The 115343-nt window shown below is 41.6% G+C and carries 112 protein-coding genes, 2 tRNA genes, 1 other RNA gene, 3 riboswitches and 1 other annotated feature (1 of these 119 running past the window's edge); of the genes, 91 read left to right on the top strand and 24 right to left on the bottom strand.

All coding sequences use genetic code 11. The features are described from left to right. The 8 genes from H538_RS0111595 to asd form a co-directional block, all read left to right on the top strand. Positions 1–408 carry the 3' end of a response regulator transcription factor gene (locus tag H538_RS0111595; protein ID WP_026677749.1) on the top strand. 423 nt of this gene lie to the left of the window's left edge, so 408 of the gene's 831 nt are visible here — the last part of the coding sequence; the start codon falls outside the window, past its left edge; its stop codon occupies positions 406–408. Positions 409–595: 187 nt separating this feature from the next. After that, positions 596–1870 (top strand): ABC transporter substrate-binding protein, encoded by a 1275-nt coding sequence (locus tag H538_RS0111590; RefSeq protein WP_026677748.1) that lies wholly within the window; start codon positions 596–598, stop codon positions 1868–1870. A 69-nt stretch (positions 1871–1939) separates the two neighbouring features. Next, on the top strand, positions 1940–2905 hold the full coding sequence (locus H538_RS0111585) for a carbohydrate ABC transporter permease (RefSeq protein WP_026677747.1): 966 nt from the start codon (positions 1940–1942) through the stop codon (positions 2903–2905). Continuing rightward, positions 2905–3726: a carbohydrate ABC transporter permease gene (locus tag H538_RS0111580; protein ID WP_026677746.1), complete on the top strand. Its 822-nt coding sequence runs from the start codon at positions 2905–2907 to the stop codon at positions 3724–3726. Before H538_RS0111585 ends, H538_RS0111580 begins: the two co-directional genes overlap by 1 nt. A 99-nt stretch (positions 3727–3825) precedes the next feature. Next, positions 3826–4332: a hypothetical protein gene (locus H538_RS0111575; protein WP_026677745.1), complete on the top strand. Its 507-nt coding sequence runs from the start codon at positions 3826–3828 to the stop codon at positions 4330–4332. 65 nt (positions 4333–4397) lie between these two features. After that, the gene (gene tlp, locus H538_RS0111570; RefSeq protein WP_026677744.1) at positions 4398–4619 is read left to right on the top strand and encodes a small acid-soluble spore protein Tlp; all 222 of its coding nucleotides are present in this window, start codon (positions 4398–4400) and stop codon (positions 4617–4619) included. Positions 4620–4706: 87 nt separating this feature from the next. Then, a complete protein-coding gene (locus H538_RS0111565) occupies positions 4707–5132 on the top strand; it encodes an acyl-CoA thioesterase (RefSeq protein ID WP_026677743.1) in 426 nt (141 codons plus the stop codon). A gap of 51 nt (positions 5133–5183) precedes the next feature. Then, positions 5184–6026, top strand: coding sequence for an archaetidylserine decarboxylase (asd, locus tag H538_RS0111560; RefSeq protein WP_026677742.1), 843 nt, complete (start codon positions 5184–5186; stop codon positions 6024–6026). A 28-nt stretch (positions 6027–6054) separates the two neighbouring features. On the opposite strand, the gene H538_RS0111555 is transcribed toward asd, so the two are convergent. Together H538_RS0111555 and H538_RS23690 are read right to left on the bottom strand one after the other, a co-directional pair. Further along, positions 6055–7368, bottom strand: a complete 1314-nt coding sequence (locus H538_RS0111555) for an MFS transporter (protein WP_026677741.1) — start codon at positions 7366–7368, stop codon at positions 6055–6057. A gap of 39 nt (positions 7369–7407) precedes the next feature. Continuing rightward, a complete protein-coding gene (locus H538_RS23690; protein ID WP_051291447.1) occupies positions 7408–8634 on the bottom strand; it encodes a trypsin-like peptidase domain-containing protein in 1227 nt (408 codons plus the stop codon). Positions 8635–8886: 252 nt separating this feature from the next. Between H538_RS23690 and cshA the strand changes: the two genes are divergently transcribed. From cshA to H538_RS0111535, 3 genes are all read left to right on the top strand, one after another. Further along, positions 8887–10380, top strand: a complete 1494-nt coding sequence (gene cshA / locus H538_RS0111545; RefSeq protein ID WP_026677740.1) for a degradosome RNA helicase CshA — start codon at positions 8887–8889, stop codon at positions 10378–10380. 150 nt (positions 10381–10530) lie between these two features. Then, the gene (locus tag H538_RS0111540; protein ID WP_026677739.1) at positions 10531–11835 is read left to right on the top strand and encodes an ArsB/NhaD family transporter; all 1305 of its coding nucleotides are present in this window, start codon (positions 10531–10533) and stop codon (positions 11833–11835) included. A gap of 107 nt (positions 11836–11942) precedes the next feature. Beyond that, complete coding sequence (locus H538_RS0111535) at positions 11943–15638, top strand: dynamin family protein (protein ID WP_051291446.1); 3696 nt, start codon at positions 11943–11945, stop codon at positions 15636–15638. Between the two features lie 33 nt (positions 15639–15671). On the opposite strand, the gene H538_RS0111530 is transcribed toward H538_RS0111535, so the two are convergent. Both H538_RS0111530 and H538_RS0111525 read right to left on the bottom strand, forming a co-directional pair. After that, complete coding sequence (locus tag H538_RS0111530) at positions 15672–16205, bottom strand: hypothetical protein (RefSeq protein ID WP_026677737.1); 534 nt, start codon at positions 16203–16205, stop codon at positions 15672–15674. Positions 16206–16344: 139 nt separating this feature from the next. Continuing rightward, entirely contained in the window at positions 16345–17505 is a 1161-nt protein-coding gene (locus tag H538_RS0111525) for an aminotransferase A (protein ID WP_026677736.1), read from the bottom strand. A gap of 134 nt (positions 17506–17639) precedes the next feature. On the opposite strand from H538_RS0111525, the gene bcbE reads away from it, so the two are divergent. Continuing rightward, positions 17640–18884 carry a bacillibactin exporter BcbE gene (gene bcbE, locus H538_RS0111520; protein WP_026677735.1) on the top strand — a complete coding sequence of 415 codons (1245 nt, stop codon included), beginning with the start codon at positions 17640–17642 and terminating at the stop codon, positions 18882–18884. A 110-nt stretch (positions 18885–18994) separates the two neighbouring features. Here bcbE and zwf read toward each other — a convergent pair whose 3' ends face one another. Next, on the bottom strand, positions 18995–20485 hold the full coding sequence (zwf, locus tag H538_RS0111515; RefSeq protein ID WP_026677734.1) for a glucose-6-phosphate dehydrogenase: 1491 nt from the start codon (positions 20483–20485) through the stop codon (positions 18995–18997). A gap of 166 nt (positions 20486–20651) precedes the next feature. Between zwf and H538_RS0111510 the strand changes: the two genes are divergently transcribed. From H538_RS0111510 to gabT, 12 genes are all read left to right on the top strand, one after another. Further along, the gene (locus tag H538_RS0111510) at positions 20652–21494 is read left to right on the top strand and encodes a sulfurtransferase (RefSeq protein WP_026677733.1); all 843 of its coding nucleotides are present in this window, start codon (positions 20652–20654) and stop codon (positions 21492–21494) included. A 37-nt stretch (positions 21495–21531) separates the two neighbouring features. Then, on the top strand, positions 21532–22377 hold the full coding sequence (locus H538_RS0111505) for a PHP domain-containing protein (protein ID WP_035350647.1): 846 nt from the start codon (positions 21532–21534) through the stop codon (positions 22375–22377). Positions 22378–22458: 81 nt separating this feature from the next. Continuing rightward, positions 22459–23055 (top strand): trimeric intracellular cation channel family protein, encoded by a 597-nt coding sequence (locus tag H538_RS0111500; RefSeq protein WP_026677731.1) that lies wholly within the window; start codon positions 22459–22461, stop codon positions 23053–23055. Positions 23056–23158: 103 nt separating this feature from the next. Further along, the gene (ablB, locus tag H538_RS0111495) at positions 23159–24016 is read left to right on the top strand and encodes a putative beta-lysine N-acetyltransferase (protein ID WP_026677730.1); all 858 of its coding nucleotides are present in this window, start codon (positions 23159–23161) and stop codon (positions 24014–24016) included. Between the two features lie 67 nt (positions 24017–24083). Then, positions 24084–25481, top strand: coding sequence for a sigma-54 interaction domain-containing protein (locus H538_RS0111490; protein WP_026677729.1), 1398 nt, complete (start codon positions 24084–24086; stop codon positions 25479–25481). Between the two features lie 166 nt (positions 25482–25647). Further along, on the top strand, positions 25648–27060 hold the full coding sequence (kamA, locus tag H538_RS0111485; protein WP_407636387.1) for a lysine 2,3-aminomutase: 1413 nt from the start codon (positions 25648–25650) through the stop codon (positions 27058–27060). Between the two features lie 10 nt (positions 27061–27070). Continuing rightward, positions 27071–27346, top strand: coding sequence for a YokU family protein (locus tag H538_RS0111480; protein WP_026677727.1), 276 nt, complete (start codon positions 27071–27073; stop codon positions 27344–27346). Positions 27347–27394: 48 nt separating this feature from the next. Further along, positions 27395–28768, top strand: coding sequence for an aspartate aminotransferase family protein (locus H538_RS0111475; RefSeq protein ID WP_026677726.1), 1374 nt, complete (start codon positions 27395–27397; stop codon positions 28766–28768). A gap of 24 nt (positions 28769–28792) precedes the next feature. Beyond that, positions 28793–29509: a CoA transferase subunit A gene (locus H538_RS0111470; protein ID WP_026677725.1), complete on the top strand. Its 717-nt coding sequence runs from the start codon at positions 28793–28795 to the stop codon at positions 29507–29509. Beyond that, positions 29476–30138: a 3-oxoacid CoA-transferase subunit B gene (locus H538_RS0111465; RefSeq protein WP_026677724.1), complete on the top strand. Its 663-nt coding sequence runs from the start codon at positions 29476–29478 to the stop codon at positions 30136–30138. Before H538_RS0111470 ends, H538_RS0111465 begins: the two co-directional genes overlap by 34 nt. 23 nt (positions 30139–30161) lie before the next feature. Further along, positions 30162–31415 (top strand): peptidase, encoded by a 1254-nt coding sequence (locus H538_RS0111460; RefSeq protein ID WP_026677723.1) that lies wholly within the window; start codon positions 30162–30164, stop codon positions 31413–31415. Further along, on the top strand, positions 31412–32722 hold the full coding sequence (gene gabT, locus H538_RS0111455) for a 4-aminobutyrate--2-oxoglutarate transaminase (protein ID WP_407636393.1): 1311 nt from the start codon (positions 31412–31414) through the stop codon (positions 32720–32722). Before H538_RS0111460 ends, gabT begins: the two co-directional genes overlap by 4 nt. A 45-nt stretch (positions 32723–32767) precedes the next feature. On the opposite strand, the gene H538_RS0111450 is transcribed toward gabT, so the two are convergent. Beyond that, positions 32768–33022: a hypothetical protein gene (locus H538_RS0111450; RefSeq protein ID WP_026677721.1), complete on the bottom strand. Its 255-nt coding sequence runs from the start codon at positions 33020–33022 to the stop codon at positions 32768–32770. Between the two features lie 123 nt (positions 33023–33145). Here H538_RS0111450 and H538_RS26455 point away from each other — a divergent pair, with 123 nt between their 5' ends. The 3 genes from H538_RS26455 to H538_RS0111440 all read left to right on the top strand — a co-directional run bounded on the left by H538_RS26455 (position 33146) and on the right by H538_RS0111440 (position 34479). Further along, positions 33146–33286: a hypothetical protein gene (locus H538_RS26455; RefSeq protein ID WP_169729204.1), complete on the top strand. Its 141-nt coding sequence runs from the start codon at positions 33146–33148 to the stop codon at positions 33284–33286. Between the two features lie 35 nt (positions 33287–33321). Then, positions 33322–33506: non-coding RNA, 6S RNA (gene ssrS / locus H538_RS25535), on the top strand. An 82-nt stretch (positions 33507–33588) separates the two neighbouring features. Continuing rightward, a complete protein-coding gene (locus H538_RS0111440; RefSeq protein WP_026677720.1) occupies positions 33589–34479 on the top strand; it encodes a 5'-3' exonuclease in 891 nt (296 codons plus the stop codon). Here H538_RS0111440 and H538_RS0111435 read toward each other — a convergent pair. Next, positions 34476–35399, bottom strand: a complete 924-nt coding sequence (locus H538_RS0111435; protein ID WP_026677719.1) for a DMT family transporter — start codon at positions 35397–35399, stop codon at positions 34476–34478. The two genes, H538_RS0111440 and H538_RS0111435, sit on opposite strands and share 4 nt — an antisense overlap. Positions 35400–35542: 143 nt before the next feature. On the opposite strand from H538_RS0111435, the gene H538_RS0111430 reads away from it, so the two are divergent. After that, positions 35543–36205 (top strand): reverse transcriptase-like protein, encoded by a 663-nt coding sequence (locus H538_RS0111430; protein WP_026677718.1) that lies wholly within the window; start codon positions 35543–35545, stop codon positions 36203–36205. Between the two features lie 65 nt (positions 36206–36270). Continuing rightward, positions 36271–36564 (top strand): DUF6123 family protein, encoded by a 294-nt coding sequence (locus H538_RS23685; RefSeq protein ID WP_026677717.1) that lies wholly within the window; start codon positions 36271–36273, stop codon positions 36562–36564. Positions 36565–36590: 26 nt separating this feature from the next. Here H538_RS23685 and H538_RS0111420 read toward each other — a convergent pair whose 3' ends face one another. Further along, entirely contained in the window at positions 36591–36839 is a 249-nt protein-coding gene (locus tag H538_RS0111420) for a DUF2564 family protein (RefSeq protein ID WP_026677716.1), read from the bottom strand. A 104-nt stretch (positions 36840–36943) separates the two neighbouring features. Then, positions 36944–37273, bottom strand: coding sequence for a 2Fe-2S iron-sulfur cluster-binding protein (locus tag H538_RS0111415; protein ID WP_026677715.1), 330 nt, complete (start codon positions 37271–37273; stop codon positions 36944–36946). Positions 37274–37442: 169 nt separating this feature from the next. On the opposite strand from H538_RS0111415, the gene H538_RS0111410 reads away from it, so the two are divergent. From H538_RS0111410 to H538_RS0111395, 4 genes are all read left to right on the top strand, one after another. After that, positions 37443–39131: a formate--tetrahydrofolate ligase gene (locus H538_RS0111410; protein ID WP_026677714.1), complete on the top strand. Its 1689-nt coding sequence runs from the start codon at positions 37443–37445 to the stop codon at positions 39129–39131. A gap of 44 nt (positions 39132–39175) precedes the next feature. Continuing rightward, positions 39176–39325 (top strand): YycC family protein, encoded by a 150-nt coding sequence (locus tag H538_RS25530; protein ID WP_081412638.1) that lies wholly within the window; start codon positions 39176–39178, stop codon positions 39323–39325. Between the two features lie 97 nt (positions 39326–39422). Beyond that, on the top strand, positions 39423–40283 hold the full coding sequence (locus H538_RS0111400; RefSeq protein WP_026677713.1) for a CvfB family protein: 861 nt from the start codon (positions 39423–39425) through the stop codon (positions 40281–40283). Between the two features lie 147 nt (positions 40284–40430). Next, positions 40431–41834, top strand: coding sequence for an amino acid permease (locus H538_RS0111395; RefSeq protein WP_026677712.1), 1404 nt, complete (start codon positions 40431–40433; stop codon positions 41832–41834). A gap of 42 nt (positions 41835–41876) precedes the next feature. Here the strand turns inward: H538_RS0111395 and H538_RS0111390 are convergent, their stop codons facing one another. Both H538_RS0111390 and H538_RS0111385 read right to left on the bottom strand, forming a co-directional pair. Beyond that, entirely contained in the window at positions 41877–43415 is a 1539-nt protein-coding gene (locus tag H538_RS0111390) for a solute symporter family protein (protein ID WP_026677711.1), read from the bottom strand. After that, entirely contained in the window at positions 43416–43742 is a 327-nt protein-coding gene (locus tag H538_RS0111385; protein WP_026677710.1) for a DUF485 domain-containing protein, read from the bottom strand. It lies immediately after the preceding gene. A gap of 157 nt (positions 43743–43899) precedes the next feature. Between H538_RS0111385 and H538_RS0111380 the strand changes: the two genes are divergently transcribed. Further along, positions 43900–44520, top strand: coding sequence for a cysteine hydrolase family protein (locus H538_RS0111380; RefSeq protein WP_051291444.1), 621 nt, complete (start codon positions 43900–43902; stop codon positions 44518–44520). 53 nt (positions 44521–44573) lie between these two features. Next, positions 44574–45005 carry a BrxA/BrxB family bacilliredoxin gene (locus tag H538_RS0111375; protein ID WP_407636392.1) on the top strand — a complete coding sequence of 144 codons (432 nt, stop codon included), beginning with the start codon at positions 44574–44576 and terminating at the stop codon, positions 45003–45005. Between the two features lie 32 nt (positions 45006–45037). Here the strand turns inward: H538_RS0111375 and H538_RS25525 are convergent, their stop codons facing one another. Then, the gene (locus H538_RS25525) at positions 45038–45184 is read right to left on the bottom strand and encodes a YjcZ family sporulation protein (RefSeq protein WP_081412644.1); all 147 of its coding nucleotides are present in this window, start codon (positions 45182–45184) and stop codon (positions 45038–45040) included. A gap of 34 nt (positions 45185–45218) precedes the next feature. On the opposite strand from H538_RS25525, the gene H538_RS27125 reads away from it, so the two are divergent. Further along, on the top strand, positions 45219–45479 hold the full coding sequence (locus H538_RS27125; RefSeq protein WP_407636386.1) for a YMGG-like glycine zipper-containing protein: 261 nt from the start codon (positions 45219–45221) through the stop codon (positions 45477–45479). A gap of 110 nt (positions 45480–45589) precedes the next feature. Here the strand turns inward: H538_RS27125 and plsY are convergent, their stop codons facing one another. Then, the gene (plsY, locus tag H538_RS0111365; protein ID WP_026677706.1) at positions 45590–46177 is read right to left on the bottom strand and encodes a glycerol-3-phosphate 1-O-acyltransferase PlsY; all 588 of its coding nucleotides are present in this window, start codon (positions 46175–46177) and stop codon (positions 45590–45592) included. Between the two features lie 154 nt (positions 46178–46331). On the opposite strand from plsY, the gene H538_RS0111360 reads away from it, so the two are divergent. Next, a complete protein-coding gene (locus H538_RS0111360) occupies positions 46332–47105 on the top strand; it encodes a class I SAM-dependent methyltransferase (RefSeq protein WP_026677705.1) in 774 nt (257 codons plus the stop codon). Between the two features lie 46 nt (positions 47106–47151). On the opposite strand, the gene H538_RS0111355 is transcribed toward H538_RS0111360, so the two are convergent. After that, on the bottom strand, positions 47152–47427 hold the full coding sequence (locus H538_RS0111355; protein WP_026677704.1) for a YciI family protein: 276 nt from the start codon (positions 47425–47427) through the stop codon (positions 47152–47154). A gap of 280 nt (positions 47428–47707) precedes the next feature. Here H538_RS0111355 and H538_RS0111350 point away from each other — a divergent pair, with 280 nt between their 5' ends. From H538_RS0111350 to dat, 8 genes are all read left to right on the top strand, one after another. Continuing rightward, the gene (locus H538_RS0111350) at positions 47708–47995 is read left to right on the top strand and encodes a hypothetical protein (RefSeq protein WP_026677703.1); all 288 of its coding nucleotides are present in this window, start codon (positions 47708–47710) and stop codon (positions 47993–47995) included. Positions 47996–48116: 121 nt separating this feature from the next. Beyond that, positions 48117–48500, top strand: a complete 384-nt coding sequence (locus H538_RS0111345; RefSeq protein ID WP_026677702.1) for a DUF2203 domain-containing protein — start codon at positions 48117–48119, stop codon at positions 48498–48500. A 65-nt stretch (positions 48501–48565) separates the two neighbouring features. After that, a tRNA-Arg gene (locus H538_RS0111340) sits at positions 48566–48640 on the top strand. Between the two features lie 190 nt (positions 48641–48830). Then, positions 48831–49757 carry an oxygen-dependent tRNA uridine(34) hydroxylase TrhO gene (gene trhO, locus H538_RS0111335; RefSeq protein ID WP_026677701.1) on the top strand — a complete coding sequence of 309 codons (927 nt, stop codon included), beginning with the start codon at positions 48831–48833 and terminating at the stop codon, positions 49755–49757. A 400-nt stretch (positions 49758–50157) separates the two neighbouring features. Further along, a complete protein-coding gene (kapB, locus tag H538_RS0111330) occupies positions 50158–50535 on the top strand; it encodes a kinase-associated lipoprotein KapB (RefSeq protein WP_035350636.1) in 378 nt (125 codons plus the stop codon). Positions 50536–50564: 29 nt separating this feature from the next. After that, a complete protein-coding gene (nadE, locus tag H538_RS0111325; RefSeq protein ID WP_026677699.1) occupies positions 50565–51392 on the top strand; it encodes an ammonia-dependent NAD(+) synthetase in 828 nt (275 codons plus the stop codon). 44 nt (positions 51393–51436) lie between these two features. Continuing rightward, entirely contained in the window at positions 51437–51709 is a 273-nt protein-coding gene (locus H538_RS0111320; protein WP_026677698.1) for a hypothetical protein, read from the top strand. Between the two features lie 43 nt (positions 51710–51752). Beyond that, complete coding sequence (gene dat, locus H538_RS0111315; protein ID WP_026677697.1) at positions 51753–52607, top strand: D-amino-acid transaminase; 855 nt, start codon at positions 51753–51755, stop codon at positions 52605–52607. A gap of 39 nt (positions 52608–52646) precedes the next feature. On the opposite strand, the gene H538_RS0111310 is transcribed toward dat, so the two are convergent. The 6 genes from H538_RS0111310 to H538_RS0111285 form a co-directional block, all read right to left on the bottom strand. After that, positions 52647–53018 carry a hypothetical protein gene (locus H538_RS0111310; protein WP_026677696.1) on the bottom strand — a complete coding sequence of 124 codons (372 nt, stop codon included), beginning with the start codon at positions 53016–53018 and terminating at the stop codon, positions 52647–52649. A gap of 109 nt (positions 53019–53127) precedes the next feature. Continuing rightward, a complete protein-coding gene (locus H538_RS0111305) occupies positions 53128–54129 on the bottom strand; it encodes an inorganic phosphate transporter (RefSeq protein ID WP_026677695.1) in 1002 nt (333 codons plus the stop codon). A 14-nt stretch (positions 54130–54143) separates the two neighbouring features. Continuing rightward, complete coding sequence (locus H538_RS0111300; protein WP_026677694.1) at positions 54144–54764, bottom strand: DUF47 domain-containing protein; 621 nt, start codon at positions 54762–54764, stop codon at positions 54144–54146. 218 nt (positions 54765–54982) lie between these two features. Continuing rightward, positions 54983–55059, bottom strand: a tRNA-Pro gene (locus tag H538_RS0111295). A gap of 68 nt (positions 55060–55127) precedes the next feature. Continuing rightward, positions 55128–56993: a terpene cyclase/mutase family protein gene (locus H538_RS0111290; RefSeq protein WP_035350633.1), complete on the bottom strand. Its 1866-nt coding sequence runs from the start codon at positions 56991–56993 to the stop codon at positions 55128–55130. A 215-nt stretch (positions 56994–57208) separates the two neighbouring features. Then, the gene (locus H538_RS0111285; protein WP_026677692.1) at positions 57209–58570 is read right to left on the bottom strand and encodes an MATE family efflux transporter; all 1362 of its coding nucleotides are present in this window, start codon (positions 58568–58570) and stop codon (positions 57209–57211) included. A 220-nt stretch (positions 58571–58790) separates the two neighbouring features. Beyond that, a riboswitch (cobalamin riboswitch) is annotated at positions 58791–58981 on the top strand. Positions 58982–59141: 160 nt separating this feature from the next. Here H538_RS0111285 and H538_RS0111280 point away from each other — a divergent pair. The 17 genes from H538_RS0111280 to H538_RS0111200 all read left to right on the top strand — a co-directional run bounded on the left by H538_RS0111280 (position 59142) and on the right by H538_RS0111200 (position 75308). Then, on the top strand, positions 59142–59513 hold the full coding sequence (locus tag H538_RS0111280; RefSeq protein ID WP_026677691.1) for a (2Fe-2S) ferredoxin domain-containing protein: 372 nt from the start codon (positions 59142–59144) through the stop codon (positions 59511–59513). 32 nt (positions 59514–59545) lie between these two features. Then, on the top strand, positions 59546–61216 hold the full coding sequence (gene cobJ, locus H538_RS0111275) for a precorrin-3B C(17)-methyltransferase (RefSeq protein ID WP_026677690.1): 1671 nt from the start codon (positions 59546–59548) through the stop codon (positions 61214–61216). Positions 61217–61237: 21 nt separating this feature from the next. Then, positions 61238–62128 carry a sirohydrochlorin chelatase gene (locus H538_RS0111270; protein ID WP_026677689.1) on the top strand — a complete coding sequence of 297 codons (891 nt, stop codon included), beginning with the start codon at positions 61238–61240 and terminating at the stop codon, positions 62126–62128. A gap of 6 nt (positions 62129–62134) precedes the next feature. Then, positions 62135–62905 carry a precorrin-6A reductase gene (gene cobK, locus H538_RS0111265; RefSeq protein ID WP_026677688.1) on the top strand — a complete coding sequence of 257 codons (771 nt, stop codon included), beginning with the start codon at positions 62135–62137 and terminating at the stop codon, positions 62903–62905. Between the two features lie 14 nt (positions 62906–62919). Next, a complete protein-coding gene (locus tag H538_RS0111260; protein WP_026677687.1) occupies positions 62920–63567 on the top strand; it encodes a precorrin-8X methylmutase in 648 nt (215 codons plus the stop codon). 2 nt (positions 63568–63569) lie between these two features. Then, positions 63570–64682 carry a cobalt-precorrin-5B (C(1))-methyltransferase gene (locus H538_RS0111255; protein WP_026677686.1) on the top strand — a complete coding sequence of 371 codons (1113 nt, stop codon included), beginning with the start codon at positions 63570–63572 and terminating at the stop codon, positions 64680–64682. Then, positions 64666–65880: a bifunctional cobalt-precorrin-7 (C(5))-methyltransferase/cobalt-precorrin-6B (C(15))-methyltransferase gene (locus H538_RS0111250; protein WP_026677685.1), complete on the top strand. Its 1215-nt coding sequence runs from the start codon at positions 64666–64668 to the stop codon at positions 65878–65880. The genes H538_RS0111255 and H538_RS0111250 overlap by 17 nt, the downstream gene beginning before the upstream one ends. Beyond that, the gene (gene cobI, locus H538_RS0111245) at positions 65877–66584 is read left to right on the top strand and encodes a precorrin-2 C(20)-methyltransferase (protein ID WP_026677684.1); all 708 of its coding nucleotides are present in this window, start codon (positions 65877–65879) and stop codon (positions 66582–66584) included. Before H538_RS0111250 ends, cobI begins: the two co-directional genes overlap by 4 nt. Next, the gene (cobM, locus tag H538_RS0111240) at positions 66584–67363 is read left to right on the top strand and encodes a precorrin-4 C(11)-methyltransferase (protein WP_026677683.1); all 780 of its coding nucleotides are present in this window, start codon (positions 66584–66586) and stop codon (positions 67361–67363) included. The genes cobI and cobM overlap by 1 nt, the downstream gene beginning before the upstream one ends. Then, positions 67360–68484: a cobalt-precorrin 5A hydrolase gene (locus tag H538_RS0111235; protein ID WP_026677682.1), complete on the top strand. Its 1125-nt coding sequence runs from the start codon at positions 67360–67362 to the stop codon at positions 68482–68484. The genes cobM and H538_RS0111235 overlap by 4 nt, the downstream gene beginning before the upstream one ends. Before the next feature lie 17 nt (positions 68485–68501). Next, positions 68502–69899, top strand: coding sequence for a cobyrinic acid a,c-diamide synthase CobB (locus H538_RS0111230; RefSeq protein WP_026677681.1), 1398 nt, complete (start codon positions 68502–68504; stop codon positions 69897–69899). Continuing rightward, complete coding sequence (gene cobT, locus H538_RS0111225; RefSeq protein WP_026677680.1) at positions 69889–70923, top strand: nicotinate-nucleotide--dimethylbenzimidazole phosphoribosyltransferase; 1035 nt, start codon at positions 69889–69891, stop codon at positions 70921–70923. Before H538_RS0111230 ends, cobT begins: the two co-directional genes overlap by 11 nt. A gap of 17 nt (positions 70924–70940) precedes the next feature. Then, positions 70941–71579: an NAD(P)-binding protein gene (locus H538_RS0111220; protein ID WP_026677679.1), complete on the top strand. Its 639-nt coding sequence runs from the start codon at positions 70941–70943 to the stop codon at positions 71577–71579. Then, entirely contained in the window at positions 71576–72358 is a 783-nt protein-coding gene (cobA, locus tag H538_RS0111215; RefSeq protein WP_026677678.1) for a uroporphyrinogen-III C-methyltransferase, read from the top strand. Before H538_RS0111220 ends, cobA begins: the two co-directional genes overlap by 4 nt. Before the next feature lies 1 nt (position 72359). Then, positions 72360–72923: a nitroreductase family protein gene (locus H538_RS0111210; RefSeq protein WP_026677677.1), complete on the top strand. Its 564-nt coding sequence runs from the start codon at positions 72360–72362 to the stop codon at positions 72921–72923. A gap of 135 nt (positions 72924–73058) precedes the next feature. Then, positions 73059–73751, top strand: a complete 693-nt coding sequence (locus H538_RS0111205) for a metallophosphoesterase family protein (RefSeq protein WP_026677676.1) — start codon at positions 73059–73061, stop codon at positions 73749–73751. Positions 73752–73811: 60 nt separating this feature from the next. Further along, positions 73812–73920: riboswitch (SAM riboswitch) on the top strand. Between the two features lie 92 nt (positions 73921–74012). Beyond that, positions 74013–75308 (top strand): O-acetylhomoserine aminocarboxypropyltransferase/cysteine synthase family protein, encoded by a 1296-nt coding sequence (locus H538_RS0111200; protein ID WP_026677675.1) that lies wholly within the window; start codon positions 74013–74015, stop codon positions 75306–75308. A gap of 26 nt (positions 75309–75334) precedes the next feature. Here H538_RS0111200 and sspL read toward each other — a convergent pair whose 3' ends face one another. Next, positions 75335–75472 carry a small, acid-soluble spore protein L gene (gene sspL / locus H538_RS0111195; protein WP_081412636.1) on the bottom strand — a complete coding sequence of 46 codons (138 nt, stop codon included), beginning with the start codon at positions 75470–75472 and terminating at the stop codon, positions 75335–75337. A gap of 385 nt (positions 75473–75857) precedes the next feature. Continuing rightward, positions 75858–75971: riboswitch (TPP riboswitch) on the top strand. Positions 75972–76046: 75 nt separating this feature from the next. Between sspL and H538_RS0111190 the strand changes: the two genes are divergently transcribed. The 6 genes from H538_RS0111190 (at position 76047) to ggt (ending at position 81582) form a co-directional block, all read left to right on the top strand. Beyond that, on the top strand, positions 76047–76337 hold the full coding sequence (locus H538_RS0111190) for a thiamine-binding protein (RefSeq protein ID WP_026677673.1): 291 nt from the start codon (positions 76047–76049) through the stop codon (positions 76335–76337). After that, on the top strand, positions 76309–77106 hold the full coding sequence (locus H538_RS0111185) for an ABC transporter permease (protein ID WP_051291443.1): 798 nt from the start codon (positions 76309–76311) through the stop codon (positions 77104–77106). Before H538_RS0111190 ends, H538_RS0111185 begins: the two co-directional genes overlap by 29 nt. A 13-nt stretch (positions 77107–77119) precedes the next feature. Beyond that, positions 77120–78115 carry an ABC transporter substrate-binding protein gene (locus H538_RS0111180; protein WP_026677671.1) on the top strand — a complete coding sequence of 332 codons (996 nt, stop codon included), beginning with the start codon at positions 77120–77122 and terminating at the stop codon, positions 78113–78115. Further along, a complete protein-coding gene (locus H538_RS0111175) occupies positions 78096–78872 on the top strand; it encodes an ABC transporter ATP-binding protein (protein ID WP_026677670.1) in 777 nt (258 codons plus the stop codon). Before H538_RS0111180 ends, H538_RS0111175 begins: the two co-directional genes overlap by 20 nt. 241 nt (positions 78873–79113) lie before the next feature. Continuing rightward, positions 79114–79701, top strand: coding sequence for a cell wall hydrolase (locus H538_RS0111170; RefSeq protein WP_026677669.1), 588 nt, complete (start codon positions 79114–79116; stop codon positions 79699–79701). A 132-nt stretch (positions 79702–79833) separates the two neighbouring features. Beyond that, a complete protein-coding gene (gene ggt, locus H538_RS0111165; protein WP_026677668.1) occupies positions 79834–81582 on the top strand; it encodes a gamma-glutamyltransferase in 1749 nt (582 codons plus the stop codon). Positions 81583–81621: 39 nt separating this feature from the next. Here the strand turns inward: ggt and H538_RS0111160 are convergent, their stop codons facing one another. Then, the gene (locus H538_RS0111160; protein WP_026677667.1) at positions 81622–82218 is read right to left on the bottom strand and encodes a DedA family protein; all 597 of its coding nucleotides are present in this window, start codon (positions 82216–82218) and stop codon (positions 81622–81624) included. 127 nt (positions 82219–82345) lie between these two features. Further along, positions 82346–82567: a binding site (T-box leader), on the top strand. 38 nt (positions 82568–82605) lie between these two features. Between H538_RS0111160 and argS the strand changes: the two genes are divergently transcribed. From argS to ilvA, 15 genes are all read left to right on the top strand, one after another. After that, entirely contained in the window at positions 82606–84291 is a 1686-nt protein-coding gene (argS, locus tag H538_RS0111150; RefSeq protein ID WP_035350624.1) for an arginine--tRNA ligase, read from the top strand. Positions 84292–84782: 491 nt separating this feature from the next. Then, on the top strand, positions 84783–86144 hold the full coding sequence (locus tag H538_RS23675; RefSeq protein ID WP_081412635.1) for a nucleobase:cation symporter-2 family protein: 1362 nt from the start codon (positions 84783–84785) through the stop codon (positions 86142–86144). A gap of 222 nt (positions 86145–86366) precedes the next feature. Beyond that, on the top strand, positions 86367–88706 hold the full coding sequence (helD, locus tag H538_RS0111135; RefSeq protein ID WP_026677665.1) for an RNA polymerase recycling motor HelD: 2340 nt from the start codon (positions 86367–86369) through the stop codon (positions 88704–88706). Positions 88707–88752: 46 nt separating this feature from the next. Further along, on the top strand, positions 88753–90006 hold the full coding sequence (locus H538_RS0111130) for an alanyl-tRNA editing protein (protein ID WP_322786408.1): 1254 nt from the start codon (positions 88753–88755) through the stop codon (positions 90004–90006). Positions 90007–90090: 84 nt separating this feature from the next. Beyond that, positions 90091–91386 carry an aminotransferase class I/II-fold pyridoxal phosphate-dependent enzyme gene (locus tag H538_RS0111125; protein ID WP_026677663.1) on the top strand — a complete coding sequence of 432 codons (1296 nt, stop codon included), beginning with the start codon at positions 90091–90093 and terminating at the stop codon, positions 91384–91386. Positions 91387–91540: 154 nt separating this feature from the next. Next, a complete protein-coding gene (locus tag H538_RS0111120) occupies positions 91541–91885 on the top strand; it encodes a YojF family protein (protein WP_026677662.1) in 345 nt (114 codons plus the stop codon). 22 nt (positions 91886–91907) lie between these two features. Next, on the top strand, positions 91908–92564 hold the full coding sequence (bshB2, locus tag H538_RS0111115) for a bacillithiol biosynthesis deacetylase BshB2 (protein WP_026677661.1): 657 nt from the start codon (positions 91908–91910) through the stop codon (positions 92562–92564). A 177-nt stretch (positions 92565–92741) separates the two neighbouring features. Beyond that, complete coding sequence (locus H538_RS0111110; protein WP_026677660.1) at positions 92742–93941, top strand: trans-sulfuration enzyme family protein; 1200 nt, start codon at positions 92742–92744, stop codon at positions 93939–93941. A 39-nt stretch (positions 93942–93980) separates the two neighbouring features. Continuing rightward, entirely contained in the window at positions 93981–95429 is a 1449-nt protein-coding gene (locus H538_RS0111105) for a sigma-54 interaction domain-containing protein (protein ID WP_026677659.1), read from the top strand. Positions 95430–95586: 157 nt separating this feature from the next. Continuing rightward, a complete protein-coding gene (gene putP / locus H538_RS0111100) occupies positions 95587–97050 on the top strand; it encodes a sodium/proline symporter PutP (protein ID WP_026677658.1) in 1464 nt (487 codons plus the stop codon). A gap of 140 nt (positions 97051–97190) precedes the next feature. Beyond that, on the top strand, positions 97191–98084 hold the full coding sequence (locus H538_RS0111095) for an ATP-binding protein (protein WP_026677657.1): 894 nt from the start codon (positions 97191–97193) through the stop codon (positions 98082–98084). A gap of 26 nt (positions 98085–98110) precedes the next feature. Then, entirely contained in the window at positions 98111–100012 is a 1902-nt protein-coding gene (locus tag H538_RS0111090) for a vWA domain-containing protein (RefSeq protein ID WP_026677656.1), read from the top strand. Between the two features lie 21 nt (positions 100013–100033). Then, the gene (gene msrB, locus H538_RS0111085; RefSeq protein WP_154657963.1) at positions 100034–100987 is read left to right on the top strand and encodes a peptide-methionine (R)-S-oxide reductase MsrB; all 954 of its coding nucleotides are present in this window, start codon (positions 100034–100036) and stop codon (positions 100985–100987) included. A gap of 132 nt (positions 100988–101119) precedes the next feature. Continuing rightward, positions 101120–101548 carry a DUF2935 domain-containing protein gene (locus H538_RS0111080; protein ID WP_026677654.1) on the top strand — a complete coding sequence of 143 codons (429 nt, stop codon included), beginning with the start codon at positions 101120–101122 and terminating at the stop codon, positions 101546–101548. 112 nt (positions 101549–101660) lie between these two features. Next, complete coding sequence (gene ilvA / locus H538_RS0111075; RefSeq protein WP_026677653.1) at positions 101661–102920, top strand: threonine ammonia-lyase IlvA; 1260 nt, start codon at positions 101661–101663, stop codon at positions 102918–102920. A gap of 47 nt (positions 102921–102967) precedes the next feature. Here ilvA and deoD read toward each other — a convergent pair whose 3' ends face one another. Continuing rightward, a complete protein-coding gene (deoD, locus tag H538_RS0111070; RefSeq protein WP_026677652.1) occupies positions 102968–103675 on the bottom strand; it encodes a purine-nucleoside phosphorylase in 708 nt (235 codons plus the stop codon). Positions 103676–103940: 265 nt separating this feature from the next. On the opposite strand from deoD, the gene H538_RS0111065 reads away from it, so the two are divergent. Further along, positions 103941–107348 carry a hypothetical protein gene (locus tag H538_RS0111065; RefSeq protein WP_026677651.1) on the top strand — a complete coding sequence of 1136 codons (3408 nt, stop codon included), beginning with the start codon at positions 103941–103943 and terminating at the stop codon, positions 107346–107348. Positions 107349–107390: 42 nt separating this feature from the next. Here the strand turns inward: H538_RS0111065 and H538_RS23670 are convergent, their stop codons facing one another. Then, a complete protein-coding gene (locus H538_RS23670) occupies positions 107391–107690 on the bottom strand; it encodes a hypothetical protein (RefSeq protein ID WP_051291442.1) in 300 nt (99 codons plus the stop codon). A gap of 106 nt (positions 107691–107796) precedes the next feature. On the opposite strand from H538_RS23670, the gene H538_RS0111055 reads away from it, so the two are divergent. The 7 genes from H538_RS0111055 to H538_RS0111025 all read left to right on the top strand — a co-directional run. Beyond that, positions 107797–110118, top strand: a complete 2322-nt coding sequence (locus H538_RS0111055) for a xanthine dehydrogenase family protein molybdopterin-binding subunit (RefSeq protein WP_026677650.1) — start codon at positions 107797–107799, stop codon at positions 110116–110118. Continuing rightward, complete coding sequence (locus H538_RS0111050) at positions 110115–110951, top strand: FAD binding domain-containing protein (protein ID WP_026677649.1); 837 nt, start codon at positions 110115–110117, stop codon at positions 110949–110951. The genes H538_RS0111055 and H538_RS0111050 overlap by 4 nt, the downstream gene beginning before the upstream one ends. Further along, positions 110951–111427: a (2Fe-2S)-binding protein gene (locus tag H538_RS0111045; protein ID WP_026677648.1), complete on the top strand. Its 477-nt coding sequence runs from the start codon at positions 110951–110953 to the stop codon at positions 111425–111427. The genes H538_RS0111050 and H538_RS0111045 overlap by 1 nt, the downstream gene beginning before the upstream one ends. 212 nt (positions 111428–111639) lie before the next feature. After that, positions 111640–112170: a DUF2062 domain-containing protein gene (locus H538_RS0111040; RefSeq protein WP_026677647.1), complete on the top strand. Its 531-nt coding sequence runs from the start codon at positions 111640–111642 to the stop codon at positions 112168–112170. A 164-nt stretch (positions 112171–112334) separates the two neighbouring features. After that, the gene (locus H538_RS0111035) at positions 112335–113783 is read left to right on the top strand and encodes an alpha/beta hydrolase family protein (protein WP_161627202.1); all 1449 of its coding nucleotides are present in this window, start codon (positions 112335–112337) and stop codon (positions 113781–113783) included. Positions 113784–113809: 26 nt separating this feature from the next. Beyond that, a complete protein-coding gene (locus tag H538_RS26100) occupies positions 113810–113959 on the top strand; it encodes a hypothetical protein (protein ID WP_154657959.1) in 150 nt (49 codons plus the stop codon). A gap of 310 nt (positions 113960–114269) precedes the next feature. Then, positions 114270–115343: thiamine pyrophosphate-dependent enzyme (locus H538_RS0111025; protein WP_026677645.1), on the top strand; the 1074-nt coding region annotated here is incomplete at its 3' end.

Below are 115343 nucleotides of genomic sequence, written 5' to 3'. Positions count from 1 at the left end.
CAAGCTTTAGCTTTTGCGCCATCAAATGTAATTGCTTCGGTATTAGACGGCCAAAACGAAACGGATGATCTTCAACTTACAACGAATGCCTTAAATAAGGCGAAAGACTACATTAACTCCCATTATACAAAGGCCATTTCACTTGAAGAGGTGGCTGAACATGTTCAATTAAGCACTTTTTATTTTAGCAAACTGTTTAAAGAGCGCTTTTCTGTTACGTTTATTGATTATGTGACAATCCTTCGAATTGAAAAAGCGAAAGAACTGATCAAAAAAGAAGAACAAAGTTTGAAAGAAATTTGTTTTAATGTCGGCTACAAGGACCCGAACTATTTTAGCCGCGTCTTTAAAAAAATAACCGGAATGTCACCAAGAGAATTCAGGCAACGGCAGCTGAATATCAGTTAAAGAAGCCGAAGGAGACTTTGGTTTATTGTTGTTTAGACCACAAAAAAGTGAAGGATTTCGCAAAAGAGTGAAGGAAATAGCGAAAGAGAATTCTGAATGTTCGTGATATAGTGTTTGTGTAAGGGTTTTCAAGATAATTGTTAAGCTCGAACCGATTACATATTCCGTTTAAAGGGGGAAATAAGAATTGAAGAAAAAATGGTTCGCCTTTCTTTCATTCATGCTTGCACTATCATTGTTACTAGTTGGATGTAATTCCGATCGAGCGTCTAAAAGTGGGGGCAATGGGACTAGACTCGATATTTTTAGCTGGTGGACAGGTGCTGGTGAAGAAGATGGATTGAAAGCGCTCATTAAATTGTTTAAAGAAAAGCATCCGGAAGTTAAAGTTGAAAATGCGGCAGTTGCAGGTGGAGCCGGAACGAATGCAAAAGCGGTACTTGCGAGCCGGATGCAGGGGAACGATCCGCCTGCAACATTCCAGGTTCATGGCGGCGCAGAACTTAATGATGGCTGGGTAGCCGCTGGTAAGATGAAGCCGCTTAATGAGCTGTACAAAGAAGAGGGCTGGAATGATAAATTCCCAAAAGAATTAATCGATCTTGTCAGTAAGGATGGAAACATTTATTCCGTTCCTGTCAATATCCATCGAGGAAACGTGCTCTGGTACAATAAACGGATTTTTAAAGATAACGGCCTTAAAGCTCCGAAAACATTTGCTGAATTTTTCAAAGTCGCCGACCAATTGAAAGCAAAAGGGATTACACCACTGGCTCTAGGTGATAAAGAGCCGTGGACCGCAACTCAACTTTTTGAAGATGTTTTACTTGGAACGCTCGGCCCTGACGATTATAAAAAGCTGTGGACAAAAGAAGTTTCGTTTGATGATCCGAAAGTGAAAGAAGCCGTCAAAACATTTAAGAAAATGTTAGGCTATATTAATAAAGATCACAGCTCTCGCAACTGGCAAGATGCATCGCAACTGGTTGGAAAAGGGGAAGCCGCCATGAATATAATGGGGGATTGGGCAAAAGGGTATTTTGTCAATGATCTAAAGCTAAAAGTCAATAAAGACTTTGGCTGGGTAACGACGCCAGGCACGCAACATTCGTTTATGGTCATTACGGATACATTCGGTTTGCCGAAAGGAATTAAAAATGAAGATGATGTGATGAAATTTTTATCATTGTTAGGTTCTGTGGAAGGACAGGATACATTTAACCCGCTAAAAGGCTCGATTCCTGCCCGGATCGATGCGGATCCGTCAAAGTATGACGCATATGGACGACTAACGATGAAAGAATTTAAAAAAGCGCGCATTACCCCGAGTTTAGCACATGGTTCCGCTGCGCCGGAAGGGGTTGTTACAAAAGTGAATAACGCTGTTAACATTTTTGTGACACAACAAAATGAAGCGCAATTTATCGATGCATTAAAAACAGCCGCAAGCGAGTTGAAATAATCGTTTTACATTTTCGGGGACGGGAGAAATCGCTTCCCCGATTTTTTAAGGTTAAATGGAGGGATTGAGATGGAGCCTAAAGTAAAGTCTGCAATGCAGATGAAGATCCAGGTCCGAAAGAAAAAAACAATCGTAGCAAAAGACCGATTATTTTCCTTTCTTTTTATATTGCCGTCCATTTTAGCCATCGCCATATTCGTTTATGGATTTATTGGCTGGACGGGCTATGTTTCGTTAAGTAATTGGAATTCGCAAATCCCGGATTTTTCATTTGCCGGATTAAAAAACTACGTCTCGTTGTTTCACGATTTCCGATTTCAAGCAGATCTAAGGAATACAGCCGTCTTTATGATTTTATTTATTGTACTCGTTCTTGGAATGGGGCTTATGATTGCCGTTTTCCTCGATCAAAAAATAAAGTTTGAAAATTTGTTCCGCAATATTTTCTTTTTTCCAATGGCTTTATCGTTTATTGTTACAGGAGTTGTCTGGCAATGGATATTAAATCCTTCAACCGGAGTCAATCTTTTGATGAAAAAGGTCGGCATAGAGCCGATGTGGTATACCAGTGTTAAAGTCATCCCGGGTGTAGAATGGGGAAAAATACAGGTCGGCATTCCGATTGCCGTCATCGCTGTCGTGATCGCTGCCGTCTGGCAAATGACAGGATTTTCGGTTGCGATGTACTTAGCAGGGCTCAGAGCCATTCCTGACGAAGTGCGTGAAGCAGCTAGAATGGATGGTGCAACGGAGTTTCAAATTTTCCGAAAAATCATCTTTCCATTGTTATTGCCGATTACGATCAGTGTGATCATTATAATGGCCCATATTTCGCTGAAAATTTTTGACCTCATTTATGCGATGACAGGCCCTGGAGCCAATTTTGTTACAGATGTTCCGGGCGTCTATATGTTTGAAACAACGTTCCGTGGAAACTATTATGCAAGTGGTGCCGCGATTGCCATTATCATGCTGCTTTCTGTCGCTATTTTCATTGTTCCATATTTGCTTTCAAATAGGAAGGGTGAGTCTTAATGGTTTTAAAGTCTGTTTATCGTCCGATTCTTTATTTGCTTTTAATCATGCTGGGCCTCATTTTTTTGATGCCGGTATATGTCATCTTAACAACGAGTTTAAAGCCGATTGATCAAATTACGCTAAGTCAAATGTGGCAGCTTCCTTCTTTAATTGATTTTTCAAGTTATCAAATGGCGTTTTCAAAACTCGCACCCAATTTTATAAATAGTTTATATTTAGTTATTCCGGCAACCCTTCTTTCCGCTTTGTTAGGTTCTCTTAACGGTTATGTCCTGTCCAAATGGAAATTTAAAGGATCGGATTGGCTATTTACAGCTATATTATTCGGAATGTTTATCCCATATCAAAGTATTTTAATTCCTTTAATCCAATTTTTAAGAACAATTCATTTATACAATACAATTCCTGGTTTAATACTTGTTCATGTAGTATACGGAATTCCTGTAACCACGTTAATGTTTCGAAATTTTTATTCGAGTGTGCCGTATGAGATGATCGAATCCGCCAAAATAGATGGAGCAGGGATATTTAAAATATACAGGCACATCCTGATCCCTCTATCGATTTCAGGTTTTGTCGTCGTTGGCATCTGGCAGTTTACGAACATCTGGAATGAGTTTCTGTTTGCCGTGACGATAACAACCTCAGATCAGCAGCCGGTTATGGTCGCGCTGCAAAATCTTTCAGGCAGCCAAATCGTTCAATGGAATGTGCAAATGGCCGGAGCATTGCTTGCTGCCTTGCCGACATTATTGGTCTATATTGTATTAGGCAAATTTTTTGTCAAAGGACTTTTAGCCGGCTCTGTCAAAGGATAGAAACGGGAGGGATTCTCCCGGGTTTTCTCCTCTATGACCACCATATAATGAAATCTTTGTCGAATACTTGTATAGAGTGAATTGTAGGAGGGTACACGGGTGATTACTGCAGAAATAAAACCATTACCTGTTTCGCCAAGAAAAGAAGACAAAGATCATTTATATAGAGAATTAGAAATTCAAATGCAGCGGCTTGGCCATCTTGTCCCATTTCGGGAAGAATTAAACTGGGAAAATGACATAACAACGATCGATATTGGAAAAAGCGAGACTTTAAATCGGCTTAAGAAAACCGCTGCGAAAAATGACGGAGTATTTCTTTTTTACGCTAAACTTTTTAAAGGAACCGTTTATCAACATATTATCATGCATCCGAATGATAGTGGCTTTTATTTACCTTTTCGCTTTGAGGAACCATTCTTTATTACCGTCAAAAATAAGAAAATTTGGATCGGCTCTTCCATTCGTCTACAAGAAGAATTAACATGGCTTGAAGAGACAATGAAGAATCTTGAAGACGATGAAGTTGTTGACTATTGGAAGACATGGCGGTCATTATGTGAAATTAGCATTGAAAATATGAGTCCGATTTTAATAAAAGGTTAATTGCATATCAAGCTCCATTTTGAGTAAAACTACTGTGGAAACTAAAGCAAAATGGAGGGGTAGCGATGCCAAAACCAGATGACAGAAGCAACAATGTAGAACGACTTCAACAAATGGTTGAAAATACGAAAGAGAATATCGAAGCGGCGAACGAATCGTTAGAAAATACAATGTCCGCTGAGCAACAAGAGCAAATTCGCGAAAAAAACAAGCGGCGCGAAGAAAGCATCCAATCGTTTCAGAACGAAATTGAAGATGAAAAAGCATATCGACAATCACATGAATAAGACCGGACAATTGTCCGGTCTTATTCATGTAGTTACAGGTCGTTATATGGTAAAATAAGTACGGAAAGAGCAGGTGAATAAAGTATTATGTTACGAAATCAAACAGAAATTGACGTTCGATATGCTGAAACCGATCAAATGGGTGTCGTGTACCATGCGAATTATTTAATATGGTTCGAAATAGGAAGGACAAAATTAATTGAGGAATTAGGATTTAATTATGCGGAATTGGAGAAAGAAGAAATTCTTTCGCCTGTAACAGACGTTCAGGTGAAATATCGAAAGCCGCTGACTTATGGGCAGAAGGCAGTCATCCAAACGTGGATTGAAGACTATAATGGATTAAAAGTAACATACGGCTACGAAATTAGAAATGAACGCAATGAAATTTGTGTGACGGGTATGACATCCCATGTATGTGTGCGAAAAGAAACATTTCGTGCGATTTCTATAAAGAAAAACTTGCCAGCATGGCATGATGCTTATGAAAAAAACAAAAAACCGAAAAACTAAAGATATACTTTTTAAGGCAGATAGAAGTAAGGAATATAAGGGGATAAAAACGTGAAACAAAAAATTGCAAAAATCATTCTTTCCGTGTTGCCGCAAAATAAAATATCCTCATTTGTTGGAACGGTAGGGCGTTCCAGGTTAAGTAAATGGTATGTCAAACCATATGCCAAACATTACAATATTAACTTAAAAGAAATCGAAAAACCTATCGAAGAATATAAGCATTTGACTGAATTTTTTTCTCGAAGATTAAAATACGATGCCAGGCCGATCGATGAGCATCCGTTATCGATTGTTTCTCCTGTAGACGGAGTCGTTTCGCAAGTAGGGAAAATTAGACACGGAACGATCATCCAGGCGAAAGGCATTGATTATTCGGTGAGCAGTCTTCTTGGTGAATCTCCAGGTGAAACAGGATTTGAAGACGGATATTATATGACCATCTATTTAAGCCCGAAAGATTATCACCGCATTCATATGCCGCTAGAAGGTAAAGTGACAAGAAGCACATATATACCTGGACGCCTGTTTCCTGTTAATGAAATAGGCGTCACTCAAGTCAAAGGATTATTTACGAAAAATGAAAGAGTGATCACACACATCCAGACTGAAGCGGGCGAAATGGCGATGGTGAAAGTCGGTGCGTTCATTGTAGGCAGCGTTCAAGTTGCCTATAAAGAAAGTTTTAAAAGAAAAAAACGAACCGTCCATAAAAATACAATGCACACAAAGCCCTATTTTAAGAAAGGTTCCGAAATCGGACATTTCGAATTCGGTTCAACGGTGATTCTTTTGTTTCAAAAAGAACGGGTAATGATTAACCAAACGATTCAACCGGGAGCTGCCGTTAAAATGGGTGAAAAGATAGGTGAAATCATAAAAAGCTCACGCTAAGTGAGCTTTTTATCATTCAGGTATGTGATCATCCCATTTTTTTATAAGGAACTTTCAAAAGAATCACCATGCCGATCATGACGAGCAGAAGAAGCGAACCGAGAGCAGCACGACTGGCGATAGCGCCATAGTCAGCTAAAACAAGGGTAATTGTGCCATATAGTAATGGGCCGATGACGGCGGATATTTTTCCAGAAAAGGCAAATAGGCCAAAGATTTGTCCTCGTTTTTTTTCCGGTGTCAGTTCAATGATCATCGTCCTTGTCGTCACCCACATGGCACCTAACGAAATGCCGTAAAGAGCCCCCGATATCCAGAAAAAAGAGGCGCTTGTCGAAAAAACGGCGATAGATAGCGCGACAACGAGCAGCCATGAGACAAAAAATACGGCGCGTTTCGTTCCCGCCATCTTCGTGATGTAGCCAAATATAAATGAACCGACAATACTAAAGAGAGTTGCAACAAGATAAAGGGATATAAACGACTTATTCGAAAAGCCAAAGACCGTTTTTGTATATGGCGCCATCATTGCGATCGTTGTAGCAATGGCATCATTAAAAAAGAAATAGGCAAACATAAACAACAGTATTCCTTTAAGCTTTTTTGCCTCTTTAAAGGTATGATAAATTTCTTTATAACCTTTTAACATTCCGATTTTCCCAGTTTGCGATTGAGCGGGTTTCTCTTTGTAAAAAACCATAATCGGTAAAGAAAAAATAAGAAATAAAAGGCCGCTTAATAAAAAAGCTAAACCGTAGTTTTTTCCAGCAATCGGATAAACGGTAAGACCGAGAATCGTACCTAAATAACCGACGGCGACTCCAAATCCGGATAACAGTGGGAGCTCTTCGTTTGTGCCGATATCCGACATCATCGGATCGTAAAAAATAAGGCTAGATTGATAAAAAAATTTAGCGATGGAAAAAAAGATGATGACCAACACAATAGATAATGGCAACTGAAAGGCAGTGCCTGAGAATGTAAAACTAGCGAACACTCCCATGAAAATGGTGCAAATAATGGAAATTAAAGCGAAAGGGACGAGGTATTTCTTTTTTCGCCCGGTTTGATCCATCCAAACACCGAATAAAGGCGATAAGAGGACGAGAAAAATGGCGACGATTGCATTTGTATAACTAATTAGCGTGCTTGCGATTTGTTCCATCTGTTTCGTCGTTCCAACAACGTCCGATAAATAAAATGGAAAAAAGATTGTTGTAATATTGGATGAAAAAATCGTATTTGCAAAATCATATAACGCCCATGATAGGACAGGGATAGAAAAATAAAGAGAAAAATGTGTTGGTTTTTTAGGCGATAAATTAAGCTTCGTCTCACTCATTTTTTCACGTCCTTTCCTTTAATTTATATTATTTATCTTTTATTCTGTTTTTTCCTCCTTTTTTGCTAAAAAAGTCCAGACGAGAAGTGCTAAAATGATAAGCGCAAAAACAATATCGGCTAAAATAAAGTACGTTTGATAAGTTGACCATAATATTTTACTGTCGCCTGCTTTTTCTTTTGCTTTTGCCATCCAACGTTTCACTTCGGAATGCTCTGGATAATGTGCGTGAAGCTGTTGGAATTTAGTGAGTGCATCTTTATAATAACCGCCCCAATATAGTTGCAAACCGTCCCTATATAAATCATCCGTTTTCGTTTGTTTATTTTTCGCGCCTGCTTGAAGAATAAATTCTTTCACAGTATTGATTGGGACGGCAAAGTTAAATCCTTGAACTTCCTGGCCGTTTACGGTATCCCCGCGAAAAGTTAAAATTCCAATGACCGTTCCATTCTCGCTAATAACTGGTCCACCGCTGTTTCCATGAGTCGATGGGGCGCTAATTTGAATAACTGGATTTCCTTCATTGGATTTTTTATCGGTGGCACTAATTTTTCCGTCAGTGATAGAAACAACCTTATCAGAATCCTCTGATAGCAAGTCAGAATCAGCGGCAGCCGGATAACCAAAGACCCAGACATTATCTTGAAGGCTAATCTGGTTAGAATCACCGATTTTTAACGTTGGGAAATGATGACCTGCGATTTTAAGGACTGCCACATCTTTTCCTTCACCAACCGGCGCTCCGTAACTTTTAATTTGTCCGTCTTTTTTCTCGCCGTCTGGCAAAATGACTTTTAATTCTCTTTTTACATCTGAATATAGCGTATATTGAAGCATATAGCTTTCAACGATTTTCGGGTCAATTTGAAAATCATTGGACATCTGTTTGACGAGAAGATCGAATGCTTTCTGGACAATTTCAGTTTCATCCATTTTATTCGTTTCGACAACGTGGGCATTTGTTATGATGTGACCGTCTTCACTAATCATAAACCCTGAGCCCGAGCCTCCGACAACGGTTTCGTTGTTCATTTTATTTAAATAATCAGCAACTTCGTAATCGGCTGGATTCGTAAATTGCCATTTGACAACTGCATAATTGACGATTTTGACAACAGCGGGTTTTGCGTATTCGGCTACTTTTTGAGCGGGGCTTATATGCGAAGTATCGGGCTTTATATTGATTAAATAAACAGAGAAGCAAATAGCGCACGATAGCAAAATGCAAATCGGAATTGTAATAAACGCTCTTTTTTTCAACATCGTCACCTCATTTGTTATATTCAAGGGAATAAGAAGTGATATAGTATATTCTTTTTTTTACGGGTGACCATAAGTATTAAAGAATCTATAACAAATGGGCTTATTTTTATGAAAAGTGGTCTAAAATGAGGGCATGTTCACAGTGAATGAGGTTGCAAATTTGAAACTGAAATGATAAGGTTATGTTCGGAATAATTAATTGAAATGACGAGATTAACTCAGTTTTTTTGAAAGTAAAGGAGTAATAACAAATTGACAACATTTAATGAATTAGGTTTAAGTAAGGAATTGTTAAAGTCCATTAATAATATGGGTTTTGAGGAAGCAACTCCGATCCAACGGGATACAATTCCTACCGCGTTAAAAGGAATTGATTTAATTGGACAAGCGCAAACAGGTACGGGGAAGACTGCCGCTTTCGGCATTCCATTAATTGAAAAAATTAATGTCGCTGATCGGAAAATTCAAGGAATCGTGCTTGCCCCGACTCGCGAATTAGCCGTCCAGGTTGGCGAAGAGTTAAACAAAATCGGCCAATTTAAAGGAATTAGAACCCTTCCGATTTATGGGGGACAGTCGATTGTAAGGCAAATTAAAGCATTAAAAAATAATCCTCACATTATTGTTGGGACGCCGGGACGCGTCATTGACCATATCAACCGAAAAACATTAAAGTTAGAAGATGTTCATACTGTTGTTCTTGATGAAGCGGATGAAATGTTAAACATGGGCTTTATCGAAGACATTGAAACGATTTTAGAAAATGTTCCGACTGAAAGACATACAATGCTTTTCTCTGCAACCATGCCGAAACAAATTCAAAAGCTTGCTGAGCGTTTTATGAAAGATGTGCTGATCATTAAAGTTAAAGCAAGTGAAATGACTGTAAGAAGTATCGAACAAGAATATGTAGAAGTGAAAGAAAAGCAAAAGTTTGATGTACTTACTCGATTGCTTGACATTCATTCACCTGAACTTGCGATTGTATTTGGAAGAACAAAGCGTCGTGTTGATGAACTGACAGAAGCTTTAAATAAAAGAGGTTACTCAGCAGAAGGAATACATGGCGATCTCCCACAATCAAAACGCGATATGGTACTTCGCGCGTTTAAAAACAACACGATTGAAGTGCTTGTTGCGACTGACGTTGCCGCACGTGGGCTAGATATTAGCGGTGTTTCACATGTGTATAACTTTGATATTCCGCAAGATCCGGAAAGTTATGTACACCGCATCGGACGTACGGGACGCGCCGGTAAAACAGGGTATGCGATCACGTTTATAACCCCAAGAGAGATTGACCATCTATACACGATCGAGCGTATTACGAAACGAAAACTCGTTCGACGTCCTGTCCCATCACTTGCCGAGGCTGCAGAAGGACAACAAAGAATCGCCATTGAAAAGCTAATGAGCATGATCGATTCTGAACAAAGCCAACAATATAAGCAGCTTGCCATTGAATTATTGGAGGATAATGATTCAGTAACGTTATTATCCGCCGCTTTAAAGCTCATTACAAAAGAGCCGGATACAACGCCTGTTGAATTGACAGGGGAACCACCGCTCGCTGTTAAAAAGGCGAAAAATCGCAATGAAAACCGTTTTGGCGACCGCAGGCGGCATGGCAGAGACGGCCGGGATAAACGAAGAAACCCGCGAAATGACCGTATGAAACGATCAAGCGGTAGAGATAAATCGTACCGCGCTCCAAAAAGAGTCCGGGAAGAAAATCGAGCCTATTAATGATTGATCGATTAACCACTTTTTGTTATGATTGAAAAAAAGAATAAAAATTGTTTTTTGGAGGAGCCTGTCACTAACGGGCTCCTTTTGTATTTTTTAGGAGTCTTGTGGGAGGCAAGGCTCCTAATTTAATTAAAGGAGGAAAACGAGATGAATCAAACGATAGTCGCCATCATTATTTTTTTATTGACGTATGCCATTATAATTACGGAAAAATTAAACCGGGCAGCCATAAGCATCTTCGGAGCGGCAATCATGGTTATATTGGGAATCGTTGATGTTCATAAGGCATTTACAACGTACATTGAATGGAATACGATTACACTGCTTATAGGCATGATGATTCTTGTCGGAATCACAAATAAGACGGGAGTATTCCAATATGCCGCAGTAAAGGCTGCTAAACTTGCAAAAGGAAATCCGGTTCGAATATTGCTATTTCTTTCATTGTTGACGGCAGTGGCCTCCGCTTTTTTAGACAATGTAACGACCGTCTTGCTCGTTGTTCCGGTCACGCTATCGATCACCAAACTGTTACATCTTAACCCTGTCCCATTTTTAATTTCGGAAATTATCGCTTCAAATGTTGGCGGAACCGCAACCTTAATTGGTGATCCGCCAAACATCATGATCGGATCAGCAAACAAACATTTAACGTTTAATGCATTTCTCATTCAACTTGGCCCAATTATTGTCATTATTTTAGCAGTGACATTATTTATGCTGTATTTAATTTATCGTAAACAACTGAAGGTGAATGAAAAAGATGTTGCCAAATTAATGGAGCTGAATGAAAAAAACTATATCGAGAATCCGATATTAATGAAGAAGTCGTTAGTTGTTCTTTGTTTAACAATTGTAGGATTTATGCTTCATTCAGTCGTTCATTTGGAAGCTTCCGTTATTAGTATCACGGGGGCAACTTTGCTCATGCTTATTGGCTTAAAAGAAAAAGATATTGAGGAAGCATTTGAGTCGGTAGAGTGGGTGACGATTTTCTTTTTTGCCGGATTGTTTACACTCGTCGGCGGTCTTCAAGAGGTTGGAATGATCAAGTTGCTCGCACAAAAAGTATTAGATGTAACCAACGGAAATATAACAACTGCTTCAATCTTCATTTTATGGGGATCTGGCGTTGCATCTGCAACGATCGATAATATTCCATTTGTTGCAACCATGATTCCGTTGATCAAAGATATGGCGCACAATTTAGGTCTTGCTGTAAACTCGCCAGAAATCAATAGCCTCTGGTGGTCGCTAGCGTTAGGTGCCTGCCTGGGCGGGAATGGAACGATCATTGGGGCATCGGCGAACGTAGTCGTCGCTAATATGGCTGCCCGCGATGGAAGAGGGTTCAGCTATTTTGAATTTCTTAAAATTGGGGCACCGTTAACTATCCTTTCTTTAATCATTGCCCATATTTATATCTACTTTCGATATCTCATTCATTTTTAACAGGAATCGGCAAATGGCCGGTTCCTTGTTTAAACCGAACAAATCTAGATGAACACACATAAATATGGTAAAGTAAAAAGATAGAATACAAGTAGATGGGGATAGTTATGCGGAAGACATCATTCAATGAAGAGAAAAAAATTCAAGCTTTAGCAGAATCACTTGCAGCGATTTATGTAAAAATCGCAGAAACAGAAGATGAAGAAAGTGCTTTAGAAGTGTTGCAATTATATGAAAAAGTGAAACAGATGCAACTTACGATCGCTTTTTGCGGCCATTTTTCAGCTGGAAAATCAAGCATGATCAATGCGATTGTGCAAAACAATATTTTGCCTTCAAGCCCAATTCCGACAAGTGCCAATCTTGTACGGCTCCAAGAAGGCAGTGGCGGGGCAGACATTCGTGTGAGGGATAGAGGCACGATTCACCTTCCTCCGCCAATTGACATGGGGCAAATTAAAGAGCTTTGCAAAAATGGGCTTGATGTACAAGAAGTTACTATTCATTTGGAGAAAAACATTTTGCCTGATAAGATTGCGATTTTTGATACACCGGGCATTGATTCAACAGATGATGCCCACCGTGTGGCAACAGAGTCTGCCCTTCATTTAGGCGATGTTGTTTTTTATGTCATGGATTATAACCATGTTCTTTCACAACTGAATTTTACATTTGTAAGGCTTTTGAAAGAACAAGGGAAGAAGCTGTATTTAATCGTTAACCAGATCGATAAGCACAACGAAAAAGAACTTGACTTTAAAGAATTTCAAACTAAAGTCGAGGCTGGTTTTAAAAGCTGGGGGATTGAGCCGGAAAAGATCTTTTACACGTCCGTCCTTAAACCCGACCACCCATATAGCCAGTTGAAAGATATTCGAACGTTAATCGAAAAGTTTTATTTAGAGAAGGATCAAACGCTTATACAAAGCACGATCAATGAAACGAAAAGGCTCATTCAAAAACATGTCCAAACGCTCACTTCTCATTTTGAAGATAATTTTAATGAACAGTTTCAGTTAATTGAAGAGGAACGGGAAAATAGCGAGGACACGAGAAATGAGTACGAAAGATTGCTTCATGACAAGGAAACGCATGAAAAACGCGTAGAAGAAGAATGGGCTGACTATAAAAACGAGGCGAAAAAAATTGTAGAGAACGCCATTTTAATGCCGTTCCATACGAGAGACCTGGCGAGAAACTATATTGAAAGCAGACAAAACGGATTTAAAATAGGTTTCCTTTTTTCTTCCAAAAAGACGGAAGAAGAAAGGGACAAACGGCTAGAAGCGTTATTTAAAAGTGTGAAAGAAAATATCGAAACGCAAATAGAGTGGCATTTAAATGACTATTTAACTGCGTTTTGCAAAACGTACGACCATCCTCCTTTTAAGGAGGTAACCATTCCTTTGACAAAAGACGATCTAGCTAAATTAATTAAACCGGGTGCCTCATTAAATGGAGAGTACGTCCTTCAATATGGTAATGATGTCGCAAATGAGATTAAAAGGCTGGCGTTTAAAGAGCTCCAATCGATTCTCGCTGAAATCGAAAATTCTATTCGAGCAAAAGGTGAGACAAAGCTTGCGGAAGTTGAACAAGAACTTGTTCAATTGGCTCAAAAAATAGAAGCCTACGAAACATATGAAAGCGTTAAAGAACAGCTGGAAGAAACGGAGGAGGAATTAAACCGTTTATTGACGGCGGAACACATTCCGGAGGCAATGATTGAGGAAACGGAAGCGGCAAGAGCCCGGCATAATCGTTCCTTAGATGCGCGCGAAATCGAAAACTTGATGAATCCGATTATAGAAACAGAGTTAACAGAGGGAACACACAATCAGCAAGAAAGACAATCGTCGCGGTTCACAAAAGGCGAATTAGCTTCAACCGCGGCAAGGCTAAAACAAGTATCGGACATCATCAGAAGCGTAAGCGGTCTGGAAAATTCCGCAGCCGATATGGAACGATTTGCTGAAAGGATAGAGAGCCGAGAATTTACAGTATCGTTATTTGGCGCATTTTCTGCAGGGAAATCATCTTTTGCAAACGCACTTTTGGGTGATGATTTGCTTCCTGTTTCTCCAAATCCAACGACGGCAACGATCAATCAAATCAAACCGGCAACAAATGAAATACCGCATGGAACCGTTTTTGTCGTTCTGAAAAGCGAAGATAGCCTGCTTTCAGAAATTAACCAATCTCTTTCACATTTTGGAATACAGGCTGAAAACATGAAGGATGCCGTGAAGATGGCAGGTAGCTTATCTCAATTGGACGGCAATGAAAAGACAAAACCGCACATCCAATTTTTAAGGGCGGTTAATAGCGGCTTTCAGAAAATAGAGAATCAACTTGGGAAACAACTAAAAGTATCGATCGAACAATTTAAAGAATTTGTCGCAACGGAAGAGAAAGCATGTTTTGCAGATCATATTACAATTTATATTGATTCCCCGCTGACAAATTTAGGAGTGACACTTGTTGATACGCCTGGAGCGGATTCAATAAATGCCCGCCATACAAATGTCGCATTCGAATATATTAAAAACTCAGATGTCATTCTTTATGTAACCTATTATAACCACGCTTTCTCAAGCGCTGACCGCGAATTTTTAATTCAGCTCGGAAGGGTCAAAGATGCATTTGAACTCGATAAAATGTTCTTTTTAATTAATGCGGCGGATCTGGCGAGCGATGAGGAAGAATTAAATGACGTTGTTCTGCATGTTCAACAAAATTTACAACAGTTCGGCATTCGAAACCCCCGGTTATTTCCTGTTTCGAGCAGATATGCTATTCTCGGACAAAAAGATCGTTCACAATTAACGGACGACGAGAAAAGACGATTGCAAGAGTGGGCAGGAAGCGCGGAACAAGAACAAGTTTTAATCCAATCGGGCTTTACGCCGTTCTATAACAGGTTTACAACATTTATCCAGGACGATTTGTCAAATATGCTAGTATCGAAGGCAAAGCGGCAAGTTGAACAAGTTAAAACTATTCTCGATCATTTTATCGGACAGGCGGCTTTAGATAAAGAAAGTCGAGAAGCAAAAGCACTGCACTTAGATCAACAGTTGAATAAAGGATTTGAAATTACGAAACAGCTTGATCAAGCTGAATACAATCAGCGGCTTGAAAAAGAAATAAAGGAATTGTTATTTTATGTAAAACAAAGAGTGTTCCTCAGGTTTAATGAGTTTTTTAATGAATCGTTTAATCCTGCAGTGCTAACAGGCACGGTAAAGGAGCAAAAGATGGCATTGCCTTCCTGCCTAAAGGAATTGCATGAAAGATTAGAATTTGATTTGTTGCAGGAATCAAGGGCCACCATGTTAAGGGTTGAAAATTATATTAGCAAGCTCTTGAAGGAAATTTTGCAAGAGCTTAAAAACGAATTTGTAAAAAATGAATTGCCGGAATCAATCTTTACAGAAATAGATGTAACCATTCAGACACCGGAATTATCGCTCAATCTTGAGCATTTAGAGGCTTCAAAAAGTGCAGCTCTTTTTAAATTCTTTAAAAATGCGCGACAATTTTTTGAAGAAAATGGGAAGAGCAAAATGATGGAGTCGGCAAAAGATATGTTTGATGAACCTTGTCAACGTTTTATCCTAAAGTCGACAGAGGAGTTTAACCGCTATTACGGAAGTTGCTTTCAAACGGAATGTGAAACGCAATTGGGGGAAATCAATGAGCGGCTATCTGCTTATATTAAAGGCTTGCTTCTTGCGTTAAACGATCCAACAGCTTTAGAACAATTACGGGAATGCCAGAGGAAAATAGAGTCGATTGAATAATAAAAAACCACCGCGGAAGCGGTGGTCTTTTATTTACGATATTTCTTTTGATAAGTCAGCGGGCACTAATTTAAGTTTTTCATGAACTTTATTTAATTTGTCGTTGAATGATTTGAATAGTTTATCAGCTTCAGCCCCTTTTTTCTCATCATTAAGAGAGGCGGCGCGAGCTTCATAAGATTTTTTCAAATCTTCCAGTGCTGCTTTAATATTGTCCTGATCGTCTTTTGGCAATGTCGCAGGAACCGTAATGTTAGGAATTTCAGATACGGCTTTTTCTAAAGAAGCTTTCGCATCAGTTTTCGCTTTCTCAAGATCTTTTTTAGGCGTTTTCTTTTCCGGATCTTGAGCCGCTATGTAAGCATTGTAAGGGGCATGCCATGTTCTAAGTTTATTCGACAAATCCCCTTCAAAGTTTAGAACCTCTGTTTTTTCTTTTACAGCATTGTCAGTTTTCGCCACTTTCTTCGGTTCATTATCGTTCTTTTCGGCAGTATCTTTATTGCTGCAGCCGACGATGCTAAATGCTAATAGCAAGCTGGCAGCAATACCAAATAGCTTTTTCATTTGTTGACCCTCCTATATTTATATTTTTCGGAAGAATTTCCCGAACCTTTCTAAGTTTAATATCTTTTTCCCATTTTGTAAACAATTAAGTTCTTTTGAATTGTGGGAAATATGAAAAAGCAGCCCGGAAAAGGGCTGCCTACGATTCAAGAGAGCGTATAAAAGTTTCAAGTTTGTCCATCCCTTTTTCCAATAGCGGCATCGAAGCTGCATAAGAGATGCGAATATATCCTTCTCCGTATTCGGAAAATGCGCTCCCGGGCACCACAGCGATACGATGTTCCTCAAGCAACTTTGTGGCAAAGTTAAGCGAGCTAAGGCCAAAACGAGAAATATTCGGGAAAATATAAAATGCCCCGTCCGGCTTTGTTGTTGGGAGACCCATTTCCTGTAGCCGGCTAAACGTATAAGTTAATCGTTTTTTATATTCTTCTCTCATTGGCAAAGCATCATCCATCCCGTTTGTCAGCGCTTCGATTGCTGCGACTTGCGAAATGGTAGAGGCGCAAGAAACATTATATTGATGAACTTTAATGAGATGTTTACATAAATAAGACGGTGCGAAAATAAAGCCGATTCGCCATCCCGTCATCGCATGAGATTTAGAAAGTCCATTAATGACGACCGTTTTCTCTTTCATTCCCGGAAATGAAGCGATCGACGTATGTTTTTCATCATATGTCAGTTCGCTGTAGATTTCATCTGCGATAATAAAAAGATCTTTATCACTCAAATAATCCGCCATTTCCTGTAAATCCGACTTGCTTAACGTACAGCCCGTAGGATTGGAAGGGTAAGGAAGAAGGATACAACGCGTTTTTTCCGTAACATGTTCCTCCATTAATTTTTTGGTTAATTTAAAACCGTGTTCCCTTGTGTCGACAAATACAGGAGTTGCTTTGCACATTGTAATGACGGGTGCATATCCAGGATAAACTGGAGCGGGAAGAATGACTTCATCTCCTTCCCGCAAAATCGTTCTTAACGTAACATCAATCGCTTCGCTCGCGCCGCTTGTGACGATCACTTCATCTTCAGGGTTATAAGATAGCTGATATTTTTCTTTTAAAAAATGACAAGCCGCTTCTCTTAATTCAAAATACCCTGCATTGTGAGAATAAACGGTTTTATTGGCATCAATCCCTTTTTTCGCGGCGGATTTAATATGATCCGGTGTAGGAAAATCAGGCAGCCCGAGCGTTAATGAAATGGCATCTTCATATTGGCTAACCGTATTGAAAAACGTACGGATGCCGGAAAGCTGAATGTTTCGAACAGATGGATTTAACAAATGCTCCATAATTATAAGTCCTTTCTCTTCCTTATGATAATGTTCATAGTTTAGCTTTACATCGACTTTTTCGTCAATTATTTGAATGGATTGCATTAAATTAATCATACTAAAAAAGATGTCATATTTGTACGGAGGATTTTATGAACGCCAAAAATAAGTTAGATTTGCTTGCGATTGCTTCTATTCCTCTAGTGATGACTCTTGGCAACTCGATGCTTATCCCGGTATTGCCGGTGATTGAAAAGGAATTGAAGATTTCACCGCTTCAAGTGTCTATTATTATTACCGTCTATTCCGTTGTAGCGATTCTCTTAATTCCGGTTGCGGGTTATCTTTCTGATCGGTTCGGAAGGAAAAAAGTCATTCTTCCGGGTTTATTGATTGCCGGTGTGGGGGGATTGGTCTCAGGCTGGGCGGCAATAGCTCTATCTAAGCCATACTGGTTTATTTTAGTTGGCCGGCTTTTGCAGGGAGTCGGTTCATCCGGAGCATTTCCGGTTGTGCTTCCGCTCGTTGGTGATCTTTTTCAATCTGAGAAAGAAGTAAGTTCAAGTTTAGGAATTATTGAAACGGCCAATACGTTTGGGAAAGTGCTTAGTCCGATCGTCGGCGCGTTTTTAGCCGCCTTCGCCTGGTATTTGCCTTTTTGGTTTATTCCTGTGTTTTGTCTCGTTTCCTTAATTCTTGTCGCATGTTTCGTTAAATCACCAGAGAAAAAAGAAGAAGTGATGTCGTTTCAGCGGTTTTTGAAAAATTTAAAAGGGACATTTAAATCGAATGGCAGGTGGCTATTTGCGATTTTTATTGTTGGTGGAATTATTATGTTCGTTTTATTTGGGGTTCTCTTTTATTTATCAACAATTCTTGAAGATCAGTATTTTATTAAAGGGATAAAAAAAGGGTTCGTTTTAGCGGTTCCTTTACTGGCGTTGTCGATTTGTTCGTATATTGCAGGTAAAAAAATAGGGGAGAGCAAGAAGGTAATGAAATGGACGACATTTTTCGGAATTTTGCTTCTTGTCGTCTCCACGTTAAGCATTCCGTTTATTGGAGGGCTATATTTCCTTCTCGGCGCATTGTTTGTCAGCGGAATTGGGATCGGGGTGGCTCTCCCTTGCCTTGACGCTTTAATTACGGAAGGCATTGATAAAGAAGAAAGAGGCACGATTACCTCTCTTTACAGTTCCATGCGTTTTGTCGGAGTGGCGTTAGGTCCGCCTATTTATGCCATTATTATGAAATCGGATGATGCGTTTATTTTTTATACGACAGCATGTTTTGGAGTGATTGGAGCGCTTTTTGTTCTATTTGCGATAAAACCTGAAAAATCTGACCAGGGAGAAGGAAATTCGAGAAAAGAACGACTTCAGCCTATCATTCGATAAAAAAAGCGGCTATTTGTAAAAGTAGCCGCTTTTCATATTGAAAATGATTGTATGTCACCGATTCCGAACAATCATATTTCGCCTAAGACAATATGGCTATAAACTTTTTGTTAAACCGTAGTTGGCTCCCACCATTTATGGCCGTCTTTTTGAAGCAATTCATCCGCTTCTTTTGGCCCCATGGAACCAGCCGGGTAAGGATAAACAGCTGACCCTTTTTCATTTTTCCAGGCGCTTGAAATGCCATCGATAAACTCCCATGCTAATGCGACTTCATCCCAGCGCGTAAAATAAGTGGAGTTGCCCAGCAAACAATCGTTTAACAGTTTTTCGTAAGCTTCAGGACTATTGATCTCGTTTTCGCTCGTATTGGAATATTTCATTGCAATCGGCAGGAGGGTGGGAACTTCGTTTCCGCCTTTTGCATTTAATGTTAAGCTTAACCCTTCATCAGGTTGAATATGAATTTTTAATAGGTTCGGCTGGTAGTTGCCGACATTTTCGTGATAAAGCGCCATCGGGCCGTTTTTAAATTGAATGACGATTTCCGTTGATTTACATTTCATTCGTTTTCCGGTTCGGATATAGAACGGAACCCCTGCCCATCTAAAGTTATCAATATACAATTTAGCTGCGACAAACGTTTCCGTCGTAGACGAAGGATCGACATTGTCTTCTTCTAAGTAGCCGGGGACTTGTTTTCCATTGACTGTACCTTCCGTATATTGGCCGCGAATGAAATGCGTTTTAACCTCATCGCCTTTATAAAAACGAAGGGAGCGCAATACTTTCACCTTTTCATCACGGATATGTTTTGTATTTAATTCACCCGGCGGTTCCATCGCTACCATCATGACCATTTGCAACATATGATTTTGAACCATATCAAGAAGGGCGCCCGATTTTTCATAGTAAGCGGCGCGTTCCTCGACACCAAGCGTTTCACTGGACGTAATTTGGACAGAAGAAATGTATTTATTGTTCCATATTGATTCGAATATTGCATTACCGAAGCGAATCACCTGGATATTTTGAATCATCTCTTTTCCTAAATAATGGTCAATCCGGAAAATGCTATCTTCAGGAAAGCTTTTTTGTATTTCTTCATTTAATGATTTTGCGGACTCCAGGTCATGGCCGAACGGTTTTTCAATTACGAGACGATGCCAACCATTTGTATCTGTGATGCCTGAAGATTTCAGCATCGTTGGAATCGTTTGGAAAAACTCTGGCGCCATCGCTAAATAATACATTCGGTTGCCATTTAAATGATAGTTTTCGTCTAATTCATCTGCAAGCTGTTTAAGCTCCTCATAGCTTTTTGCACTTGTTACATCCATGGAAAGAAAATAAAAATGGCTGACGAATGATTCGAATTTTTTTTCATCAATCTTGTTTACAAAAGAGAAAATCGCGTCTTTGACTCGGGAACGGAATTCATCGTGGTCCATTTTTCTTCTTCCTACTCCAATGACGCCGAAGTTATCATTCAACTTTCCCTTTTGATACAATTGAAACAGCGCCGGATATAATTTTCGATGGGAAAGGTCGCCTGTCGCTCCAAAAAGAATCATGCATGCTCTCGGTATTTCATGGTTCATCTGTTATTCCTCACTTTTTCTAGACTCACATTTACTTTTCAGTCTTCCCGAACATGAATCCATTTATCGGGATACACTACATCCGACAAAAATTGTACCATATCTTGCGCCACATGATAGAATGAGAACAAAAATATAAATTTTCAAAAAAAGGGGCGAGGTTCATTTGAAAAATGTTGTTTCTAAAGAGTGGCTGATCGAACATCTAAATGAAAACGAATTGATCATCTGTGATTGCCGTTTTGATTTATCCGACCCTGCTAAAGGACGTAATGAATTTGAAGCAGGACATATCACCGGAGCGATTTATGTGGATCTTGAGCAAGATCTTTCCGGAAAAAAACACGCCCACGGGGGAAGACATCCATTGCCAGACATGGATGAATTTATTAAAAAGCTTGGCGAGTGGGGAATTGATGAGACAAAAACGGTCGTCATGTACGATGACAATAACGGCTCGAATGCCGCCCGCTTTTGGTGGATGCTGAAATATGTCGGGCACGAAAAAGCATACGTTCTCCAGGGCGGGTTTACGGAGTGGGAGAAAAGTGGTTTTCCAATTTCAAAAGAACGAACAAGAAATGAAAAAACAGTTTTTACCGCAAAAATCAATCATGACATGATCGCTTCTATGGAAGATGTTAAGCGACTGATGGATAAAAAGAGTAACAGGCGGGTGATCGTTGATTCAAGAGATGAAAAGCGGTATAGAGGGGAAGTTGAACCGATTGATAAACTGGCAGGCCATATCCCGGCGGCCGTCAACGTCCCCTGGGTATCCAATTTCGAGAAGGAAAATCACTGGAAATCAAGCGAAGAACTCTCCCGCCTTCATTCATCATTGAAAGACAAGGAGGAAGTCATTGTCTATTGTGGTTCCGGTGTTACAGCGTGCAGCAATGTCCTTGGCATGGATGAAGCAGGGATTCAAGCTAAACTATACGTTGGAAGCTGGAGCGATTGGATATCCTACCCCGAGAACAAGATCGAAAAAGGAAAAAACGATTAATTGATGATTTGTCCAAAAAAGAACAAAGAGAAAGGAAATGACGATGGAAATAGCTGATTTACATACGCATACAACCGCCTCTGATGGCATGAATTCACCGGGTGAAAACGTGAAAATGGCCGTGGAAAAAGGCTTAAAAGCAATTGCCATCACCGACCACGATACGGCATCCGGGATTGAGGAGGCTCTCGCTGAAGCAAAAAAGCATCCCGGGTTCGAATGTGTACCCGGCATTGAAATTAGCACATTGTACAATGGCCAGGACATTCATGTTCTAGGGTATTATATTAATCATTTAGATCAATCATTTTTATCGAAATTGGACCAATTGCGGAATGTCCGAAACGAGCGAAATCATATGATCATTGAAAAACTAAATAAGCTTGGCATTCCGATTACATTGGATGAAGTAGCGGAAAAACGTAAAGCAAAGGAAGGAAACATCGGCCGGCCGCATATTGCGGAGGTGTTAATGGAAAAAGGAATTGTTTCTTCATTAAAAGAAGCATTTGACGTTTATTTAGGCAAAGGAAAATTAGCTTATGCCACACCGAAGCGGATTTCTCCTGAGGAAGCAGTAAAGATGATCATAAAGGCCGGAGGGGTCCCGGTTCTTGCCCATCCCGGATTATATGATGAAGATGAATTAATCCCCCAATTAGTAAACGTGGGACTTCAAGGCCTGGAAGTTTATCACTCAGACCATTCCGATGAACAGGAAGAACACTATAAAAAACTGGCGGACAACTATCGGTTGCTCCCTACAGCGGGCAGCGATTTTCACGGAATCCGAAACGGGGTTGTTTTTCATGGGGACATTGGCAATCGGACCATTTCATTTGAAGCAGTATTAAAATTAAAGGAACTCGCCAAATCTCCTTAAAAGGACTTGTCAACTTATTCTCTTCCGATTAAAATGAATGGATGTCGAATCGGACTTATAGGTAGAGAGGAAGAGGAAGAGTTGACGTGGGATGTTTTAAACATAATTGGCACTATTGCTTTTGCGGTCAGTGGAGCGCTCGTAGCGATGGAAGAGGATTATGATATACTTGGCGTTTTAACTTTAGGGCTTGTAACGGCGTTTGGCGGAGGTATCGTCCGTAATATATTGATCGGTGTGCCCGTTACGACCATCTGGGATCAGGGATTATTGTTGAAAACAGCAGTAATCGCGATGGCTGTTATTTTTTTAATGCCGAAGGGGCTCATTCATCATTCGAAGCGATGGCTCAATTTTTTTGATGCAATCGGGCTTTCAGCGTTTGCTATTCAAGGAGCGATTTTTGCATCGAATATGCATCTTCCTTTAAGCGCCACAATTTTTGCTGCCATGATGACTGGAATCGGCGGAGGCATTATTCGCGACGTCCTTGCCAAACGGAAGCCGCTCGTGCTCCGTGATGAAATATATGCGTTATGGGCAATGGTGGCAGGAGTAGCTATCGGGCTCAAAGTAGCTGATACCGCACCAGAGCTTTATGTGCTATTTGGACTTATCGTCATTTTGCGGATGGTTTCAGTAAAATTCCAGTGGAAATTGCCCCGGCGTACCCTTTGAAAAAATGCCACCTTTAAAGGCGGCATTTTTTCTTTTCAAGAAGGAATATGATTTCCTTAAATTGAAATAGAAAATGTTACAGCCAAAAAAAGGAGGAGAAAACATGATTGAGACTTTTTACAAAAATATACAGGAAGAACAAGAAGATTATTTCGCAGAAATTTGCCTCGATTTTTTTAACGAGCGCCTGAGAGTGGACGATTATCGGGGAAACATTCCTTCTCTTTTGGGAAAAATCAAATCGTATGTCAACGCCCATCAGTTTACGAAAGTCATCATTAAAGCAAGGCAGGAACATGTCCAATTATTTTTAAAAAATGGGTATCAACCCGAGGCTTTGTTCAAAGATTATTTTAACGGAAGTCACGCAGTGGCGATGACGAAATATTTTACAAATGAACGAAGAAAAAGTGAATATTGGATGGATGAAGACGAACTTCTTGAAAAGGTATCGGCACTTCCGTTAAAAAAAGATGTGCCGCTATTGCCTGAAAACTATCATTTGCGGCTAGCCGAAACGAAAGATGCAGACGGTCTTGCTAAACTTTACGGAGAAGTCTTTGAAATTTACCCAACTCCGATGAATGATTCAACGTATATAAAAAAAATGATGAATGACGGCACTCTCTTTTATATTGTCGAAACAAACGGCCAAATTGTAAGCGCTGCCTCGGCGGATATTAACTATACGTACCACAATGCAGAATTGACGGACTGCGCGACACTTCCTGAACATCGCAAATTTGGGTTAATGAAAGTATTGATTGCCAGTCTGGAAGAGGAATTAAAAAAACGGCAAATCTTTTGCGCATATTCGATAGCGCGTAGCTTATCATTTGGCATGAATGCCGTTTTTCATCAAAGAGGCTATGAATATACTGGAAGAATGGCGAAGAACTGCAAAATATTTGATAAATGGGAAGATATGAATCTATGGGTAAATGACCTATCTCAAAACTAAGTGCTCAAAATTCGGCATCGCCTGACAAAAATTCGGCAACTAGTTGAAGCAGGAGAGGGGATGGGGCATGTTCAACGAATCAATCGAGACAAATGCAATGTTGAAGGCAATTTTGCAAACGATCGACGAAGGGATTCATGTTGTCGATTCAAATGGAATTACGATTTTTTACAATGAAGTGGCGGCAAGCCATGACGGATTAACGGTCAATGACGTTCTCGGGTCTCATGTACTCGACGTATTTCCTTCATTAACAAAAGAAACGAGCACGCTCTTAAAAGTCATTCAAACGGGTATTCCGATCATCAACCAGCAACAATCGTATACAAATAGTAAAGGAAAACGAATCGATACTGTTAATACGACATTGCCGATTAAAGTGGATGACGAGTTGATCGGGGCTATTGAAATTGCGAAAGATTATACGCAAATTAAACGGCTGTCTGAAAAACTATTAGATATGCAAGCGATGATGGCCCAAAAAGACGGAAAATCGGTGAAAAAAGAAAATGATGCGCACTTTCACCTTCATGACATCATCACTATTCATGATGACATGGAGAAATTAAAGAAAACGGCACAAAAGGTATCTTCGACGTCTTCCCCGATTCTTGTGTATGGTGAAACCGGAACGGGGAAGGAGCTGTTGGTTCAGGGCATTCACAATGCATCGCCGCGCCGGGCAAAGCCGTTCATTGCACAAAACTGCGCGGCTATTCCTTCTACATTGCTTGAAGGGATTCTATTCGGTACGACGAAAGGGAGCTTTACCGGTGCGGTTGATCGTGCAGGTTTGTTTGAACTAGCAAATGAGGGAACCCTATTTCTTGATGAATTAAATTCCATGCCGCTCGACATCCAGGCAAAATTGTTAAGAGTTTTGCAGGAAGGCGTCGTTCGGAGGGTCGGCGCATCGACAGGAAAACTGATCGATGTCAGGGTCGTTGCCGCTTTAAATGAAGAGCCTGAATGCTGTATTGAGAATAAAACATTGCGCCAGGACTTATATTACCGTTTAAACGTTATTTATTTTGAGATTCCTCCATTGCGCGATCGCAAGGAAGATCTTCCCGTTCTTATTGATCATTTTATCGAAACGTACAATGTTCGTTTTCATAAAGCGATAGAGGGAGTGGACGAGGAAGTTCTCGAGCTATTCGACAGCTATCACTGGCCCGGAAATATAAGGGAACTGAAACATGCCATTGAATTTGCCATGAACATGGCAGAGAAAGACGGAATGATCCAAATGGAGCACATACCGGGGCATATTTTAAGGGATAACAAGGGAACGAAAAGAAAAAAAAGTTTTTCACCGATTCGGCCACTAAGGGAGGTGCTGCGAGAAAAAGAGGATGAACTCATTTCTAGAGCTCTATCAGAAACCGGGGGCAATATTCAGCAGGCTGCAAAACTATTAAAAATACCAAGGCAAACTTTACAATATAAAATTAAAACAAAATAACCGCCGAATTTTCGGCGGTTATTTTGTTTCATTCTAACTGTTTCCCGAAAACAAAACTGGTGCATATGCTGTAAAAACAAGAAGATGCGGGATTTTTCAATATTGGCACAAAATTTGCATTAGAATAAAAATGAAAAATATTTAGATTACAGGGAGGGTTTTACACATGCCTATCGTAAATGGATTATATACGCCAAAAAGACATTGGAAAGATATTGAACTATGGAAAGATGTTACGGATGAACAATGGAATGATTGGTTATGGCAATTGACTCACACCATTCGCACATTGAAAGATTTAAAAAAGGTTGTCAATTTAACGCCAGAAGAAGAAGAAGGTGTGCGAATTTCGACAAAAACGATTCCGCTTAACATTACGCCTTATTATGCATGGCTAATGGATAAAGATGATCCACGCTGCCCAATCCGTATGCAGTCTGTCCCGATCGGCAAAGAAATTTTAAAAACGAAATATGATCTCGAAGATCCGCTTCATGAAGACGAAGATTCACCGGTTCCAGGATTGACCCATCGCTATCCGGACCGCGTCTTGTTTTTAGTAACCAACCAGTGCTCAATGTATTGCCGTTATTGTACGAGAAGGCGCTTTTCCGGCCAAATTGGAATGGGCGTACCGAAAAAGCAACTTGATGCTGCGATCGAGTATATCGCCAATACTCCGCAAGTTAGAGATTGCTTGATTTCTGGCGGTGATGGCCTTTTAATCAATGACAATATTCTCGAGTACATTTTGAAGAAGCTGCGCGCGATTCCTCATCTTGAAATTATCCGAATTGGAACCCGCGCACCGGTTGTATTCCCGCAACGGATAACTGAAAACTTATGCAATATTTTAAAGAAATATCATCCGGTCTGGCTTAATACACACTTTAATACATCGATTGAAATTACAGAAGAATCAAAGAAAGCGTGTGAAATGCTGGCAAATGCGGGTGTCCCTGTGGGCAACCAATCGGTTATTCTTGCTGGTATTAACGATAGCACCCATATTATGAAAAAACTAATGCATGACCTGGTGAAAATTCGCGTACGCCCTTACTACATTTATCAATGTGACTTATCAGAGGGTATCGGCCACTTTAGAGCACCGGTTTCAAAAGGGCTTGAAATTATTGAAGCGCTTCGCGGCCATACTTCCGGCTATGCCGTACCGACATTTGTCGTTGATGCCCCTGGAGGCGGAGGAAAAATTGCGCTTCAGCCAAACTATTTAATTTCACAAAGTCCTGACAAAGTTGTATTACGGAATTTTGAAGGTGTAATCACCTCTTATCCAGAACCGCAAAATTATAAGCCGCATCAGGCGGACGCTTATTTTAACGAAGTGATGAACATTAAAGAGCAAGAACCAGCAATCGGCATTACAGCATTGATGAAAGATGAAAAGTTCAATCTCGTTCCTGAAGGGCTAAAACGGCTTGATCGCCGAAAAGCTTACGCGGAAAATCCGGAGCACCATACGTTAAAAGATAATCGCGAAAAACGTGATCAAATGAAGGAAAGAAAATATCAGGCTGAACGTGCAAAAGAATCACAAGAAGTTGAAAAACAAGCGTAGGAGGTTATCCATGTTTTGTGAATGGTGCGAGTCAAATAGCGCAAAAGAAACAACGAAGACCGGTTATTGGGAACTTCCGGATGGCAGCCGTGCCATTGAAATCAATGATATTCCTTCCGTTTCCTGCGAGGGGTGCGGAATGGAATATCAACCAGATACAATTATTGACCAAATTGAAGATCAACTGATGTTAATTGATACGAAAAGCCTTAGTCAAACGATTACATTTAATGAATTGATGAACCAGCCGCGATTACTAAAGAAAAACTACTTTAAATTTGACTAATGTAGGGGTGCTTTAGCCACTCATCATTTAAGAAGGGAGGGACCCAGCATGAGGAAGAAAACACATCTCATTAAACCAGTTTTAGATGCAGAATATCCTACAATCAGTTATGGAAAAGGGATTTATCTTTATGATATCGAGGGAAAGCAATATATCGATGGGTCATCCGGTGCAATTACGGTCAATATCGGCCATGGTGTAGATGAAATAGCAGAAGCGATGTATAACCAGGCAAAACACGTATCTTTCGTTTACCGTTCCCATTTTACAAGCGATGCCGCAGAAGAATTAGCAAAAAAACTTGCCCAGTGGGCTCCCGGGGACCTTGAGTGGACGTTTTTTGTAAACAGTGGGTCTGAGGCGACAGAGACGGCACTAAAGGTGGCGATTCAATACTTTCAGGAGCAAGGAATCACGACAAAGACAAAAGTATTATCAAGAAGAACAAGTTATCATGGCATTACCCTGGGAGCTCTGTCAATGTCGGGGCATCCGCTAAGAAGGAGCCGTTTCACTTCTCTTTTAGAGGATTTTCCGGTTGCCCCCGCGCCTTATTGCTATCAATGTCCGTTAAAAGAAAGTTATCCAGGTTGCGGGGTAAGGTGTGCCGATGAGCTCGAGGCAGCGATTCAGAGAATTGGGCCGGAAAATATTGCCGCGTTTATTTTCGAACCAGTAATCGGCGCATCAGGAGGAGCGATTGTTCCGCCGGATGAATACCATGCAAAAATTATAGAAGTTTGTAAGCGCTATGATATTTTGACCATTGCGGATGAAGTAATGACCGGCATGGGCAGGACAGGTAAAATGTTTGCCGTTGACCATTGGGATATTGTTCCCGATATCATTACGCTCGGAAAAGGATTGAGTTCCGGCTATACACCGATGGCCGCAACCATTGTCTCTGAACGAATCATAAACGTCATAAAAAACGGCTCAAAAGTTGTCATGAGCGGGCACACGTTTAGTGCGAACCCGCTGTCGGCCGCAACATGCCTTGCTGTACTTCAATATATGGATCACCATAATCTTGTTCAAAATGCACAAGAGCAAGGCGAGCTGTTACTTAACGGATTAAAAAAACTTGCTATGAAATATCCAATTGTCGGAGATGTACGCGGAAAAGGATTGTTATGCGGATTAGAACTCGTAAAAGATTCTTTTACAAAAGAGCCGTTTCAGCTTTCAGACGGAATTACAGAAAAACTCATTTCGCTTTGTTTTAAAAAGGGATTAATCATCTACCCGGCAGTTGCCGGAGTAACAGGATTTAGCGGTGATTCCGTCATTCTCTCTCCACCGCTCGTCATAACAAAAGAGCAAGTGAAAGACATATTGGATATTTTGGAAGAAGCGATTATTGAACTTACGGAGCAATTGATCGATTCCGGAATATATCATCATCATAAGGCTTCAAGTTAATTCTAAATCAGGCTGGTGGTTAAATTGGAGAGAAATCAATCGGCATTAAATAAACAGATATCAATCGATGAAGCAATGAAACACTTTCGGGATGGGATGACATTAATGATTGGCGGTTTTGGCGGAGTCGGGGCTCCGCCAACCTTGATTAATGCCATTCTTGAAAAAGGAATTAAGGATATTCATATGATCAGCAATGATACAGGCTTTCCCTGGATTGGACCTGGCAAATTAATCACGGAAAAAAGGGTGAGTCGGTTAATTGCCTCTCATATTGGATCAAATCCGGAAGCGGGCAAACAAATGCAAGCGGGAGAGTTGGAAGTTGAATTTGTCCCTCAAGGAACCCTTGTCGAGAAGATGCGCGCAGGGGGCATGGGGCTAGGCGGAATATTAGTCGATGTAGGATTAGGAACGGTTGTTGAAAAAGGGAAAGAAAAAGTTTTCATCGCCGAAAAAGAATATATGATCGAACCTTCATTAACGGCAGACGTTTCAATTGTTTATGCCCAAAAGGCCGATGTTTATGGAAATTTAATCTATGACAAAAGCGCTCGAAATACGAATCCGCTTGTAGCCATGGCAGGCAATATTACCATTGCGGAAGTAGAAGAAATTGTTCCGGCGGGTAGTCTCGATCCCGAATGCGTCATCACGCCGGGTGTGTACGTTGATTACATTGTTCAAAGCAAGGGGGTAGACTGGAAATGGGTCTGGGAATTGAATCAAGAAAGCAAATAGCGCGCCGGGCGGCACTTGAAATTGGCCAAGGAATGACGGTTAATTTAGGAATCGGCATTCCGACGCTTGTGGCTGACTTTATTCCTTCTGAACTTGGCGTCATGCTTCATACCGAAAACGGAATTTTAGGCATGGGGCCATCGCCTGAAGAAGGAAAAGAAGATGGCAACCTTTCAAACGCCGGCGGCTATCCTGTCACAGTCATTCCCGGGGCCTCCTATTTTGACAGCGCCACAGCCTTTGGCATTATTCGTAGAGGGCTACTTGATATCACGATACTTGGGGCGCTTGAAGTGAGTGAGAAAGGGGATATCGCCAATTGGATTGTACCCGGAAAGCGGGTTCCTGGCATGGGCGGAGCCATTGACCTTGCCCAAAAGGCAAAAAAAGTCATTGTATTGATGAACCATACGGATAAAGAAGGAAATCCGAAAATCGTCAAAGAATGCAAACTACCGTTAACCGTAAAAGAAGGCGCACATATGATCATAACCGAACGTGCGGTCATTGACTGTGCGGATGGTAAGTTAATGTTGCGGGAAGTAATGTATCCGTACACCGTAGAAGAAGTGGTCGCTTCAACGGGAGCGCCATTGACAATTTCTGAAAATATCAAGGTGTTTCAATAGTTTACATAAAAAGAGGTGAGGAGATGAAAGAGCAAATTCAGCATTGGATAAATGAGCATCGTCATGAAGCCGCAACATTTTTGCAACAATTAGTTCAACTTGACAGCGTGCAAGGAAATGAAGCCGAAATCCAAAAAAAAGTAGCAGAGAAACTGGAGTCTATCGGCCTTGAAGTTGATTTTTGGCATCCGGATGGTGATGAATTTATTAATCATCCTTATTTTTGTGCGACGAGAACGGACTTTTCCACCAGCCCGAATGTAGTCGGCGTCTGGAAGGGAACAGGCGGCGGAAAATCACTTGTTTTAAACGGTCACATTGATGTAGTTCCTCCCGGGGATATGAAGCAATGGTCGGACGATCCATATAGCGGCAAAATCGAAGATGGCAAGCTCTATGGAAGAGGATCGACCGACATGAAGGGCGGAAATGTTTCCCTTCTTCTTGCCATTGAATGTTTAAAAGCGATTGGCGTTCAATTAAAAGGAGATCTTATTTTCCATAGTGTAATGGAAGAAGAAAGCGGAGGCGCGGGCACGTTGGCTGCCATTTTAAAAGGATATACAGCAGATGCCGCACTCATTCCTGAACCGACAAATATGAAAATCTTCCCTGCCCAGCAAGGATCGATGTGGTTTCGCATTGATGTAAAAGGCCGCTCCGCCCATGGAGGAACCCGCTATGAAGGGGTGAGTGCGATCGAGAAAGCGATGAAGGTAGTCGATTCGATTCTCACCCTTGAAAAAACAAGGAATGAACGAATAACTGATCCACTTTATAAAAATGTTCCTATTCCGGTTCCGATCAATATCGGGAAAATTTCCGGAGGCGATTGGCCATCAATGGCACCAGACCTTGTTACATTAGAAGGCAGGATCGGCGTCGCTCCGGATGAAACGTTGGAACAAGTAAAAAAAGAACTGGAAGAAGCAGTTTCCTCCATTCATGATGACTGGCTGAGAGAACATCCACCTGAAGTTGAATGGTTTGGCGCACAATGGCTTCCTGGAAAAATTGATGTTGAACATGAATTGATGCATATTTTAATGAAGCGGTATCGCGACATTTGCGGATCTGAACCTGTGATCGAAGCATCGCCATGGGGAACAGACGGCGGATTGTTAACGAATGTCGGTAATACGCCTTCAGTCGTTTTCGGGCCTGGTGTAACGGCTTTCGCTCATTATCCGAATGAATATATAGAACTAGAAAACGTATATCAAGCAGCGGAAATTATTGCGCTTACCATTATCGATTGGTGCGGGGTGAAAGAATAGTGAAAAGGCTGGAACAATTATTAAAACGGAAAGACTTGAGTGTGCCGAGAGGCCCTTTTAATACGATCCATTCCTTTGTTGAAAGAGCAGAAGGAGCGGTAATGGTCGATGTTGAAGGAAAGGAGTATATCGATTTTGCCGGGGCGATCGGCACGTTAAACGCCGGGCATTGCCCGCCTAAAGTGGTGGAAGCACTGAAAGATCAACTGGATAAATACATTCATCCGTGTTTTCACGTTATGATGTATGAACCGTATATTGAACTCGCGGAAAAATTAAATGAAATTACTCCGGGCAATCATCATAAAAAAACCTTTTTTTTAAACAGCGGGGCTGAAGCGGTTGAAAATGCGGTCAAAATAGCAAGAAAATATACAGGCAAGAAAGGAATAATTTCGTTTGAACGCGGCTTCCATGGCCGGACGTTACTCGCCATGTCTTTAACAAGTAAAGTGAAACCGTACAAATACGGATTCGGCCCTTTTGCGCCAGATACGTATAAAATGCCGTATCCGTATTATTATCGCGACGGCCGAACATCCGATGAAATGGATGAGGCGATTTTAAACCAATTTGAAAACTTCTTTTTAGGAGAAGTGCCTTCTGATGAAATTGCCGCTATTCTATTAGAACCGGTTCAAGGGGAAGGCGGATTCGTCATTCCATCGAAAAAATTTGTTCAAGGGATCCGGCGAATTTGTGACCAACATAATATTTTGTTGATTGCTGATGAAGTGCAAACCGGCTTTGGCCGAACGGGTAAAATGTTTGCAATGGAACATTTTGATGTCGTCCCAGATCTAATGACAATGTCGAAATCGATTGCGGCCGGCCTTCCGATTTCAGCGGTCACGGGACGCGCGGAAATTATGGATACACCGGCTCCAGGCGAAATTGGTGGAACATACGGTGGAAGCCCGCTCGGTTGCGTCGCTGCCCTTAAAGTGATTGAGATGTTGGAAGAAGATGGTCTGATCGAACGGGCGAACATGATCGGCGAAAAAGTAATGGAAACGTTTAGAAAATGGGAAGAACGTTTCGAGTTTATCGGAAACGTGAGAGGACTTGGCGCCATGTGTGCTCTTGAAGTTGTCAAAGACCGAAAAACGAAAGAGCCGGATAGCGATCTGACGAAAAAAATCATTAGCACGTGCAATGAAAACGGAGTTGCCGTCATGGGTGCCGGGCTTTACAGCAATGTCATCCGCATTCTTTCACCGCTTGTTATTACCGACGAACAATTGGAAAAAGGCTTGAACATAATGGAAGAACAGCTATTAAAGATCAATCCGCGAGTTTCTTTTTAACCGCGGGATTTTCAAATGATAAGATGAACAGGCTTGCTGTTCATCTTATTTTAATGGATTATTTTCTGCCCGCTTTATAAACATTTCCTCTTCGCCTACCACACCACAAACGGCACATTGAACCATAATCTTCGATCCTTTGTACGGCAAATGGAAAGGGTCTAGTGGCTCGTCTTTTTCGTAATGATGAACGACTTCGCCTGAAGAAGGGTCAAGTTTCACTGCCGATGCATTTTGTTCGATAATGTTAAACCGCATTCGATTCGTTTTGCAGTTCGGACATAAATAAGGGTGAGTCATGTTTATACGCCTCCTTAAGATTATTTTCCCCAGGGCCGAGGAAAATTATGACATCAAAAGCTAAAACGGATGATGATTAATTTTTACGAATCGACAAATGATAATAATAAGGGGGGATTCCTAATGGGCAGAACAAAACCGGCGAATGCCAATGCGATGAGAAACAACAATGCAAAACAGATGGAGAAGCGCTCAGACACTGAATTTGCTTCTTACGCAGAAGTCGAAGTAAAGAAAATGCACCATGGCAAAAAAACAAAATAAGGGCTGTTTACATTTCTAAAAAAACGAGTTATAATAAAGACCTGCGATGTTAGTAACTCTGAACTGTCTTAAACCGATGTAAATAATAAGGGAATTCTAAATGACTGTCATTACATCGTGCCTCCAAACACGGTAGAGGAAGATGGAAACACAGCTGCGAATACCCACCTGTGAGAACGGGTTTATAAGACAATAAGAGTTACGGCTGAGCGGGTATACATACAATCGACGACCATTGTTTAACGCAATGGTCGTTTTTTTGTATAATCGCGGTTTTTAATGATAGTTTGGAGGATATTAAGATGGAATTAAATGAAGAAACGTTTATTTTAATAGATGGCTTCAATTTATTGAGCAGGTGCTATTTTGCAACGGCTTACGGAAAAGAACTCCATGAATTACAAAGGAATTCACGGGGGCTATTTATTAACGGCCTGCGGACTAAAATGCAAAAACTAGTGCAGCTTATCAAAAATTATAACCCGACTCATATGGCGATTGCCTGGGATGTAAAAAGGGAAGAAACGATCAGAAGGCAGAAGTTTCAACAATATAAAGGAACGAGAAATGAATTGCCGGAGCCACTTATAGAACAATATGAAACAGCCATTTCTTTATTTGAAGCAATAGGAATACCGCAATTTACGATTCCAAAATATGAGGCAGATGACATTATCGGAACATTTGTGTCACGCTGGCGAAAGGAAAAAACGGGTGAATGCATCATTTACAGCAATGACAGAGACTTGCTTCAGTTGTTATGTGAACAAACATCCCAAATTATCGTTTCAAAAAGGGAAGAACAAAAATATACAGTCAATCATTTTAGGACGGAGTATGGAATTGAACCGTCACAATGGGTTGATGTGAAAGCGCTCCTTGGCGATAAAAGCGATAACATTCCAGGAGTCATGGGAGTTGGTGAAAAAGCAGCATTGCCGTTAATCCAGCAATATGGCTCGGTCGAAGGAATCTATAAAAATATAGAAGAACTTGACCAAAAATATAAACGTTATTTGAAAAAATTGATTTCAGGCAAGGAAATGGCATTTTTAAGCAAAGAATTATGTGAGATATATAACGATGTTCCAACGATCACTCAGCTAAATTTGGATGAATGCAAATTAAATCTCGACAAAGAACAAATGAAGCAGGAGTTTTTAAAACTGGAAATAAAAGTGAAAGTGGGCTAAAAATTTGCCCACTCTTTTTCTTTACGTTTCATAAACCATTGTTTGATCGGCAGTTCAGATAAGATCATTCCGATCAGTATTAAGGAACAGCCGATGACCGCCCTGGCGCCAAGCGTTTCATTATTCCATAAAAGGCCGGCAAATGCCGCAAAAACCGGTTCCATAGAAAAAATTAAAGCCACTCTTGTCGGCGTCGTATAGCTTTGAAAGTATGTTTGCGCTAAAAAAGCGATGGCGGTCGCGAACAAGGAAGTGACGATAAGAGCGATCCACACTTCTTTCTTGCCGAGAATCGCAGGCTGGAAAATGTTTTTCCAATTTTCAAGAAAGAGGCTGGACAGCGCACTTAAAATAGCTACTGTAAGTAATTGCACGATCGTAAGCAGCATGGCAGGATAGGAATTCGCATATTTTGCTGTTAAAATAATTTGCAGGGCAAAGGAAATAGCGCCAATTAATACAAAAAAATCGCCAACATTTAAATGAAAACTGTTTCCAATAGTAAGCATGTATAAACCGGCAACGGCAAGCACGACACTAATAGATGCCGGGACCGTTAACTTTTGTTTAAAGAAAAATACGGATAAAACGGGTACGAGCACGACGCTTAACCCGGTAATGAAGCCGGCTTTTGATGAGCTTGTGTACAATAGTCCCAACGTTTGAAACCCGTAACCTAAGTATAGCCAGAACCCGATGGCAATTCCTCTAAAAATGAGTGGTTTCGAAAGGGTGTTGAAAAGGGATTTGTTAAATAAAAGAACCCAACCTGCTAAAAATACAGTAGCAATAAAAAAACGGACGGCATTAAAGGAAAACGGCTCTAGAAAAGCAATGGCGTTTTGGACGATAACGAATGTAGTTCCCCAAATAAATGCAACAAATAATAAACTTCCATCCGCAACAATTGATTTTTTCAAGTTATCACCTTATTTCTATGATGGTTATGATGGTTGTCCGTTCCTCTTCCTTTAAAACCTAATATTCATTATTATAATGAATCATTCAAAAAAAGGAAGGGAATTTTTTAAATATTTTAAGAATGTGAATAACAGGAGGAAAAATGAAAATAACGATTGAATGGAACTATAAGCCGGCGAAATCAAGCCATACAATACGATTTGTCTCCGATTCCCTCTCTCTGAAAGAGGCTATTCGTACAGCACTGGATATTGAACGGACAGGAAGACTTGGCACGATTATGTTTATAGACGAAAATGGTACATACTGGTCGAAAAAAGAGCTTCAAAAATTGGCTGCTGAAAAGGAAACAGTGCCAATGAACGTCGTTTGTTACTTTGACGGAGGCTATAAGAAAGATGATGGAAAGTCGGGGCAGGGAGCTGTCATCTATTATGAACAAAACGAAAAGAGATACCGCTATAGAGTTAATGCTTCACTGGAGCAGATTGATTCCAACAATGAATCGGAATATGCGGCGCTCTGGCTACTTGTAAACGAGCTTGAACAACTTGGCGTTCATCATTCTACCGTTACGATCAAGGGAGATTCCATGGTCGTTATCCATCAAATGACTGACGAATGGCCCTGTTACGAACAAGAATTGCAAAGATGGATGGATAAAATTGAAGCAAAGCTTAAGAAACTGGGGTTGACCCCGATTTTTGAATTAATCCCGAGAAATGAAAATAAAGAAGCCGATTTTCTCGCGACGCAGGCACTTAGCAACATTTCAATCGAAGCAAAAAAGGAAATGATTGATTAATAATACTTTAAATTGATACAATTCTAAGTATGAAATGAAGATTCGCAAGATTGGATGGATGGAAAGTGCATCATAATTCATTGGAAGACTATTTAATGTTTCTTGCATCAAAGGGTATCAAATTAAAGGACAGTGAGAAAGCGTTTGTTGAATTCGGCAAATATTTAACGGATGCGGACGATTCGCTCGTAACAGTTGCCATTGAATATACATTGAAAGTACAACGCGAATTTGATGGGAGTTATTACATTGCGCTTTTGGAAGCATTTAAGCAGCATAAGATCACGAATAAAAAAAGTGCCCTCCGTTATTGTAGAAACTTGTTTGAAAACAAAATCGGTGAACCAGTTTTAAAGTAAAAAAGAAGCGAAATCTCGCTTCTTTTTTAACGCAATGCTTCATTTATTTGTTGTTCGCACTGGCTGATTAATTCGCCGCAATGCGCTAAAAACATGTTATCTACACCAGTAGCATTGCCTATGGCATTTTGATATTGATGCTTTGCGTCATTTAATGCCCGTTTAGCATCGTTTAGCTGGTCATGATCCATGCTCATCGTCGCCTGCCCGATCATCCGTTCGGCAGCCTTGATCGACATTTTGACTTGCATAAGATCATTATAAGGTTCTCCCATGTTTTTCACCCTCCTTTTTCCCTTTTTAGTTTATGTACAATGTGATGATTTATCCAGAGACCGGGAAGGGAAAAACGGTTGCTTCATCCAATATTTTAAAGGGATTATAATTCTTCTGAAGGTCGTGGACCGGCGTCTTTTCCTTCAGAAGTAACCGTCATGACCGGACGAATGGTCACATCTCCATCGACAAGCACCTGGCATGATAATCGAATGTTTTGGTCAATCAGCCCTGCGGATTCAAGCTTCGCTTTTTCCTTTTCATTCATTTCTCCAAAGTCACCTTCTAATACTTCGATCCGGCATGTTGTGCATTTTGCATTCCCGCCGCAGCGATGAAGAATATCCACTCCGTTGTCTTCTAAAGCGGTAACAAGTTTTCTGCCTTTTTCAATTTGAAATTCACCAAATCCTTCAACCGTAATTGTAGCCATTCATTTTACCTCCAAACATTTAAATTTTTAATGATTTTGCTTTATTCAACAGTATAAACTAAAAAAGAGAAAGTTCGCCACTTTTTGAAAGCGGTTTAATTGGCTGTTTGCCCAATTTTTATGTAAAATAATAGCGGTGATTGTATTCTTGCTAAAGGGAGTTACTGACATGATTGAAAAAATTAAATATAAATCGGATATTGAAATTGCCCACGAAACGAAAATGGTCCGCATTGAAGAAATCGTCAAGCAACTTCACATTGAAGAAGAGGATTGGGAACCGTACGGACGATATAAAGCAAAACTATCTTTAAGCCTAATTGAAAAATTAAAAACAAAAAAAGATGGAAAAATCATTTTAGTCACTTCCATTAATCCAACACCGGCAGGAGAAGGGAAATCCACGGTTACGGTTGGACTTGGCCAGGCTCTTAATCGAATTGGCAAAAAAGCCATCATTGCCTTGAGGGAACCTTCCCTTGGGCCAAGTATGGGAATGAAAGGAGGGGCAGCGGGAGGCGGATATTCCCAGGTGATGCCAATGGAGGATATTAACCTTCATTTTACAGGTGACATTCATGCGATAACTACCGCGAATAACGCCCTGGCTGCCCTTATTGACAACCATATTCATCAAGGGAATGAATTAAATATCGATCCGCGCCGTATCGTCTGGAAACGAGTGATGGACATGAACGATAGAGCTTTAAGAAACATCATCGTTGGCCTTGGTGGCCCGGTGCAGGGTGTGCCGCGTGAAGATGGCTTCGATATAACGGTTGCCTCAGAAGTGATGGCGATTTTTTGCCTGGCAAACGATGTGAACGACTTGAAAAAGCGGTTGTCTAGAATGGTTGTCGCATATGATTACAATAAAAAGCCGGTGACTGTCGGCGATTTAAAAGTAGAAGGGGCATTAACTTTGCTTTTAAAAGATGCATTAAGGCCAAATCTTGTTCAAACATTAGAAAATACACCCGCCATCATTCACGGCGGCCCCTTTGCTAACATTGCGCATGGTTGCAATAGTGTATTAGCGACAAAAATAGCAGCAAAACTTGGTGATTATGTCGTAACAGAAGCTGGATTTGGAGCCGATTTAGGTGCCGAGAAATTTTTAAATATTAAGGCGCGCGCTGCAAATATTAAGCCGAGCGCGGTCGTCATTGTGGCGACCGTCAGAGCGTTGAAAATGCATGGCGGCGTGCCAAAAGATAAACTGCAAGATGAAAATGTAGCCGCCCTCGCATCGGGAATGGCTAATATAGAAAAACATATTGAAACGATTAAGGCATTCGGACTTCCTTTCGTTGTTGCCATTAACCATTTTGTTCACGATTTTGAAAGCGAGATCGAGTATATCGAAAAATGGTGTCGTGATCGCAATATTCCGGTAGAAATGGCGGATGTCTGGTTAAAAGGAGGCGAAGGGGGAGAGGCTCTTGCCCGCAAAGTAATTGAAGTAATTGAAACTGGAAAGAATGAGTATAAACCACTTTATACTCTTGACATGTCTCTTGAAGAAAAAATTATAACGATAGCCGAAAAAGTATATGGAGCTAGCGGTGTCCAATTTTCACCAAAGGCAATATCCCAATTAAAACAGTTTGATGATGAAGGATGGGGACTGCTGCCGGTATGTATGGCGAAAACACAATATTCTTTGTCGGATGATCCGAAGAAAATCGGTCGTCCAAAAGATTTTGTCATTACCATTCGAGAGCTGAAAGCATCAATTGGCGCGGGCTTTATTGTCGCTTTAACCGGTGATGTCATGACGATGCCGGGCTTGCCGAAAAAGCCTGCGGCATTAAATATGGATGTTACGGACGATGGGAATGCCATCGGTTTATTTTAATATGCTGACCTCTTTGGTATAATGATTTTACGGAGGGGATTTAAATGCGCCCAAATCAAATTTCAGCTGAAACGGCCATTAAGCTTTCGGAAAAATTAAAGGTGCCGATTGAAGAAATAATGCATATGCCGCAGCACATTCTTGTACAAAAAATGATGGAAGCGGCTAAAGAGGAAGAAAAAAACGACAAATAAGAATGATAAGCCTACTTCATCACGTAAGTAGGTTTATCCTTTTCCGCGTTTATTACATACTAAATATGAACGACTGATGAGAGGAAGGAAGATGATAGTGAATAAGCAATTACGGGCTGGAGAAATCCATAAACTAAAAGTAGAGCGTATAACCGAATTTGGCTATTTTTTGTCAAACGGACAGGAAGATGTGCTATTACATAAACGTGAGGCTTTAAGGGAACTTTTAGAAGGCGAAGAAATTGAAGTTTTCCTGTACCAGGATCACGAAGGCCGGCTTGCTGCAACGATGGCAAATCCTAAAGTGCGGCTTGATTCTCTCGCCTGGCTAAAAGTCGTCGGATCGAGGCGCAATCTTGGGGTTTTTCTGGATATGGGAATCAGTAAAGATGTTCTGTTGTCAAAGGATGATCTTCCGCACAAATTTAGCCAATGGCCAGAAATTGGGGATGAATTATATTGTGGATTGAAATTGGATAAAAAAGGCCGGCTATTTGCTGATTTGGCGACGGAAGAAGAAATGGTTGAACAAGCAGTGAGCGCAGATGAAGATAGTTTTAACGAAATGACGAAAGGGAGAGTTTATCGCTTAAATGAATATGGCGCTCTTGTTTTTACTGAGAAAGAATGGATCGGATTCATTCATCATGAAGAAATGACGAAAACCTTGAGGCTTGGGGAATTGGTTGATTGCAGGGTAGCCTTTGTCCGCGAAGACGGCAGGGTTAACCTTTCGATGAGACCAAGAAAAGAACATGCATATAATGAAGATGCAGAGAAAATTTATCAATATTTAAAAGAGCATAAAGGCTATATGCCTTATACGGACAAGTCCGATCCAGAAGAAATTAAACAGGTGTTTAATATTAGTAAAGCAGCGTTTAAAAGGGCGCTTGGAAAACTAATGAAGGAAAATAAAATTGTGCAAGAAGATGGGCAGACCATTTTAAAAATATAAAAACAAACACGTGCCGGTAACATGGTACGTGTTTGTTTTTTGCTGGAAAAATAAACTACTTGTATACTTTAGTTTGCTAATGTACTATTGTGATAGCGAATTAATTAAACTATGTAATTTTTGTTTGTACATCTGGGAGGATACATCATGAAAGAAAAAAGGCTCGGACTCTGGGTCCTTACTGCACTTGTTGTCGGAAACATGGTCGGTTCCGGAATTTTTATGCTGCCTCGCTCGCTTGCGGAAGTGGCAAGCCCCGCGGGAGTCCTTGGGGCATGGCTCATTACCGGAATTGGCGTACTCTTGACGGCATTAGTTTTTGGAAATTTAAGCATTCGAAAGCCGTCACTCAATGGTGGCCCGCAAAATTATGCACTCGCTTTATTTAAGCCAAATACGGAACGTTCCCTACTTTTGGGCTACCTTGTCAGTTGGGGATATTGGGTGGCTAATTTCGCAGGGAATGTGGCAATCATTACAACATTTGCTAGTTATCTATCTACTTTTTTCCCGATATTGACGAGCCAAAGGCGTCTATTTTCAATTGGAAGTGCCGCTATTACGGAGGGAGGATTTATAACATTTCTTGTTTGCAGTATGCTTTTATGGGGAATGCATTATATTATTTTACGAGGAGTAAGCGGTGCCGGGAAATTGAACCTTGCCGCAACGGCAGCTAAAGTACTTGGCTTTGCTCTATTTATTGTCTTATGTTTATTTGCTTTTCAATCTAGCCACCTAACGCCATTTGCCGAAGGACGAATCGATCAAGCGTCAGGTCATACGATTGGACTTGTTGGCCAGATCAATCATGCCGCGGTTGCGACTTTATGGGCATTTATCGGGATTGAATCGGCCGTTGTATTTTCAACACGGGCAAAAAAACAAAGTGATGTGAAAAAGGCAACAATATTTGGTCTTATTTTAGCGCTTATTCTTTACATTAGTATCACATTTCTCGTCATGGGCACACTTTCGAAGAAAGAGCTGCTTGCTTCACAAAAGCCGCTTGTCGATGCACTTTCGACGGTCATCGGCCCTTCAGGGAGTTACATTATGGCTTTACTTGGAATGGTCTCTCTTTTAGGCGCGACAATCGGCTGGATTTTGCTTTCTTCTGAAGTTCCTTATCAGGCGGCAAAACGGAAAATGTTCTTACCGTCTTTTGCAAAAGAAAATGGCAGAGGAACCCCTGTATTTTCATTAACGATGACAAATATTTTTACGCAATTATTTATTTTTTCAGTTGTTTCCCATTCAATGGCAGATGCTTATAATTTTGTCATTTTTGTCGCAACGCTTGCGTTTTTAGTGCCTTATGTATTTGCATGCTTGTATCAAGTCAAACTTGTCTTCAGCGGTGAAACCTATGAAAATAGATTCAGTCGCGCCCGTTTTGTGGATGGGGTCATTTCGATTGCGGCAACGATTTATTCGGCCTGGGTGATTAAAGCCGGGACAGCCGATTTAAAAACATTCTTGTTCGGGATCGGTATGCTGGCTTGCGGGATTATCTTTTATCCGATCGTCAGGAAATCAACCCGAAAATAAACTAATAACAAACACCGGAGGGAAAAATTCCTCCGGTGTTTGTTATTTTTTAATTCCGATCCCCGTATTGGCCCTGACAAGTATTTCATCAAATTTCTTTTCATCGATTTCTTTTGAAGAAAGAATCGTTCCAAGAAAGGCCCCAATAAATCCTAACGGGATGGAAATGATGCCGGGGTTGGCCAATGGGAAGATCGGATCCCCGACAAAAATAGCACTCCCCGGAACTGGTGACCAGACGCTCGGGCTGATTGCCACTAGAAGTAAAGAACTGAACAGCCCAATAAGCATTCCTGTTACGGCTCCTGTAGTATTGAAACGTTTCCAAAAAATTGTGAGCAAAATGATTGGCAAATTGGCGCTGGCGGCAACAGCAAAGGCTAAGCTGACAAGGAAAGCCACATTTAATTTTTGCGCAAAAAGCGACAATAAAATAGATAGAACGGCAACGCCTACCGAAGCCCATCTCGCCGCCTTCATTTGTTCCTTTTCAGTTGCATTTCCGCGGCGAAGAATTTGTCCATAAAAATCGTGTGCAAATGCGGATGCAGCGGATAATACGAGACCGGCGACGACCGCAAGAATCGTAGCAAAAGCAACGGCGGAAATAAATGCAAATAAAAAGTCGCCGCCAAGTGACTCGGCAAGTAATGGGGCTGCCATATTACCGGCAGGATTTGCCTTAACAATGTTCTCAGTTCCGACAAAAGCGGCGGCTCCAAAGCCAAGAAAAACGGTTAATATATAAAAAAGTCCAATGATCCACGTTGCGTGTACGACCGATTTTCTTGCAGTAGGGGCATCTTTTACCGTAAAGAAACGAATAAGTATATGAGGAAGCCCGGCTGTTCCAAGGACGAGAGCAAGGTTGAGAGAAATCGTATCAAGAGGAACTTTATATTTGTTGCCCGGGTTAAGAAACATTTCCCCAAGAGGAGTCGCCGTTTTCATATGGGTAAACATCGACGTGATATTAAAGTCGAATTTGGCAAACACCATAATTGAAATAAGAAAGGTTCCTGCCATCAGCAGAACGGCCTTAACGATTTGCACCCAGCTTGTAGCCATCATCCCGCCAAATACGACGTAAACCGTCATTAAAACACCGACGATGAGCACAGATGACGTATATGACAATCCTAATAAAAGCTTTATTAAGGCGCCAGCACCGACAAGTTGGGCAATCATATAAAAAATAGAAATCGTCATCGTATTTAATGCCGCAACCCCGCGTACTTTTTTATCGTTAAAACGGGCAGCAATCATATCGGCCATCGTATATTTTCCAAGGTTTCTGAGAGGCTCTGCAACGAGATAAAGAACGACTAAATAGGCAACAAGGAAGCCGATCGAGTAAAAGAAACCGTCGAATCCGGTTAAGGCAATCGAACCGGCAATCCCTAGAAAAGATGCAGCAGACATGTAATCACCGGCAATTGCCAATCCATTTTGCCAACCCGTCAATCCGCCATTTGCGGTATAAAATTCACTCGTCGTGTTAGTGCGTTTGGCGGCAAAATACGTAATGACTAATGTTAAAGCAACGATAATGAGAAACAGGATAAACGCAGTCGTGTTCATCTACCCCAACTCCTCTTCACGTTTAATTTCATCAACGATTGAATCAAACCTGGCAGCTTTTTTTGAATAAAAAATGCATAAAGCCCATGTCATCACAAATTGGGCAAAGGCGAAAATCCAGGCCCATGTAATGTCACCAAGCGCGTTTGTGTTTAATACCGTGGAGTAAGAAGTCATGACAGGCAAGGCAAAGTAGAATACGAAGAAGAAGATCGTCATTGGCAAAATGAAGTTTTTCTTTGAGCGAAGAAGTGTTTTAAATAAAGAAGATGAGGCAATTTTAGAATAATTTACTTCTTTGTCCGAGAAGTTCTTTTCGGATAACATCCAATTCCCCCCCTGATTCATTCATGTATTGAAAGAAAAAAGTCCATTCACCTCACATTCTGGTATTGTTAGAATCTTTCCACTATTATTATATTTCATCAGTTAAGCGTTAGTCTATCTTTTTTGTCCATCATCAGGTAGTGTATACTATTTAAAAATGACAAAATACCGATGGGGGAGAATACGAGTGAAAGCATTGATTGTGATTGATTATACGAATGATTTTGTTGCAAATGACGGGAAACTGACGTGTGGTGCTGTCGGGCAATCGATAGAAAAAAGAATGGTCGAGATCACCCGTGAATTTATTCAAAATGGCGAGTTTGTTGTACTTGCGGTGGATGTTCACGAAGAAGGAGATCCTTATCATCCAGAAACCAATTTGTTTCCACCACATAATATCAGGGGAACGAAAGGGCGAGAGATGTATGGCGATCTTGGCTGTTTACTCGAAGGATTGAATGAGTCTGAACGATCAAAGGTGTACTGGATGGATAAAACAAGATACAGTGCGTTTGCCGGCACAGATCTCGAACTTGTGCTTCGGGAGCGAAATGTTTCAGAGGTCCATCTTATCGGTGTATGTACAGATATTTGTGTTTTGCATACTGCGGTAGATGCTTACAATAAAGGATTTAAACTATTTATTCACGAAGATGCCGTGCAAAGCTTCAATCCGATTGGCCATGAATGGGCGCTTCAACATTTTCAAACAGCGCTTGGCGCAACCATTCTTTTGAACAATTCGCCAAAACTTCAAAGTTTCAATGATGCATGAAATTCGATATAATGAAATGAATCAAGGAATTCAGGAGGCTCTACAAAATGAACATGAATGCATATGAAGAATATATGAAGCAAATTACACAACCAATGAGAGATGAATTAACAAATGCCGGATTTAAACAGTTAACGACAGCGGAAGAAGTCGATGAATTTATGGAGCAGGTAAGCGGAACGACGCTTGTTTTTGTGAACTCGGTTTGCGGTTGCGCAGCCGGGCTGGCAAGACCGTCCGCCATCCATTCGCTCTCTCATTCTGTTAAACCGGATCACATTGTAACAGTATTCGCTGGCCAGGATAAAGAAGCGACAGCAAGAATGAGAGATTATTTTGAAGGCTATCCGCCATCCTCTCCTTCAATGGCCCTATTAAAAGGCACTGAAGTTGTCCACTTCATCCATCGCCATGAAATCGAAGACCATAGTGCGGAAGAAATTGTTGCGAACTTAATCAATGCGTATAACGAATATTGTAAGTAAGAAAAAGGCGGAGAAATCCGCCTTTTTCTTACTTAATTACAGCACACCTCCCCTTTACGTCCTCCAAAGCCACAACAGCTGCAGCCGATGATGATCAACAGGATGAAAAGGACGACAATTAAGGCAAATCCAGGTCCGAACCCACCGCCATAACCGCCATATCCGCCATATCCGTACATCGGCACACACGTCATAACCGGCGGGGCGCAACTAATGTGTTTAGCAATCGGTGCATTGATTGGCGCATTGATTGGAGCATTAAGCGGGGCATTGATTGGTTTATTGAGTGGCGCATTCATAGGAGCATTCATTGGAACGTTCATTGGTTTATTCATTGGCATATTTATATTAGGCGGCATGTTCATGTTCGGCGGCATGTTCATGTTCGGTGGCATGTTCATTGGGCGGTTTTGGTGGTTCGTGATTGGCATATGTTTTTTATTTTCCATTTCTGTCCCTCCAATATTGAAATAACTATAGGTAAACGTCTCCATATAACTTATGTACATCTATCACGATTGGAAACGGACAGATGCGGAAGTTTTTAGAAATGAAAAAAAGCACTCATGAGAATGCTTTTTTTATCACAGCCACTTCACTTTAGGTTCCGTTTTGTTATAAATCCTGACGATATTGCTTCGATGCTTGTAGATAAGGAAAATGGCAACTAAAAAGATGAAGATCCTTAATGTCCAATCATCGACAAAGATCGTGTAAATGACGCCGCAAACACCCGTGACCATGGATGAAAGGGAGACATATTTCGAAATGTATAGCGTAATGAAAAAGATAAGGATGACGATAATAAACATGATCGGGTCAGCACATAATAAAGTGCCCCCAGAAGTGGCAACCGATTTTCCTCCTTTAAATTTTGCGAAAATCGGATAAGAATGTCCAATAATTGCCGGGATCCCCGCAAGCAAAGGATGAAATTGGTCAGAAACATGAAAAAAATAGGGCAGGGAAGCGGCCAGTGTCCCTTTTAATAAATCTGAAATTGTCACGATTAACCCGGCTTTGACGCCGAGTGTCCGAAACGTGTTAGTTCCCCCTAAATTTCCGCTGCCATGTTCTCTGATGTCAACCCCATACCCCCATTTGCCAACGACTAAAGCAAACGGCACAGAACCTATAAGATAAGATAATATGATAATAAGTGCAATGAGCAAAAAGATAGCCTCCTTTATACATGTGTGCCTTATAACTTCATTATATAATTGATTTTTTGATTCGAATAGATGTAAAATCGGCTAATGGCATATAAGGTTTATCGGTAACTCATTTGAGTTATGGTATACGTAGATAGAATAGGAGATGAGGAAAATGATCGTAACTACTGCAGGAAAGTATGATGCCCCACTGGTTGAAAAAGCAAAAAAAATCGCAAATGAGCTTTCCTCTCCGTTTATTTCACGAAAAAATCAGTCGTTAGTTTCTTTGCAAAAAAATTATGAAGATCATGTATTAATGGTCGGAAAAGAAAAGCTAACACTTCATCCATTAGGAAATCAAGACCCGCTTTTTTTTCATCCAAATTCATCGATGTTTCGTGTTAAACGACTCTTAAGGGGGGAAGATGATCCGTTTGTACTGGCGGCCTCTTTAAAAAAAGGGAAATCCGTTTTAGACTGTACGTTAGGACTCGCTTCTGATGCCATTGTCGCAAGTTTAGCCGTCGGTAAAGAGGGGAAAGTAGTAGGTATAGAAGCGAATTTTGCGATAGGCTATATTGTTAAGGCCGGGCTCGAGACGTGGGAAAGTGGTAGTAAGGAAATGGATGCGGCGATGAGGAGAATTACCGTCGTATCGATGGATCACCTTCAGCTTTTAAAAGAATTGGACAAAAACAGCTATGATGTCGTGTACTTCGATCCAATGTTTGAAGAAACGATTGCCTCCCCGGGAATGGCCGGATTAAAAACGATGGCCGTTTATACACCGCTCTCATCTGAAGTCATTGAAGAAGCGAAAAGGGTAGCAAAAGAGCGCGTTGTATTAAAGGACCATTATAAAAGTAAAAGATTTGAGCAATTTGGTTTTACGCAAATCAAGCGACTCTCTGCCAAATTTCATTACGGGACAATTGAACTCACCTAACAAAAAGGAAGCCTTTCAGATAGAAAGATGCTTCCTTTTTTGAGAATTATCTCTTTACCACATCCGTGTTCATGGCCCATTCTTTAATTTCATAGTCCCGTGCACCGTTTAAGACGTATGGATCATTTTTCGCTAAATTGGTGGCGGTTTCTAAATCGTCGGCTTGATAAATAACAAGACCACCCGAACCGTCGACAAAGCGGCCGTATGTAAATATATGCCCTTTTTCCGTCAATTCTTCAAGGTAACGCAAATGGCTTTCCCTATAATCGGCGCTTTTTTTCTCGTCTAACATTGGTAATTGTACGGCAAAATATTTCATCTGAAATCTCCTCCTGTTCATGTTTATTATCATCTGAAATGTAAAAAAAGAAAAGAGGTGGCAAAGTTTTTTGAAAAATAGAAATATTCCCTAATGTCATGGTATAATATATATAAAGTAAATAAATATTGGAGTGTTGTTGCATCTGCCTCGTACCAAAATCTTTTTCTATTAAGTTCATTTAATAGAAAAGATAGATTATTTTTTCAGGACAAGTATAATTCCAAAAAAACTGAATAATAATGGTACAAAAGCGGAAAAATAAAGGAGAGTGTTCTCTATGAAAAACATGATTAGCATCAATTTGTATAAAAGAAAAGATCAACAATTCAGCAAGGATGATAGACTTATGCTTTTCATGACCAAATTCCATTTGAAATCAAAGCATGAAAAATGGCACACTCTTCGAATATTACTGCGCCGTCATTCCTGTCATTTGGTCGAACAAATATTGATCAGTTCTGAATATAGACGCGATTTTCCTGAACTGCTTGAAGATGAAGTGATACGTAATTTTTATCTAGATTTAAAGCAGCCGAAAAAAGAAATGATGAGAGCACAAGGGTAAAACAAGTTCTTTTGGAGACGTAAGAACTTGTTTTTTCTTTTTCAATTTCAATTCAAAATTGGTATAATAAAATAAAACATGTATTTACTTACATCAAAGGAGGGTACATCTCAGGTTGTTTATGAAATACTTTGCCCTTGAAGAAGCGAATCAACTCTTACCTGTAATCACAAAGGAGTTAGAAGCACTTCAAAAATTACAAAAAGCGTTTAATTCGTTTGTGGATGAGCTTGAACGGATGCAAAATTCCACCAATCCTCCGACTGAAGAATTTTTTATGATTGAAAGCAAGTTGGAATTATTGGAAATGGAAGCGCAATCTTACATACATAAAATTCAATCGTTCGGTGTGCAATTAAGGGATATTCAATTTGGGCTCGTAGATTTTCCAGCCATTATCAATAATGAAGAGGTTCTGTTGCGATGGAGACAAGGGGATCCGTCGATTACTAAGTACCACCGAATACATAATGGCTTGATTAGTGAAAAATCCTTGAAAAACTAAAGGATAATAAAAAATCCTTGCAATTAATTTGAAAATCCGTTATGATATTATTCGTGACGGTAAGTGCGCCTATAGTGAAATGGATATCACACGAGATTTCGGCTCTCGTATTCTGGGTTCGAATCCTGGTGGGCGCGCCATCAAATTCATTCAATTGGATATTGAATATTACAAGATGCCACAGGGTATACTACCGGTGGTTTTTTCTATGGTTTAAGAAGTTGTTCAAAAAGCCCGGGGGATTTCATCCTCCTTTTTGAACCGTATGTCATGTGAGGATAAGGTTTATTTAACCCTCAAAAAATTCAACGTTGCAGGTTGGTGATTAAGATGAAAAAAGAAATGCCTTATCGAATTTTATTGTACTATAAGTATGTTCCAATTGATGATCCGGAAAACTTTGCAAAAGAACATTTGAAGTATTGCAAGGAGCTTGGGGTTCTTGGAAGGATTCTCGTCTCGGAAGAAGGATTAAATGGAACAATTTCAGGAACAGTTGAACAAACAAACAAATATATGGAGGATTTGCGAAAAGATCCGCGCTTTTCGGACATTGAATTTAAAATAGACGAGTCTGAAAAGCATGCCTTTAAAAAGATATTTGTTCGCCCGAAAAAAGAAATCGTAACCTGGCGTTTGGAAGAAGACGTCAAGCCATATGAATTAACGGGAAAACGATTAAGTCCAAAAGAATTTTATGAAGCTTTGCAAGATGAAGATACAGTCGTTGTCGATGTAAGAAATGATTATGAATATGAAATCGGACATTTCCGCGGTGCCCTACGCCCTGACGTAAAAGCGTCAAGGGAATTCCCGGAATGGGTTCGGAAAAACTTAGATCAATATAAAGACAAAAAAATCATCACCTATTGTACGGGCGGGGTGCGCTGTGAAAAATTCACGGGATTTTTACTGAAAGAAGGATTTAAAGATGTTGGCCAGCTTCACGGCGGCATTGTTTCGTACGGTAAAGATCCGGAAGTAAAAGGCCAGCTCTGGGAAGGAAAATGTTACGTTTTTGATGAACGAATTTCAGTTCCGATTAACCAGGTAGAAGATGTTGTTATTGCGAAATGTTATTATTGCGGTAAACCGGAAGATCGTTATGTAAACTGTGCGAATCCGGAATGCAACCGCCAGCATGTTTGCTGCGTTGAGTGCGAAGAGAAATATAAACGGTCATGTTCAGATGAATGTCGGGAACATCCGAGAAACCGTTACGAGTTGGAAAAGAAAATGGAAAGTGCACAAAAGTAAATTGTTGAGACAGCCAGCAGCTTTATTGCTGGCTTTTTTTCATTTTGGGAATAAGTTTGCCGGCATCGAGATAAAAGGCCGGGAAATAACGAATAAACCTCGATTATAACAGACTGGCCGATTGATTAGTACAGATTCTCGAGTATAACAGCCGGTGTTACACACTATAACAGATGAGGTGTGTGGATAACTGCCGCCTTCAGGGGATAACTTAATCGTATTTTGCGGTGTATAAATATACAAGGGTGTATCTTTTATACCGTACCCCGGTATTTGAGTTTTGTCACATCCATTGAAGAGAAAAAATTTCACGTTCATCCCTTTAACGATTCGTCAAAAGTGGTATGATGTATACTGGAAAGGGTTTTAAAATGGTGTGTAAAGAAAGGATAAAAGTAAAATGGCTTTAGAAATCGGGCAGTATGTAACAGCGATGTATAAGACGGGTAAATATATTGGCGAAATCGTACAGATTAGAGAAAATAAAGCGTTAATCAACATTTTAGCTGTTTTAAAACATCCGATGCAGGGTGATCTTCACCACCCTAAACAGGCGGACGTCCCTTTTTTCCAGCAGCGGAAAGCGCTGGCCTTTACGGAAAAAACATGGGCGCCGATACATACGGTAAAACCATATTCGGGGGAAGTTCCCGATTATACATCTTCATTAAAAGCGGCGCTTGAAACAGAGCTCAAGAAGTTAAGTGAAGAGAATAGCGAATGGGCAAAACGGAGTATCCATGAGCTTGAACAATTAAAAAAAGATTACCATATTTAATGAAAGAATGAAGTGAAAGGATGATCAAAATGAACGACTTACAACAAAAAATCATTGATGCCCTTCATGTGAAACCCGAAATCGATCCGAAAAATGAAATAAAAAATCGCATTCAGTTTATGAAAGATTATTTAAAAAAGACGGGTATGAAAGGCTTTGTTCTTGGTATAAGCGGCGGACAGGATTCAAGCCTGGCAGGCAGGCTTGCCCAGCTTGCTGTTGAAAGCTTGCGTAAAGAAACGGGTGAGGACTATCAGTTTATCGCTGTCAGGTTGCCTTATGGCGTTCAAAAAGATGAAGAAGATGCAAAGCGGGCACTTCGTTTTATCCGTCCGGATCGTACGATTACCGTTAATATTAAAAAGGCTGTTGATGCGTCCGTTTACTCTTTTGAAGAAGCGACTGGCATGAAGCTGTCAGATTTTCTTAAGGGAAATGAAAAAGCAAGAGAGAGAATGAAAGTTCAATATGACATTGCTGGCGCTTATCAGTTGCTTGTGATCGGGACGGATCATGCGGCAGAGGCAGTTACCGGATTTTATACGAAACATGGTGACGGCGCATGCGATCTTGTACCGTTATTTGGACTTACTAAACGGCAGGGTAAAGCGTTATTAAAGGAACTTGGCGCAGATGAAAAAATTTATATGAAAATTCCTACCGCTGATTTGGAAGACGAAAAACCGCTTTTGCCTGATGAACATGCGCTCGGCGTAACATATGAAGAAATTGATGATTATTTAGAAGGAAAAGAAATCAATGACGATGCGCGAAAAAAACTAGAGAAGCGCTACATAATGACCGAACATAAACGCCAGCTGCCGACCTCCATTTTCGATGATTGGTGGAAACAGTAATTTTAAACTTTGTTGCCATATAATAAAAGAGGAGCCGGTTAACCTTGAGTAAAACTGCAAAAATTGTCATTATCGGAACGTTTCTATTTCTCGTTTATTTTGTTTCTTCGACCATTACGCGAGAAAATGCAAGAAAAGCTGATATTAGCGGGATTCATGATTACTTTAAAAAAGACTTTAAAATTGAAGATGAGTTAAAAGGCCAATATGATCATAATTTTATTGTGAAGGTCGGGAACGAGACGTATGAAGTCGTTCTTAAAAAGAATAAAGTAGTCTCGGCGAAAAAAGTTGCCGATGAAAATAGGAAGGAATAAAGCCTTTCTTTTTTCATCGAATCATTTTCCAGGGGGGAGAAACATGCAAGAATATGTTTTATATAATGATGCAGTGATCAATCGGGAAAATGCCGCGATCGATATGGAGGATCGAGGGTATTTATTCGGGGATGGCATTTATGAAGTCATGTTTGTATACAATGGCCGTCCTTTTGCTGTACAGGAACACTTTACCCGTTTTCAAAACAGCGCCCGTAAGCTTGAAATGAATCAGCCATTTACGAATGGTCAATTTGCCGAACTAATAAACGAATTAATTGAGAAGAATAATATAATAAATGGAATTGTCTATATTCAAATGACAAGGGGAAAAGGTCCGAGAAATCATCTATATGAACGGGATGCAGAGGCGATCGTGACAGGTTTCGCAAGAGAAATGAACCCGCCAAAAGAAGCGCAGGTAAAGGGGATTCGCGCCCTTTTAACGGAAGATATTCGCTGGCTTCGATGTGATATCAAAAGTTTAAATTTGCTCGGCAATACGATGGCTAAACGAAAAGCTGCCGATTACAGCTGCTCGGAAGCTTTAATGCACCGTGACGGGATTTGTACGGAGGGATCTTCATCCAACCTTTTTATTGTCAAAAATAATGTCTTGCAAACACACCCGGCAAATCACTATATTTTAAACGGAATTACAAGACAATTTGTATTGGACATCGTAAAAGAACTAAAACTCAACGTGCGTGAAGAAGCGTTCACAATAGAGGAATTAGCCGGAGCTGATGAAGTATTCATTACGAGCACAACGATGGAAATTACACCTGTCGTCTCCATTGAGGGGGACATAGCTAGTGAATATAAAATTGGTAAAGTCACCAGGTTATTGCAAGAAAAATTGAAAGAAAAAATCGGCGCACTTTGTCACATGAAGTAGAAATAAAAGAGAACCTCATAAAATAAAAGAGGTTCTCTTTTAAAAGATTTTAAAAAGGGAAGCGATGGAGCCGATTTGCTTGGCCACTCCAATTGCAGTATTCAAATTATTGAATGTTTTTCCGAAATCAAATTGCCCGTTTGGCGTATAAAAGAGTTGTTTGAATGGACCCGGGTTTTGCCCGCCTCCCATCGGATAATAGGGGGGTGCTCCGAGTGGGAATTGATTCGGATATTGAGGATGTCCCTGGCTGGCGTTCGCATATGGATTGAAATAAGGCATTTGTGTTTGATTCATGTTTGGGTAGGAAGGATTCATTTGACCTAAGCCATTCATTCCATTTTTCTGAAAAGGATCATAACCGCCAAACGGAAAAAAACGATCAGACGATTGAACATGATTTGAATGCATAGAGCGTGTTCACCTCGATTTTCTGCATAGTTATTTATATGCATTAACCACTTGAAGCGTATAGACAAGATAATTAAAAAACCCTTGAAGATTTCTTCAAGGGTTACTTCTATAAAAATAAATTAAGTACCTGATAGATTCCTGCGGCGATTAATGCAGAAATAGGAAGGGTGATAATCCAGGTCATAACAATTTTTCTAGCTACTCCCCATTTAACCCCTTTAACCCGCTTCGCCGAGCCTACGCCCATAATCGCAGTAGAAATAACATGTGTCGTACTGACGGGCAAGTGCAAAGCAGTGAACGTGAAAATGATAAGGGCAGACGAAAGGTCAGCTGCTGCTCCATTTACTGGCTGCAATTTTGTTATTTTTCCGCCAACGGTTTTAATGATTTTCCATCCACCGATTGATGTTCCGATCCCCATTGCGGTTGCGGCACCTAAACGAACCCAGTCAGGTACATCACTGCCGGCTTCTAAGAATTTGCCAGAAATAAGGGCCAGCGTAATGATCCCCATCGCTTTTTGCGCATCATTCGTCCCATGAGAGAATGATTGCAAAGCAGCAGTGAAAATTTGGAACGTGCGAAATCCTCGATTCGTCTTTGAAAGATTTGCGTTTTTAAAAATCAATGCAAAGATGGTCATCATAATAAAGCCGACGGCCAGGGCGATAAAAGGTGAAAGAATTAACGCCTCTATAATTTTAATAAATCCGCTGTATTGAATGGCGTGAAAACCGGCGGCTGAAATGGCTGCCCCGGCAATCGCGCCGATAATCGCATGGGAAGAACTGCTTGGGATCCCATAATACCATGTAATCAAGTTCCAGGCGATCGCCGCAATAAGCGCGGAAAGCACGACAACGAGCCCGTTATGAATCGTGAAAGGGTCAACGATGTCTTTGCTGACGGTCTTGGCAACCCCCGTAAACGTCAGGGCACCAATAAAGTTCATGCTGGCAGCTAATACGATAGCAACTTTCGGCGAAAGTGCTTTAGTGGAAACAGACGTGGCTATTGCATTAGCCGTATCATGAAACCCGTTGATGAAATCAAATGCAAAGGCGAAAATAACGATCAATACGATAATGAAAAGCGTCATATCCATAGCTGAATACTCCTTTAGGCATTGCGCATGATGATGGTTTCGAGAGTGTCAGCAACGTCTTCCGTGCTATCGGATATTGCTTCTAACGTTTCGTAAATTTCCTTAAATTGCATGATTTTAATCGGATCTTTTTCGTTCGTGAACAAGCTCTTAATGCATTCGCGCAATAATTCGTCACAGACAGATTCTAAATAATTGATTTTAATCGCATGCGGGCGAATGTCCATCAATTTCTTTTTGTTTAACAATTTCGTTGATTGAGCGACTTCGACCGAAGCTTCTAGTATATAGTTTGCAAATTTCACCATATAGTCATCAGGTTTCGTAATGGAATACATTTCAAAACGGGAAGCACATGATTCCATTCCATCCAAAATGTCATCCATTTTATTTGCCAGTTCCAATATATCTTCTCTTTCAAGTGGGGTAATAAACGTTTTATTTAGATTTACTATTAATTCGTGGATGTACTTGTCTCCTTTTGATTCATATTCCTTCATTTTCTTCGCAAATTCGGTTAAATCGGATTCGCAGCTTATTTTACAATCGACAAAATACTGCGCGGATTCCTGGACATTATCGGCAATATTCGACAGTAAGTCCAAAAATAAATCTTTTTTTGAAGAAAAAATCATGTACAAAACCCTCCAATTATCAAGAAAAAGATTAGAAAAATTTGACTTCCGGCAAACCATGTTTGCGAAAGCCGTCAGTTTTTGCAAACCAATGGTATTATACCGTTAATGAGAAAAAAGATAAACAAGTTTTGAAAATAAACTATAAAGTATTCATTTTTCAGTATATCCAAACCCATAAAAAGTAAAAAAAGCAGCTGATTAAGCCGCCTTAAAAATGGTCGGGATGACAGGATTTGAACCTGCGACCTCATGCACCCCATGCATGCGCGCTACCAAGCTACGCCACATCCCGATTCAATTTTTTATTCCATTTTTAATATAAATGAAAAAAGCGAAAAAGACAAATATCGTGATTCAACTTTAATCAACATTTTTATATTTCCGATAATAATGGCTTAACGTTAGTAATGGAAAAATGTAACTGTAACTATGATAGATCATATAAAATATGCCTGGAAGCCCTTCGCCTGTTGGATAATGGGTTTTTTCATACGTATAGTTCTCTTTATTTAACAGGAAATCAATTCCGCATTCGATCGCTTCTGTCGGGTATGGATGGACGGAAATTAAAGCATCAAGCGCCCATGCGGTTTGCACGACGGTGCTATACGATAAGGGAATGTATTTTTTATAGATGTCACTTTCGCATGATTCCCCCCATCCGCCATCAAGTCTTTGGATAGCTGTCAGCCATTTGATCCCTTTTTGGATGGATGGATCCTGAATGGGTGTGCCCGCTGCTCTGAGGCCGGTAATGGCCCCCCATGTTCCGTAAATAAAGCAAATTCCCCAACGGCCATACCAGGAGCCGTCTTTTTTTTGCATTTTCTTTAACCATTGAACAGCCGATTTTACAATCGGGTGATCGAGCTTCATATCTTCATAATTCCCTAAAAACTCCAGCGTTCTCCCGGTTAAATCAGGCATGGACGGATCGGTAAGCGTATCTTCAGCATTTTCGATCGGGAGGCGGGAGAGCCATTTTTTGTCTGTATTTTTTTCGAACGCCGCCCATCCTCCATCCCGATTTTGCATCGATAATAACCAATGCAACCCTTTTTTATAGGAACGTTTCACTTTGCTGCTATAGGGTGAATATCTTTTTAACGTCCTAAGTGCCGCCTGCGTATCATCAATATCCGGATGCATCGAATTACTTTCGGAAAATCCCCATCCACCTGGAAGCGCATGGCGGTTATGAATGATCCAATCGCCCGGTTTTGTCTGTTGTTTTTTTAATAAATAGAGCAACGTCTTTTTCATTTGCGGGTGAGAAGGTGATATGCCGCTTGAGAGCAACGCATAATTGACGAGAGAGGTGTCCCAGATCGTTGACGGGGAATTTTGAATATGAATATGGCCATTTATCTTGCATTGTAATGAAATCAATCCTTCAATGGCACGAACGATGGTTGGTGAATCTTTTTCATATCCGATGGCGGCAAGTCCGTAAACCATGAGGAAGGTGGAAGTGGCATAACTTAACAGCGTCCCATCGCTTTCAATGCGATCCAATATATAATCTTCCGCAAGACGATCAGTAGATGTTAATGGCCGGTTGGCTTTCATTTGCCATTTAGGGCCAGGATAATGATCTTGTAAATCTTCCCATAATGTACTTGGTTTGTGATTAACGTTTAAATGAGACAGGTCTGGCGTCCACCGGTTAATCATTGTAAATTTGCGATGAATTCCGAGCATGACCGGTGCAAAGTGAGCCCGGGCATAACTGGTGAAATCATAGAAATTCAGCGGGCTGCCTTTGGGCAAGCTGAAAAGAATAGTCGGATTGATTGGAACGTCCGGCCATGGATAAAGGCCGTTGAAGCAAAAGAAAACACGAGTCAAGAGACCCGATTTTTTTATGCCGCCATTTTCTCTAATAAATCTCTCCGCTTTCTTTAACATGGGGGAATGAGGTTGTACATAACCGGAGTAAAGAAGGGCTGTATAAGCTTCAAGTGTTGCAGATAAATTGCCTGTTTTTTCATCCGGATACGCTTTCCACGTCCCATCGCGTTCTTGTTTGGATAAAATGCGAGATACAAGTCGTTTTATTAAGGTTTCATCTTTCCATTCAAACATGCGCATTACAATAATCATGTACGCATCTGTTAATATGACATTTTCAAAACAAAATCTCCATGACCCGTCTTCAGATTGTAAGCGAAGAAGCTCCGTACATCGGCGCTCTATTTCTTTTTTTACCTTATTTAACCGATTCATACACGTCGCCCTTTCACTGCGATTTCCCGAACGATTCTCTCCTTTTATGAAATATGCAGGAACTTGCGGAAAGGTTCATTGAAAAGAAAACACCCGGCAATATTTTGCCGGGGATGGGGAGCACTAATAGGAAGATGATGTTGTTTACAGTATGAAATGAAAGTGGGAATAATATGCAAAAGACGGCCCTCCTCTATTCAAAGGAGGGGGGTTCGTTAAATAACTTGCTGAAGCTCGATGTCCTTCTTTTGTACGCGGGCAAGGCGGACGGAAAGGCAGACCGCACCAAAGGCGAGACCGGAAATTAAGCCGATCCAATAGCCGAATGCGCCAAATGAAGTGAATTTAGCAAGGACAATACCGCTTGGAAGGCCGATGATCCAATAAGAAACGAAAGCTAAAATAAATGTAATGTTCACATCTTTATAGCCTCTCAGCGCTCCCTGGATCGGGGCGGCAACCGCATCTGAGAGTTGGAAGAAAATCGCATAAATTAAAAAGTGTTTGGTCAATTGAAGAACGTGGCTGTCATTCGTATAGATGGACGCCACTTGCTCGTTGAAGATGAATAAACCAATTGCACACAGCATCCCCATTATGACCGCTATCGAGATTCCTAAATAACTGTACGTTTTTGCGTCTTTCAATCGCTTTGCCCCGACCTCAAAGCCGACCGCAATGGTGAGGGCCATGGCGATACTAAGCGGAACCATGTACAAGAACGAGGCAAAGTTAAGCGCTGATTGGTGTGCCGCAATCGTGGCTGTATCGAACTCGCTCATAAGCAATGTAACGGCTGCAAATATGCTCGTTTCGAAGAAAATCGAAAATCCGATCGGAACACCGATTTTTAATTGCTCTTTCCATGCAGCAAAAGAAACGCCGTACAACCGTTTGAATATGTGATAATCCGCAAATGGCTTCATGCGGTGAATCACAAAGACCGCAATGAAAACGATACACCAATATGTGATCGCAGATGCGTAACCGGCACCGACCCCTCCGAGGCGGGGAAAGCCGAATTTACCGAAAATCAACAAATAATTTAGTCCGACATTGATTGGCAGGGCACAAAGTGTAATCATCATCGATACGCGGGTTTGCCCTAATGCATCAATGAAGCAGCGCAAAACATTGTACACAAAAAGCGGTATTATGCCGATGAAAATGGCGATTAAAAAACGGCGGGCAACATCGCGCACGTGACTTTCCAAATCCATATGATCAAGGATCGGGTCCAATAAAAAAATGCCACAAACAATAATAACGATGGAAAGAAAGACAGCGAGCAATATGCCCTGGATAACTTTAAACGGCACTTTGTCTTTCTCTTTTGCGCCGGCAAGCTGCGAAATGATCGGTGTTAAAGCAAGCAATATGCCGCTTAATCCGGTGTTGACAGGAGTCCATATACTGACGCCGATCGCCACACCCGCCAAATCATCCGGACTGACATGCCCGGCCATCGTTGTATCAAAGAAACTCATCGCATACAACGCTAATTGCGTGACTAGAATTGGAAGTAAAATAATTAGCAATTGCCTTAGTTTTTGCCGAACAGAAGATGTTTGATTCATTGCTTTCAATCCTCATTTGTGTGTAATATAAAAGCTCAATAAAAGGATAGTAACATACATTTATGACAAAATATAAGATTTTTGCTTCAATTTAGTATAAAATTCAGATTTATAAATCCAGCTAAACGAGCATTTTCACTAAAATAAAGTTTTTCTATTTTAAAATTTATTAGAATGTTATATCATAGAAACTGTTCGATTCTATCAATACAGTGAAAACCGAATAATTGCATTTAAGAGTGCCCGGGATGAACTTCCAGGGATAATAGGGAAATCGGTGAGAATCCGATGCAGCCCCCGCTACTGTAAGCGCTGATGAAATTGTCGATGCCACTGGCTCTAATCGCCGGGAAGGGACAAAAGTAAGATGATGCGCAAAGCCAGGAGACCTGCTTTTAAATGTTGTTTCATTTGCTTTTCGGAGGGAGGAGTAAAATGGCGGTAGACTACTAGTTTAGTCATTTTTTCTGCTATGCATGTTAGCACCTCCAGCTTCCAAAAGCTTGAGGTGCTTTTTATTTTTAAAAGACTAGCTGCAGTTGAAGGTGAAAAATAGTAAAGAGGTGGCCCTATGACGACCTGGAATTTAACAGGAACTGAGCATCATGTTTTGATTTGTAATGGATCGAGCTGTATGAGGAAAGGGGGAGAAGAGGTGACACAAGCGGTGCGCGATGAGATCGCATCGCTTGGCATCGACTCGAAAATTCATACGACAAGAACGCGTTGCAATGGGAGATGCAAAGATGCGTGCGTCGTTATCGTTTACCCGCAAGGCGCATGGTTAAACGGTATGACACCGGAGAGAGGGAGAGAAATGGTCCGAAAGCTGGCGGAAGATGAACTTAAGTGTTTGCAGCCATTTACAACTTACGAATTTAGACGCGGGGCAATGGCGCCAGTCGACAACAACGTAACGTTCGCTGGCATTTCAAAAACGTAAAAAAGATGGTGAACAACAAAGGAGGGATGCAAATGGAACAAAAAGGAAAACTGTTCATCGTCGGATTCGGTCCCGGCCATTTTGAACATATTACAGCACGGGCAAAAGAGGCGCTACAAGAAAGCGATATGATTATCGGTTACAAAACGTACGTGGAATTAATTCAAGGGCTGATTGACGATCAAGAAATTGTAAGCACTGGAATGACGGAAGAAGTATCAAGAGCCCAGGAAGCGGTCAAACAGGCCGAAAGAGGGAGGAAAGTCGCCGTCATTTCAAGCGGGGATGCAGGCGTATACGGCATGGCCGGACTCGTTTTTGAAGTGTTGATCGAAAAAGGGTGGAAAGAGGAGACGGGTGTAGCGGTTGAAATCATTCCGGGAATATCGGCCATCAACTCATGCGCTTCATTGCTCGGGGCTCCCGTTATGCATGACGCCTGCACGATTAGCTTAAGTGACCATTTAACCCCGTGGAGTCTGATCGAAAAACGGGTCGAGGCAGCAGCCCAGGCCGATTTTGTCATCGCTTTATACAATCCGAAAAGCGGGCGCAGAACGCGGCAAATTGTTGAAACACAAAAAATTTTATTAAAATACCGTGATCCAAAGACGCCGGTAGGGCTTGTGAAAAGCGCCTATCGCGAGCGGCAGCAAGTCGTTATCACGAACCTGGAAGAAATGCTTGATCATGACATCGGCATGTTGACGACGGTCATTATCGGCAATTCTTCGACGTTTCTTTACGATGGAAAAATGATCACGCCAAGGGGTTATCAAAGAAAATATACGCTAAATAGCGAGAAGCAACGGCTGAAGCCGCACCAGCGTTTATCTAGGGAAGCAGAGCCATGGGCACTATCACAGGAAGACGAAACTGGCGAGTCGCAAACAGGCAATGAACGAAAAGAAAGCACGATGGCTGCCCTTTTGCCCCCGAAATCAAAAACGGATGCAAATGACTCTTTGGAATTGGCTCTTGAAGCGTTAGGCATGGTTGATAAAGAAGAACGAAGCGCTGAAAAATCCTTCATAACGGCCGGGCAGCCAATCGAGTCCATTTTTGAATTGGCGGTGAGCCCGGGGGTCGCGAATAAGCGGTTTACACCGGAGCAAATGATCACTCTTGCGGAAGTTGTTGGATCAAACGGAAGCATGGAATATACGCCAAATCACCAGATCGTCTTGCGCATTCCGACAACAGATCCAGATATGGTAACAGAGAAGTTGCATTCTGCCGGCTTCCTTCTAATGCCGATCGGCGATGTGCTTACGGTGAAGGCTTGCGATTTTTGCGATGGGGAAAAGGCGGAATCGATTCCATATGCCGAGGAGCTTCAAGAACGGCTTGGAGGAATGGCGCTTCCGAAAGAAATGAACATCGGTTTTAACGGGTGCGGCATGGCATGCTATAAAGCGGTTATGGAAGATATCGGGATCGTCTATCGGAAAGGAAAGTTTGATTTGTTTTTAGGCGCCAAACCTGCAGGCAGGACGGCTCATCCGGCCCAGCCTGTCGCAGAAGGAATTGAGCCTGATCAATTAGTAGATTTAGTGGCTGACATTATCGAATTCTATCAAGAAAAAGGACATCCGAATGAAAGATTTTACAAGTTTTTCAAACGAGTAAAAGAAATTAAAGGATTCAAGCATCAAGAGATCGTACCAAAAATCAAACTTGAGCCGGCTCCATGCGGAGAGTAGGCTTTTTAGGAGGATAGCTAAATGAAGGCTATATTGTTTGTAGGGCATGGGAGCCAGTTGGAAGAAGGAAATGAAGAAGTAAGAACGTTTATCAAATTGCTTACGCCAAAACTGGGCAAAGATCTCATTATTGAAACATGTTTTCTCGAATTTGGCTCGCCATCGATCATGGAAGGAATCGACCAATGTGCAAAAAAAGGGGCAAGCCATGTATATGTCATACCGATAATTTTGCTCCAGGCGGGACATTCAAAAATACATATTCCAGCCACGATTGACGAGGCCAGGGACAAGTATCCATACATCGGATTCACTTATGGCCGCCCGATCGGCATTCACGAAGAAACAGCGGACATTTTGTACAGCCGTCTTAAGACAATCGGTTTTGATGCAAAGGAACCAGATGAAGAAACCGCAGTCCTTCTCATCGGTAGGGGAGGAAGCGATCCTGATGCCAACAGCGATCTTTACAAGATTTCTAGATTGCTATGGGAAAGGTGGAACGTTAAGTGGGTCGAGCCGGCTTTTATGGGCGTGACTTCACCGCTAGTCAATGAAGGGGTTGAGCGCTGCCTGAAGCTCGGGGCGAAAAAAGTGATTTTGCTGCCGTACTTTTTATTTACAGGCATATTGATGAACCGGATGGCCGAGATGCTCGAGGGGTTCAAGAACGAATACCCGAACAACGAATTTCTTTTGGCTGATTATTTCGGCTTCCACCCAAAGCTACAGAAGATCATCAAAGATCGAGTGGAAGAAGCGCTAGAGGGCGAAGTGAAAATGAACTGCGATACATGCCAGTACCGTATTAACGCGATGGAGCATATTGATCACCACCATCATCACGATCACGGCCATGATCATGGACATCATCACCATCATGGGCATCATCATGTTCACGAAAGTAGGTGAAACGAAATGATTTTAGTGCTGGCAGGGACGAGTGACGCAAGAGAACTCGCATTAAAAATAAAAGAAAACGGGTTTAACGTTTTAACGACCGTTGTAACGGAAAATGCAGGAAAAAGTTTGAGCGATGTTGGATTGGACGTGCGTGTCGGCAGATTGACAGATTCCGAAATGGCAGCCCTCATTCAGGAGAGGAAAGCGCAGGCGGTCGTCGATGCGAGCCATCCGTTTGCCGAAGAGGCGTCAAAAAATGCCGTAAACGGCGCGAAATGTGCGAACGTCCCATACATCCGTTATGAGCGGGAAACGCAAAACTTCCGCCATGAGAAGATAACGTTCGCAAGCTCGTATGAGGAAGCGGCAGACCTTGCAGCAACGAAAAAAGGCGTCATTATGCTTACGACCGGGAGCAAAACCCTTCACATTTTTGCCAATCGGTTGAGAGAAGTGGAGGGCACAAGGCTCATTGCCCGCATGCTTCCGCGCAAAGACAATATGGAAAAATGCGAGGCGCTAGGAATTGAACAAAGAAACATCGTGGCGATGCAAGGGCCATTTTCAAAGGAACTGAATAGAGCGCTATTCGACCACTATAACGTGACGCTTATGATTACTAAAGAAAGCGGAAAACGAGGAGCGGTCGATGAAAAGCTGGAAGCAGCACTTGAAGCGGGGATTGAAACGATTATGATTAAGCGTCCAAAAATCAACTATGGAACCGTTTATTCCGATTTTCAAAGCGTGATTGATCACTTGAAAAGTCTCGTAAACATGGGATAAGGAGCGAAATAACGATGGATTTTAAAACAGAATTTAAGCCGATTACGGTGCAGCCTCAATTAATTGAAGGGAAAAGCTTTGAAATGATCACTGAAGAACTTGGCGACCATCCTTTTACGGAGGAGCAGTATCCGGTGGTCCAGCGCATTATCCATGCTTCTGCCGACTTTGAACTTGGAAGAAGCATCTTGTTTCACCCCGATAGCATCCGAGCGGGAGTAAGCGCCATTAAGAAAGGGAGAAATGTCATTTGTGACGTGCAAATGGTGCAAGTCGGAATCACCAAACAACGGATTGAAAAACATGGCGGATCGATCAATGTGTACATATCCGATCCTGATGTAATGGAAGAGGCAAAACAATTGGATACAACAAGGGCGATCATCTCGATGAGAAAAGCGATAAAAGAAAATGAAGGCGGCATATATGCGATCGGAAATGCGCCGACGGCCTTACTTGAGCTTATTCGGTTAGTTAAAGAAGGCATCGCGAAACCAGACCTCATCATCGGTCTCCCGGTCGGATTTGTCTCTGCGGCCGAGTCGAAAGAAGAGCTGGCTAAATTGGATGTGCCGTTTATCACGAACGTCGGTCGGAAAGGCGGAAGTACAATTACAGTTGCTGCACTAAATGCACTTTCTCTCATCGCAGAACAGGTGTAAAGATGAATAAAAAGCAAGAAAAAGATCCATCTAACATGCGGCACGGCTATACGACGGGGGCTTGCGCAACAGCTGTAGCAAAAGCCGCATTGATAGGTTTGATCACTCATGAACCTCAGAAGGAAGCGACCATTCGTTTGCCGATTGGCAAGGAAGCGACCTTTAAAATCGAAAAATGTGAAGTGAATGGGGACATGTCCGTCGCTGAAACAATTAAAGACGCCGGAGATGACCCTGATGCCACTCATCAGGCGCGAATTGTTGCTACCGTGACATGGAGCGGCGAGCGGGGCATCATTCTTGATGGAGGCGAAGGTGTCGGAAGAGTGACAAAACCAGGCTTACCCGTCGCTGTCGGCGAGGCGGCCATCAATCCCGTTCCGCGGAAAATGATTATCACGACTGCAGAGAACGTACTTAATGAATTTGACGTGGAAAAAGGGATTAAAATCGTCATTTCCGTTCCGGACGGAGAGGAAATCGCCAAGAAAACGTTAAATGCGAGGCTTGGAATCATTGGCGGCATTTCTATATTGGGGACGCGGGGCATCGTTGTTCCGTTTTCGACAGCCGCATATAAAGCTAGTATCGTTCAGGCGATCAGCGTCGCACGTGCTAGCGGATGCGATCATGTCGTCCTTACAACGGGGGGAAGGAGCGAAAAATTCGCGATGGAGCTCCTTACCCATCTGCCGGAAGAAGCCTTTATTGAAATGGGCGATTTCGTCGGCTTTTCTCTTAAACAATGCAAGCGGCAAAACATCAAGAAAGTATCCCTTGTCGGCATGATGGGCAAGTTTTCTAAAATTGCGCAAGGGGTCATGATGGTCCATTCGAAAAGCGCCCCGGTCGATTTTGGTTTTCTTGCTGAAACAGCGAAAGCGGCAGGTGCAAAGGAGAAGCTTATTGCGGAAATTCAAGAGGCGAACACCGCTTCACAGGTAGGCGACTTAATGCTTGAGGCGGGGTGCCAGACGTTTTTTGAAAAGCTATGTGAGGCCTGCTGCATAAGTGGTTTAAACGAGGTGAATGGCGGCATGGAAATCGAAACGGCCATTTACACGATGAAAGGACAATTATTAGGGAGGGCTGTTCGAATTGACGCAAACGGTTAAAATTATCGGCATCGGAAATAACGGCAAAGAAAGTCTTCCTCAAACGCTTATAAGATGGATTGAGGAAAGCGAAGTATTGCTTGGAGGAGAGCGGCAATTATCTTATTTTCCAGCTTACAATGGTGAAAAAGTCGCAATTAGAGGGGGACTGAAAAGCATTGTCGAACGACTTCAACATGAATCAAGAGATGCGGTTGTATTGGCTTCAGGCGACCCGCTCTTTTACGGAATAGGCAGCTACTTATCAAAGAAAGTGAAAGTCGAAGTCTACCCTTATTTAAGCTCTGTCCAGCTTGCCTTTGCAAAAATGGGCGAAAGCTGGCAAGATGCCTATTTCACCAGCGTTCACGGGAGGAGCTTGAATGGCCTCGTCCAGCGGATCGACGGCAAGCCGAAAATCGCTATTTTAACGGATAAAGAAAATACGCCGGGGAAAATCGCAAGCTACTTGCTTTCATTCGGGGTCACTGAATATAAGGCATTCGTTGCGGAAAATTTGGAAGGCGAAGATGAAAAATGCGGCTGGTTTGAACTTTCTGAATTAACGGACCGTGAATTTTCGCCATTGAATGTTGTCATTTTAAAGAAAAGATCCCCGGGGCCTGTATGGCCGTTGGGCATTGATGACGAAGAGTTTTTTCAGCGCAAGCCGGACAAAGGATTGATCACGAAAAAGGAAATTCGTATTTTGAGCATTTCGGCCTTACGCTTGAAAAAAGACAGCGTCGTTTGGGATATTGGCACGTGCACGGGCTCCGTTGCCATTGAAGCGGCAAAAATCGCAACGGATGGGGAAGTATATGCGATTGAAAAAAATGAAGCCGACATTGAAAACTGCCTGAAAAACCAGAGGAAATTCCGGACAGACTTTACGGTCATCAACCAAAAGGCGCCAGAAGGATTGGAGCAATTCCCCGATCCCGATGCGGTATTTATCGGCGGAACAGGCGGGGAAATAAAAGAGTTGATTCATACGTGCTGTTCGCGCCTGAAAAAAGGGGGACGGATCGTTTTAAACGCAGCGACGATCGAGAATCTTTACATCGCCAAAGAAACGTTTCATGAGGCGGGATATGAGACGGAAATTAGCCTCGTTCAAGTTTCGAGAAGCAAGCCGATTTTGCAAATGACGCGTTTTGTTCCGTTAAACCCGGTTTACATTATTACGGCCTACAGAAAGGAAGGGGAAGAAGAATGACAGCATATGGCACGTTATACGGATTAGGGGTTGGGCCGGGCGATCCTGAGCTTATTACTGTCAAAGCATTTCGGGTGATCAAGGATTCACCGGTCATCGCTTATCCGAAAAAAAGAAAAGGAAGCAAAAGCTATGCCCATCGAATCGTTGATGTGTATATCAAGCCCGGTGAGAAAGAAATGCTCGGATTAGTGTTTCCGATGACAAAAGATGAAACAACCCTGGAGAGGGAATGGACAAAGACGGTACAACTCGTCTGGGACAAATTGCAAGAGGGGAAGGATGTCGCGTTTGTGACGGAAGGCGATCCGCTTCTTTACAGCACGTTCATCCATATGATGAAGCTGATGAAAAAGCGCCACCCTGAAGTCAATATAAAGACGGTCCCGGGCATCTCGTCCATTAATGGAGCGGCATCACGCCTTTCGCTCCCTCTTGCAGACGGGGATGAAAAAGTCGCCATCGTTCCTGCAAGAGATGACTATGAAACCATGAAAAACGTGATTGAAGAAAATGATTGCGTCATCTTTTTAAAAGTGGCGAAAGTGATCGACTTGATGCTCCGGGTATTGAAAGATTTAGATCTTATAGACAAGGCTCAAGTCGTTACAAAAGTGACGTCGGAAGAAGAAGTCATTTGGAACGTGGAAGAATTGGAAGGCACGGAGCTTGAATATTTAACGCTAATGGTGGTGAGAAAATAGTGAGAGTTTACTTGATTGGTGCAGGACCCGGTGACCCGGATTTAATTACGGTAAAAGGATTGAAGATTTTGCAGGAGGCGGATGTGATTCTTTATACTGACTCTTTAGTCAATGATACTTTAATAGAAAGGGCAAAGCCGGGGGCTGAAATTTTGAAGACGGCGGGAATGCATTTAAAGGAAATGGTAGAGATTATGGCCGAACGGGTGAAACAAGGAAAATGCGTTGCCCGTGTACATACAGGCGATCCGTCCGTATATGGCGCCATTATGGAACAGATCTCGCTTTTGAAAAAGGAAGGTATTGAGGTTGAAATCATACCGGGTGTTAGTTCTGTATTTGCTTCTGCGGCCACAATTGGAGCAGAGTTGACCATCCCGGAATTGACCCAGACGGTAATTTTGACAAGAGCAGAAGGGCGGACGCCCGTGCCGGAGCTGGAAAAGCTGAAGGATCTGGCGAAACACCATTGCACGATCGCCCTTTTCTTAAGTGCGACCCTGACGAAAAAGATTGTGAAAGAGCTTATCGATGCCGGTTGGAAAAAGGAGACCCCGGTTGCCGTCGTCCAGAGGGCGACATGGCCCGATCAATTGGTTGTCAGGACGACCTTGGAACATTTAGATGAAGACATGAGAAAGAATGGAATCCGCAAACACGCGATGATTCTGGCAGGTTGGGCGCTTGATCCAAACATCCATGAAAATGAAGAATTTCGCTCGAAACTATACGATGCTTCATTTACCCACGGGTATCGAAAAGGTGTGACAACTTCATGATTGAATTATGTGAAGACAGGTTAGCCAACATACAAAAGACGAACAGTTATGCTATCGTTGCGATTACAAAACACGGAGTGACCCTAGCAAGAAAACTCGCTGCAACATTTTCCAACTCCGATCTGTATTATATGGCCAAGTTTGAAAAAGGGGATGAAAAGGAGCGGAACATCCAGATGTTTACCGGCAGCGTCCGTCTTCTTTTTCCAGCTCTTTTTCAATCATATAAAGGAATCATCGTCATTATTTCATTAGGTGCCGTCGTCCGGATGATTGCGCCTTTATTAAAAGATAAAAAAACAGATCCCGCTGTCGTTGTCATCGATGATAAAGGAGAGCATGTGATCAGCGTACTCTCAGGACACTTAGGGGGAGCAAATGAACTGACACGCGAAGTTGCTGCGGCGATTAATGCGAGGCCAATTATTACAACCGCATCAGATGTGCAAAAGACGATCCCTGTCGATTTATTCGGTTCCCGGTTCGGCTGGCAATGGGAGTCCGCTGAAAAATTAACGCCGGTTAGCGCATCCGTCGTCAATGAAGAAAGGGTCGCAGTCATCCAGGAATCGGGCGAAACGGATTGGTGGCATATAGACACGCCGCTACCCAAAAACATCCGTGTTTTTTCATCAATACAAGAGGCGCTCCCATATGACCCGGAGGCAGCCCTGGTCGTGACACACCGTTTGTTGACGGAGGAAGAAAAATCAATTTTACATAATGGCGTTCTTTATCGCCCGAAAGTAATCGGACTTGGGATCGGCTGCAACCGCGGTACGTCCGCCGCTGAAATTGAACAAGTTATTGAAGAAACGCTTTTTGAATTGCAATTTTCCATTAAGAGCGTTAAAGCGATATGCACGATTGATTTAAAGAAAGATGAAGAAGGATTGCTCGAAATCGTCGGGAAACATGGCTGGGAGTTCGTTTATTATTCCCCGGACCAATTGAATGGGGCGAAAATTGAAGCGCCATCCGATACCGTTTATAAATATACGGGCGCTTATGGCGTGAGCGAACCTGCTGTTCGGTTATACACTGGCGCCGAACAGCTCGCTCTCGTGAAGAAAAAGTCGGGAAATGTGACGATTTCTGTAGGCATTATTTCATTTGAATGATAAAAGGCGGGAAAGTAATGACAGATAGAAGATTGGTCATCGCAGGAACGGGAAGCGGGGTCGGCAAGACGACGCTTACGATCGGACTGATGGCAGCATTCAGAAAAAAAGGATATGTCGTTCAGGGATTTAAATGCGGGCCGGATTATATCGATCCAACATACCATACGGCTGTGACGAAAAGAACGTCCCGCAATTTAGACAGCTGGATGCTTGAAAAAAATGTTGTGAAAGAAATATTAAATAGAGGTTCTAAGGATGCTGACATTTCCATCATTGAAGGGGTCATGGGCTTTTTCGATGGAAAAAACCCCGAGACAAACGAAGGTACGACGGCCGAGATTAGCGTCTTGACCGACAGCCCCGTCGTTCTTGTCATCAATTGTGCGAGCATGGCAAGAAGCGCAGCGGCGATCGTTAAAGGTTTTCAAAGTTTTGCAGATGGTCCGAGAATCATCGGGGTGATCGCGAATAACGTCGGAAGCGTTGGGCATTATCGGATTGTAAAAACGGCGATTGAAAAGGAATGCCAGATCCCCGTTTTCGGTTACTTAAAGAGGGAATCCGGCATCGAAATTCCGGAGCGGCATTTAGGACTGGTCCCTTCGATAGAGCGCGGAGAGCTTGATCCGTTTTTTGAACGACTGGCAACATGCGTTTTGGAAACGGTCGATGTCGACGGGCTGTTTGAGGCAGCCAAAACGACGTCAATTGAATCAGAAGGCCCTTCTTTATTCCAGCCTCGTGGAAATAAAGATGTCCGCATTGCTGTTGCGAAAGATGCCGCTTTCAATTTTTATTATGAAGAAAACCTTGAGTTGTTGGAAAGTTTTGGAGCTGAATGTGTATATTTTTCTCCGTTAAACGGCGAGCCCGTTCCTCCGAATGTTCACGGATTGTACATCGGCGGAGGCTTTCCGGAAGAGTTCGCCCAGAGGCTGTCGAAAAATGAACGTGTGAAGGAATCGATCAGAGGGGCAGTAGAAAGCGGAATGCCGACGTTAGCCGAATGTGGCGGTTTTATGTACTTGAACCAATCGATTGAGACAACGGATGGATCCATCTTTCCAATGGTGGGCCTCATTCCCGGGACGATAAACATGCAAACTAAATTAGCAGCGCTCGGATACCGGGAGATCACGGGTACGGAAGGAAATTTTTTATTGGAGAACGGCCAAAAAGCGAAAGGGCACGAGTTTCATTATTCGACGTTCCATAGCGACGAAAAATTCAGTCCCGCCTATGAAACGAAAGGGATGCGCGGGATCAAGAAAGAAGGATATATGAACGGCAATCTGATCGCAGGTTATACCCATTTTCATTTTGCTTCTTGTCCGCAAATGGTAAAGCGGTGGATTCGCGCCTCCACAAAGTGGAAAAATGATCGGAAGGAGCAAGCCTTTGATGTCCATTGATTGTTTCATACAACCGGTAGATAAAGAAAAAGGGAAAGAGGTTCGTTCCTATATCGATACATTGACAAAGCCACCTGGAAGTCTCGGGCGGCTTGAGGAGCTGGCAATTCAGCTTGCTGAAATCACATCGCAATCGCATCCGGTAGTCACGCCTCCCGGGGTTATCGTATTTGCCGCTGACCATGGCATAGTAGAAGAAGGAGTATCCGCATTTCCTCAGGAAGTAACTGCACAAATGGTCGGAAATTTTGCGAATGGCGGGGCGGCGATTAACGTCTTCTCAAGGCAAATCGGCGCACGGTTAAAAATTGTTGACATTGGCGTGGCCAATGACGTGAACTTCAAAGCCGTTGTCGAGCGGAAAATCAAATACGGCACTGCGAACTTTTGCACGGAAGATGCAATGGCTAGAGAGGAGGCCATTCGCGCGATTGATGTCGGGTTTACTGAAGCGGAAATGATGATTCGCGAAGGGGTCAAATGCCTTATCCCCGGCGAAATGGGGATTGGCAATACAACAGCAAGTTCCGCGATATTAGCGTCTCTGACAGGCACAGATATCGCGCTTCTTGTTGGGAGTGGTACTGGAATTGAAGACGGGAAACTCGCACATAAACAGGACGTAATCAAGCGAGCATTACAAGCTAGAAAACCGGATTCGAAAGACCCGCTTGACATTCTCAGTAAAGTGGGCGGGCTTGAAATTTGTGGTATGGCCGGAGCGATGTTAGCTGCAGCCGAAAACAAAATTCCGATTTTAGTCGATGGATTTATTTGCACGGTTGCTGCTTTACTCGCAGTCGAAATGGCTACAGAAGCGAAAGACTATATGATTATCGGGCACGAGTCGGTGGAACCGGGCCACCAGATCGCAATCGAACGATTAGGGAAGAAGCCGCTTTTGCATTTAGAAATGCGTCTCGGTGAAGGAACTGGCGCTGCTGTCGCCTTTCCAATTTTGCTTTTTGCTGTTAATATGTTAAAAATGGCTACATTTTCATCAGCCGGCATTTCTACCAATTAACAGGGGATGTTCAACATATGACATATTATCCAGCAATGTTGGATTTAAAAGGAAAAAAAGTTGTTATCGTCGGAGGCGGTGTGATCGCTGAAAGAAAAATAAAAGGATTGCTTCACTCTGGCGCGGAAATTACCGTCATCAGTCCATCAATTACAGAACAAGTAAAAGAGTGGGTTTCCAGCGGGAAATTAAGCTGGGAAAATAAACGGTTTGATCAAAAAGACTGCCGCGAAGCTTTTCTCATTATCGCAGCGACAAACAATGCGGGTGTCAATCTGAGAGTTTATGAATCGGCGCAAAATCATCAATTAATCAATCTTGTCGACCGCCCGGATTTAAGCAATTTTATCGTGCCTTCGACGTTAAGACGCGGAAAATTGAGCATTTCCGTATCGACATCCGGGGCAAGCCCGGGTTTGGCAAAGCAAATGATCGAGACCCTTTCCTGCATTTTTGATGAAAGTTATGAAGAGTATATGGAATTTTTAGACGAATGCCGAAAGCATGTTAAACGAGAGATTAAGGATCAACATGTAAGAAAGAAACTATTAAAAGAATTATTGCATCCACGTTTTTTAGAAATGACACGTCAAGGACTATACGAGGAGAGAGAAGAACAATTTACTAAGTTAATAGAGAAAGGGCGAGCGGGATGAATAAAGGGAAAGTATATTTAGTCGGTGCAGGTCCTGGCGATCCGAAGCTCATAACCGTCTATGGGTTAGAATGTATCCAGAAGGCAGACTGTATCGCTTACGATCGGCTTGTCAATAAAGAGCTGCTTAATCATGCGAAAAAGGATGCGGAACTCGTCTACTGCGGGAAACTTCCAGGCAAGCATGCCCTCATCCAGGAGCAAATAAATCATTTGCTTGTTGAGAAAGCACTTGAAGGAAAAATCGTTACCCGCTTAAAAGGAGGAGACCCGTGCGTTTTTGGACGGGTGGGGGAAGAGGCGGAAGTGCTTGCCGAACACGGTATCGAATTTGAAATTGTACCGGGGGTAACAGCGGGCATTGCTGCACCCGCATATGCCGGAATTCCGGTCACTCACCGGGAGCATGCCTCATCATTTGCGATAGTCACAGGCCATGGCCGAAAAGCAAAAGGACAGGACAGCTTGAATTGGAAGGCGCTTGCAACTGGAATCGATACGGTTGCATTTTACATGGGTGTCGGCAACTTAAGCTACATTACTGGTAGTCTTATGAAACATGGAAGAGATCCAAAAACGCAAGTGGCTATCATCGAATGGGGAACGACGGATAAACAGAGAACCGTAACAGGCATGTTAGATTCAATTTGCCAACTGGCAGAGAGGGAGAAAATTAATCATCCAGCCATTTTATTAGTGGGAGATGTCGTCCAATTAAGAGAAAAAATCAAATGGTTTGAGAAAAAAATAGAACCGGATAAAGTGGGATCGGAGGGATAAAATGTCGCTATTAGAAGCATTAAAAAATAGACGCGCGATTCGAAACTATGAAAATAAAGAAGTGGAAGAAGAAAAAATCAAGCAACTGCTTGAAGCGGCGACATGGGCGCCTAATGACCGACTGCGGGAGCCGTGGACCTTTTTCGTCATAAGAGGAGAAGCGAAAAAGAAGTATGAGGCGATTGCGGCCGGCTATTTAAATGAGCGTTTTCCGACGAAACCGCATTTAGTCGAAAGCTCGTTAGCTGTCGTCAAAAACACTCCAGTCATCATTGTTGTTACTTCAGACATCATTCCGGGAGATGAAGCAAGCTCTATCGATAATGAATATGCGACTTGTTGTGCGATCCATTCGATGTGGCTCGCTTCCTGCGATCTTGGACTCGGGTTTGTCTGGCGAACAAGAGGCGTCGGGCTCGTCCACGACGAGAGGCTCCACCGTTTTATCGGTTCGCCAGAAGACAAGAAAGTGGTAGGAACCGTTTTTCTAGGATATCCGAAAGAAGGAGAAGAAGTGAAAGCGACCCGCCGAACGCCTTTCGAAGAAAAGACAATTTGGCTATAATTTATTTAGAGGGGGCCGCCTAAAAGATGGATTTTAGGTGACGCCCTTTTTCTCGTTTTAACCTGTTGGACTATTCAAATTATGGAGAAAAGTGTATAATGATAAAAAAGCTTTTTGACAGAAAGAGGATTTTTTGTGAAAAGAACACTGGCCATAAGCGATATTCATGGAGAACTGAAGAAGTTTGAACAATTGCTAGAGAAAGTTAATTATAATTCTTCCGTAGACCAATTGATTTTATTGGGAGATTATGTCGACAGAGGCGAAGATTCTAGTGGTGTCGTTGAAAAGGTCATTCAGTTAAAAGAAAACGGGGCTGTCGTTTTAAAAGGGAATCATGATGATATGCTCGTAAGAGCGATGAATGGAGACAAAAAGGTTTGGGATAATTGGACGATAAGAAACGGTGGACAGAGTACATTGAAAAGCTATCAATATTCGCTTAGCATTGAACAGGGGGAAATTATAGCAACAGTCAATGAGCATACGAAGTCCGAGCTGATGGAGGAGCATAAAACTTTTTTAGAAAATCTTGATTATTTTTATGAAACGGATGACTATATTTTTGTTCATGGCGGCGTTCACCCGACCACTCCGATCCAGGAAACGGACCCTTACGTTTTAATTTGGATCCGTGAAGAGTTTCATAATGGCTACAACGGTGACAAAACAGTCATTTTCGGGCATACGCCAACGAATTCGTTCCATGATTGTTCAGACGTGTATTTTGCTGATAACAAAATTATCGGAATTGACGGAGGAGCTGTTTTTGGCGGACGCCTGAACTGCCTCGAATTGCCGAGCAAAAAGGTTTATTTCGTTGAGTAATCATCGTATTTGACAAATTCAGAATAGTGTTGTATTTTAATAAATAATTTAACATCGTTGCTCTTATCAAGAGAGGTGGAGGGACTGGCCCGATGAAACCCGGCAACCGCCAGTATGTTCTGGAAAGGTGCCAATTCCTGCAAAGCGGATGAGCTTTGAAAGATAAGGGAGAGCGTGCCGTTTACGGATCGAACATCTCTCTTTCTTTCAAGAGCGGTGTTTTTTTATTGTATAAAAAATAAAAAAGGAGACGGTTGAAATATGGGGTATCGATTTGAAACCATTAGCATTCACGGAGGATTAAAAGTGGACGATACGGGTGCGCGTTCCATTCCTCTTCATCAGTCGAATGCGTATTTGTTTGAAAACACGGATCATGCAGCTGATTTGTTTGCATTAAAAGAAGAAGGCTATATTTATACGAGGATTGGAAACCCTACCGTTGCCGTACTCGAAGAACGTGTCGCCCAACTTGAAGGAGGAGTCGGGGCGCTCGCGGTTTCAAGCGGGATGGCGGCAATTACAACCGCGATTATGAACATCGCCAATTCGGGGGATGAAATTGTTTCTGCCTCGAAACTTTATGGCGGGACGTACAATTTATTTTCTACAACTTTGCCAAAATACGGAATAACGACAAAGTTTGTTGAACCTGGCGACCTAGAAGGGTTAAGGGAGGCGATTACGCCAAAAACAAAAGCCGTTTTCGCCGAAACGATCGGCAACCCGAGCTTAGAAGTGCTTGACATTCAAGCGTTTGCGGACATCGCCCATGCGCATGGAATCCCGCTTATTGTCGATAACACATTTGCAACTCCATATTTATGCAGGCCAATTGAACACGGGGCAGACATCGTCGTCCATTCCGCGACAAAATGGCTCGGAGGCAACGGCACGACACTCGGTGGGATTATAATTGACGCCGGAAAATTTAATTGGGATTCGCCGAATTTCCCGGGGTTCACCCAGCCTGATCCGAGCTATCACCATCTTGTATATGCAAAAGACATTGGCAAGGCGGCTTTCATCATTAAAGCAAGAGTGCAATTTTTGCGCGATATTGGTGTAGCGCTTAGTCCGTTCAACGCGTTCCAAATTAGTTTAGGAATTGAGACATTGCACGTCCGGATGAAAGAACATATCGCGAATACGCGAAAAATCGTTCGCTACCTTGAAAATCACCCCGGCATCGAGTGGGTACTCTATCCCGAGCAAGAGACGCATCCATCCAAATCCCTTGCCCAAAAATATCTTCCAGATGGTGCAGGTAGCGTCGTTGTCTTTGGAATTAAAGGAGGGAGAGAGGCCGGGAAAAAAGTGATCGATTCTGTTCAATTATGGTCGCACGTAGCAAATGTAGGCGATGCAAAAAGCTTAATTATTCATCCGGCAAGCACTACCCATCAGCAGCTAAGTCCTGAGGAGATTAAGGAAGCTGGGGTAACGGAAGATTTAATTCGCCTTTCGGTTGGAATTGAGCATATCGACGATTTAATTGAAGATCTAGAACAGGCGATCGTCAAAGCAAATGGCATTTCATCGAAAGCACATGTTTAAAAAAAGCGCCTTAAGAGGCGCTTTTTTTAGATCCTCGTATTTTTCTTCTTCGCTCGATTTTCAAGCTCGGTTTTCGGCTCCATGCCGAATTCAGCGTCAGGGCTTTTTCCCTGCGGGTTCACGCTAGAAGCTGCCTTGCCTTTTCCAGTGCTTTTCTTAGACACGATGACTCACCTCCCTTCTCATTGCGTGTTCAAAAAGGAGGACAAAAAGAGCCGTCGCCAGCTAATACCGTCCCGTCCTGTGACAACGCTGGCACTAGCACGTCCTGTGCGTCGGAAGATCGAGGCGGCGAAGCTTTGAGCAAGGCTACTACACGAACCGCTTCTATGCGGCCTTGTACCGAGGAAGCCTACTTCCAAGCATAAGCTAATAGACGCAGGTACAACGCGTATGGCGTTTTTTATACGTGAGTAGCGCAAAAGCAAGCCAACGAAGAGATTCGACGGTAATTTTTCCCGGACTTTTTGAACAACCTTTATTAGGTTGACCAATCTGGAGGATGATATTTACAACATCCACCCCCTTTGCTACAATAACGATGACAATAAAAGCATAAAGGGGAGCCGGGAGAGGCCTGGCTGAGAGGGTGCCCGCAAATAGGCGCCGACCCTATAACCTGATCTGGGTAATGCCAGCGGAGGGATTTTAGCTATAACTCTATATCTTTCTGCTCGTATGCTGCCCGTTTGGCGGCTTTTTTTATTGCGAAAAAAAGTATATAAAGGAGAAATCAAAATGGCTGATGTTCTTGTAAGCTTTAAAGTGATTCCAAAAGTAAAAGATGGCAATACGTATGAAGTGGTCGATAAGGCAATAGAGGTCGTGCAGGCTTCGGGAGTGAAATATGAAGTTGGCGCTATGGAGACAGTGATGGAAGGGGAAATGGACCATCTTCTTAACATTGTAAAAGAGGCACAGGAAGCTTGCATTAAAGCCGGCGCGCTTGATGTATTGACAACCATTAATATTCATTACCGCCCAGAAGGGGTCACGATGGATGAGAAAATTAAGAAATACAGATCATAACTTGCTCTGGAAAAAAATCGTCTTTCCGGCATGGCTGTTGCTATTGCTGCTTGTCCTATGGGAAGCGGCCGTACGTATCTTCCAGATTGAAAAATGGATTTTGCCGGGCCCTTTATCGATTGTCAAGGCACTTATACAAAGCAAGGATTTGTTAATTGATCATTCTATTCAAACGATTTATGAAACGTTAATCGGACTCGGAGCAGCGATCATAATCGGCGTTATTATTGCTGTCGTTATTGAAAGTTCTGAAATGATTCGTTTAGCGGTTTATCCGCTTCTTGTCATTTCCCAAACGGTACCGATCATTGCGGTCGCACCGCTTTTTTTAATGTGGTTCGGGTATGGACTCTTGCCGAAAGTCATTGTCGTCGCGCTCGTTTGCTTCTTCCCGATAGCCGTAAATCTGGCGGATGGATTTCGTCTTGTTGATCGGGATAAAATACGATTATTAAAGTCGATGGGCGCGAACCGTTTGCAAATATTCAGAATGGTTCAATTTCCTGAAAGCATGCCCCATTTTTTTTCGGGCCTCCGAATTGCTGGAACATATAGCATTATGGGCGCCGTCATTGGGGAATGGCTTGGAGCGAGCAAAGGTCTTGGCATTTTTTTAACCCGCTCTTCTCAGTCTTTTTTAACCGAACGCGTATTTGCCATAATTTTAGTTATTGTTATTTTAAGTTTAATCATATTTGGTTGGATTGAAATGATTGCCAGAATACTTATGCCCTGGCATTATAAGCATAAGAAATTGCAGGGCAAATAGGAGGTAACAATCAATGAAGAAATGGACCGTGCCCATTATTGCAGGCATTTTATTATTGTCCGGCTGCGCGAACGAGAAGCAATCGGAAACGGAAAAAGGAACGAAAAAATTACAGAAAGTATCGATCATGTTAGACTGGACGCCAAACACGAATCATACTGGCATTTATGTGGCGAAGGATAAAGGCTATTTTAAAAAGGAAGGTTTGGATGTTGAGATTCTCCCGCCTGGAGAAGGAACATCGGCCGAACAGCTTGTCGCCAGAGGAAAGGCAGACTTTGGCGTATCGTACCAGGAAAACGTAACGAACTCAAGAGCAAGCGGTATTCCGATCGTCTCGATTGCGGCCGTCATCCAGCACAATACATCAGGTTTTGCTTCGCTAAAAAAAGACCACATTACTCGTCCAAAAGATTTCGAAGGAAAGCGCTATGGCGGATGGGGATCGCCGGCGGAAGAAGCGATGATCAAAGGGGTTATGGAGAAAGATGGCGCCGATTATAAAAAAGTGAAAAACGTAACGCTGGGCCAGACGAACTTTTTTACTTCGATCGGCAAAGACGCCGATTTTGAATGGATTTATTACGGCTGGGATGGAGTCGAGGCGAAACGAAAAGGAAAAGACATCAATATTTTAATGGTGAAAGATTTAGACCCTGCTCTTGATTACTATACTCCGGTCATTATCACCAACGAAAAAATGGCAAAGACGAATAAACCGCTTGTGAAAAAATTTATGAAAGGGTTATCAGAAGGCTATAGCTTTGCAATTAAACATCCGAAAGAAGCGGCAGGCATCCTTGTGAAAGATGTTCCTGAATTGGACCGTGGATTAGTGTTAAATAGCCAGCAATGGTTAAGCAAACAATATCAGGCCGATAGCAGCCGTTGGGGTGTGCAAAAACAAGAAGTGTGGTCACGTTATGCGGATTGGATGTATAAAAATAAACTCCTCTCGAAAAAGATCGATACGAGGAAGGCGTTTACGAATGAATTCCTCCCAAAATAAGTTATGCGTAAAAAATGTGACGAAAACTTTTTCGCATGACATTACCGCAATTCAAAACATATCCGTTCATATTAAGGAAGGCGAAATTGTCAGCATTATCGGTCCGAGCGGCTGCGGGAAAAGCACAATGCTCGATTTAATCGCGGGACTGAGTTTGCCAGATTCAGGCGACATATTATTAAATGGCCAGTCGATTGTCGGCAAAACTGGAAAAGTCAGCTATATGCCGCAAAACGATGTTCTCTTGCCATGGCGGACAATTATCGAAAATGTCACGATCGGCCTAGAAGTACAGGGAATGAAGAAAAAAGAAGCAAAAATAGAAGCGAAGCAGTTGCTTCCCGCCTTTGGATTGGAACAATACGGTGACCATTATCCGTACATGCTGTCTGGAGGAATGAAACAACGCGCTTCTTTTTTGCGGAGCGTCTTATGTAAAAAAGAAGTTATGCTTTTGGACGAGCCTTTCGGCAAATTGGATGCACTTACAAAAAGAGGCCTGCATGAATGGCTCATTGAACGATGGCAGGAGTCTCATTTTACAATGATGCTTGTCACACATGATGTCGATGAAGCCATTTATTTATCCGACAGAATATACATCATGTCACACCGGCCAGGAAAAATTATTGCTGAAATTAAGATACGATTAGAAAAAGACCGTCTAAAACGAAGCATTACGTCGGTTGAATTTGCCAGCCAAAAAGAAAAAATATTGTCCATATTGGAAGGAAAAAGCGCTGCCGCATTCTTTTAAGGGCGGCGCCATTTTTAAATGAGAATAAAATTTCACGTACCGTATTTTATGCCTTTATATAAAAATTAACAAAGAACATTTCATAAATCTACCAGCGGGAGCAAGGTCAAAAAGTCCTATTTTTTTGCGAAAAAATAGGTTATATGGACTAAAATCAGGGGGATGAGAGAAGCTGAACGTTTAAGTCCAGAATCGTCGGGCAACAGAAGGCGAAAACAACGATTCCAGGGGGAACGCAATAATGAAAAAAGGAACAATCATTTCAGCCATGTTGGCTTTATGCATCGTGTTCGCTTCAGGAAAGATGGCCGAAGCTTATACAGGGGAAGGTGACACACTCTGGGGCATTACTCCTACACACGGTGCACTTTATGATCAAATCATAAAAGAGCGAAAGCCTTCTAAACTTCATAAAAAAATAAAGAAAACAAAAATAGGTAAATCGGTTACGGTTTCAAAAAATAAATCGATTCATATTTCAAAAAAAGAGTTGCATTTACTGGCTTCACTCATTGAATCAGAAGCTTCCGGTGAAAGCTTCAAAGGAAAAGTTGGCGTTGGCGCCGTTGTTTTAAATCGTGTTAAAAATAAAAAATTTCCTGATTCAATCAGTGCAGTCATTTATGAGCCTGGCCAGTTTACGCCAGTTATGACGGGTTCGCTTAAAAAGCCTTCGAAAGAGTCGATAAAAGCGGCCAAAAAAGCCCTTGGCGGTTATGATGATACACACGACGCATTATTTTATTACAATAAGAGAACGGCAACCAATCATTGGCTAGACTCACGTCCGGTTACAGTCGTGATCGGAAATCATACTTTTACTAAATAACACATATTGAAAGCCTTAAAATCATTGCTGATTTTAAGGCTTTTTTCCGTGCTAGTACTTTTAGCCTGATAAATCCAGACTATTTACAATATTAATACTCTACTATAACGTATTTTAAAAAGGAGGGATTTCATGTATAAAAGGTTTCTTCAATTTTTTGTCATCCTCTTAACAACTATTTTGATAGTTAATTATTCGCCTACTAGCATTCAAGCGAAGGAAAAAAGAAACATCACTGACTCCCAGGTAGCCGTCGGCACGAAAGGAATGGTCGTCACCTCCCATCCACTCGCTTCCAAAGTTGGTGCTGAAGTATTGAAAAAAGGCGGAAATGCAGTCGATGCCGCCATCGCCATTCAGTTTGCTTTAAATGTAAACGAACCGATGATGTCCGGGATTGGTGGCGGCGGATTTATGATGGTTTATGAAGCCAAAAATCATAAAATAACGATTATTGACAGCCGCGAAAAAGCTCCGATGGGGGCAAAGCCTGACATGTTTCTAGATAAAAATGGAAAGGTTATCCCATTTCCCGTCCGATCGACTGACGGAAAAGCTGTTGGCGTTCCTGGAACGCTGAAAGGATTAGTCAAAGCCCATGAAAAATGGGGCACTGTTCCATTTAACAAACTTATAGACCCATCCATCCGAATGGCTGAAAAAGGAGTAAAAGTGAACTGGGTGTTGGCAGATGCGATCAAAGAAAATGAGGACAAGCTTTCCAAAACAGCTGCAAAAGAGGTTTTTCTGCCAAACGGAAAGCCATTAAAAGAAGGGGATGTGCTCGTCCAAAAAGACCTTGCCAAAACCTTCAAGCTTATCCGAAAAAATGGCCAACACGCATTTTATAATGGTGAGATCGCAAAGGCCATTTCCTCTGTTGTCCAAAAAAATAATGGCAGCATGACAAAGAAAGACTTAAAAAATTATGATGTCACCATTGATCAACCGATTAAAGGAACATATCGCGGGTACGAAATCGCTTCGATGCCGCCGCCAAGTTCAGGAGGAGTCACGCTTCTTCAGATTCTTAGCATCCTTGAAGGATATGATTTGAATCAGTACGGGGTCCGATCTCCGGAAAAGTACCATTTATTGACTGAAGCAATGCACCTTGCATATGCCGATAGGGGGGCTTATGTCGGAGATCCGGAATTTGTCGATGTCCCGACAAAAGGAATGCTGAATCCAGACTATATTAATGAGCGAAGAAGCCAAATTCAATTCGAAAAAGCAAACAGCGACATTAAACCCGGCGATCCATGGAAGTTCCAGGAAGGAAACGGCGGCCAACCAATCGTCAAACAGCCGGATGACAAAAAAATTGGCCAAACCACTCATTTTACCGTAGCTGACAAATGGGGAAATCTAGTTTCTTATACGACGACGATTGAACAAGAGTTTGGAACGGGGATTATGGTTCCTGGCTATGGATTCCTTTTAAATAATGAACTGACGGACTTTGACGCGGTTCCAGGTGGGGCAAATGAAGTTCAACCGAATAAACGGCCGATGAGCAGCATGAGCCCGACGATCATTTTTAAGGATGGAAAACCGGTGATGACAGTTGGCTCACCGGGAGGAAGCACGATTATCGCATCGGTTGTCCAAACCATCATCAATTCTATTGATTATCATATGAACTTAAAAGATGCGATTGAGGAACCGAGAATTTTCAGCCCTTCCTATCCGACCATAAACTGGGAGGAAGGAATACCGCAAGCAGCCCGGAACCGGCTGGAAGAATGGGGACATAAATGGAACAGCAAGCCTCAGCCTATTGGAAATGTTCAAAGTATGCAAATTTTCCGCAAACCTGATTTTTATCTAGGGGCAGCCGACTCTACGAGACAAGGAAAGGCAATAGGATTATTCCGTTAAAGTATAAGAATGAAGGCTGCTAAGAAGCAGCCTTCATTCTTATCTGTAAGTTTTCTTCGTTTTAACAATGATGAAATAGATAATCGCGATGAACAAAATCAAGAGAATTCCGTCAATGGCAAAGCGATGGACGTATTCGTCGACAATCATCCATCTTTTTCCTAATTCTCTGCCAAGTGTCACAAAAGTAACGCACCATATCATAATTCCTGCATAGGCGAGAGTGACATATTTCTTAAATGACATCGATGAAATTCCCGCCAGATAAGCCGTAATATGCCGGATACCCGGAATAAAATAACCGAACACAATTAACAACGTTCCGTATTTTTGAAATAAGCCCTGGGTTTTTAATAGCTTGTCCTCGGTAATTCGCAGTTTTGGCCCGAATTTTGTAATTAAAGGCAATCCGAACCTCCTCCCGATCCAGTAGCTAATTGTAATCCCTGTTAATGCACCAATCGACGAAATAAAAATGGTTAAAAAATACGACATCATATTCTTATAAACGAGATAGCCGGCAAAAGTCATTAACGCTTCGTCAGGTATGGGAAGTCCAAGAATACCTAATGCAAGCGCAAGGAATATTCCGATATATTCGAATTGCTGGATAAAATGCAATATATTTTGTTCCATGAACACACCAACTTCTATAGTTGTCAAAAAAATGAGAGAACTTTCTCAAAAACCTATTGATTCTTAACGTACCTTTCTCTATCATAGTAATAAGATGCTGCTATTTCAATGAAAAATAAAATTAAAATCAATATCGATGAAAAAGAGAGTAGCTTTTTGGATTTGTTTTTAGCGAATCGGGGAAGGTGGAAGCCCGGTACAAGCCTTAAAGTGAAACGGACTTTTGAGATGCTTGCTTGAACATTATAGTAGTAGAGCATGCCGGGACATCCCGTTATCATATGTAAGCCGGTTTCAAATATTGGAACAACAAGAGTGGTACCGCGGGTAAATTCATCTCGTCTCTTTCTGAGGCGGGATTTTTTTAGGTTAAGGAGGAAAATATTAATGTATAAGGAAAAATTTGCAAACTCACTATCAACTGTTATTGGAGAGTCGATCAATGAAAAAGACATCCTAAATATGATAGAAAAACCGAAAAATCAAGAGCTCGGCGATTTTGCATTTCCTTGCTTTCCGTTGGCGAAAACTATGAAAAAGTCTCCGCAGGCCATTGCAAGTCACATTGCCGGTCAAATCAACGATCCGCTTTTTGAAAAAGTGGAAGCGGCGGGCGGGTATGTGAACGTATTTCTGAATAAACAATTGGTCATGACTGAGACGATCCAGGAGGTATTGCGCAAAGAAAACGCATTTGGAAACCAAACCTTCGGCGAAGGGCAAACGATCACAATCGATCTTTCCTCGCCAAACATCGCGAAGCCATTTTCAATGGGGCATTTACGATCTACCGTCATCGGCAACGCCATCTCCAACATTTCTAAAAAATGCGGATATCAAGTAGTTGGCATTAACCATTTAGGAGACTGGGGAACGCAATTCGGGAAATTGATGGTCGCCTATAAAAAATGGGGAGACGAGGAAACGGTAAAAGCGAACCCGATTAAAGAATTAACGAAGCTCTATGTAAGGTTCCATGAAGAAATGGAATTAAATCCATCGTTAGCGGATGAAGGAAGAGAGTGGTTTAAAAAATTAGAAAACAAAGATGAAGAAGCAACTGCATTATGGAAGTGGTTCCGCGAAGAATCGTTGAAGGAATTCTCTAAAACGTATGATCTTCTTGGAATTTCATTTGATTCGTATAATGGCGAAGCTTTTTATAACGACAAAATGGAACCCATCGTCGAAGAGCTAATGGCGAAAAATCTATTGGAGGAATCAGATGGAGCGTTAGTTGTTCGGTTAGAGGAGGAGAATTTGCCTCCGTGTTTAATTAAAAAATCGGATGGAACGACACTGTACGCGACACGTGATTTAGCGGCAGCCATTTACCGAAAGAACCATTATCAATTTGCAAAATCGCTATATGTTGTCGGTAGAGAGCAGTCGCTCCACTTTGCGCAGCTGAAAGCCGTTTTGCAAAAAATGGGTTATGAATGGGCAAAAAATATTGAGCATATTCCTTTTGGCATGATTCTTAAAAACGGCAAGAAAATGTCAACGCGTAAAGGGAAGATTGTTTTATTGGATGAAGTGTTAAAAGAGGCGATCCGTTTAGCAGAAAAAAATATCGAAGAAAAGAATCCATCCCTTGCGAATAAGGAGACGACTGCCCATCAAGTTGGTGTCGGAGCTGTCATTTTCCATGATTTGAAAAATGAACGAATCAATGATGTCGAGTTTTCGTTGGAACATATGTTGAAATTTGAAGGGGAAACAGGCCCTTATCTTCAATATACACATGCAAGGGCGTGCACGTTGCTGAAAAAAGGAGAGTTTTCAAAGCCGGAAACCGGATTAACCATCCAGGATGAGGCCGGATGGCCGATCGTGACTTTAATACGCGAATTTCCGGATGTAATTCAAAAAGCGTTCGAACAATTCAACCCTTCATTGATCGCCAAACATTTAATCAACCTTGCCCAGAGCTTTAACAAATATTATGGAACGGTAAGAATTTTGGAAAATAACTCATTAAAAGAAGAGCGACTGGCTCTCGTATATGCAACGACAGTCGTGCTCCAAGAAGGATTAAGGCTACTAGGCATCAACGCGCCTGAAGAAATGTAACTAAAAAGATTTCAATAATAAAATTATGTAAACTAAAATATAAATTTCCGAACAAAATTGCCATTGCAACTTTGTTCGGAAAAATATAAAAAACTTTCGTGTGAATGTTGAGAATTTTGCTAAAATACATTATAATAATTCCATCATGCTTCAGTATTGCATTTTAGTCAAAAAAGTACGGATATTCATATTGAAATGTTTTTTTAAATAAATAATGAAACAATGTTTTGTAATAAGCAACGTTGTGGGAAGGGGGAAACTTTTGTTGGATTAAAGTTTTTTTAATCAAGGCATCATTATAAAAATTAGTTTCCGTTTTTTTAATTATTTTTAGAAACGGAGTTCCGCGATAAGCAACACTAAAAACGATTTAAAATTACACAGGAATATAAGGGCAAGATCTCATCTTAGTTTAAGTGCAATACTGGTGATAGGTTACGAATGTTGTTGCGACTTATGTTTTGGGTTCAATCAATTTTAGGAGGCTAATGATGAAAACAAATAATACGAACAATGTAACCGCTGTCTTTGATGAAAAACTGGCTCTACCAAAATTGCTGCCGCTGGGGCTTCAACACCTTCTGACAATGGTAGGATCATTTATGGTTCCAGTCATAGTAGGTAGTGCTATCGGACTTGATTCAAAAAGCCTTGCCTATTTAGTTTCTGCCATTTTTCTTACGAGTGGATTGGCTATCTTAATTCAAGTAATTGGAATCGGAAAAGGAGTTGGCTCAAAACTTCCGTTAGTGATGGGGTCATCTTTCATTACGCTTGGTCCGATGATCGTTATCGGAAAACAGTATGGTTTGCCTGCGCTTTTCGGTTCGGTAATCGGATCCGGAATATTTATTTTAATTTTATCATTTTTCCTTAATAAGATTCTCGTATTTTTTCCAAAAGTCGTCACAGGATCATTCATTACGATAATGGGTATAACACTTGCTCCTGTGGCGTTTAAAGACTTTGCAGGCGGAGAGGGTTCTCCGAATTATGGTTCATCTACTAATCTGTTAATCGGAACAATTGTTTTAGCATTAGTTATCTTGCTTCATAAGTTCTGTAAGGGGTTTTTAAAAACAATGTCTATCCTTATTGGAGTAATGGTAGGAACAATTTTGTCATTCGTTACTGGAATGATCAACTTCAGTCCGGTTTTTGAAGCAAAATGGTTGCAGGTTGTCTCTCCGTTCCATTTTGGGATGCCAGAGTTTAATGTAAGCGCCATTATGACAATGTCGATATTCTGTTTAATTAATTTAATTCAATGTGTCGGTGCGTATTCGGTGTTAGATGAAGTATGCGGAACGGCCACATCAGACAAAACGGCCATTAATGGATTAAGGGGCCAGGCAGTCGGTCAAATCATATCGGGGATTTTTAACTCTGTACCTCATGCATATTTAAATGAAAACATTGGTGTAATGTCACTAAGCGGAGTAAAAAGCCGGTTCGTTCCTATAACTACTGGATGTATACTTATCGTTTTGAGTTTTCTGCCGAAATTTTCGGCTATGATCACGATCATCCCTGCTTGTGTTCGCGGGGGAGCAATGCTTGCCATATTTGGAATGGTTATTTCTGCAGGAATATCCATTCTTTCAAGGGTGAACTATTCAGGAAACCATAACACTTTAATTGTAGGGACAAGCATCGCAGTAGGAGTAGGGTCTAATTTTCAACCAGAAGTATTTAAACAAATGCCGTGGATCGTAAAAATATTATTTGAAAATGGAATGTTCTCAGCATGTCTTGTTGCCGTACTGTTAAATATATGTTTGAATTTTCATACTTTTTCAGGAGCCTTCTTCAGTCAATCAAGGAAGAACCAACTAGAAACCGAAGCCTCCTAGGTTGGTGTCACCTATTAAAATGGTTTTAAAAAAAGAAAGCGATTTCGCATCACTGAAATCGCCTTCTTTTTTTATGTATTGAAATTTACAGAAAGCTATGATAAGATAACGGATAGTCATCGTTTTTTTAAATAAAAATCATATTTACCCAATTAATACTATAACACAAACTTTTGCCTGAGTCAACTGTTATAATCATTTTTTTTAAAAGGGAGAGATGTTATGAGTAAGGCTGGACAGGAATGGAAAAAAGAACAACAAAGAGTCGATCTTGTAACTGATAAAATTGATAAAGAGATTCAACTATTAGACCGTGATGTTTCGGATGTGAAATCTACTATCGTAACCATTCGCAAAAATTTCTGGAACGATGTGACCGTCAATTTCGATAATCCAACGGAAACATTAGAAACTTACACAAGCATTAAACAACAAACGGAAATGCTTGCAGAACGGGAACGCAGATTCGGCCATGCAAATGATCAACTTAAGCTATTGAAGCGGCTGAAGCAATCTCCGTATTTCGGGCGTATTGATTTTAAAGAGGAGAATGAGTCGCGCGAAGAACAAATCTATCTTGGCATCGGTTCGTTTTATGACGAAGCTACTGAACAGTTCCTTATCTACGATTGGCGTGCCCCGATCTCAAGCCTTTATTATGATTACTCCGTCGGGCAAGTAGAATATGAAACACCTGGCGGCCATGTTACAGGGACGATGAACCTAAAACGTCAATTTATCATTAAGAGCGGCCAAATTGAAAGCATGTTTGATACGAGTGTAACGATCGGTGATGAATTATTGCAAGAAGTTCTAGGAAAACATTCTGATTCAAGTATGAAAAGCATTGTCGCCACTATTCAAAAAGAGCAAAACCAAATCATACGGAATGAAAAAAGCCGCCTTTTGATTGTTCAGGGTGCGGCGGGAAGCGGTAAAACTTCGGCGGCGCTGCAGCGGGTTGCCTACTTGTTATACCGGTATCGCGACACGATTACAGCTGATAATATTGTTCTATTTTCACCGAACGAAATGTTTAACAGTTATGTATCAACTGTTCTTCCTGAGCTTGGAGAGGAGAACATGCAGCAAACCACTTTTCAAGAGTATTTACGCTTTCGGGTTGGGAAAACCTTTCAACTGGAGGATCCTTTCACTCAGATGGAATATACGCTCACTCCTTTAAACGAACCTGACTATATGGTTCGGCTTGAAGGGATAAAATATAAAGCGTCACTTGACTTTATGCATGTTATTGACCGATATATCGAGGCTCTCCAAAAAGAAAAAATGATTTTTAAAGACATTACGTTTCGGGATCGGATTCTTATTCCGGCAGCATCGATTCAGGAAAAATTTTACAAACTTGATTTAAAGCTTCCTATACCCAATCGGCTGGAAATCGTCACAAAACAGCTGTTGAAAGAGCTAACAGAACTCGCGCGGCATGAAAGGAAAATGCCCTGGGTAGAAGAGGAAATACAGCTTCTTGAAAGGGAAGATTACTTGGAAGCCTTTCAGAAACTGCAAAGCAAGAAACAGTATACGGAAAATTCGTTCGATGATTTTGAACGTGAACAAAACTTTCTTGCCAAAATGGTTGTCGGGCGGGCTTTTAAACGATTGCGCTCGCGTGTGAAAAAACTCGGATTTGTTGATATTCCTTCCATCTATAAACAACTGTTCACGATGGGTAAAACCTTCCTTTGCGATTACACCCCTGAGTATTGGGAGGAAATTTGCTTACAAACGATCAGAAATTTAAATCGTAGCCAGCTAAGTTATGAGGATGCGACACCATATTTGTACTTAAAAGAGAAAATTGAAGGCTTTCATACGAACAACTCCGTTCGCCACGTTTTCATTGACGAAGCGCAGGACTACTCTCCATTCCAATTCGCATTTATTAAACATCTCTTTCCGAGAAGCAAGATGACTGTTCTTGGCGATGTCAATCAGTCTATACATGCCCATTCAAATGGTGGAGGGTTTGCTGCTTTAGTAGAATTGTTCGGAAAAGAGCAGACTGAAACAATTGTATTGAACCGGAGCTATCGCTCAACGAAGCCGATCGTGGAGTTCACGCGAAGAATGATCGATGGTGGGCAATGGATCGTTCCATTTAATAGGGAAGGAAGCAAACCGACCGTATCGAAAGCAGAAAATGCGAAAGACTTAACGGAAAAGATAAGAAAACAGATTGCTGAGTTGAAAGAAGCGGGACACCAAACAATTGCGATCATTTGCAAAACCGCCTCCGAAAGTAAGGAAGCCTTCGCTTCATTAAAGGGTGAGGCATCGTTGCGTTTAATTAGCAAAGAGACGACCTCGTTTGAAACCGGTACGGTTGTCATTCCAGCTTATCTTGCAAAAGGCGTTGAATTCGATGCCGTCATCATTTACAATGCCACAAAAGGACAATATGGAAAAGAAAGTGAGAGAAAGCTATTTTATACAGCGTGTACGCGGGCCATGCATGAATTGCATATTTTTTTCGCTGGTGAATTGACCCCGTTCATTTCCGGAATTTCTCCAGAAACGTATGTTTTTGAACGTTCATGAGGGTCGATCTGTCCGTCCCTTTGTCTTTCTATTTTTTTAATATAAAATAGAAGAGACTAACTTATATCAGGAGATTAAAATGACGGAAAAACTATTTTATAAAGATGCATATTTGAAAACATTCACTTCATCTGTTATTAAACAAGATGTAGATGAAAACGGACGTCGCTATGTTGTTTTAGAAAAGACCGCATTTTATCCGACCGGTGGCGGGCAGCCGTGTGACATAGGAGCTATTAACGGCGTCCGGGTCAACAATGTTGAAGAAATCGATGGGGAAATCCGCCACTACGTAGAAAGCAAGATCGAGCCGCTAAATGAAATCATTGGTGAAATAGACTGGGAGAGAAGGTTTGACCATATGCAGCAACATGCCGGCCAACATCTACTCTCTGCCGCTTTTGATGAATTATTCGGGATGAAGACGATCGCGTTTCACCTCGGTAAGGAATTCGTCACCATTGATTTGGACGTTCATGAACTGTTGCCTGAGACGTCTTTCGAAGCCGAAATGCTTGCGAATAAAATCGTCTTTGAAAACCGTTCGATTAACACCCGTTGGATCGACAGGAAGGAGATTGCTAAATTCCCGTTAAGAAAGCCCCCTTCAGTTAATGATAACATCCGGCTTGTCATCATTGACGACTTCGACTATAACGCTTTCGGGGGAACGCATCCAAAACAAACGGGTGAGGTCGGTCCCGTCAAAATTATTAAATGGGAACGCCATAAACAGCATACCCGACTATATTTTGTTTGCGGGATGCGGGCAGTAAATGTCATGCATGAAAAGCAAATGATTTTGCACGAGGCGTGCAAGGTGCTTACGTGTGGTGAACAAGATGTAGTGTCCCAACTCCATCGGCTTTTAGGTGCGAATAATGAACTAGAGAAATCGCTGAAAGAAGCGACGACGCAGCTTATGCGATTTGAAGCTGAAAAATTAATCGAACAAAGTCTTTCTCGAAATCATATAAAGTTCATAACCTCTTCTTTTGGTGGAAGGGAAATGAAGGAGCTACAGACGCTAGCCAACCAAATTGTTGAATTAGACGATTCGGCACTCGTCCTTTTTGTTACAACAAGCGGAGAGCGAATGCAATTGATTGGTGCCCGCGGGAAAAACGTTGCAATCAATATGAATGAAATCGTGAAGCAGGCGCTCAATAAAATTGAAGGCAAAGGCGGCGGAAGCATGAAAATTGCTCAAGGTGGCGGAAAAGCGTTACTCTCAAATAAGGAAATGCTTCAATACCTTTTGGAGTTAGCCGAGGGAAAAATAATTTCAATTTCGAAGTAAAATTTAAAAAATAGCGTACATTTACCAGCCATTTTTGGTATGATAGATTACAAAAATAATTCGAGAGGAATGGAGAAACCAACGATGCAAACACTCGCCAAAAAGTTGAATGAAACAATTGAGCAAGAAAATCCCCATGTTTATGCAATGCTTTCGGATTTAGGAAAAAAAATCTATTTTCCGAAAGAAGGGATTTTAAGCCAGTCGGCTGAAGCGAAAGCGAAAGCGACAAAATATAACGCAACGATCGGCATCGCCCTTGAAAATAACGAGCCGATGCACTTAAAAGTGTTTCAAGATACGTTGTCTTCTTATTCGCCAAAAGACATTTATGAATATGCCCCGCCGGCAGGAAAGCCCGGGTTGAGAACGGCATGGCGCAAAAAAATGATCGAGGAAAATCCTTCGCTTGAAGGCAAGAAGTTTGGCACTCCAATTGCAACGAATGCCCTTACCCACGGGCTTAGCGTGGTCGCTGACCTTTTTGCGGATAGCGGTGATAGCCTCATCATCCCGGATAAAAACTGGGAAAACTATGAACTGACATTCGGCATTCGCAGAGGGGCTAACATTGTTGAATACCCTCTCTATAACGAAGAAAACAAATTTAATGCTGAAGGTCTCCGTCAGGCCATTTTAGCGCAAAAAGATAAAGGGAAAGCGATTGTTATATTGAATTTCCCGAACAATCCAACAGGCTATACGCCAGGTGTGGAAGAGGGAAGGCAAATCGTTTCCGCTATTAAAGATGGAGCTGAGGCAGGAATTAACATTGTCGCGGTTACAGATGATGCCTATTTTAGCCTTTTCTTTGAAGATACGCTTCACGAATCCCTTTTTGGTGCTTTAAGTGACTTGCACCCTCGCGTATTGGCCATAAAAGTGGACGGCGCAACAAAGGAAGAGTATATTTGGGGATTCCGCGTCGGCTTCATTACATTTGCCGGACAAAGCGATGCATTATTAAATGCATTGGAACAGAAAGCGACGGGAATTATCCGTGCGACGATCTCAAGCGGTCCGCATCCTTCACAAACGTTCGTCTTGCGTGCGCTGGAGTCGCCTGAATTCAATGATCAAAAACAAGAAAAGTTCAACATTATGAAGGGAAGGGCAAACGCCGTCAAGCGCTTGCTCGACAGCGGTAAATTTGATGATGCATGGGACTATTATCCTTTTAATTCAGGCTATTTCATGTGCCTCAAGTTAAAAACGGTCGATGCCGAGTCACTCAGGGTTCATTTGCTTGAAAAGTACGGAGTAGGAACGATTGCCCTTGGCGAAACGGATTTACGTGTCGCCTTCTCTTGTATCGAAGAAGAAGACATTGAGGAATTGTTTAACACCATTTACCTTGGAGTTAAGGACATTGAAAAATAAACATAGAAAAAGATTGCCTCCCGGGCAATCTTTTTCTAATTATCCGGGATACTATTACGTGTGAGCATTCCTAACGATTTGTAAGTGACTTAAGTGGTATAATGAACAATGAAGTAAATAAAGAAGTACATAAGCGAATAAAGGGGGTTCTTACATGAAGCCAATTGTAAAACAAGAAGTGCAGGACGTACTTGACAAATTGGTCAATAAAAATCTTTATATACATCTTGAAACGACAAATGGTGCGTATGCGTCTTTCCACAATGAAAAGAATTTAACCGTCGGGGCATATATTCGCAACAGTGTCGTTCGGTTTTCAAGAGGCAGTATTGTCGGCAATGGTCCGTACCGCGTCGGGCTGAAAATGGAACATGGCTGGATTTACGCAGAAGGATTGACCGATTGGGAACTGGATGAACAGAATAGATTGCTGCTTGCTGGCCATGACGCCGAAGGAAGGCTAACAGTTGCCTTGCAATTAAGTGACCAACCATTTTAAGCGAATGAAGGAGGAAATGAATATGGAACGCCACGTATTAGTCGTATTGCCGCATCCGGATGACGAAGCGTTTGGTTCAGCTGGAACGATTGCTCAATTCACCCAAAAAGGGGTTCCTGTCACCTATGCGTGCGCAACCCTGGGTGAAATGGGCAGGAATATGGGGAAGCCGTTTTTTGCTAACCGTGAAACGTTGCCTGCGATCCGAAAAAAAGAATTAGAAGAAGCATGCAAAATATTAGGAATAAAAGATTTACGCCGTTTAGGCTTTCGCGATAAAACGTTAGAATTTGAAGATGTGGAAGTCGTTGCTGACAGCATTTTTGAAATTATACAGGAACTTAATCCTTCATTGATTATTACTCATTACCCCGGCCACGGTGTGCATCCTGATCATGATGCTTGTGGGCTCGCAACAATCACGGCGGTCGGACGTCTGCCGGAGAATGAAAGACCGACATTATATTGCCATGCAATTACGAAAAACCGGCTGACAGCGCTCGGTAATCCGGACGTCGTCAATGATGTCATTGATGTTGTTGATATCAAAATCGCAGCGATTAAAGCCCATCGTTCGCAAACAGAAGGAATGATTTCAAGCTGGGAGAATGGAACACCTCAGGAACCCGATATTATGAAATGGGTTTCTCAAGAAATGTTTTGGCATTATAAATGGTAATCCGTTTATCAACTTTGAGAAAAAACAAGGTCATTCCGCTTTTTCTCTTTTCAAAATTGAGAATGAAATAGATGTTATCCCCCGAAATCAACGGTTTTTCCGTTGGCATGTTTTTTGCAATTGGTATGAAACTAGAAATTTCATGCGAATTGCAGAGAAGAATAGGGGGATTTTTTTATGAATACAACTGTAAAACGGAAATGGAATATGGACACAACGATCATCCATGCAGCTCAAGAGCCTTGCCGGAATACAAGGGCCGTCGCCTCGCCGATCGTTCCGGCTGTCGCTTATGCTTTTGGAAGCACGGACGAAGCGTGCGCTGTTGTTTCCGGTGAAGATCAAGGCGTATATTACGGCCGCTATGGAAATCCGACAACGAAAACGGTTGAGGAGAAAGTAGCGCTACTGGAAAATGGCGAAGCGGCACTTGGGGTATCGAGCGGTATGGCGGCTATTTCAACGGCTTTGCTTGCCTTTTTAAAAAACGGTGATCATGCTCTCGTTACAAAAGATGTATATGGCGGAACGCATAAATTTACAACATCACTTGCGCCACGGTTCGGTATTTCGTTTGATTTTGTCGATTGTACGGATCTTGCGAAAGTGGAAAGAGCGATTCAGCCGAACACAAAAGTATTATATATTGAAACGCCGTCCAATCCGTGCCTGACGGTGTTGGACATTCAAGCCTTGTCTAATCTGGCCCATCGCTATCAGTTAACGGTAATTGTAGACAATACGTTCATGTCGCCGTACTTGCAAAAGCCGTTGGATTTCGGTGCCGATGTTGTCGTTCATAGCGCGACAAAATATTTAAACGGCCATGGAGACGTCCTTGCAGGCTTTATCGTCGGTAAATTTGATGATATTGAATTCATGAGAAAACATGTCATGGGAGATTTAGGCCAGCATTTAAATGCGTGGGATTCGTTTCTAATCCTTCGCGGTTTGAAAACGCTGGGGCTTCGTGTCCGCCAGCATTGCCGGAGCGCTTTAAAAGTCGCACAGTTCCTTGAAAACCATCCGGCAATTGAACACGTTTATTATCCGGGCTTACCATCTCATCCGCAACATGATCTCGCGAAACGGCAAATGAAAGATTTTGGCGGAATTGTATCGTTTATCGTTAAAGGCGGATATGAAGCGGCATGTACAGTTATTAATTCATTGCAGCTTGCGATGATCTCTTTTAGCCTTGGTGACCCGGAAACGCTTGTGCAGCATCCTGCTTCTATGACCCATTCGTCTATCCCTGAAGAAGAGCGCGTGCATTTTGGAATTTGCGGCGGATTGATTCGCCTGTCTACCGGATTGGAAGATACGGAGGATATTATTGACGATTTACGAATGTCTTTATCTGCGTTAGACTTTTAATAATGAGTCATTTTTAAAAGGGTAACGGCAGGTGATAAAATGTCAAGCATTGCTAAAATACAGGATTTCGCCCAGGAATGTGCGGATAATATAGCGAAAATCGCAGGACTTGATGTTTCAATCATTGATGAAAACAATATTCGTATTAGCGGGACTGGTTTCCATCGCCAGCTTATTGGAAAGCGTGTGCCCAGCGGCTCTTTTTTTGAAACGATTTTAAAAACCGGTAAGCCGGGCATGATTTTTGACAGGAGAGAAAATGGAGATAAGTGCAGCAACTGCATCTTCAATGAACAGTGCACAGAGCTTGCGACGATCGGCTTTCCAATTTATAAAAACGGAAGAGCGATAGGGGTAATCGGGTTTATTGGTTTTACACCGACACAACGAAAAATGATCGTGGAACATTCAAGCAGCTTGTCCAACTTTTTGCAAAACATTAGTTCGTTGTTGGAAAATAAATTAATGCTGCAAGAGATTAACGAGCCTGAAGATTGCCTCGTGCATGAAGCGGAAAATTATAAAAAGCCGTATACTTTTGATTCCATTATAGGCACGAATGAAAAATTGCTCGCGATAATCAAAAAAGCGAAGAAAATAGCGGATAGTCCTTCAACCGTTCTTATACGCGGAGAAAATGGAACGGGAAAAGAAATGCTTGCACAGGCGATCCATTATAATAGCAAGCGGGCGAAGCATCCGTTCATTTCGGTTAACTGTGGAGCGATTCCTGAACAATTAATTGAAAGTGAATTGTTCGGCTATGAAGGGGGAGCCTTTACCGGGGCGAACCGCAACGGGAAACCGGGGAAATTCGAATTGGCGGGTAGCGGAACGATTTTCCTCGATGAAATCGGTGATCTTCCTCTATCGGTCCAGCCGAAGCTTTTGCGGGTCTTGCAAGAGAAATGTTTCGAGAAGGTTGGAGGAAATCAATTGCTCCCGGTTCATGCAAGAGTGATGGCTGCGACTAATAAAAATCTGGAGAAAATGGTAAAAGAAGGGCGTTTTCGCGAAGATTTATACTATCGGATTAACGTTCTTCCGTTTACAATGATTCCGCTTCGGGAACGATTGAACGACATCCCGATGCTTCTTTCACATTTTATCAATAAATATAGCATCCTTTTAAATCGACAAGTACCGGAAATCAACGTTTGGCTAGAACAATGGCTGATGAATTATGACTGGCCAGGAAATATCAGGCAGTTAGAAAATGTAGTTGAATATATGATCAATATGAATGAGTCCGGATTGCTTGATTTTGACGATTTGCCGGATGATATGCAGTTAGAGGCAGAAAAATATTGCAACAGGGAAAGGGGCACAACGAGTTTAACAGAACTCCTTTCTCAATATGAACGAAACATACTGGTTAAGTTCGTGCCGAAAAACGCTGCAAGTATTGAGAAGGCCGAAGCCGCCAAAAAGCTAAATATAAGTTTAGCAACGCTTTACCGCAAATTGGAAAAATATGAACTTCAATAAAATAACGGTTAGCCTATAAAAAATTGGCTAACCGTTATTTTATATTCAGAATAATAAAAATACAACTAAAACTATAAAGATACTATATAATACAAATGTAAGCACTTTCGATAATTTGTCACAAATTTCAACAAGAATTGCAAAAGGGGGAGTACGAATGGAGATCGGAGTATTTATATCCATTGGAATCTATATGGCTGGTATGCTCTTAATTGGCTATTTTGCATACCGCAGAACGAGTAACTTGACGGATTATATGCTCGGCGGACGGGGGCTCGGGCCGGCAGTTACTGCATTAAGTGCAGGAGCTTCGGACATGAGCGGCTGGCTGTTGATGGGATTGCCTGGCGCGATGTATGCCCAGGGGTTAAGTGCAGGCTGGATCGTTGTCGGACTTTGTACGGGTGCTTACTTAAACTGGCTCTTTGTCGCGCCAAGATTACGTACGTATTCAGAAGTGGCAAACAACTCCATAACAATACCTGATTATTTTGACAATCGTTTTAAAGACGGGTCGAAGATTTTACGGGTGACTTCAGCATTAGTCATTTTTGTATTTTTTACATTTTATACGTCATCCGGAATGGTATCCGGCGGGGAACTATTCAAAACCGCATTTGGACTAGATTACAGATGGGGCATTTGGATTACAGCAAGTGTCGTCATTTTATACACGTTATTTGGCGGCTTCCTTGCCGTTAGTTGGACAGACTTCGTTCAAGGAACGATCATGTTTATCGCCTTAATATTAGTGCCGGTCGTTACGATCCTGCATGTTGGCGGTATTTCGACAACGTTCCATGAAATTCACTCCATTGATCCGAAACTGCTAGATGCCTTTAGAGGGACAAGCGTTATTGGCATTATTTCGTTGCTTGCATGGGGGCTCGGCTATTTCGGCCAGCCGCATATTATCGTCCGCTTTATGGCGATTAAATCAACGAAAGAAATTAAAAGCGCACGCCGGATCGGAATGGGATGGATGATTTTTTCGATCGTAGGAGCGATGTTTACAGGCCTTATCGGCATTGCCTATTTTAATATGAAACACGGAAAGTTGAATAATCCGGAAACCGTATTTATTCAATTATCGGATATTTTGTTCCATCCGCTCATTACGGGATTTTTACTTGCGGCGATTTTAGCGGCGGTTATGAGTACGATTTCTTCACAATTGTTAGTGACTTCAAGCGCGTTGACGGAAGACTTTTACAAAGCGTTTATCCGTAAATCTGCATCCGATAAAGAGCTTGTCCTTGTTGGAAGATTGGCTGTTTTAGGCGTCTCGCTTATCGCGCTTCTCCTTGCTTTAAATCCAAATAAAACGATCCTTAGCCTTGTAGGGTATGCGTGGGCAGGATTTGGAGGAGCGTTTGGACCGGTTGTGCTTCTAAGCCTTTACTGGAGGCGCATGACAAAATGGGGAGCGCTTGCCGGAATGGTTGTCGGTGCCGTTACTGTTATCGTCTGGGATCAATTTAAAGCGCTTGATGCGATTTATGAAATTATCCCGGGATTCATCGCTTGTGCTATTGCGATTTTTGTCGTGAGCTTATTGACTGCAAAACCATCGGATGAGATCGAAAAAGAATTCGATGATACTGTTCAAAAAACTGCATAAAAATACACGAAGCCTTTTTGCCCTTGCAAAGAGGCTTCTTTTTGAGTAAGCACTCTTTTTTTGTCATTAGACCTGCCATTTAGTAAAATAGTGAGGAACGTTTATTCGTTAATAAACTCGGATTGTAGAAAGGGACGAAAATGGATTTCGAACACATTCAATTACCAGAAAAATTAAAGGAACAACTGAAGATCGAACGTAATGAACGTATCGATCATATTTCTTCTGATTATAAAGATTTTATTGGAAAACGGGGTTACTACCCGCCTGAACAAACGATTGTAACCGATGCATTAATCGCTTTATTAATGGGGAAAAATGTTTTATTAAAAGGACCAACGGGGTCAGGAAAAACGAAGCTCGCTGAATATTTGTCTTATTTGTTTTATCAACCTCTTCATTCCATTAATTGTTCCGTCGATTTAGATGCGGAAGCTTTATTAGGACATAAGACGTTATCGTATGAAAGCGGAGAAGCGGAAATCCGGTTCATTCCCGGACCTGTCACAAAGGCTGCGCAATTAGGTCATTTTTTGTATATCGATGAAATTAACATATCGAAACCGGAAACGTTGCCAATTTTAAATGGAATTTTAGATTACCGAAGAACGATTAGCAATCCGTTTACGGGTGAAGTGCTGAAAGCGAAAGAAGGGTTTAACGTAATTGCTGCGATCAATGAAGGCTATATTGGAACGGTTCCATTAAATGAAGCGTTGAAAAACCGGTTTGTCGTTATTGAAGTGCCGTATATTCAAGGAAGCATGTTAAAAGAAATGTTGAAGATGCACTCGAGACAAACGAATGAAGAGATGATCAATTCATTTGTCCGATTTTCAGCGGATTTAATCCAGCAAACAAAAGCGGGCCAATTATCCGAAGACGCCGCTTCGATCCGGGCGCTGCTCGATGCGTGTGATTTATCCGCCTTTATGCCCCCAAAGCGGGCGATCCAGCGGGCGATTGCCGATAAATTGGAGGATGACCGGGAAAAGGCGCTGATTCAAAATGTGGCGGATACATTGTTTGTGTAGAACTCTTGAGAGGGGAGGGGGGCTAATTGAAATTTCTTTCTTTCGCCGAAACGCATATTGATTCGTTTCTTCATATGCAATTAATTGACCTTGCCCGGACATTGTCGAAAGAGCCGTTAATGGATGTTGAATTTTCCTATCATTCCTATTTGGATAAAGAAACACCAACCATTCATGTCAGTCATTTTTGGAATCTTTATCCGAAGGACGTTCAATTCCACGGATTAAAAAGTGATATCTACTTGCGAAGTTACGGTAACTATCATTTTACAGATTTAGAGCGGTTGCAAAGCGCCGCTTCAAAACTGTCAAAACGAATGAATGGTAAATTTTTGATCCATGTTCTATTGTTTGCTGAAGATCATCGGATAGAGAAGCTTTGTTTAAAACAGAGGCCGGGGACAGTTCATTCTTTTGACATACGAAAACAAATTTATCAAACGCATTATCACCGGCAATTTAAGAAGCATGTCGAAAGGAAGAAATGGCTAGATGCCTTTTTTTGCTTTATGGTATTGCTGGCGAATCAACGTTTTGCGCATTTGCCGGATTTTCTAAAACCATTTTATTTACAAATGAAAAAACCGTTATTTTTGCTCGAGCAAGCAGATAAGACGGAACAACTTATTCCGATTGTTGAACAAATTGAGGAAATCGTTAAAAAACATGGCTTTCAAGATATGGACTCTTCCTACCTATCTTATGATAAATCATCCGCTTCAATTTCCGAGACGTTTGATGAGTTGACACGGAATAACGAGGCAGAGACGAATCAATCCATCGAGTTAAACGAAAAGAAAGAGGAGAGTGAGGAGACAAAAGAAAGGCTGCCAGGCTGGCATGAGGAAACATCTTCACCTCGTGAATCCTTTCTTCAATATGATATAGACCGGGGAACTTCGACAGATTTGCATGGCGAAGCTGCGAGGAAAGCGGAAACCGGAGACCAGGTATTTGGCACGGTTCAGACAGGTTCACAGAAATCAAGACGTAACGAGTATTCAATCGAGCAACATCTTTCAAATCTCGACCAGCCCCAACCATCTGGAGAGGACTCTTGTTTTCCATATGGAGAAATTAATCGAAGCGTTGAAGAAAAGTGGGTAAAACCACGATCTTCTACGGAGCTAGAGCACGAACTTTATGATGAAATAAAGTCGCACGTTCAACCGTTTGTGAATCAATTGAAGCAAAGCTTTTTAAAAACGATCGAACATAAAAATAATGCGCCGCGGGGAGATTTGCATTTCGGTAGGTTAAGTAAAAAACTGACGCGGGTCATCACTGAGAAAAACCCGAGAATCTTTTATAAAAAACAAGAAAAAAGCCGGGAACTTGATGCTGTTTTTACACTATTAGTCGATTGTTCAGCGTCAATGTTTGACAAAATGGAAGAAACAAAGAAGGCCATTATCCTGTTTCATGAAACGTTAAAACACTTGCGTATTCCACATGGCATTACAGGATTTTGGGAAGACGCCGCTAGCGCCACTGAAAACAGGCAGCCGAATTACTTTCATGAAGTGATCTCGTTTCGGCATTCTTTATTGCCGCAAACCGGTCCGCAAATTCTTCAATTAGAGCCGGAAGAAGATAATCGCGACGGATACGCTATTAGAAGAATGGCGGAAGAGTTAATGAAACGTCCTGAAAAGCAAAAGTTTTTGATCGTTTTTTCCGATGGAGAACCCGCAGCATTCAATTACGAGGACCATGGTGTGCTGGATACGTATGAAGCGGTTTCCAATGCGAAAAAACAGGGAATAGAGACGCTCGGAATGTTTATTTCAGGCGGTGAAATTACCGAAAAAGACAGGGAATTAATGAAAAGCATCTACGGTCATCATCAAATGGTTGTTCCAAATGCTTCAGAGCTAGTAGACTATTTAATACCAGTACTCCGCAGGTTATTATATAAATTAACGTGAATTTTTAAGGAGGTTATGACGATGGATTTCGAAAAAGCAACATTTGCTGGCGGTTGTTTTTGGTGTATGGTAACCCCGTTTGAAGAAAGGCCGGGAATTCAGCAGGTCATATCAGGATATACTGGTGGCCATACGGAAAACCCAACGTATAAAGAAGTGTGCTCGAATGAAACCGGTCATTTTGAAGCGGTCCAAATTACGTTTGATCCCGCGGTCTTCCCTTATGAAAAACTGTTGGATATTTATTGGCAACAAATTGATCCAACGGATAGTGGCGGACAATTTTACGATCGCGGTTCTTCGTACCGGACAGCCATTTTTTATCACAACGAAGAACAAAAAAAGAAAGCTGAGGAATCGAAAAGGAAACTTGAAGAAAGCGGGCGCTTCGACCAGCCGATCGTAACCTTGATTTTGCCTGCTTCCACGTTTTATCCTGCCGAAGAATACCATCAGGATTATCATAAAAAAAATCCATTTCACTATAAACGATACCGGCAAGGATCAGGCAGGGATGCTTTTATTGAAAAGCATTGGGGCGAAAAAAGGAATCGCCAGGAGTTGAAGAAGCGGCTTTCGAAAATGCAATATGAAGTAACGCAAAACAATGCGACTGAACCGCCGTTTGAAAATGAGTATTGGGACAATAAACGAGAAGGGATTTATGTTGATATCGTTTCAGGAAAGCCATTGTTTAGTTCGCTTGATAAATTTGATTCAGGATGTGGCTGGCCGAGCTTTACGAAACCGCTTCATGAAACGGAGATTAAAGAGAAAACCGACTTTAGCCATGGGATGATTCGCACAGAAGTACGAAGCAAAAGTGCGGATTCCCACCTCGGGCACGTCTTCCACGACGGACCAAGAGATAAAGGCGGCCTGCGCTATTGCATTAACTCAGCGGCTCTTAAATTTATCCCAAAAGAGGATCTTGAAAAAGAAGGGTATAAAGAGTATTTAAGCTTATTTAAATAAGTAGAAAAGGTGTCATCTGCTGCGATGACACCTTTTTTGCGAAGTTTATTGTGAGGATGGAAAATCATAGGGACTATCGATTTTGAATAGAATGGTAGTGATAAAAAAATGGACGACTAAGGAGAGGGTACGGTGCAATATTATTATGGGACACAAATGCCCTTAAGAGTTCTAGATGAAGCGGAATTTTGGAAACGTCAGGAAGAAGAACATACCGTCGTCATTCGGGAACTCGTGCATGGACTCGAGGCGGAATATGTGAACGGATTAAAAGAATGGGAAAAAGTATTTGTATTAACCTATCAAAGAGTGGTGAGTATGATGGAAACCGTGATCCGCTCCGGCAATAACCTTACGCCAGCTCTTTATCAGGATGTGATGAACCTTGTATCCTATTGCATGCAGCAAAGCGGGCAGTTTATCGACTTTTGCAACCGGTTAATGAATGAAAGCAGGCCAATTCAAGCCAACTCAACAGCAAAAGTCGTTCTTAAGCATATTATTGATGAATCCGAATACTTTATCGGAATTGCGCGAACCATTTTATACCAGCAACATTAAACATATTGTGAACAAAACGAGATATTTTATAAAATATCTCGTTTTCCTATTGAAAGTTAGGCAACGTATGATACAATAAATTTTAAAATTCTAACAATAAGGGATGACAGACATGACGAAAGTATTAAGCAAGGTTCGGATCGAAGACATAGTAATCGCAAATCAAGTATTAAAGGATGTGGTAGATCAGACACCATTGCAAAAAAATGAAATTTTATCCAATCGGTATAACTGTAATGTATTTATAAAAAGAGAGGACCTTCAAATCATAAGGTCATTTAAAATAAGAGGTGCCTATAATTTTATCCATAGCTTAACTGAAGAAGAGCGGCAAAATGGAGTCGTTTGCGCCAGTGCAGGCAATCATGCGCAGGGTGTTGCGTACTCTTGTAAAACGCTTGGCATTAAAGGGAAAATTTTTATGCCGTCCACAACACCAAGGCAAAAAGTTTCACAAGTGAATTTATTTGGCGGTTCATTTGTTGAAGTAATATTAACAGGGGATACATTTGATGACTCTTATAATAAAGCGATAGAATACTGTGAGCTAGAAAACATGACCTTTATTCATCCCTTTGATGATTACCGTACGATCATTGGACAGGGAACCGTAGGCCTTGAAATCATGAACGATATGGATGAACATTTAGACTTTCTTTTTGTGGGGATAGGAGGCGGAGGCCTTGCGTCCGGCGTCGGTTCCTATATTAAAAGCATAAGCCCTGATACGAAAGTCATCGGAGTTGAACCCGAGGGAGCACCGGGAATGAAGCGGTCGGTTGAGGAAGATACCGTCGTTTCCCTTGATAAAATTGATAAATTTGTTGACGGGGCCGCTGTCAAACAGGTCGGCGAGTTAACGTTTGATATTTGCAAAGAAGTGCTTGATGATATTATAGAAGTTCCTGAAGGCAAAATTTGCACGACCATCCTCGATCTTTATAATGAAAACGCAATTGTAGCAGAACCTGCAGGCGCACTTTCTATTGCGGCATTGGAATTTTTCAAGGATCAAATCAGGGGTAAAAATGTTGTGTGTGTGCTGAGCGGAGGCAATAATGACATCGACAGGATGCAGGAAATTAAAGAACGTTCGCTCATCTATGAAGGCTTGAAACACTATTTTATCGTTAACTTCCCGCAGCGTGCAGGTGCCTTACGAGAATTTATGCATGAAGTGCTTGGAGAAGAGGACGATATTACACGGTTCGAATACACGAAGAGAAACAACCGCGATAAAGGGCCAGTATTAGTCGGAATTGAATTAAAGCATAAGGAAGACTACTTTCCATTAATTGAACGAATGGACAAAAAAGGCTTCTCCTATATTGAAATCAATAAGGATCCATATTTATTTAATCTATTAATTTGACAGTAATGAACCTCAGGTGAGAACAATCCGCCTGAGGTTCATTGTTTCTATTCGCTAATTGCTGCTTCTAAAGCCATTTCGATCATATCGTTAAACGTTGTTTGGCGCTCTTCAGCCGTCGTTTCTTCCCCTGTGAAAATATGGTCGCTCACCGTTAAGATCGATAATGCATGAACGCCGTATTTTGCCGCCAATGTATAAAGGGCGGTCGTTTCCATTTCTACCGCAAGGACGCCATACTCGGCTAATTTTTTCATAATATCTATATTGTCACGATAAAATACATCCGAAGAAAACACATTGCCGACCCGGATATGCAAACCTTTTTCGACGCCTGCTTCATATGCTTTTTTCAATAAATCGAAATTGGCGCATGGGGCAAAGTCAAATCCGGGAAATGTTTGGCGATTAATATTCGAGTCGGTCGTGGACGTCATCGCAATAATGACATCACGAACTTTTACATCTTTTTGAATTGCTCCGCATGTGCCGACACGGAATAATTTTTTTACTCCGTATTCACGGATCAACTCATTGACGTATATCGAAATAGAAGGAAGTCCCATGCCCGTTCCTTGAACGGAAACCCGTTTTCCTTTATATGTACCTGTAAACCCTAACATGCCGCGAACGTTATTATAACAATCGGCATCTTTTAAAAACGTTTCGGCAATATATTTTGCGCGAAGAGGATCTCCCGGCAGCAATATGCTTTCTGCAATTTCACCTTGCTTGGCACCAATATGTACACTCATCATAAACCGCTATCTACTGGTCAGACAGCGGCATTCACCTCCTAGAAATCATTTCATCCTTTTTATTTTAATCGAACAAAAAAGACATGACAATTTTTATCATGCGGATCAAACGTACAACTCATTCGTTGAGTTGTAAAATTCGTGCCACGCCTTTAAGCGAAGCTACGTTCGGTACTAGGAAAAGATAGTACTTACTTTCATGAACATTCCATTGTATCATTTACGTAAATCACCGGGGGGGCAATGAAAGGTGGGAGGGTTCATGAAGGTTCTTTCGCGAGAAGAACGCCAGCTTGTTTTTAAAGAAGAGCTGCAATTGTTAAAAATTCAAGGCTTTATAACAACAGAAGTATATAAACAGGTGCTAGAAGCGCAAAAGCGGCTTTGCGAAAAAGAGTATGAAGAAGAACAGGCCGCCAGAAAGGCTATGCCTGATCTAATGGTTCAAGCTCCGGCCGCAAAAGAAACTGTGCCTGTAAAAGAAAAGCGACGAGTGACTCCGGAGCAAATTCGTGAACGAAATATTATATGGGCGCTAAACATCGGTGTTCTATTATTATTAATCGGCGGGCTTTTTGTCGCTACAAGCAATTGGTCTTCGATGTCGGGCATGATGAAAAGCGGATCGATTTTGTCAGTCGCTCTTTTGTTTTTCGGCATTGCCTTTTTAGCCGAGCGTATATTGCATATTAAGAAGACATCGTTTGCATTTTTAGTTCTTGGCAGTTTGTTTTTGCCGATTTTTATTGTATCGATCGGCTGGTTTAAGGTTTTAGGACCATATTTATCGTTTTTCGGGGAAGGCCGTTACCTTTTAGGCTTTATTGGTTCGGCCGCTATTTTGCCTGTATATGTATCATTTGCCACGTTTATAAAATCGCGTTTATTTGTCTGGTTCTCGTTCGTTTCGTTAAGTTCCTCACTTGCATTTTTCGTCGCTTCATTTCAAATGCCGGTCGATGGATATTATTTAGGTTTGATGATCGGCAACGGGTTGTTGATGATAGGCTACCATTGGTTCAAAAAACGCCCGCAATATACGCTATTTACAAAAGAATTTATTTATTTTGTCCAGGGAAATTTAATTCTCTCGACACTTTTCATGTTATTCATATACAAAAACGGGCTTTTTCAAGGATTCAATATCTGGTTAACGGCGATCCTCTACTTATCGATGATCTACGTTTCAAGACAAAAAGAATATCATTTTGTCTTTAGTGCCATGGTTGTTTATGGGACCTACCAGGTTATTGAAAATATCGGCTTAAATGAATGGGGAGCGATTTTCTATGCACTGATCGGCATTGTATTTCTCATCGTTCCGAATGTCATCAATGATGAGTTTAAATTAAAGAAAGCTTTTCACTATACAAGTTCAATCGTTTCGGTATGTGCTTTTATATATATCAGTTTAGAAGGGATTTTATTAAACGGAAGCGAACCATCATTGCCGCTGCTTCTGGCTTATTTCATCATTGCCATTCATTTTACGTATTTGGCAAATCACATTCCTTTTCCATTGTTTCGTTACTTGAGCCCTGTTTTTATAACAGCGGGGTTGTTCGAAGGGGTCTTGCTCGCCAGCTCACTAATTGATGTTGAAACTGTTATATGGCCGCTCTTTATCAGTGGGGTGCTCCTGTTTCTATTGGTCGGTTATCAACTGAAATTTTCGCTGCTTAAGCCCATTCAGCAAAGCTCTCGAGATGTTTCGGCAGGTGTCATGATCTTTTCACTCATGCTTTCAGGCTTGCTATTAAAGCAATGGGAAGTTGGCGTTATGCTTCTATTGTTTGGCGCTTGCTCGCTTTTAATATACAAGGTTGATCAAAGAAGGATTTATCAAATGGGGTTGCCGTGGGTGATTCCGTTATCCTGGGGAGTTGCGTTTATTTCAATAATGGAAGAGCTCAGCCAAAGATCTTCCTTTTATCGGGAACATTTAGGCATAACGTTTCATCTCGTTACTGGAAGCTTCGTTTTATTTATTTGTCATTTTGGATGGGATAAATGGAAGCAAACGAAAGTGGGACAATCCTCATTTTATCTTGCGGTTGGCTTTTACACGATGGCAATATTGGCTGCATTAACACTTCCGATCAATGCGATGTGGGCTCGTCCACTAGTGATGGCTTTAGGGATCGGGATGTACAGCTATTGTTATCGGAAATTAAAGTTTGATTTCATTGCTTATGCCACCAGCATTACAACGTTAGCAACCTATTTGACGATTCTTTATGCCGTCGGGCGAAATGACCATCTTACTGGTGTTGCGGAGTCTTGTCAGTTAGAAGTTGGAGCGCTTCTATTATTCGCTATCGGCTGGAAGTTAAAACAAAAACCGGTACTGCAAAGAAGCTTCTGGTTGACGGCACATGGCTATTTGCCGCTCGCCATTTTGTTAACTGTTCTTTTTAATGGAGAAATAGCCGTATGGGGTCTGGGCCTTTCTGTATTGATCTATGCCTATTCGACCTATATCGCCCGCACGGAGTGGGTCATAAAAGTTTTATTATATAGCGCATTGACAACACTATTTTCAACCATTTTTACCGCTTTCATTTTCGGGGGTCTATTTAACAGATTACACTATTCTTTTTGTTTAACAACCCTTTTCATTTTTATTTTTTGGCTCGTTTCATCAAAAGTGTGGAAAAAGAGAATAACCTATTATTTTGTTCCGTTTGCACTTATTAGTATTTTAGTCTCGACGGTCACACCGTTCTTCGATGAGGTGGTATATGTTGTCATTCTTGGCATGACAGCTTGTTTAGCAGTCCTTCTCCATCAAATGAAATGGGATGTCATTGTTGTAGTCCCTTGTGGGTTTCTGTTCATTGCTACAATACTCGGGTTGAATGAATTCGGATTCGATCCAGGGCTAAACTTTTTACTTGTTGCCTGTTTTGGTGCCGTTCTATTAGTGATTGGCCGGCTACTTTATAAAAAAAATGTTGAGTTTGAAAATGGGTTGCTAAAAATGCTTGACGGCTATACGATCATCGGATTTGTCCATTTCGTCTACTTGTATTTGATCCAACCGGATATGATTTGGGTGAAGGCTCTGCCTGGAATATTCATTTCCGTTGCCATATGGCTGCAAACGAACCGGTTGCCTCTGAAATGTTCAAGATGGATCACTATTCTATCTGCAGCTTATTTATTGCAACCGTATTATTCCATTATCGGGGCTATCAATATACCTGATCTTATCGAGAGAGAAGTCTATGTCCTGCCGTGGGTCCCGTTAACGATTTTCTTAAGAATGTATATCGGCAAAAGCAAAAAACGGGTTGTAAACCGTACTGAATGGACGATTCTTCTCATCGTATCGCTGTTGTTAATCCAGGACGGTTTAGAAAGCTCAACGATTTATGATGCGTTGATCATCGGAACTTTATCGCTTTTGGCCTTACTTGCGGGGATGTTTTTCAGAATTAAATCTTACTTTTTCATCGGTTCGGGGGTGCTGTTGTTAAATGTATTTTTACAGACACGTCCGTATTGGGGAAACCTTCCATGGTGGGCGTATTTGCTCATTGCCGGTTCGATATTGATTCTTGTTGCCAGCCTTAATGAATGGCATAAGCAAAAAAGCAGCAAGGGAGAACAGACGGTGATCCATTGGTTGAAAAAGAACATCATTGAAAAGTTAAAGCGCTGGGATTAATTAGCGCCTGTCAGAAGAGGAATACGCAAATGTATTCCTCTTTTATTTTATAAAATAGGTTTCAGTCGCTAATTCAACAGGAAAATTTGGTTCGGGCCCAAATTGCTTTTGCAATTCTTGCTGTAGCATTTGCGCTAGTTGTTGGATTTGCATTAATTGCAGCACATTTGTATTCGTTTTTTGTTCAAAATGGTGAAAATCCATCGCAAGTAAAGGGTGTTGTTGCTGCAATAGGTTAAATTGCTGCACAGTAATTTGTTCGTCTAAATATATGGCTTGAGCAATCTGTTGGATTTGTTGCATGATTTCATTTGCTTTTTTCGCAAATCGTTGTTGCGTCATTTTACCGCCACCTTTTTTGAGTCGCTCCTTTTGTATAGACTGTCCATCTTAAGTTAATAGTATGAAAGAAACTTATCGTTTTTGGAGGAAATAGATGGATGAGTCAATGATTGTCGGGAAGAACCATCTTCGAGTGGATGCGTGGGAAAAAGTAACCGGAAATGCGAAATTTACAAATGATTACACGGCACCGGGGCTTTTATTTGCAAGATTAGTAACAAGCCCATTTGCCCATGCGAAAATAAAATCGATCGATACGTCACTCGCCTTGAAATTGCCGGGGACAAAAGCGGTTTTAACAGGACAGCACTTTCCTTTTTTAACAGGTTCACTATTAAAAGATCGTCCTGTTTTGGCGGTTGAAAAGGTGAGATATCACGGAGAACCGGTCGCTGTCGTTGTTGCTAAAAGTGATCATGAAGCAAAATTGGCAGCCGAAGCCATTCAGGTGGAGTATGAACCTTTGCCGGTTGTTAACACCGTATTGGATGCCCTCGCTGAAGGTGCTCCTTTAATCCATGAAAACTTAGGAATGTATAAAGTTGTAAAACCCGCGGCTCCTGAACCAAATACAAACATTGCCCACCGGCAAAAGATCAGGAAAGGAAACATGGAAAAAGGGTGGGCAAATAGCGAAGTTGTCGTTGAGGCAAGCTTTTCATATCCGAAATCGGACCACGCGGCAATGGAAACACGCTGTATCAGGGCCCAAATTTCAGCGGGTGGAAATGTAACAATTTATTCGGCTTCACAATCACCATTTGTCATCAAAAAATTAATCAGCCGTTATTTTAATGTCGATGCAGGAAAAATTACCGTTCATACCCCTTTTGTCGGCGGATCATTTGGCGGAAAAGCAGCAGTTTGCCTTGAATTTATTGCTTATATGGCTTCGAAAGCTGTGAACGGAAAAGAAGTCAAGCTTGTCATTTCAAGGGAACAAGACATGTTGAGTGCTCCATGCCATATAGGTCTTGAGGCAAAGGTTAAACTCGGCTGTACGAAAGACGGTCTTATTCAAGCGGCGGAACTTTCTTATTGGTTTGACGGCGGCGCCTACGCGGACCAGGGGTTGGCAATCGCAAGGGCAGGTGCGGTTGATTGCACAGGTCCTTATCATATCGAAAATGTTTGGTGTGATTCATTATGTGTCTATACGAATCGTCCCTATGCGACATCGTTTAGAGGGTTTGGCCATTCAGAGCTGATGTTCGCGATCGAACGGGCAATCGATATGATGGCAAAAAAATTGAATATAGATCCGCTCGTATTAAGACAAAAAAATGCGATTCGAGCGGGAAACACGACGCCGACACAAGTAGTGCTCACCAGGAGCAACATTGGTTCCCTGATAAAATGCCTATCCAGATTAAAAGAGATCATCAATTGGGACGAAGGTGCACGAATTGAAATTGATGAAAACAAAGTGAGAGCAAAAGGTATTGGATGTCTTTGGAAAGCTCCGACAAGCGCGCCTAATGCCACTTCGGGAGCCGTATTATCATTTAATAACGATGGAAGTGTGAACTTGAGCATCGGCGCTGTTGAATTAGGGCAGGGGACTAAAACCGTCCTTGCGCAAATTGTGGCGGAACGGCTAAAAATGGATATGAGCAAAGTACATGTTACGATGGAAGTTGACACACGTACGAACCCGGAACATTGGAAAACGGTTGCCAGCACGGCAACGTTCATGGTAGGAAATGCGGCACTTGAAGCAGTGAAGGATGTGATCGCACAGCTCCGGCAAGTTGGATCCGTCGCTTTAAGATGTTCACCGGAACAGTTGGAAGTTGGGTATGAAAAAGTATATTTAAAACATAACCCGAACATTTTTATCGAGATAAAAGATATGGCGGCGGGCTTTATGTTTCCGAATGGAAACGCAGTTGGCGGCCAACTTATCGGGCGGGGAAATTTCATCATGCAACATTTATCCCATTTAGATCCGACAACGGGGAGAGGCGTTCCGGGCCCGACATGGACGGTAGGAGCGCAAGCGATTGAAATTGAGCTTGATAAACGGGATTTTACGTACAAAATTTTAAGGGCTGCCTCTGTCATCGATGCGGGGAAAGTGATCAATTATAAAACCGCTGAAAGTGTAACGATGGGCGGGATGTGCATGGGGCTCAGCATCGCCAGCCAGGAAGGGTTTCAATTTGATTCAAATGGATTAGTCCAAAACCCCAACTTTCGCTCTTATAAATTAATGCGCTTGACTGATATTCCGGAATATATCGTTGAATTCGTCGAGACGCCGCAAATCGATGGGCCATACGGTGCGCGGGGGCTTGGCGAGCACGGTGTCATCGGCATTCCTGGAGCGCTTGCCAACAGCTTATCGATTGCGGTCGGGGGTGAACTCAACCGTCTGCCGCTGACCCCGGAAAATATATGGAAGCAAGTTAGAGGAGATAGCAAATGATCTCATTTGATTTTGATTATTATCAACCTTGTTCAATTGCTGAAGCTGTTTCGTTATATCATCAATTGCTGGCCGCAGGGAAATTACCTATCTATTATGCAGGCGGAACAGAAATTATCAGCATGGCGAGAATGAACCAACTTTTTACAAAAGCGGTTATTGATATTAAAACGATTCCGGAATGCAACGTCCTTCATGTGGAAGGCTCAAAACTCGTTATCGGATCAGCCGTTACGTTAACGCAAATTGAAGAAAGCAATCTGTTCCCTTTATTAAGCGAAGTATCGAAAAGAACGGCCGACCGTACATCACGGAATAAAATGACGATCGGGGGGAATATTTCCGGAAAACTTATGTATCGCGAGACGGTCTTGCCGTTTTTATTGGCCGACAGCCAGCTTGTTATTGCCGGGAATAATGGATTTAAAACCGTCTCGATTCATGAAGCATTTAATGAACGACTTCATTTGCAATCAGGAGAAATTCTCGTTCAGCTTATTACTGAACAGAGCTATAGTACACTTCCGTTTAAAACAGTTAAAAAAACGAAACAGTCTGCGATCGATTATCCGCTTCTAACATTGGCAGCGTTGAAAAAAGATGGGCAAATAAGAGCGGCGTTTAGCGGTGTTTGCCGTTTCCCGTTCCGTTTGACGGAGATTGAAAAAGAAATCAGCCAGAATCAAATGGTAGTCGATGAGCGGATTGATCGTGCCTTGAAACTTTTCCCTGCACCGATTTTAGATGACATTCAGGGGTCGAAGGAGTATCGAGAATTTGTGTTGCGAAATACGTTAGTAGAAATAATTGAATGGTTAGAGGGTGTTTCATAATGCCTGAAAAAAAAATGTACAACCTTTATGTAAACGATGAAGAAGCAAGTGTTGTTGCAAGGCCTTCCGATACATTATTACACGTTCTTCGTGATCAACTCGGATTAACCGGAGCGAAGCCGGGCTGTGAGAATGGCGATTGTGATGCATGCACAGTGCTTGTGGACGGCAAACCGATTAAATCTTGCTTAATGTTGGCGATAGAAGCAGAAGGAAAACATGTTAAGACAATTGAAGGATTGAAAAACACGCGTATCCAAAAAGCGTTCGTCGAAAATTGGGCGATCCAATGCGGCTATTGCACTCCCGGATTTATTATGAATGGGTTTGCGTTGTTGAATCAACACTCAAATCCGGACAGTGAGACGATCAACGACTGGCTGAGCGGAAATCTTTGCCGCTGCATGGGCTATGCGGAAATAAAGGCAGCCATAAAGTCCGTTATGACATCCGATCATGCCGACAAATCTTCATGACTGCCTTGTCGAGGCTGACCTAAAAAGCACTTTTTGGGTCAGCTTTTTTAAAGCTTATACTCATGTACGTTGACAATTATGCCGTCCAACAGTTACAGTTAAATTAAAGAAAAATAAGGCTATTAAGGTGGATGGAACTTGAGGATTTGCACACAATTTTCAATTAATGGTGAAATTTCAGAAGCTGCCTTTCACAAAGAGGGGGCATGCTAATGCATAAACAGACCAATAAGTACAACTTTATCCAAAGATTATATAGAGCTTTTCGATTAAACATCATTAAATTGCTTCGATCACCGGGTGGAGCAAGGAAAGTTTCATTGGGATTTGCAATTGGCTTCGGTTTAGAAATGGTTGTCATTTCAAGCGCCGCACTTGTTTATCTTCTCTTTTACCCCATTGTACGTCTTTCCGGAGGTTCATTTCCTGCAGCCATCATTGGCAACGTGATTGGCAAGTTATCATTTCTTCCTGTTATTTTATTACCGTTTGCAAAAAAACTAGGAGGGTGGATCTATCCTTCAAGAAATCGAGGTTCTGGCATTCATAAACACTCGATTTTAGAAATTTTCTCCGGCAATTTTGATGTGTTAAAAGATTTGTTGCACGGTGGTCTCCATGTCTTAATCGGTATGACAATCTTTGGAATTGTTCTCGGATTTGCTTCTTATTTTCCCGTTTATTATTTATACGAGAAACAGAGACAGCGCCGGATGAACAAAAAAAATTCAATCCCATTATAAAAACAGTTAATTTTGGCATTCAACGTTCAAAAGGTGTACCATTATGTGGTATACCTTTTTTCGATTGGCACTATCATAGTAAAAGAACATCCTATAACGAGGTGTTTACCATTCGCCGTTTAGAGATATTGTTTATTTTGCTGCTTATGATGACGGAATGTAGTTTGTTTTTTTCTGTTCATTCAGTAGGGACCAGCATCCTTTCTATCATTACAGTTACTGTCATGATTTTGCAGTTCATACTGGAAGGATACCGCTGGCAAATGCTGCCTTCAAATTTGACGGCATGCCTGTTTTTGATCGTAACGATCGGTAAAATCAATTGGCCACATCCATTGTTTGTTGTTGGATGGCTTCTAGGTGGTCTATCGATTGGTTTTACTCTTATAACTGCTTTAGGACTCCCGGTAATTCGGTGGCCAAAAGCGAGCGGACCTTATTCGGTCGGAACGACAACGATTGAATTAACTGATGGCAGCAGAAACGAAACGTTTGCTAATGGGAAGGGACCGCGAAGGCTAACAATCGAAGCCTGGTATCCGGCACTTCGCGATTTAAATGTAAATCGGGCATCTTATTTAGACCCGCATGATGGCATCGCTCGAGCTTTGGCAAAATTTCTGAACCTTCCTTCGTTTGTTTTTACCCATCTTTCTTTAATCAAAACTAATTCTTTTATAGATGCTAAAGTTTTAAGGAAAGAGGGCCCGTTCCCCGTTTTGATTTATTCGCACGGATTCTACGGATATACAAAACAAAATACGGTGTTAATAGAGGAGTTGGTCAGTCATGGTTATATTGTATTGAGCATTTCACATCCATACGAATCGCTTGCGGTTAAATTTCCTTCAGGAAGGGTCGTTACATATGATGAAGAATGGTTTATCCAATCAATTGAGGAAGATCAGCGAACAAAATCACTTGTCAATCACTATTTAAAGTGCCATGAGATGAAAGAAAAGGAGAAACTATTAAAGCAAATCGTGGAAAACTCGCCGCTAGCAGGGAAAAGCTTAACCATTTGGACGGAAGACACACGTTTTGTCATCGGCCAATTGCAAGTTCTTAATGATGATCCTCATTGCAGATTGTATCAATCGATCGATTATACAAAAATCGGACTATTCGGCTTTTCGTTTGGCGGGACGACGGCAACACAGGTGAGTATGATAGATGACCGAATTCGTGCGGGAATTGATATGGACGGGCTTCAATACGGCAAGCTATTCGGTCACTCCCTTTCCGTCCCTTTTATGTTTATGGAAAGCAGTTCATTTAAAGGACAAAATGACCCGTATTATTGCAAAACAAAAAACAATGCTTATCGTGTGAATGTTAAAAAAACAGGGCATTTTAACTTTACCGATTTCTCGCTGCTTTTGCCTATTTTAAAACTATTACGATTTTTTGAAGCGAAAGAGAATAGGCGATTAGGTCCGATTGATGGAAAAAGAATGATTTGCCTTACAAATGATTATATTCTTTCTTTTTTTAATGTTTATTTAAAAGGAGAAGATAAAACGAAATTAATGAGGCTCTCTAATCAATATCCGGAAGCCAAAATGGACATGAGAAGCGATTTGTATTCTTCTTCAAAAAATGAATCATATTAAGAGTAATGAAAAGGGGGTGTCATGTAATGGTGAAGGATCCGCGGCAGGGAAGGGAAGAAGAGATGGTACAAAATGTTCAGGAGTTCTCGAAAAATTCACTGCATTCAGCAAAAAAGAAAGCATCAGCAAATGATCCCGAATACATAAACATCTATTGGGACGAATGGCATGAATAGATATTCCTATTTTAAGAAGCACAGCAATATTTAAATTATTGATGCGCTTCTTTTATATTTACAGGTAAAAAATGATAAACTAGAGGATGGATTGTTGTCAAAAATTGTAGGAAGTTGTCCAAAAATCGAATAAAAATATAAAAAATACGATTATATCTCTTGATTACTCACCGTAATGGGTCTATATTTCTATATGGATAAGAAGTTTCTAGTAGTACGCGTTTATAATGAAAACATTTGTATTATGTTTTAACTTCTTAGAACTTCCTCAAAAACACTAGCTAAATAAACGCAGTTGGAGGTATCAAAAATGAACACTAATCGGCCAAATACTCCGAACCAGTGGGAGGAGTTTTACGGTCCTAACCTCGGATACGTCATTGAACTGTATGAGCAGTACAAGGACGATCCAGATTCCGTTGACCCCACATTCAAAGAATTATTTGAACAATGGGGAGCGCCAGCGCTAACAAGGGAAAATGACAATGCCGGAGTGATTCAAGCCGCAGGAATCACTGAAGCGGATATGATGAAAGTTGCTTCTGCTTTGAAATTAATGGAAAACATTCGTGCATATGGTCATTTGAGTGCGGAAATTTATCCGTTTGATGTGAAACGCCAAAAGAAAACGGAATTTCTTAATCCTGCTACATATGGATTAACGGAAAATGATCTACAATCCATTTCAGCAAAAATTCTCTGGTCGGATGCACCGAGTGATGTAAAAACTGGTCTTGATGCCGTCAATCGGTTGAAAGAACTCTATACAAAGTCACTATCATATGAGTTTAGCCATGTACATGAAGCGGAAGAACGAAATTGGCTAACCCATATGGTGGAATCGGGTTCCATCCAACGTTCGTTATCAAATGAAGAACGCGTTCACTTGTTGCGCCGGTTGACGGAAGTCGAAGGCTTTGAACAGTTTTTGCATAAAACGTTTGTCGGGCAAAAACGCTTTTCCATCGAAGGTGTCGATGTGCTTGTCCCGATGCTTGACGATATTATTTTTGAAGGGGTCAGAGACGGGGCAAAAAATGTGATGATCGGCATGGCCCACCGGGGACGTTTAAATGTGCTGGCCCACGTATTAGGCAAGCCGTATGAAATCATCTTTTCGGAGTTCCATCACTCCCCGAATAAAGAATTGGTTCCATCGGAAGGATCGAAAGGAATCAACTACGGCTGGACGGGCGATGTGAAATACCATCTCGGCGGAGTACGCGCGATCAAGGAATCGAATTCATTGGAAGCCCGCTTGACATTAGCCAATAACCCGAGTCACCTTGAATTTGTCAACCCTGTCGTTGAAGGGTATACGAGGGCAGCGCAAGAAGACCGCACATCAGCTGGATTCCCGCAACAAGATGTGCAAAAATCGTTT

The sequence above is a fragment of the Fictibacillus gelatini DSM 15865 genome (genome assembly GCF_000430745.1).
GTDB classification, from domain to species: Bacteria; Bacillota; Bacilli; order Bacillales; family Fictibacillaceae; genus Fictibacillus_A; species Fictibacillus_A gelatini.
The sequence above is the reverse complement of the archived record's forward strand: the minus strand, read 5'-3'. Positions and strand labels throughout refer to the sequence as shown.

What these genes read in the sequence shown, in the direction of transcription:
- H538_RS0111410 (WP_026677714.1), top strand. Translation starts at nt 37,443, where the DNA reads ATGATTGAAAAAATTAAATATAAATCGGATATTGAAATTGCCCACGAA.
- H538_RS0111465 (WP_026677724.1), top strand. Translation starts at nt 29,476, where the DNA reads ATGGGTCTGGGAATTGAATCAAGAAAGCAAATAGCGCGCCGGGCGGCA.
- H538_RS0111310 (WP_026677696.1), bottom strand. Translation starts at nt 53,018, where the DNA reads ATGCATTCAAATCATGTTCAATCGTCTGATCGTTTTTTTCCGTTTGGC.
- H538_RS0111440 (WP_026677720.1), top strand. Translation starts at nt 33,589, where the DNA reads ATGGAATTAAATGAAGAAACGTTTATTTTAATAGATGGCTTCAATTTA.
- H538_RS0111585 (WP_026677747.1), top strand. Translation starts at nt 1,940, where the DNA reads ATGGAGCCTAAAGTAAAGTCTGCAATGCAGATGAAGATCCAGGTCCGA.
- H538_RS0111300 (WP_026677694.1), bottom strand. Translation starts at nt 54,764, where the DNA reads ATGATTTTTTCTTCAAAAAAAGATTTATTTTTGGACTTACTGTCGAAT.
- H538_RS0111355 (WP_026677704.1), bottom strand. Translation starts at nt 47,427, where the DNA reads ATGAAATATTTTGCCGTACAATTACCAATGTTAGACGAGAAAAAAAGC.
- H538_RS0111345 (WP_026677702.1), top strand. Translation starts at nt 48,117, where the DNA reads ATGAAATACTTTGCCCTTGAAGAAGCGAATCAACTCTTACCTGTAATC.
- H538_RS0111530 (WP_026677737.1), bottom strand. Translation starts at nt 16,205, where the DNA reads ATGAAAAAGCTATTTGGTATTGCTGCCAGCTTGCTATTAGCATTTAGC.
- H538_RS0111505 (WP_035350647.1), top strand. Translation starts at nt 21,532, where the DNA reads ATGACGATGGAAATAGCTGATTTACATACGCATACAACCGCCTCTGAT.
- H538_RS25530 (WP_081412638.1), top strand. Translation starts at nt 39,176, where the DNA reads ATGCGCCCAAATCAAATTTCAGCTGAAACGGCCATTAAGCTTTCGGAA.
- ggt (WP_026677668.1), top strand. Translation starts at nt 79,834, where the DNA reads ATGTATAAAAGGTTTCTTCAATTTTTTGTCATCCTCTTAACAACTATT.
- dat (WP_026677697.1), top strand. Translation starts at nt 51,753, where the DNA reads ATGCAAGAATATGTTTTATATAATGATGCAGTGATCAATCGGGAAAAT.
- H538_RS0111380 (WP_051291444.1), top strand. Translation starts at nt 43,900, where the DNA reads ATGACAAAATACCGATGGGGGAGAATACGAGTGAAAGCATTGATTGTG.
- H538_RS23690 (WP_051291447.1), bottom strand. Translation starts at nt 8,634, where the DNA reads ATGTTGAAAAAAAGAGCGTTTATTACAATTCCGATTTGCATTTTGCTA.
- H538_RS0111210 (WP_026677677.1), top strand. Translation starts at nt 72,360, where the DNA reads ATGTCGCTATTAGAAGCATTAAAAAATAGACGCGCGATTCGAAACTAT.
- putP (WP_026677658.1), top strand. Translation starts at nt 95,587, where the DNA reads ATGGAGATCGGAGTATTTATATCCATTGGAATCTATATGGCTGGTATG.
- H538_RS0111420 (WP_026677716.1), bottom strand. Translation starts at nt 36,839, where the DNA reads ATGGGAGAACCTTATAATGATCTTATGCAAGTCAAAATGTCGATCAAG.
- H538_RS0111375 (WP_407636392.1), top strand. Translation starts at nt 44,574, where the DNA reads ATGAATGCATATGAAGAATATATGAAGCAAATTACACAACCAATGAGA.
- H538_RS0111540 (WP_026677739.1), top strand. Translation starts at nt 10,531, where the DNA reads ATGAATCAAACGATAGTCGCCATCATTATTTTTTTATTGACGTATGCC.
- H538_RS0111390 (WP_026677711.1), bottom strand. Translation starts at nt 43,415, where the DNA reads ATGAACACGACTGCGTTTATCCTGTTTCTCATTATCGTTGCTTTAACA.
- H538_RS0111220 (WP_026677679.1), top strand. Translation starts at nt 70,941, where the DNA reads ATGACATATTATCCAGCAATGTTGGATTTAAAAGGAAAAAAAGTTGTT.
- H538_RS0111580 (WP_026677746.1), top strand. Translation starts at nt 2,905, where the DNA reads ATGGTTTTAAAGTCTGTTTATCGTCCGATTCTTTATTTGCTTTTAATC.
- H538_RS27125 (WP_407636386.1), top strand. Translation starts at nt 45,219, where the DNA reads ATGTGTTTAGCAATCGGTGCATTGATTGGCGCATTGATTGGAGCATTA.
- cobI (WP_026677684.1), top strand. Translation starts at nt 65,877, where the DNA reads ATGACAGCATATGGCACGTTATACGGATTAGGGGTTGGGCCGGGCGAT.
- H538_RS26455 (WP_169729204.1), top strand. Translation starts at nt 33,146, where the DNA reads ATGGGCAGAACAAAACCGGCGAATGCCAATGCGATGAGAAACAACAAT.
- argS (WP_035350624.1), top strand. Translation starts at nt 82,606, where the DNA reads ATGTATAAGGAAAAATTTGCAAACTCACTATCAACTGTTATTGGAGAG.
- H538_RS23675 (WP_081412635.1), top strand. Translation starts at nt 84,783, where the DNA reads ATGAAAACAAATAATACGAACAATGTAACCGCTGTCTTTGATGAAAAA.
- bcbE (WP_026677735.1), top strand. Translation starts at nt 17,640, where the DNA reads ATGAACGCCAAAAATAAGTTAGATTTGCTTGCGATTGCTTCTATTCCT.
- msrB (WP_154657963.1), top strand. Translation starts at nt 100,034, where the DNA reads ATGGATTTCGAAAAAGCAACATTTGCTGGCGGTTGTTTTTGGTGTATG.
- H538_RS0111190 (WP_026677673.1), top strand. Translation starts at nt 76,047, where the DNA reads ATGGCTGATGTTCTTGTAAGCTTTAAAGTGATTCCAAAAGTAAAAGAT.
- H538_RS0111095 (WP_026677657.1), top strand. Translation starts at nt 97,191, where the DNA reads ATGGATTTCGAACACATTCAATTACCAGAAAAATTAAAGGAACAACTG.
- H538_RS0111565 (WP_026677743.1), top strand. Translation starts at nt 4,707, where the DNA reads ATGTTACGAAATCAAACAGAAATTGACGTTCGATATGCTGAAACCGAT.
- H538_RS26100 (WP_154657959.1), top strand. Translation starts at nt 113,810, where the DNA reads ATGGTGAAGGATCCGCGGCAGGGAAGGGAAGAAGAGATGGTACAAAAT.
- H538_RS0111395 (WP_026677712.1), top strand. Translation starts at nt 40,431, where the DNA reads ATGAAAGAAAAAAGGCTCGGACTCTGGGTCCTTACTGCACTTGTTGTC.
- H538_RS0111255 (WP_026677686.1), top strand. Translation starts at nt 63,570, where the DNA reads ATGAATAAAAAGCAAGAAAAAGATCCATCTAACATGCGGCACGGCTAT.
- H538_RS0111170 (WP_026677669.1), top strand. Translation starts at nt 79,114, where the DNA reads ATGAAAAAAGGAACAATCATTTCAGCCATGTTGGCTTTATGCATCGTG.
- H538_RS0111415 (WP_026677715.1), bottom strand. Translation starts at nt 37,273, where the DNA reads ATGGCTACAATTACGGTTGAAGGATTTGGTGAATTTCAAATTGAAAAA.
- H538_RS0111270 (WP_026677689.1), top strand. Translation starts at nt 61,238, where the DNA reads ATGAAGGCTATATTGTTTGTAGGGCATGGGAGCCAGTTGGAAGAAGGA.
- H538_RS0111555 (WP_026677741.1), bottom strand. Translation starts at nt 7,368, where the DNA reads ATGAGTGAGACGAAGCTTAATTTATCGCCTAAAAAACCAACACATTTT.
- H538_RS0111125 (WP_026677663.1), top strand. Translation starts at nt 90,091, where the DNA reads ATGCAAACACTCGCCAAAAAGTTGAATGAAACAATTGAGCAAGAAAAT.
- H538_RS0111350 (WP_026677703.1), top strand. Translation starts at nt 47,708, where the DNA reads ATGAAAAACATGATTAGCATCAATTTGTATAAAAGAAAAGATCAACAA.
- H538_RS0111185 (WP_051291443.1), top strand. Translation starts at nt 76,309, where the DNA reads ATGAGAAAATTAAGAAATACAGATCATAACTTGCTCTGGAAAAAAATC.
- H538_RS0111120 (WP_026677662.1), top strand. Translation starts at nt 91,541, where the DNA reads ATGAAGCCAATTGTAAAACAAGAAGTGCAGGACGTACTTGACAAATTG.
- H538_RS0111055 (WP_026677650.1), top strand. Translation starts at nt 107,797, where the DNA reads ATGATTGTCGGGAAGAACCATCTTCGAGTGGATGCGTGGGAAAAAGTA.
- H538_RS23670 (WP_051291442.1), bottom strand. Translation starts at nt 107,690, where the DNA reads ATGACGCAACAACGATTTGCGAAAAAAGCAAATGAAATCATGCAACAA.
- cobK (WP_026677688.1), top strand. Translation starts at nt 62,135, where the DNA reads ATGATTTTAGTGCTGGCAGGGACGAGTGACGCAAGAGAACTCGCATTA.
- H538_RS0111430 (WP_026677718.1), top strand. Translation starts at nt 35,543, where the DNA reads ATGAAAATAACGATTGAATGGAACTATAAGCCGGCGAAATCAAGCCAT.
- H538_RS0111285 (WP_026677692.1), bottom strand. Translation starts at nt 58,570, where the DNA reads ATGAATCAAACATCTTCTGTTCGGCAAAAACTAAGGCAATTGCTAATT.
- ilvA (WP_026677653.1), top strand. Translation starts at nt 101,661, where the DNA reads ATGACGAAAGTATTAAGCAAGGTTCGGATCGAAGACATAGTAATCGCA.
- deoD (WP_026677652.1), bottom strand. Translation starts at nt 103,675, where the DNA reads ATGAGTGTACATATTGGTGCCAAGCAAGGTGAAATTGCAGAAAGCATA.
- H538_RS0111385 (WP_026677710.1), bottom strand. Translation starts at nt 43,742, where the DNA reads ATGTTATCCGAAAAGAACTTCTCGGACAAAGAAGTAAATTATTCTAAA.
- H538_RS0111050 (WP_026677649.1), top strand. Translation starts at nt 110,115, where the DNA reads ATGATCTCATTTGATTTTGATTATTATCAACCTTGTTCAATTGCTGAA.
- H538_RS25525 (WP_081412644.1), bottom strand. Translation starts at nt 45,184, where the DNA reads ATGTACGGATATGGCGGATATGGCGGTTATGGCGGTGGGTTCGGACCT.
- H538_RS0111105 (WP_026677659.1), top strand. Translation starts at nt 93,981, where the DNA reads ATGTCAAGCATTGCTAAAATACAGGATTTCGCCCAGGAATGTGCGGAT.
- H538_RS0111040 (WP_026677647.1), top strand. Translation starts at nt 111,640, where the DNA reads ATGCATAAACAGACCAATAAGTACAACTTTATCCAAAGATTATATAGA.
- bshB2 (WP_026677661.1), top strand. Translation starts at nt 91,908, where the DNA reads ATGGAACGCCACGTATTAGTCGTATTGCCGCATCCGGATGACGAAGCG.
- H538_RS0111110 (WP_026677660.1), top strand. Translation starts at nt 92,742, where the DNA reads ATGAATACAACTGTAAAACGGAAATGGAATATGGACACAACGATCATC.
- ablB (WP_026677730.1), top strand. Translation starts at nt 23,159, where the DNA reads ATGATTGAGACTTTTTACAAAAATATACAGGAAGAACAAGAAGATTAT.
- H538_RS0111475 (WP_026677726.1), top strand. Translation starts at nt 27,395, where the DNA reads ATGAGGAAGAAAACACATCTCATTAAACCAGTTTTAGATGCAGAATAT.
- trhO (WP_026677701.1), top strand. Translation starts at nt 48,831, where the DNA reads ATGAAAAAAGAAATGCCTTATCGAATTTTATTGTACTATAAGTATGTT.
- H538_RS0111490 (WP_026677729.1), top strand. Translation starts at nt 24,084, where the DNA reads ATGTTCAACGAATCAATCGAGACAAATGCAATGTTGAAGGCAATTTTG.
- H538_RS0111235 (WP_026677682.1), top strand. Translation starts at nt 67,360, where the DNA reads ATGATTGAATTATGTGAAGACAGGTTAGCCAACATACAAAAGACGAAC.
- H538_RS0111200 (WP_026677675.1), top strand. Translation starts at nt 74,013, where the DNA reads ATGGGGTATCGATTTGAAACCATTAGCATTCACGGAGGATTAAAAGTG.
- zwf (WP_026677734.1), bottom strand. Translation starts at nt 20,485, where the DNA reads ATGAACCATGAAATACCGAGAGCATGCATGATTCTTTTTGGAGCGACA.
- kamA (WP_407636387.1), top strand. Translation starts at nt 25,648, where the DNA reads ATGCCTATCGTAAATGGATTATATACGCCAAAAAGACATTGGAAAGAT.
- cobJ (WP_026677690.1), top strand. Translation starts at nt 59,546, where the DNA reads ATGGAACAAAAAGGAAAACTGTTCATCGTCGGATTCGGTCCCGGCCAT.
- H538_RS0111175 (WP_026677670.1), top strand. Translation starts at nt 78,096, where the DNA reads ATGAATTCCTCCCAAAATAAGTTATGCGTAAAAAATGTGACGAAAACT.
- H538_RS0111480 (WP_026677727.1), top strand. Translation starts at nt 27,071, where the DNA reads ATGTTTTGTGAATGGTGCGAGTCAAATAGCGCAAAAGAAACAACGAAG.
- H538_RS0111230 (WP_026677681.1), top strand. Translation starts at nt 68,502, where the DNA reads ATGACAGATAGAAGATTGGTCATCGCAGGAACGGGAAGCGGGGTCGGC.
- H538_RS0111260 (WP_026677687.1), top strand. Translation starts at nt 62,920, where the DNA reads ATGGATTTTAAAACAGAATTTAAGCCGATTACGGTGCAGCCTCAATTA.
- H538_RS0111290 (WP_035350633.1), bottom strand. Translation starts at nt 56,993, where the DNA reads ATGAATCGGTTAAATAAGGTAAAAAAAGAAATAGAGCGCCGATGTACG.
- nadE (WP_026677699.1), top strand. Translation starts at nt 50,565, where the DNA reads ATGAACGACTTACAACAAAAAATCATTGATGCCCTTCATGTGAAACCC.
- helD (WP_026677665.1), top strand. Translation starts at nt 86,367, where the DNA reads ATGAGTAAGGCTGGACAGGAATGGAAAAAAGAACAACAAAGAGTCGAT.
- H538_RS0111450 (WP_026677721.1), bottom strand. Translation starts at nt 33,022, where the DNA reads ATGACTCACCCTTATTTATGTCCGAACTGCAAAACGAATCGAATGCGG.
- H538_RS0111535 (WP_051291446.1), top strand. Translation starts at nt 11,943, where the DNA reads ATGCGGAAGACATCATTCAATGAAGAGAAAAAAATTCAAGCTTTAGCA.
- H538_RS0111460 (WP_026677723.1), top strand. Translation starts at nt 30,162, where the DNA reads ATGAAAGAGCAAATTCAGCATTGGATAAATGAGCATCGTCATGAAGCC.
- H538_RS0111360 (WP_026677705.1), top strand. Translation starts at nt 46,332, where the DNA reads ATGATCGTAACTACTGCAGGAAAGTATGATGCCCCACTGGTTGAAAAA.
- H538_RS0111045 (WP_026677648.1), top strand. Translation starts at nt 110,951, where the DNA reads ATGCCTGAAAAAAAAATGTACAACCTTTATGTAAACGATGAAGAAGCA.
- H538_RS0111305 (WP_026677695.1), bottom strand. Translation starts at nt 54,129, where the DNA reads ATGGATATGACGCTTTTCATTATCGTATTGATCGTTATTTTCGCCTTT.
- H538_RS0111065 (WP_026677651.1), top strand. Translation starts at nt 103,941, where the DNA reads ATGAAGGTTCTTTCGCGAGAAGAACGCCAGCTTGTTTTTAAAGAAGAG.
- kapB (WP_035350636.1), top strand. Translation starts at nt 50,158, where the DNA reads ATGGCTTTAGAAATCGGGCAGTATGTAACAGCGATGTATAAGACGGGT.
- cobT (WP_026677680.1), top strand. Translation starts at nt 69,889, where the DNA reads ATGTCCATTGATTGTTTCATACAACCGGTAGATAAAGAAAAAGGGAAA.
- tlp (WP_026677744.1), top strand. Translation starts at nt 4,398, where the DNA reads ATGCCAAAACCAGATGACAGAAGCAACAATGTAGAACGACTTCAACAA.
- H538_RS0111525 (WP_026677736.1), bottom strand. Translation starts at nt 17,505, where the DNA reads ATGGAGCATTTGTTAAATCCATCTGTTCGAAACATTCAGCTTTCCGGC.
- H538_RS0111280 (WP_026677691.1), top strand. Translation starts at nt 59,142, where the DNA reads ATGACGACCTGGAATTTAACAGGAACTGAGCATCATGTTTTGATTTGT.
- H538_RS0111180 (WP_026677671.1), top strand. Translation starts at nt 77,120, where the DNA reads ATGAAGAAATGGACCGTGCCCATTATTGCAGGCATTTTATTATTGTCC.
- H538_RS0111160 (WP_026677667.1), bottom strand. Translation starts at nt 82,218, where the DNA reads ATGGAACAAAATATATTGCATTTTATCCAGCAATTCGAATATATCGGA.
- cobA (WP_026677678.1), top strand. Translation starts at nt 71,576, where the DNA reads ATGAATAAAGGGAAAGTATATTTAGTCGGTGCAGGTCCTGGCGATCCG.